Origin of the sequence: Yoonia maritima, assembly GCF_002933395.1 — a bacterium.
In the GTDB taxonomy this organism is placed as follows: Bacteria; Pseudomonadota; Alphaproteobacteria; order Rhodobacterales; family Rhodobacteraceae; genus Yoonia; species Yoonia maritima_A.
Genome location: NZ_PKFN01000008.1, coordinates 790,239 through 902,166, shown reverse-complemented (window position 1 = coordinate 902,166; position 111,928 = coordinate 790,239). Strand labels below are relative to the sequence as shown.

General features: G+C 53.6%; 113 protein-coding genes, 1 tRNA gene and 3 pseudogenes (2 of these 117 only partly in view). 64 read left to right on the top strand and 53 right to left on the bottom strand.

Annotated features, from left to right (window positions below):
- The 4 genes from CYQ09_RS11095 to CYQ09_RS11080 all read left to right on the top strand — a co-directional run.
- On the top strand, nt 1-94 hold the final stretch of the coding sequence (locus tag CYQ09_RS11095) for a plasmid partitioning protein RepB C-terminal domain-containing protein (protein ID WP_106745420.1). The gene continues 806 nt to the left of window position 1, outside the view; the window shows 94 of its 900 coding nt (coding positions 807-900); its start codon lies beyond the left edge, outside the window; the stop codon is at nt 92-94.
- A 309-nt stretch (nt 95-403) separates the two neighbouring features.
- The gene (locus CYQ09_RS11090) at nt 404-610 is read left to right on the top strand and encodes a hypothetical protein (RefSeq protein ID WP_239495909.1); all 207 of its coding nucleotides are present in this window, start codon (nt 404-406) and stop codon (nt 608-610) included.
- Nucleotides 611-696: 86 nt separating this feature from the next.
- Nucleotides 697-1,260: a tripartite tricarboxylate transporter TctB family protein gene (locus CYQ09_RS11085; RefSeq protein WP_106745419.1), complete on the top strand. Its 564-nt coding sequence runs from the start codon at nt 697-699 to the stop codon at nt 1,258-1,260.
- Nucleotides 1,260-1,580 carry a tripartite tricarboxylate transporter permease gene (locus CYQ09_RS11080; protein WP_343229856.1) on the top strand — a complete coding sequence of 107 codons (321 nt, stop codon included), beginning with the start codon at nt 1,260-1,262 and terminating at the stop codon, nt 1,578-1,580. The genes CYQ09_RS11085 and CYQ09_RS11080 overlap by 1 nt, the downstream gene beginning before the upstream one ends.
- A 292-nt stretch (nt 1,581-1,872) precedes the next feature.
- Here CYQ09_RS11080 and CYQ09_RS11070 read toward each other — a convergent pair whose 3' ends face one another.
- Both CYQ09_RS11070 and CYQ09_RS11065 read right to left on the bottom strand, forming a co-directional pair.
- Entirely contained in the window at nt 1,873-2,385 is a 513-nt protein-coding gene (locus tag CYQ09_RS11070) for a hypothetical protein (protein ID WP_162617651.1), read from the bottom strand.
- A gap of 26 nt (nt 2,386-2,411) precedes the next feature.
- Nucleotides 2,412-3,503, bottom strand: a complete 1,092-nt coding sequence (locus CYQ09_RS11065) for a DUF3500 domain-containing protein (protein ID WP_162617650.1) — start codon at nt 3,501-3,503, stop codon at nt 2,412-2,414.
- A 20-nt stretch (nt 3,504-3,523) separates the two neighbouring features.
- Between CYQ09_RS11065 and CYQ09_RS18330 the strand changes: the two genes are divergently transcribed.
- Nucleotides 3,524-3,745 (top strand): hypothetical protein, encoded by a 222-nt coding sequence (locus CYQ09_RS18330; protein WP_162617649.1) that lies wholly within the window; start codon nt 3,524-3,526, stop codon nt 3,743-3,745.
- A gap of 273 nt (nt 3,746-4,018) precedes the next feature.
- Here CYQ09_RS18330 and CYQ09_RS11060 read toward each other — a convergent pair whose 3' ends face one another.
- From CYQ09_RS11060 to CYQ09_RS11020, 9 genes and pseudogenes are all read right to left on the bottom strand, one after another.
- Nucleotides 4,019-4,285 (bottom strand): hypothetical protein, encoded by a 267-nt coding sequence (locus tag CYQ09_RS11060; RefSeq protein ID WP_106745415.1) that lies wholly within the window; start codon nt 4,283-4,285, stop codon nt 4,019-4,021.
- A 33-nt stretch (nt 4,286-4,318) separates the two neighbouring features.
- The gene (locus tag CYQ09_RS11055; RefSeq protein ID WP_162617648.1) at nt 4,319-4,546 is read right to left on the bottom strand and encodes a hypothetical protein; all 228 of its coding nucleotides are present in this window, start codon (nt 4,544-4,546) and stop codon (nt 4,319-4,321) included.
- Between the two features lie 82 nt (nt 4,547-4,628).
- Nucleotides 4,629-5,906, bottom strand: a complete 1,278-nt coding sequence (locus tag CYQ09_RS11050) for a sensor histidine kinase (protein ID WP_162617647.1) — start codon at nt 5,904-5,906, stop codon at nt 4,629-4,631.
- Nucleotides 5,907-5,961: 55 nt separating this feature from the next.
- Nucleotides 5,962-6,642 carry a response regulator transcription factor gene (locus CYQ09_RS11045; protein WP_106745412.1) on the bottom strand — a complete coding sequence of 227 codons (681 nt, stop codon included), beginning with the start codon at nt 6,640-6,642 and terminating at the stop codon, nt 5,962-5,964.
- Between the two features lie 173 nt (nt 6,643-6,815).
- A pseudogene (locus CYQ09_RS11040) lies at nt 6,816-7,307 on the bottom strand (tyrosine-type recombinase/integrase); the annotation flags it as partial.
- Between the two features lie 179 nt (nt 7,308-7,486).
- The gene (locus CYQ09_RS11035) at nt 7,487-8,530 is read right to left on the bottom strand and encodes a succinylglutamate desuccinylase/aspartoacylase family protein (protein WP_106745411.1); all 1,044 of its coding nucleotides are present in this window, start codon (nt 8,528-8,530) and stop codon (nt 7,487-7,489) included.
- A complete protein-coding gene (gene rimK, locus CYQ09_RS11030; RefSeq protein WP_106745410.1) occupies nt 8,530-9,435 on the bottom strand; it encodes a 30S ribosomal protein S6--L-glutamate ligase in 906 nt (301 codons plus the stop codon). Before rimK ends, CYQ09_RS11035 begins: the two co-directional genes overlap by 1 nt.
- Before the next feature lie 18 nt (nt 9,436-9,453).
- Nucleotides 9,454-9,930, bottom strand: coding sequence for an ATP-dependent zinc protease family protein (locus tag CYQ09_RS11025; RefSeq protein WP_106745409.1), 477 nt, complete (start codon nt 9,928-9,930; stop codon nt 9,454-9,456).
- Nucleotides 9,918-10,637, bottom strand: a complete 720-nt coding sequence (locus CYQ09_RS11020) for a magnesium transporter (protein WP_106745408.1) — start codon at nt 10,635-10,637, stop codon at nt 9,918-9,920. The genes CYQ09_RS11025 and CYQ09_RS11020 overlap by 13 nt, the downstream gene beginning before the upstream one ends.
- Nucleotides 10,638-10,717: 80 nt before the next feature.
- Here CYQ09_RS11020 and CYQ09_RS11015 point away from each other — a divergent pair, with 80 nt between their 5' ends.
- Entirely contained in the window at nt 10,718-11,008 is a 291-nt protein-coding gene (locus tag CYQ09_RS11015) for a hypothetical protein (protein ID WP_106745506.1), read from the top strand.
- Between the two features lie 711 nt (nt 11,009-11,719).
- Nucleotides 11,720-12,409: a DUF4123 domain-containing protein gene (locus tag CYQ09_RS11005; RefSeq protein ID WP_162617646.1), complete on the top strand. Its 690-nt coding sequence runs from the start codon at nt 11,720-11,722 to the stop codon at nt 12,407-12,409.
- Between the two features lie 189 nt (nt 12,410-12,598).
- Here the strand turns inward: CYQ09_RS11005 and CYQ09_RS11000 are convergent, their stop codons facing one another.
- Together CYQ09_RS11000 and CYQ09_RS10995 are read right to left on the bottom strand one after the other, a co-directional pair.
- Entirely contained in the window at nt 12,599-14,227 is a 1,629-nt protein-coding gene (locus CYQ09_RS11000; RefSeq protein ID WP_106745405.1) for a putative ABC exporter domain-containing protein, read from the bottom strand.
- Between the two features lie 3 nt (nt 14,228-14,230).
- A complete protein-coding gene (locus CYQ09_RS10995; protein WP_204353930.1) occupies nt 14,231-15,019 on the bottom strand; it encodes an ABC transporter ATP-binding protein in 789 nt (262 codons plus the stop codon).
- 466 nt (nt 15,020-15,485) lie between these two features.
- Between CYQ09_RS10995 and CYQ09_RS10985 the strand changes: the two genes are divergently transcribed.
- Nucleotides 15,486-16,301, top strand: coding sequence for a hypothetical protein (locus tag CYQ09_RS10985; protein ID WP_162617645.1), 816 nt, complete (start codon nt 15,486-15,488; stop codon nt 16,299-16,301).
- Between the two features lie 626 nt (nt 16,302-16,927).
- Here CYQ09_RS10985 and CYQ09_RS10975 read toward each other — a convergent pair.
- On the bottom strand, nt 16,928-17,671 hold the full coding sequence (locus tag CYQ09_RS10975; RefSeq protein WP_106745401.1) for a helix-turn-helix transcriptional regulator: 744 nt from the start codon (nt 17,669-17,671) through the stop codon (nt 16,928-16,930).
- Nucleotides 17,672-17,758: 87 nt separating this feature from the next.
- On the opposite strand from CYQ09_RS10975, the gene CYQ09_RS10970 reads away from it, so the two are divergent.
- On the top strand, nt 17,759-18,154 hold the full coding sequence (locus tag CYQ09_RS10970; protein ID WP_106745400.1) for a RidA family protein: 396 nt from the start codon (nt 17,759-17,761) through the stop codon (nt 18,152-18,154).
- A 182-nt stretch (nt 18,155-18,336) separates the two neighbouring features.
- Here CYQ09_RS10970 and CYQ09_RS10965 read toward each other — a convergent pair whose 3' ends face one another.
- On the bottom strand, nt 18,337-18,747 hold the full coding sequence (locus CYQ09_RS10965; protein ID WP_162617644.1) for a helix-turn-helix domain-containing protein: 411 nt from the start codon (nt 18,745-18,747) through the stop codon (nt 18,337-18,339).
- A gap of 187 nt (nt 18,748-18,934) precedes the next feature.
- Between CYQ09_RS10965 and CYQ09_RS10960 the strand changes: the two genes are divergently transcribed.
- Nucleotides 18,935-19,606: a YqiJ family protein gene (locus tag CYQ09_RS10960; RefSeq protein ID WP_162617643.1), complete on the top strand. Its 672-nt coding sequence runs from the start codon at nt 18,935-18,937 to the stop codon at nt 19,604-19,606.
- Nucleotides 19,607-19,894: 288 nt separating this feature from the next.
- Here CYQ09_RS10960 and pyk read toward each other — a convergent pair whose 3' ends face one another.
- The 3 genes from pyk to CYQ09_RS10945 are packed head-to-tail and all read right to left on the bottom strand — an operon-like array spanning nt 19,895 to nt 23,681.
- Nucleotides 19,895-21,307 (bottom strand): pyruvate kinase, encoded by a 1,413-nt coding sequence (pyk, locus tag CYQ09_RS10955; protein WP_106745397.1) that lies wholly within the window; start codon nt 21,305-21,307, stop codon nt 19,895-19,897.
- 33 nt (nt 21,308-21,340) lie between these two features.
- Entirely contained in the window at nt 21,341-22,597 is a 1,257-nt protein-coding gene (locus CYQ09_RS10950) for a glycerate kinase type-2 family protein (RefSeq protein WP_106745396.1), read from the bottom strand.
- A 10-nt stretch (nt 22,598-22,607) separates the two neighbouring features.
- Nucleotides 22,608-23,681 (bottom strand): tartrate dehydrogenase, encoded by a 1,074-nt coding sequence (locus CYQ09_RS10945; RefSeq protein ID WP_106745395.1) that lies wholly within the window; start codon nt 23,679-23,681, stop codon nt 22,608-22,610.
- Between the two features lie 193 nt (nt 23,682-23,874).
- On the opposite strand from CYQ09_RS10945, the gene CYQ09_RS10940 reads away from it, so the two are divergent.
- The 3 genes from CYQ09_RS10940 to CYQ09_RS10930 all read left to right on the top strand — a co-directional run bounded on the left by CYQ09_RS10940 (nt 23,875) and on the right by CYQ09_RS10930 (nt 28,165).
- On the top strand, nt 23,875-24,789 hold the full coding sequence (locus CYQ09_RS10940) for a LysR family transcriptional regulator (protein WP_106745394.1): 915 nt from the start codon (nt 23,875-23,877) through the stop codon (nt 24,787-24,789).
- Nucleotides 24,790-24,913: 124 nt separating this feature from the next.
- Nucleotides 24,914-25,888: a TAXI family TRAP transporter solute-binding subunit gene (locus CYQ09_RS10935; RefSeq protein WP_106745393.1), complete on the top strand. Its 975-nt coding sequence runs from the start codon at nt 24,914-24,916 to the stop codon at nt 25,886-25,888.
- Between the two features lie 87 nt (nt 25,889-25,975).
- Nucleotides 25,976-28,165, top strand: coding sequence for a TRAP transporter permease (locus tag CYQ09_RS10930; protein WP_106745392.1), 2,190 nt, complete (start codon nt 25,976-25,978; stop codon nt 28,163-28,165).
- A gap of 113 nt (nt 28,166-28,278) precedes the next feature.
- Here CYQ09_RS10930 and CYQ09_RS10925 read toward each other — a convergent pair whose 3' ends face one another.
- From CYQ09_RS10925 to CYQ09_RS10895, 7 genes and pseudogenes are all read right to left on the bottom strand, one after another.
- Nucleotides 28,279-28,635, bottom strand: a complete 357-nt coding sequence (locus CYQ09_RS10925) for a hypothetical protein (RefSeq protein WP_106745391.1) — start codon at nt 28,633-28,635, stop codon at nt 28,279-28,281.
- 207 nt (nt 28,636-28,842) lie between these two features.
- Nucleotides 28,843-30,471 carry an asparagine synthase B gene (gene asnB, locus CYQ09_RS10920; protein ID WP_106745390.1) on the bottom strand — a complete coding sequence of 543 codons (1,629 nt, stop codon included), beginning with the start codon at nt 30,469-30,471 and terminating at the stop codon, nt 28,843-28,845.
- A gap of 2 nt (nt 30,472-30,473) precedes the next feature.
- On the bottom strand, nt 30,474-31,736 hold the full coding sequence (locus CYQ09_RS10915) for an MFS transporter (protein WP_162617642.1): 1,263 nt from the start codon (nt 31,734-31,736) through the stop codon (nt 30,474-30,476).
- Nucleotides 31,737-31,752: 16 nt separating this feature from the next.
- Nucleotides 31,753-32,433, bottom strand: a complete 681-nt coding sequence (locus CYQ09_RS10910; RefSeq protein ID WP_106745388.1) for a class I SAM-dependent methyltransferase — start codon at nt 32,431-32,433, stop codon at nt 31,753-31,755.
- Between the two features lie 35 nt (nt 32,434-32,468).
- Nucleotides 32,469-33,491, bottom strand: coding sequence for a diiron oxygenase (locus CYQ09_RS10905; RefSeq protein WP_106745387.1), 1,023 nt, complete (start codon nt 33,489-33,491; stop codon nt 32,469-32,471).
- Entirely contained in the window at nt 33,491-34,342 is an 852-nt protein-coding gene (locus tag CYQ09_RS10900; RefSeq protein ID WP_106745386.1) for a radical SAM protein, read from the bottom strand. Before CYQ09_RS10900 ends, CYQ09_RS10905 begins: the two co-directional genes overlap by 1 nt.
- Nucleotides 34,343-34,603: 261 nt before the next feature.
- Nucleotides 34,604-34,810 (bottom strand): annotated as a pseudogene (locus CYQ09_RS10895) (transposase domain-containing protein); the annotation flags it as partial.
- Nucleotides 34,811-34,866: 56 nt separating this feature from the next.
- Between CYQ09_RS10895 and CYQ09_RS18645 the strand changes: the two are divergent.
- The 5 genes from CYQ09_RS18645 (at nt 34,867) to CYQ09_RS10870 (ending at nt 40,337) form a co-directional block, all read left to right on the top strand.
- On the top strand, nt 34,867-35,106 hold the full coding sequence (locus CYQ09_RS18645; protein WP_162617641.1) for a hypothetical protein: 240 nt from the start codon (nt 34,867-34,869) through the stop codon (nt 35,104-35,106).
- Nucleotides 35,107-35,243: 137 nt separating this feature from the next.
- On the top strand, nt 35,244-36,914 hold the full coding sequence (locus CYQ09_RS10885; protein ID WP_162617640.1) for a DUF1963 domain-containing protein: 1,671 nt from the start codon (nt 35,244-35,246) through the stop codon (nt 36,912-36,914).
- Nucleotides 36,915-37,392: 478 nt separating this feature from the next.
- A complete protein-coding gene (locus CYQ09_RS10880) occupies nt 37,393-38,784 on the top strand; it encodes an MATE family efflux transporter (RefSeq protein WP_106745383.1) in 1,392 nt (463 codons plus the stop codon).
- Nucleotides 38,781-39,209 (top strand): glyoxalase superfamily protein, encoded by a 429-nt coding sequence (locus CYQ09_RS10875; RefSeq protein WP_106745382.1) that lies wholly within the window; start codon nt 38,781-38,783, stop codon nt 39,207-39,209. The genes CYQ09_RS10880 and CYQ09_RS10875 overlap by 4 nt, the downstream gene beginning before the upstream one ends.
- Before the next feature lie 366 nt (nt 39,210-39,575).
- Nucleotides 39,576-40,337, top strand: a complete 762-nt coding sequence (locus tag CYQ09_RS10870; RefSeq protein ID WP_106745381.1) for an imm11 family protein — start codon at nt 39,576-39,578, stop codon at nt 40,335-40,337.
- Between the two features lie 214 nt (nt 40,338-40,551).
- Here the strand turns inward: CYQ09_RS10870 and CYQ09_RS10865 are convergent, their stop codons facing one another.
- Nucleotides 40,552-41,382, bottom strand: coding sequence for a LysR family transcriptional regulator (locus CYQ09_RS10865; RefSeq protein WP_106745380.1), 831 nt, complete (start codon nt 41,380-41,382; stop codon nt 40,552-40,554).
- A gap of 97 nt (nt 41,383-41,479) precedes the next feature.
- Here CYQ09_RS10865 and CYQ09_RS10860 point away from each other — a divergent pair, with 97 nt between their 5' ends.
- Nucleotides 41,480-41,899 (top strand): hypothetical protein, encoded by a 420-nt coding sequence (locus CYQ09_RS10860; RefSeq protein ID WP_106745379.1) that lies wholly within the window; start codon nt 41,480-41,482, stop codon nt 41,897-41,899.
- Nucleotides 41,900-42,048: 149 nt separating this feature from the next.
- Here the strand turns inward: CYQ09_RS10860 and CYQ09_RS10855 are convergent, their stop codons facing one another.
- Nucleotides 42,049-42,231 (bottom strand): hypothetical protein, encoded by a 183-nt coding sequence (locus CYQ09_RS10855; RefSeq protein ID WP_106745378.1) that lies wholly within the window; start codon nt 42,229-42,231, stop codon nt 42,049-42,051.
- A gap of 754 nt (nt 42,232-42,985) precedes the next feature.
- Here CYQ09_RS10855 and CYQ09_RS10850 point away from each other — a divergent pair.
- From CYQ09_RS10850 to CYQ09_RS10825, 7 genes and pseudogenes are all read left to right on the top strand, one after another.
- A complete protein-coding gene (locus CYQ09_RS10850) occupies nt 42,986-44,194 on the top strand; it encodes a hypothetical protein (RefSeq protein WP_106745377.1) in 1,209 nt (402 codons plus the stop codon).
- The gene (locus tag CYQ09_RS10845; protein ID WP_106745376.1) at nt 44,191-44,475 is read left to right on the top strand and encodes a hypothetical protein; all 285 of its coding nucleotides are present in this window, start codon (nt 44,191-44,193) and stop codon (nt 44,473-44,475) included. The genes CYQ09_RS10850 and CYQ09_RS10845 overlap by 4 nt, the downstream gene beginning before the upstream one ends.
- A gap of 5 nt (nt 44,476-44,480) precedes the next feature.
- Nucleotides 44,481-45,284 (top strand): substrate-binding periplasmic protein, encoded by an 804-nt coding sequence (locus tag CYQ09_RS10840; RefSeq protein ID WP_106745375.1) that lies wholly within the window; start codon nt 44,481-44,483, stop codon nt 45,282-45,284.
- A 406-nt stretch (nt 45,285-45,690) separates the two neighbouring features.
- Nucleotides 45,691-46,062, top strand: a pseudogene (locus tag CYQ09_RS18640) (TniQ family protein); the annotation flags it as partial.
- Nucleotides 46,063-46,065: 3 nt separating this feature from the next.
- Nucleotides 46,066-47,523, top strand: a complete 1,458-nt coding sequence (locus CYQ09_RS10835; protein WP_239495907.1) for a hypothetical protein — start codon at nt 46,066-46,068, stop codon at nt 47,521-47,523.
- A 2-nt stretch (nt 47,524-47,525) separates the two neighbouring features.
- Nucleotides 47,526-47,951, top strand: coding sequence for a hypothetical protein (locus CYQ09_RS10830; protein ID WP_106745373.1), 426 nt, complete (start codon nt 47,526-47,528; stop codon nt 47,949-47,951).
- A gap of 78 nt (nt 47,952-48,029) precedes the next feature.
- Entirely contained in the window at nt 48,030-48,560 is a 531-nt protein-coding gene (locus CYQ09_RS10825; RefSeq protein WP_106745372.1) for a hypothetical protein, read from the top strand.
- A gap of 1,083 nt (nt 48,561-49,643) precedes the next feature.
- On the opposite strand, the gene CYQ09_RS10820 is transcribed toward CYQ09_RS10825, so the two are convergent.
- Nucleotides 49,644-50,402 (bottom strand): hypothetical protein, encoded by a 759-nt coding sequence (locus CYQ09_RS10820; protein WP_162617639.1) that lies wholly within the window; start codon nt 50,400-50,402, stop codon nt 49,644-49,646.
- A gap of 134 nt (nt 50,403-50,536) precedes the next feature.
- Here CYQ09_RS10820 and CYQ09_RS10815 point away from each other — a divergent pair, with 134 nt between their 5' ends.
- Nucleotides 50,537-51,358: a helix-turn-helix domain-containing protein gene (locus CYQ09_RS10815; protein ID WP_106745370.1), complete on the top strand. Its 822-nt coding sequence runs from the start codon at nt 50,537-50,539 to the stop codon at nt 51,356-51,358.
- 647 nt (nt 51,359-52,005) lie between these two features.
- On the opposite strand, the gene CYQ09_RS10810 is transcribed toward CYQ09_RS10815, so the two are convergent.
- The 4 genes from CYQ09_RS10810 to CYQ09_RS10795 all read right to left on the bottom strand — a co-directional run bounded on the left by CYQ09_RS10810 (nt 52,006) and on the right by CYQ09_RS10795 (nt 55,692).
- Nucleotides 52,006-52,082, bottom strand: a tRNA-Arg gene (locus tag CYQ09_RS10810).
- Between the two features lie 61 nt (nt 52,083-52,143).
- Nucleotides 52,144-53,544, bottom strand: coding sequence for a sensor histidine kinase (locus tag CYQ09_RS10805; RefSeq protein ID WP_106745369.1), 1,401 nt, complete (start codon nt 53,542-53,544; stop codon nt 52,144-52,146).
- Nucleotides 53,545-53,553: 9 nt separating this feature from the next.
- Nucleotides 53,554-54,972 (bottom strand): dihydrolipoyl dehydrogenase family protein, encoded by a 1,419-nt coding sequence (locus CYQ09_RS10800; RefSeq protein WP_106745368.1) that lies wholly within the window; start codon nt 54,970-54,972, stop codon nt 53,554-53,556.
- 3 nt (nt 54,973-54,975) lie between these two features.
- A complete protein-coding gene (locus CYQ09_RS10795) occupies nt 54,976-55,692 on the bottom strand; it encodes a TVP38/TMEM64 family protein (RefSeq protein ID WP_106745367.1) in 717 nt (238 codons plus the stop codon).
- A gap of 284 nt (nt 55,693-55,976) precedes the next feature.
- On the opposite strand from CYQ09_RS10795, the gene rpmH reads away from it, so the two are divergent.
- From rpmH to yidD, 3 genes are read left to right on the top strand one after another with little or no spacing between them, the layout of a single operon-like run.
- A complete protein-coding gene (gene rpmH / locus CYQ09_RS10790; protein ID WP_008231458.1) occupies nt 55,977-56,111 on the top strand; it encodes a 50S ribosomal protein L34 in 135 nt (44 codons plus the stop codon).
- Between the two features lie 22 nt (nt 56,112-56,133).
- On the top strand, nt 56,134-56,517 hold the full coding sequence (gene rnpA, locus CYQ09_RS10785; protein WP_430383342.1) for a ribonuclease P protein component: 384 nt from the start codon (nt 56,134-56,136) through the stop codon (nt 56,515-56,517).
- Entirely contained in the window at nt 56,514-56,735 is a 222-nt protein-coding gene (gene yidD / locus CYQ09_RS10780) for a membrane protein insertion efficiency factor YidD (RefSeq protein ID WP_106745365.1), read from the top strand. The genes rnpA and yidD overlap by 4 nt, the downstream gene beginning before the upstream one ends.
- On the opposite strand, the gene CYQ09_RS10775 is transcribed toward yidD, so the two are convergent.
- Complete coding sequence (locus CYQ09_RS10775) at nt 56,732-57,103, bottom strand: winged helix-turn-helix transcriptional regulator (protein WP_106745364.1); 372 nt, start codon at nt 57,101-57,103, stop codon at nt 56,732-56,734. The genes yidD and CYQ09_RS10775 overlap by 4 nt on opposite strands.
- A 100-nt stretch (nt 57,104-57,203) precedes the next feature.
- On the opposite strand from CYQ09_RS10775, the gene CYQ09_RS10770 reads away from it, so the two are divergent.
- The 4 genes from CYQ09_RS10770 (at nt 57,204) to CYQ09_RS10755 (ending at nt 61,236) form a co-directional block, all read left to right on the top strand.
- On the top strand, nt 57,204-57,599 hold the full coding sequence (locus CYQ09_RS10770; protein ID WP_106745363.1) for an MAPEG family protein: 396 nt from the start codon (nt 57,204-57,206) through the stop codon (nt 57,597-57,599).
- A gap of 42 nt (nt 57,600-57,641) precedes the next feature.
- Nucleotides 57,642-58,520, top strand: a complete 879-nt coding sequence (gene ttcA, locus CYQ09_RS10765) for a tRNA 2-thiocytidine(32) synthetase TtcA (RefSeq protein WP_106745362.1) — start codon at nt 57,642-57,644, stop codon at nt 58,518-58,520.
- A gap of 355 nt (nt 58,521-58,875) precedes the next feature.
- Nucleotides 58,876-60,468 (top strand): substrate-binding domain-containing protein, encoded by a 1,593-nt coding sequence (locus CYQ09_RS10760; RefSeq protein WP_106745361.1) that lies wholly within the window; start codon nt 58,876-58,878, stop codon nt 60,466-60,468.
- A 162-nt stretch (nt 60,469-60,630) separates the two neighbouring features.
- Nucleotides 60,631-61,236 carry a LolA family protein gene (locus tag CYQ09_RS10755; protein ID WP_106745360.1) on the top strand — a complete coding sequence of 202 codons (606 nt, stop codon included), beginning with the start codon at nt 60,631-60,633 and terminating at the stop codon, nt 61,234-61,236.
- 51 nt (nt 61,237-61,287) lie between these two features.
- Here the strand turns inward: CYQ09_RS10755 and CYQ09_RS10750 are convergent, their stop codons facing one another.
- Entirely contained in the window at nt 61,288-61,875 is a 588-nt protein-coding gene (locus tag CYQ09_RS10750) for a transglycosylase SLT domain-containing protein (protein WP_106745359.1), read from the bottom strand.
- A 75-nt stretch (nt 61,876-61,950) separates the two neighbouring features.
- Nucleotides 61,951-62,832, bottom strand: a complete 882-nt coding sequence (locus CYQ09_RS10745) for an AEC family transporter (protein WP_106745358.1) — start codon at nt 62,830-62,832, stop codon at nt 61,951-61,953.
- 67 nt (nt 62,833-62,899) lie between these two features.
- Here CYQ09_RS10745 and hspQ point away from each other — a divergent pair, with 67 nt between their 5' ends.
- A complete protein-coding gene (gene hspQ / locus CYQ09_RS10740; protein WP_106745357.1) occupies nt 62,900-63,226 on the top strand; it encodes a heat shock protein HspQ in 327 nt (108 codons plus the stop codon).
- Between the two features lie 59 nt (nt 63,227-63,285).
- Complete coding sequence (gene yaaA / locus CYQ09_RS10735) at nt 63,286-64,059, top strand: peroxide stress protein YaaA (RefSeq protein ID WP_106745356.1); 774 nt, start codon at nt 63,286-63,288, stop codon at nt 64,057-64,059.
- Nucleotides 64,060-64,114: 55 nt separating this feature from the next.
- Here yaaA and CYQ09_RS10730 read toward each other — a convergent pair whose 3' ends face one another.
- Complete coding sequence (locus CYQ09_RS10730) at nt 64,115-65,290, bottom strand: acetyl-CoA C-acyltransferase family protein (protein ID WP_106745355.1); 1,176 nt, start codon at nt 65,288-65,290, stop codon at nt 64,115-64,117.
- 160 nt (nt 65,291-65,450) lie between these two features.
- On the opposite strand from CYQ09_RS10730, the gene CYQ09_RS10725 reads away from it, so the two are divergent.
- From CYQ09_RS10725 to selD, 5 genes are read left to right on the top strand one after another with little or no spacing between them, the layout of a single operon-like run.
- Nucleotides 65,451-66,107: an ABC transporter ATP-binding protein gene (locus tag CYQ09_RS10725; protein WP_106745504.1), complete on the top strand. Its 657-nt coding sequence runs from the start codon at nt 65,451-65,453 to the stop codon at nt 66,105-66,107.
- On the top strand, nt 66,104-68,488 hold the full coding sequence (locus CYQ09_RS10720; protein ID WP_106745354.1) for an FtsX-like permease family protein: 2,385 nt from the start codon (nt 66,104-66,106) through the stop codon (nt 68,486-68,488). The genes CYQ09_RS10725 and CYQ09_RS10720 overlap by 4 nt, the downstream gene beginning before the upstream one ends.
- Nucleotides 68,478-69,503, top strand: coding sequence for a lipocalin-like domain-containing protein (locus CYQ09_RS10715; RefSeq protein ID WP_106745353.1), 1,026 nt, complete (start codon nt 68,478-68,480; stop codon nt 69,501-69,503). Before CYQ09_RS10720 ends, CYQ09_RS10715 begins: the two co-directional genes overlap by 11 nt.
- A complete protein-coding gene (locus tag CYQ09_RS10710; RefSeq protein ID WP_106745352.1) occupies nt 69,496-70,053 on the top strand; it encodes a pyridoxamine 5'-phosphate oxidase family protein in 558 nt (185 codons plus the stop codon). Before CYQ09_RS10715 ends, CYQ09_RS10710 begins: the two co-directional genes overlap by 8 nt.
- On the top strand, nt 70,050-72,146 hold the full coding sequence (selD, locus tag CYQ09_RS10705; protein ID WP_106745351.1) for a selenide, water dikinase SelD: 2,097 nt from the start codon (nt 70,050-70,052) through the stop codon (nt 72,144-72,146). Before CYQ09_RS10710 ends, selD begins: the two co-directional genes overlap by 4 nt.
- On the opposite strand, the gene mnmH is transcribed toward selD, so the two are convergent.
- Nucleotides 72,133-73,185, bottom strand: coding sequence for a tRNA 2-selenouridine(34) synthase MnmH (gene mnmH, locus CYQ09_RS10700; protein ID WP_106745350.1), 1,053 nt, complete (start codon nt 73,183-73,185; stop codon nt 72,133-72,135). The genes selD and mnmH overlap by 14 nt on opposite strands.
- Nucleotides 73,186-73,285: 100 nt before the next feature.
- Between mnmH and CYQ09_RS10695 the strand changes: the two genes are divergently transcribed.
- Nucleotides 73,286-74,824 carry a hypothetical protein gene (locus CYQ09_RS10695; RefSeq protein ID WP_106745349.1) on the top strand — a complete coding sequence of 513 codons (1,539 nt, stop codon included), beginning with the start codon at nt 73,286-73,288 and terminating at the stop codon, nt 74,822-74,824.
- Here CYQ09_RS10695 and CYQ09_RS10690 read toward each other — a convergent pair.
- From CYQ09_RS10690 to CYQ09_RS10680, 3 genes are all read right to left on the bottom strand, one after another.
- On the bottom strand, nt 74,821-75,609 hold the full coding sequence (locus tag CYQ09_RS10690) for a metallophosphoesterase family protein (RefSeq protein WP_106745348.1): 789 nt from the start codon (nt 75,607-75,609) through the stop codon (nt 74,821-74,823). The genes CYQ09_RS10695 and CYQ09_RS10690 overlap by 4 nt on opposite strands.
- A gap of 58 nt (nt 75,610-75,667) precedes the next feature.
- Nucleotides 75,668-77,260: a phosphoglycerate dehydrogenase gene (gene serA, locus CYQ09_RS10685; protein ID WP_106745347.1), complete on the bottom strand. Its 1,593-nt coding sequence runs from the start codon at nt 77,258-77,260 to the stop codon at nt 75,668-75,670.
- A gap of 77 nt (nt 77,261-77,337) precedes the next feature.
- Entirely contained in the window at nt 77,338-78,480 is a 1,143-nt protein-coding gene (locus CYQ09_RS10680; protein ID WP_106745346.1) for a phosphoserine transaminase, read from the bottom strand.
- 154 nt (nt 78,481-78,634) lie between these two features.
- Here CYQ09_RS10680 and serB point away from each other — a divergent pair, with 154 nt between their 5' ends.
- Together serB and CYQ09_RS10670 are read left to right on the top strand one after the other, a co-directional pair.
- A complete protein-coding gene (serB, locus tag CYQ09_RS10675; protein ID WP_106745345.1) occupies nt 78,635-79,510 on the top strand; it encodes a phosphoserine phosphatase SerB in 876 nt (291 codons plus the stop codon).
- Between the two features lie 60 nt (nt 79,511-79,570).
- Nucleotides 79,571-80,692, top strand: coding sequence for a trans-sulfuration enzyme family protein (locus CYQ09_RS10670; protein WP_106745503.1), 1,122 nt, complete (start codon nt 79,571-79,573; stop codon nt 80,690-80,692).
- 32 nt (nt 80,693-80,724) lie between these two features.
- Here the strand turns inward: CYQ09_RS10670 and CYQ09_RS10665 are convergent, their stop codons facing one another.
- Together CYQ09_RS10665 and CYQ09_RS10660 are read right to left on the bottom strand one after the other, a co-directional pair.
- Nucleotides 80,725-80,958: a DUF2798 domain-containing protein gene (locus CYQ09_RS10665; protein ID WP_106745344.1), complete on the bottom strand. Its 234-nt coding sequence runs from the start codon at nt 80,956-80,958 to the stop codon at nt 80,725-80,727.
- Nucleotides 80,959-81,283: 325 nt separating this feature from the next.
- Nucleotides 81,284-81,970 (bottom strand): response regulator transcription factor, encoded by a 687-nt coding sequence (locus tag CYQ09_RS10660; protein ID WP_106745343.1) that lies wholly within the window; start codon nt 81,968-81,970, stop codon nt 81,284-81,286.
- A 157-nt stretch (nt 81,971-82,127) separates the two neighbouring features.
- Between CYQ09_RS10660 and ribA the strand changes: the two genes are divergently transcribed.
- Nucleotides 82,128-83,204: a GTP cyclohydrolase II gene (ribA, locus tag CYQ09_RS10655; protein ID WP_106745502.1), complete on the top strand. Its 1,077-nt coding sequence runs from the start codon at nt 82,128-82,130 to the stop codon at nt 83,202-83,204.
- A gap of 18 nt (nt 83,205-83,222) precedes the next feature.
- Here ribA and CYQ09_RS10650 read toward each other — a convergent pair whose 3' ends face one another.
- Nucleotides 83,223-83,669 (bottom strand): TerB family tellurite resistance protein, encoded by a 447-nt coding sequence (locus CYQ09_RS10650; RefSeq protein ID WP_106745501.1) that lies wholly within the window; start codon nt 83,667-83,669, stop codon nt 83,223-83,225.
- A 219-nt stretch (nt 83,670-83,888) separates the two neighbouring features.
- Here CYQ09_RS10650 and CYQ09_RS10645 point away from each other — a divergent pair, with 219 nt between their 5' ends.
- Entirely contained in the window at nt 83,889-84,944 is a 1,056-nt protein-coding gene (locus CYQ09_RS10645) for a transporter substrate-binding domain-containing protein (protein WP_106745342.1), read from the top strand.
- A 3-nt stretch (nt 84,945-84,947) separates the two neighbouring features.
- On the opposite strand, the gene CYQ09_RS10640 is transcribed toward CYQ09_RS10645, so the two are convergent.
- From CYQ09_RS10640 to dapD, 3 genes are read right to left on the bottom strand one after another with little or no spacing between them, the layout of a single operon-like run.
- The gene (locus tag CYQ09_RS10640) at nt 84,948-85,292 is read right to left on the bottom strand and encodes a hypothetical protein (RefSeq protein ID WP_106745341.1); all 345 of its coding nucleotides are present in this window, start codon (nt 85,290-85,292) and stop codon (nt 84,948-84,950) included.
- Complete coding sequence (locus CYQ09_RS10635; RefSeq protein ID WP_106357955.1) at nt 85,289-85,573, bottom strand: hypothetical protein; 285 nt, start codon at nt 85,571-85,573, stop codon at nt 85,289-85,291. The genes CYQ09_RS10640 and CYQ09_RS10635 overlap by 4 nt, the downstream gene beginning before the upstream one ends.
- On the bottom strand, nt 85,574-86,401 hold the full coding sequence (gene dapD, locus CYQ09_RS10630; protein WP_106745500.1) for a 2,3,4,5-tetrahydropyridine-2,6-dicarboxylate N-succinyltransferase: 828 nt from the start codon (nt 86,399-86,401) through the stop codon (nt 85,574-85,576).
- Between the two features lie 84 nt (nt 86,402-86,485).
- Between dapD and CYQ09_RS10625 the strand changes: the two genes are divergently transcribed.
- Together CYQ09_RS10625 and CYQ09_RS10620 are read left to right on the top strand one after the other, a co-directional pair.
- A complete protein-coding gene (locus CYQ09_RS10625) occupies nt 86,486-87,331 on the top strand; it encodes a TIGR00730 family Rossman fold protein (RefSeq protein WP_106745340.1) in 846 nt (281 codons plus the stop codon).
- Between the two features lie 3 nt (nt 87,332-87,334).
- Entirely contained in the window at nt 87,335-87,820 is a 486-nt protein-coding gene (locus CYQ09_RS10620) for a gluconokinase (RefSeq protein ID WP_106745339.1), read from the top strand.
- Here CYQ09_RS10620 and CYQ09_RS10615 read toward each other — a convergent pair.
- Nucleotides 87,803-88,846 carry a LacI family transcriptional regulator gene (locus tag CYQ09_RS10615; RefSeq protein WP_106745338.1) on the bottom strand — a complete coding sequence of 348 codons (1,044 nt, stop codon included), beginning with the start codon at nt 88,844-88,846 and terminating at the stop codon, nt 87,803-87,805. The two genes, CYQ09_RS10620 and CYQ09_RS10615, sit on opposite strands and share 18 nt — an antisense overlap.
- A 204-nt stretch (nt 88,847-89,050) precedes the next feature.
- Here CYQ09_RS10615 and CYQ09_RS10610 point away from each other — a divergent pair, with 204 nt between their 5' ends.
- From CYQ09_RS10610 to CYQ09_RS10580, 7 genes are all read left to right on the top strand, one after another.
- Nucleotides 89,051-90,280, top strand: coding sequence for an ABC transporter substrate-binding protein (locus CYQ09_RS10610; protein ID WP_239495906.1), 1,230 nt, complete (start codon nt 89,051-89,053; stop codon nt 90,278-90,280).
- Between the two features lie 82 nt (nt 90,281-90,362).
- Nucleotides 90,363-91,301: a carbohydrate ABC transporter permease gene (locus CYQ09_RS10605; protein WP_106745337.1), complete on the top strand. Its 939-nt coding sequence runs from the start codon at nt 90,363-90,365 to the stop codon at nt 91,299-91,301.
- A gap of 10 nt (nt 91,302-91,311) precedes the next feature.
- Complete coding sequence (locus tag CYQ09_RS10600; RefSeq protein WP_106745336.1) at nt 91,312-92,208, top strand: carbohydrate ABC transporter permease; 897 nt, start codon at nt 91,312-91,314, stop codon at nt 92,206-92,208.
- Between the two features lie 6 nt (nt 92,209-92,214).
- On the top strand, nt 92,215-93,294 hold the full coding sequence (locus CYQ09_RS10595) for an ABC transporter ATP-binding protein (protein ID WP_106745335.1): 1,080 nt from the start codon (nt 92,215-92,217) through the stop codon (nt 93,292-93,294).
- On the top strand, nt 93,291-95,663 hold the full coding sequence (locus CYQ09_RS10590) for a beta-mannosidase (protein ID WP_239495905.1): 2,373 nt from the start codon (nt 93,291-93,293) through the stop codon (nt 95,661-95,663). The genes CYQ09_RS10595 and CYQ09_RS10590 overlap by 4 nt, the downstream gene beginning before the upstream one ends.
- 14 nt (nt 95,664-95,677) lie before the next feature.
- Complete coding sequence (locus CYQ09_RS10585) at nt 95,678-96,424, top strand: sugar phosphate isomerase/epimerase family protein (protein ID WP_106745334.1); 747 nt, start codon at nt 95,678-95,680, stop codon at nt 96,422-96,424.
- 9 nt (nt 96,425-96,433) lie between these two features.
- Entirely contained in the window at nt 96,434-97,552 is a 1,119-nt protein-coding gene (locus CYQ09_RS10580; protein WP_106745333.1) for a Gfo/Idh/MocA family protein, read from the top strand.
- Nucleotides 97,553-97,594: 42 nt separating this feature from the next.
- On the opposite strand, the gene CYQ09_RS10575 is transcribed toward CYQ09_RS10580, so the two are convergent.
- From CYQ09_RS10575 to CYQ09_RS10565, 3 genes are all read right to left on the bottom strand, one after another.
- A complete protein-coding gene (locus CYQ09_RS10575) occupies nt 97,595-97,801 on the bottom strand; it encodes a hypothetical protein (RefSeq protein ID WP_106745332.1) in 207 nt (68 codons plus the stop codon).
- Nucleotides 97,802-97,835: 34 nt separating this feature from the next.
- Complete coding sequence (gene rlmN, locus CYQ09_RS10570) at nt 97,836-99,014, bottom strand: 23S rRNA (adenine(2503)-C(2))-methyltransferase RlmN (protein ID WP_106745331.1); 1,179 nt, start codon at nt 99,012-99,014, stop codon at nt 97,836-97,838.
- Nucleotides 99,015-99,139: 125 nt separating this feature from the next.
- A complete protein-coding gene (locus CYQ09_RS10565) occupies nt 99,140-99,670 on the bottom strand; it encodes an invasion associated locus B family protein (protein WP_204353928.1) in 531 nt (176 codons plus the stop codon).
- Nucleotides 99,671-99,867: 197 nt separating this feature from the next.
- Here CYQ09_RS10565 and CYQ09_RS10560 point away from each other — a divergent pair, with 197 nt between their 5' ends.
- Nucleotides 99,868-100,857, top strand: a complete 990-nt coding sequence (locus CYQ09_RS10560) for an asparaginase (RefSeq protein WP_106745496.1) — start codon at nt 99,868-99,870, stop codon at nt 100,855-100,857.
- Between the two features lie 44 nt (nt 100,858-100,901).
- Here the strand turns inward: CYQ09_RS10560 and CYQ09_RS10555 are convergent, their stop codons facing one another.
- Nucleotides 100,902-101,759 (bottom strand): delta-class carbonic anhydrase, encoded by an 858-nt coding sequence (locus CYQ09_RS10555; protein WP_106745330.1) that lies wholly within the window; start codon nt 101,757-101,759, stop codon nt 100,902-100,904.
- Between the two features lie 251 nt (nt 101,760-102,010).
- On the opposite strand from CYQ09_RS10555, the gene xth reads away from it, so the two are divergent.
- Nucleotides 102,011-102,799: an exodeoxyribonuclease III gene (gene xth / locus CYQ09_RS10550; protein ID WP_106745329.1), complete on the top strand. Its 789-nt coding sequence runs from the start codon at nt 102,011-102,013 to the stop codon at nt 102,797-102,799.
- A 36-nt stretch (nt 102,800-102,835) separates the two neighbouring features.
- On the top strand, nt 102,836-103,441 hold the full coding sequence (locus tag CYQ09_RS10545) for a sulfotransferase family protein (protein WP_162617638.1): 606 nt from the start codon (nt 102,836-102,838) through the stop codon (nt 103,439-103,441).
- A gap of 70 nt (nt 103,442-103,511) precedes the next feature.
- Here CYQ09_RS10545 and CYQ09_RS10540 read toward each other — a convergent pair whose 3' ends face one another.
- On the bottom strand, nt 103,512-104,444 hold the full coding sequence (locus CYQ09_RS10540) for a type IV pili methyl-accepting chemotaxis transducer N-terminal domain-containing protein (RefSeq protein WP_106745327.1): 933 nt from the start codon (nt 104,442-104,444) through the stop codon (nt 103,512-103,514).
- 49 nt (nt 104,445-104,493) lie between these two features.
- Entirely contained in the window at nt 104,494-105,426 is a 933-nt protein-coding gene (locus CYQ09_RS10535) for a type IV pili methyl-accepting chemotaxis transducer N-terminal domain-containing protein (RefSeq protein WP_106745326.1), read from the bottom strand.
- A gap of 412 nt (nt 105,427-105,838) precedes the next feature.
- Between CYQ09_RS10535 and rsfS the strand changes: the two genes are divergently transcribed.
- From rsfS to CYQ09_RS10505, 6 genes are all read left to right on the top strand, one after another.
- On the top strand, nt 105,839-106,294 hold the full coding sequence (gene rsfS / locus CYQ09_RS10530) for a ribosome silencing factor (RefSeq protein WP_106745325.1): 456 nt from the start codon (nt 105,839-105,841) through the stop codon (nt 106,292-106,294).
- On the top strand, nt 106,294-106,764 hold the full coding sequence (rlmH, locus tag CYQ09_RS10525; RefSeq protein WP_106745324.1) for a 23S rRNA (pseudouridine(1915)-N(3))-methyltransferase RlmH: 471 nt from the start codon (nt 106,294-106,296) through the stop codon (nt 106,762-106,764). The genes rsfS and rlmH overlap by 1 nt, the downstream gene beginning before the upstream one ends.
- Before the next feature lie 105 nt (nt 106,765-106,869).
- Nucleotides 106,870-108,384 carry a 2,3-bisphosphoglycerate-independent phosphoglycerate mutase gene (gene gpmI / locus CYQ09_RS10520; protein ID WP_106745323.1) on the top strand — a complete coding sequence of 505 codons (1,515 nt, stop codon included), beginning with the start codon at nt 106,870-106,872 and terminating at the stop codon, nt 108,382-108,384.
- Nucleotides 108,381-109,457 carry a murein hydrolase activator EnvC family protein gene (locus tag CYQ09_RS10515; RefSeq protein ID WP_106745322.1) on the top strand — a complete coding sequence of 359 codons (1,077 nt, stop codon included), beginning with the start codon at nt 108,381-108,383 and terminating at the stop codon, nt 109,455-109,457. The genes gpmI and CYQ09_RS10515 overlap by 4 nt, the downstream gene beginning before the upstream one ends.
- Nucleotides 109,458-109,471: 14 nt before the next feature.
- Entirely contained in the window at nt 109,472-110,818 is a 1,347-nt protein-coding gene (locus tag CYQ09_RS10510; protein ID WP_106745321.1) for a S41 family peptidase, read from the top strand.
- 119 nt (nt 110,819-110,937) lie between these two features.
- Nucleotides 110,938-111,928, top strand: the 5' portion of a protein-coding gene (locus tag CYQ09_RS10505) for a PLP-dependent aminotransferase family protein (protein ID WP_106745495.1). It continues 212 nt past the right edge of the window; 991 of the gene's 1,203 nt are visible here — the first part of the coding sequence; it begins with the start codon at nt 110,938-110,940; its stop codon lies off the right edge, out of view.

Sequence of the window (111,928 nt, the reverse complement as noted above, 5' to 3'; positions counted from 1 at the left end):
CAGCGACCGGGTCACGCGGTATCTGTCGGTGCACCACGACGCGTTCTTGTCTGCGTTTGAAAGGATCTCCGAGATAGAAGCGTTTGCGTCCTGATTACGCCGCACTCGCAAAATTTGTTTGGGGAACCGGACCCATGAAGCGCGGGGACCGCAGGGTAGGGCGGATCAAGGGTGGTGGTGGGCATGGCCCCATCGTGCCGGACCATATCTCTGGCATTTCTGTGTCAAACTGCCTGCGCGTGAACTCGCATTTTGGGAGCATGTGTAGACAGCCATGATTGAAACCGCGCGTCATAACGAAGCGTGAGCATCTGCTAATGCAGGTTATGAAACCTATCTTCCTTGGGGTGCGTTCTTTGGTGTATTTACGCCAAACGCCACACCCGATGACGTAGTTGCCAAATTGGCAGACGCCTATGTGCAAGGTTCCCAGAATGCTGACTTCGTCGAGCTGATGGACAACCGTGGCTTTACGCTGATGGGTATTTCTGGCGACGAGGCAGAGGAATTCCTGAATAAATGGCAGCAGGGTACTGCTTGGCTGTTGGATGATGCTGGTCTGACCAAAGCATCACCAGAAGAGTTCGGTATCGCACGTCCAAGCGAATAAACTGGGCAGCGGCTAAATTCGTCGCACGAACAAAAAGCGGCGCCGCCTTTTCGTAAGGAGCAGGCCGTTGGCCTGGGGAGGACATCATGACAACACCAGAACCCGAACACCACGACGGGACATCCGACGCCACGCCAGGCGGATATGAAAGTAATCGCCGTGCGGGTGAATTGGGCTTTGCCGTTATCATGCTGATTGCCAGCGTTGGGCTGCTATGGAACGCCTACGGTATTTCCGGGTTCGAGGCATTATCCGCGCCGGGCGCAATACCGATGGCCACCACTTTGGTCATGTCTATCAGCGCTTTGATTGTTGTTGTCCGCACCGCGTCGCTGCCGCGCGTTACGACTGAAACATTGGCAAAGGACATTTTGCCGATTGTCGTGATCTTGTTTGTTTGTCTTCTGATTGGTTATGCTGTCTTGCTGCGCCCGCTGGGTTTTTTGCCTACCTCGGCCCTGTTCTTGATTATCGGGATTAAGCTGCTGTCAAAACGCAGTTGGCGCTTCACGCTGACAGTATCGCTGGGCAGTTTGCTGGCGATTTGGCTGATTTTCCGGATTGTGTTTACCGTTTTGATGCCTGCGGGCATCGTCCCCGAGGCCGAGTTTATCCAATTCTTCCGTGATCTTTCCGGAGGAGCCAACTGATGGACACGTTGATTGCTTTTCTGACTGTCTTTTCACAGCCGCAGCTTTTGATGCTGGTGGGGCTTGGTACGTTTGCTGGCGTATATGTCGGTGCTATTCCGGGCCTATCGGTGACGATGGCGGTTTCGATCCTGATTTCGTTCACCTTTTCATGGAATGTCTACCCGGCGATTTCGTTAATGATTGGTATCTATATGGGCGGCGTTTATGGCGATTCGCGCACAGCGATCTTGCTGAACATTCCGGGTGCGCCGTCGGCCATTGCGACCGCATTGGGCGGGTATGCGGCCGATGCCCATGTTGGTCGCTCGTTGTTGTAAGTCCAGAGCCATTCAGTTGCTTGGTCCTGTGCCTCCTCGATGATTTCAAATATGTATTCCGAGCCGCCGTCCACTGGCTTGCCGGATCAGAGTGGGACGCGAACTTTGGTTCTACTTCCGATGCTGCGCCAAAAGCCGCGTCATCGAGGACATCTAAATATTCTTTCACAGCACGCGGCGAAATCGGCCATTCATGCCTGCCGCAGTACGAATGGGGGGGGCAGGATCAAGTTGCGGACAAAGCTGCCATCACCGAAATGCCCAACTTCAGAATTTTCTGGCTCGCTTAACGTCAACTCCCCATGTCGAGCATGACGGTGATCTTGCCGCCGATGCTCCGTTCAATATTGATCGCAGCGCCGTTAAACGTGCTGCCTTGCAGGTAAGGCTGGATAAACCAATCATGATCGAACTCGGCAAAACCGATGCTGAATGAGACATTGGTCGTCATCGGCAATTCGATCACCACGTCCGTCTTTGTGGAAATCACGATGGACCCCAAACCCGCTTCCAATGCATCGGGGTCCCCGACATCAACCTGTGTTACCTCAGAAAAAACCGGACTGCCCGCAACCTCAAGTTCCGTAGTTGCTAGGACGTCCTGGGCGAAAGCGTCGGCTTCGACATCGGAAATCGTGCCGTCAGCATCGGTGTCGATGCGCGCGAGAATCGTCGGGCCTGCGTTTATCGAAGGAACAATGACGATTTCAGCCGCAACGTGATCTGCGGCAAGCGTCAGCGCGACCTGTTGATCCACATCCCTATGCGGATGAGCAAAGAGCGGTGTGCCCGCAAGCGCAAGCACACCTCCCAGTATTGCACCCCGCCCGATCATCGGACGGCGATCCAGGCTGTGCCGTAATCATTCGACGGGTCGCGGTACATGTTGTGGGCGTGATCGGTCGGATCGCCGTCCTGATCCACCGGGGCATATTCTATCAGGACCGACGGCCCGGTGACGCGGAAATATCCAGCACCAAGTGTATCGGTCGGTCCCCACCAGCCAAAATACGTCTCTTCGATCTCGGACCGGATGGTTTCCATATGAGGCAACAAATCGTCTTCATTCATAAAGCCCAGTCGCGCGGCGACCACCGCACTCAACAGTGCCTGTTGATCTTGTGTCATCTCGCTACCCTTAAGTCCTTCTGGGGCGATCGTAGCACCAAATTCACCGGGGCCTGCGACAAGATTGATGGCGCTGCTGCTGCGAATTACCGTGTTACGCTGCGTATCATCGAGGCTTGCCATAAAGGCATCCGCCGCTCGCAGTTCGATTTCTGTGATAAAGATTGCGTCGCCCTCGTAGGTGATCTTGAGCGGTTCGCCCCCCGTGAGCATCGGTGAGAACGACACATCAGGCCCCACAAATGTCATGTTGTACGCGAGGTGGTGCCCGCCGAATTGCAGCATCCACGGCTGCTCGGTCGATGGTTCGCCCAGAAACGACATGAAGTAGTATTCATCACCAAACTGCGCCCCGCCGCCGGGCCCCTCATCGAACGTTTCTTCCGCGGCGAGTTGCCAACGGATGTTGTTCATCCCGTCCTCGCTCATCACTTCGGCCAGCAAGGCGTCCATTGCGGCGTTCTGTTGATCGGTCAAATCGCCGCGCATCACGCCACCGCGCTGCACGGGTCCGGTTGGAAAGTTGGACCAGTTGGACCGCTGGATGTTGTCGGTGAACTCATAGACTGCAAGGGCACGTTCATCGCCCGAAAGTGTGGCGAGAAAGGTGTTTGCAGCTGCGACGATGGCGTTTGCTTTGGCGTCAGCGGGTTCCACGTCAAAGCTGTCGCGGAGCGTGATTTCGACGGGAGGGGTTTGCAGCCCCCCTCCGCCATCTAGGCTTTGGCCGTAGGCAATGAAGGCAACCGCACCAATGGCTGCAATGGCGGATGCGCCCAGAAGATATCGTTTCATAAAGTGTCCTTTCGGTTTGTTTGCGCTTTTCAGCGCACTGTGAGTTCGATGAGGTAGGGATCGTAATCGGTCAGTCATTCCCCGGAAAACTGCTGACGTATGACGGTCGGCTCGCTCGCCATTTCCACGTGACCGGCCCAGCCAATATGGTCGATGGCACCAAAAAGGTTCAGACCGCGATTGAAGTGTTAGGTGGCCCTTTCGATATAGCCGATGATCTCGAACATGATGGGCTTGGTTAGCCCCCAGGATTGCTCTACATAGCGGATCGACATCTAGGGTTTGATTGGCTGATTCTGGTTGGCCGGGTTGGAGAAATAGATCGCCTCACCGTCAAGATTAGCGAGAAACTAGAGCGCGATACAGAGCGCTGTGAGCGTTAGAAGACCGATCACGCGGTGCTCTTTCCAGACAAAACCAGCGAAATCGCGCATAACTGCCCCCTCAAGATCCTGTTTTCTGTAGCGTCATGGCGGCGAAGCCTGTCCCGAATGGGACAGGCCATTGCTGGTGCATCAGGTCCGGTGGAACTCGTCGGCAGTGATCGTGCCGTCCCCATCCGCATCATTCAGCAGCGCGCCAGGCGACATACCTCGACTGTTACGACTGCGCTCTCCAACTCGGTGATCAGCCCGAATCAGCATTTCGAATTTCTCGGCCGTGACCGCGGCAGTTGCTTCGCTGGACGTAAACGGCCCGTTCTGGGCGGTTGCAATGGCTGTCCCGGAAAGGGTCAACATGATGGCTATGAAGCCGACGGGGAGAATGTTTGAACTCGCCATTGTAAGGTCCTTGTCGGTTTTTTCTATTTAAACTCAGGCAGGCTGTGCTTCAGCTTCTGTCGGTGCGTCCGCGTCGGTCTTTGCCGATTTTGCGGCGCGGTTTTGCTGCCAAACCATTGCGGTGATCGTACCGGTCATCAGGGCAGCGGCACCAATGGCGAGGCCAAGGATGGTCAGCCCGAAAAGGGCGACTACTGGGGCAAGGATCAAGGCGATCAAAGCGCCGCCAATCACTTGAAGGGTGTCGATAATCTTATGCATGTGATGTGCCTTTCGGTTTGTTTGATGAGACACATCTAGACAGGCCATTTTGCCGTCGCTTGGCGTGAGCCTTACAAATCTGTCAAGTTCGCGATTTCCTGTCGTTGGGCTCCTCCCAGACCATTCGCACAAACAGTCCGGTTCCGCCTTCGGGAGGGTCGGATAGGATGAATTCCGCGCCGTGCCGGGCCGCAATCGCCCTTGCCAGCGACAGACCTAGCCCTGCGCCTTCGGTGGTCCGGCTTCGTTCAAGTCGATAGAGAGGTTCAGTGACGCGGTCGACCTCCGCTTCAGGAATTCCGGGTCCGTCATCAAGAACGCCGAACAGGCCTGCTCTGGCCATGACAGTCAGCGTGCTGCCTTCGGGGGTATGTCGCAGCGCATTCTGGATCAGATTGGACAGGAATTGATTGAGCAGGATCCTGTCGCCATTCACGACCACCGGCGACAGATCGGTCTTGAGCGTGCGTCCAGTATCCTCGGCAACGGCGGCGTAGGTTTCTGCGGTATCCTGCGCGAGCTTTGCCAAATCGACGGGCGTAAACCTCTTTTCCAGAGCGCCACTTTCCAGCTTCGAAAGCCGTAGGAAAGCATCAAAGATCGCGATCGCCTTGTCGGCCTGTTCCATTGCCGCACCGATCTCATCCTCGCGGTCGCCTTCTGTCAGAAGCGCGGTTTCTAGCCGAAGGCGCAGGCGCGTCAGCGGCGTCTTCAAGTCATGGGCAATATTCGCGGAAAACCCGCGCGCCTGTTCCAGCGCCAAACCTATGCGTGCGATGGTTTCATCGACCTGAATCCCGAGTTGGTCCAGATCGTCGCGGTTGTGTCTTGGCGCGACCCTTGCCTGCAAATCTCCCTCGGCGGCGCGACCAAGCGCATTGGTCACGTCCGATAGACGTCGTTGGGTGCGCCAGCCCAGAAAAAGACCGATCGAGAGTGAAAGCGATAGCGTGATCCAGCCCATTCCGATGAATGTATCGGTCAGAACCTCGTCGAAAACCGATAATTCGCCGACATTTTGACCGACAATCAGCCAGCCGCCGTCAACGGGTCCACCGTAGAAAATCCAGGGCTCGAGCGGACGCCCCCGAAGCCTCCCCTCGGGCGGGACCAGATCGTCATCAAAAAATATGCCATGTTCACCAAATCCGTCCGCGCCACGTTTGCTCGGGGGTAGGAAAATCACCCGTTCGAGAGAAGAGGCATCGTTGGCATCGGACGGGAGATTTCCAGCAGATATCGCAGCGCTCACATCAGCAAACCGCGATTCAAGGCGATCATCAACCCTTCGATCCATAGCGTCCCGAACTTCAAAGACCGAGAATGCCGCGGCGCCGGCAACCACGATCAAAAAGGCCATGGTCAAAAGCAGCGCTTGCCTCAGGGCGGAAAGACGCCATAGATGGCGAAACTTTTTAATGCCCTTCGATAACATAGCCAGCGCCCCTGATGGTGCGGATGACCGTGTCTCCGAACGGCTTCTCCAATTTTGCCCTAAGGCGGCTCATATGGGTCTCGACGACGCTCGTGGTCGGGTCAAAGTTCATGTCCCAGACCTTTTCCAATAGCATGTTGCGCGTCTGGATCCGCCCCTTCGCCCGCATCAGTGCCTCGAGCAGGCGAAATTCCTTACCGTTGAGGTCAATGGCCCGACCCTGTCGTGTGCAGGTCTGCCTAAGTAAATCCAGCGTAACGTCGCCAATAGTCAGTTTCGTGACTTCGGCACTTTGTGACGGCGATGCGCGACGGCCCAGGACGGACACGCGCGCCTCCAATTCGGTCAATGCGAAGGGTTTCGACAGATAATCATCGGCTCCGGCTTGCAGCCCCTCAACGCGGTCATCGATTTCGGACAGAGCGGTCAAAAACAAAACCGGCGTCTGTACCTTGGCTGCCCGGATGGATTTCAACACCGATAACCCGTCCAGACTGGGCACCATCCGGTCGAGAACGAGCACGTCAAACTCTCGTGTCGTTGCCGCGACAAGTGCGTCCTTGCCGTCCGTCACCCAATCCACCGTGTGACCCGCACGCGAAAGGCCGTCGCGGACCCACGCGCCGATCTCTGCATCATCTTCTAATACCATGACCTTCATGAGAGCATCCTACTGGAAAAGCGCCGGAAATAACCAGTGGTCCTGACGGCGTTTCTTATTCGGGCGACGACCTTTCGAGCCCCGCACTGTGTTATTACCCTGGCATATGCGGGGCCATACTTCCGAAAGATGTCAGCGAGCTCCAGCCGTGGGCGCGGCAACCGCCCGAGCCGCTATTCCAATCCTCGCCTGACGGTGTGATCCTGCAGCTTCTCCAGCATCTCGTACGGGCTGACGGTGCCACGAATGGTTTTGGTTGCGACATGGGTGTACCGTGCGGTTGTGCTGAGCTTGGAATGCCCCAGCAGCACTTGGATCACGCGGACATCTGTTCCGGCTTCGAGCAAGTGTGTCGCGAAGCTGTGGCGTAAGGTGTGCAACGTGGCGGGCTTGTTGATCCCAGCCATATGCTTGGCGGACGTGAATGCGCGGTTCAGTTGGCGTGGCGACAAGGCCATGATCTTTGGCTTGCCGGGAAACAGCCAGCCCTCCGGGCGCGCTTCACGCCAATAGTCCCGCAACAGATCAAGCAGGGCCGGTGACAACATTGCTTTGCGATCTTTGTCGTTCTTGCCCTCATCCACATGGATCAGCATGCGATCACTGTCTATGTCCGCGACCTTGAGATTGCAGACTTCTGACGCGCGCAAACCAGCACCATATGCTCGGCGGCGCCTGCAGCCCTGTGCTGAGCGATGAGAACGAAGAGATCGCGGATTGGCCGGAACATCTGACCTCCATGCACCTTGCACCTCGTCCAAAGTTTCGAGCCAAGAACCTTCATGACTTATCTGTGCCAATCTCTGGAGTTTCCTGTTTTGAGGAGTGTTTCGGTCTGTCGCGGTCAAATGATCTCGTCTTCGTCGAAAAGCGGATCGTCGGACAACTGGTCGTTCAAGTCTTCGACAGCACCTTCTGCTATGGCCATGGATTTAACCCGGGCGAGGTGAAACACTGCGTCACCTTCGTTGACGATGGGCAAGACCGCGCGGCCAACCACAATTCCGTTGAATGGCGCAATGACCTCTTCTTCTAGCTCGCCGAACGGATCGGCGACAACAGCCATGACATCGCCTTTCGCAACGACATCCCCGTCGGCGCGGAATGTCCGCAACAAGCCGCCAGCAGGGGCGCGTAGCCATTTGCTAGATGTACAATATTGCGATGGGGCTTTGGGCTTGGCTATTCCCTTGGCTGGAAGCTGTCCAACGTGATGCAGAACGCGCAGAATCCCCGCGACACCGGCACGCACGGACATCTCGTCGAAACGTAAACCTTCGCCCGCCTCAAAAAGCAGTACATCCTTACCAATATCCTTTGCTGCACCGCGCAGCGATCCTTTGCGCAATGGGGACTGCAGAATGACCGGTGCACCAAAAACTTCGGCCAGTCTAGCAGTGTAGGCATTGTCTGGCGAGATGCGCACCTGAGGCAGATTGGTCCGGTGGATCGCGGCGGAATGCAGGTCAATGCCAAGATCACATCGTGCAACGATCTCGTTGAGGAAGAGATGCGCCAGCCGCGACGCAAGCGAGCCGCCCGATGTGCCCGGGAACATGCGGTTCAGGTCACGCCGGTCGGGTAGATACCGCGAGTGGCTGAGGAAACCGAAAGCATTTACAATCGGGATTACGATAAGAGTGCCGCGCAGCGATTTGAGGTTTGTTGCCCGAAGCAGACGCCGCACGATTTCGACGCCGATGACTTCGTCGCCATGGATGCCCGCGCTGACAAAAACGGTCGGGCCATCGGCCTTTCCGTGGACAACGTGTACTGACATCGACACCGGCGTGTGGTCCGACAGCACGCTGACCGGCAGGTCAACAGTCTGCCGGGTGCCTGCGGAAATAGTCTGGCCCCCAATCTCAAATGCTGCGCGACGTGCCATCAGCCTTTGCCCTTGGTTTTGGTGGTGCCTTTGACGGCGTTCTTCTCGATGTGTTCGATAATCTTGCCGGCCACATCCAACCCAGTCGCTTTTTCCACACCTTCAAGCCCAGGCGAAGAGTTTACTTCCATAACCACTGGGCCATGGTTAGCGCGCAGCATATCTACACCACAGACGTTCAAGCCCATCGTTTTGGCCGCGCGGACAGCAGTGGAACGCTCTTCGGGCGACAACTTAATCACCTGTGCCGATCCGCCGCGATGCAAGTTGGAGCGAAAATCGCCCTCTGCACCTGTTCGCTTCATAGCCGCGATCACCTTGCCGCCAACGACGATGGCGCGGATGTCTGTCCCACCGGCTTCCTTGATGAACTCCTGCAACAGGATGTTCGTGCCGGATGCCCTGAAGGCTTCAACGACCGAGGTCGCAGAACGATCTGTATCGGCCAGAACAACGCCCAAACCCTGGGTGCCTTCCAGCAGTTTAATCACAATTGGAGCACCGCCGGCCAGCTTAAGAACCTCGTCGGTCTGTTTTGGGTCATGCGCAAATGTCGTCACTGGCAGGCCGATACCATCGCGAGCCAAAAGCTGCATGGAGCGCAGTTTGTCACGGCTCCGCCCAATGGCGACACTTTCGTTCAAAGGATAGACGCCCATCATTTCAAACTGGCGCAAAACAGCGAGGCCGTAAAATGTCACCGAAGCGCCGATCCGCGGGATCACAGCGTCGTAACCGGTCAGTTTATCACCGTTATAGTAAATCTCGGGTCGACGAGATGCGATATTCATGTAGCACCGGAGCGTGTTGATAATATCGATCTCGTGACCGCGCTCTTCTGCGGCTTCTTTCAGACGCTGGTGCGAATAGAGTTTAGCATTACGTGCCATCAGTGCGATTTTCATGAGAAAATCCTTTCTGCCTCAAGGGCTTTGCCGACCCAACTTTCGGATCAGGTTTGCGCGGCGCGTGTGCACTGCGATGTTGTGGTTTTTCAGAGCTGTCCGGCCGACGATCATTGGAAACGTCATCTTGGTCCGGTCGGTGAGCGAAACTGCTATGGGCCAAGACCGGTCTGTCAACTTCAACAAGGTTTGTATGACAATTCGCTCTTCTGAAATTCCACTCGTATTCTTTATTTCGCGTCGATCGTGGATTTTGGCCTCGACCCAAAGCAGAGGTGCCCTTTCATCCAGTTGAACCTGAAATCGAACCCAGTCTTCACCATCTTGATCAAAAGGCTCGATGCCAATAGCATGAAGCGCAGACGTCCGCGCACCCGTGTCGATCTTGGCCTTGATCTGATTCAGTCCCAGTTCAGGCAGGTCAAGATGCTCCATCCAACCTATGACCAGCAATTCACGTTTCGACTTTTCCATCTTCATATTCAGATTAGCCATGGCATCATCACCGTCGCGAGGCTGAGGACAAAGAAAAACCCAGCCATATCTGTCACTGTTGTCAGAAGGGGGCCACTTGCCACCGCAGGGTCCTGGCCAATGCGTTTGAGCAACAGTGGCACAACACCACCGATCGACACAGCCAGCATGGTGTTCAGCGCAAGCGCCGCGCCAATCACAAGACCCAGAGCCGGACTGCCTTTCCAGAGCCAAGCGACAATACCGATCAGGATGCCCAAAGCGATACCATTGATCACGCCGACGCTGATTTCCTTGAGCCAGACCTTCAAAGCATCCTTCGGCCGGACAGACAAACGTCGCACATCAGCGGCATCCTCGGCATCCATCTGCTCGAGGATTGCCTCAGCTTCTTCGGACCCCATGTCGCCGATCAGGTCAGCCTGAACATCTGAGTCCAGTTCGTCCATGATCTCAACGGCACGATCCGTCTCAAGGTCTTCCATGAGGTCGGCACCGATTTCGTGGGGTGCTTCCTCGATCAGATCAGCTGCGATTTCGGGTGAGATCAGAGTTAAAACAGCCCGACGATCAACCGATGACAACTCCAGCAACTCACGGAGCGCCTCCGACAAAGGAAGCTGTTTGAACAAGGCATCCAAACGTTCAGCATCTTCAACGGCAATTGCCGCGCGCAATTCCTGAGACAAATCAATGCCTGACTCTATCAATGTACTGTGCTGATTCATAATGCTCTCTCCATGCAAGGTGTTTACATAGGCAAATTTTTATTGTCTATAGATAAAAATTTATGTTAAAAGAGGCTCGTATGACCAAATGTGACGTTGCTGCCAGACATCTGGCAAACCTGTACAGCAAGAGTTTTGGTGGCAAAGAAAGTGGCCGCTTCCGCATGTCCGCAAAGCAGGTGCGGGAGCTTTTAGGAAAGAGGCGCTTGTATGCCGATGATATCGAACAGCTCGCCCGAGCCGTCCTTGAACAAGGCTACGTTCTGATCGATATGGACAGCTTCTTCGTTCTGCTCAGCGGGAATGCGTTTGTGAACTACAGACGGGTCAGTGGCGAAGCCTTGGCGACAGAAATGGCTGGGGAAACCTAGCGTACCATTCCAAATCACCAAAATACGCGCCTGAAGCGAATATTCGAACTCGTGCACGGAAATCTCTGTTTGTCCCGCGGCCGATAGATTAGACTACCGATCTATGCTGTGGCCAGTTTGAATGGCTGGTTTTTCTGCTGCGCGGCGGCACACTCAATTCGCTCGTGCCGCATTTTTCGCGCTTCGAGCGCACGCAGCGAGAAATTCAAATTCACATAGTGGGCTCTTTCGAGGCATTCGCCGCGCGCGGCATGAAGGTCCGCAATTGAATTTGGGTCAGAAATGCTTGACGTTTGGGTCAGAATTGAATGACGTGGTTTTCTTGTTTCCTGAAGTTATTATTGCCGAGAGGGTCAAAGGTTCGTAACATTCCACACCTTTTATAAAACGCCAAGCAGTTTTGACCCAAACGCCAAGACTTTGACCCAAATCATTTTATCTTGCCACCAGACCATCGGTTGCTTCCCTTCATTGGTGCAGGTTTCTGTAAGAACCGCTGTAAGCGGGTCGTCCTGAAACCTTACCACGTGGCGAACGCGGGTGGGCGAAGATGCGCTTATGCGTGTTGTTTGCATTGCGACGCACACCCCTGAGTAGCATAAAGCAAAGATTGAATTATGTAATCTCATTAGGTGATGGATCGTGAGCGCAGGTGACATTGAAGGCTACTCGCAACAGGGTGCTGCCCAGCGAGACACAGATGCAAGATCCTTGACGATTGAAACTATTGAGGACGTAGAGCCACTGGACGAGCAGTTTGGCGTAGAGGTCCCCAGAACTGTGCCGGACGCACTTTATGACACATTGTTTGGACAGCCAAAACTCGGTGAGGTGAAGCTCGGCGATCGTATCGCTGACGCACGCGTATTTACCTACGCGATCCTCGACGCGGCTAAGGTCGTGAGCCTACCGGAAATGCTCGAAGCATCCGGGTTGGAGCACCGATGCCTGTTTAAAGGTGCCGCATATGATGAGTTGAAGGATGTGGCTCCGTGGATTGTCCGGTTGGAAGAAGGTAACACCTTTACTCGCAACTTGTTCACGCGCTCAGACGCACCTTGGCATTTATGGGACAAGGAGGCGGGGCTATATATCAGGTCGCGGGATAAGCTAGTGGATGTACGCGCGCATTGGCGCAAGTTCACCAAGGTGCAGGATGAGGCAGGCGCGTGGTTCTATTTGCGTCTGTATGATCCCCGTATCACGCAAGCATTTCTGCATAACGCACCTGACTTTGCCGACCGTATCCTGTCGCGCGCTTTTCCATGGGATGATTTAACTATCATTACGTGCTTCGAGGGGCGGGCAAAAAGCTTTGGGGCCGCGCGCAAAACCTCAAAAAACATACCTGTAATCCGTCTGGGTTCTGATGAAAAGGCTGTCTTGCGACACTTACTGTAACCGCCTTAGGGTTGTTTGGCGCTCGTTGTCGACGACAGCAATGCAGCCCAACTAAACAGCCACAATGCCAGCGCCTGATCTACCCAAGATATTGAGGGGGCTGCCTCCTTTGCTGATCTTGTCGCGCCTCAAGTGACTCCACAATGACGTTCTCTACGTCATGCAATCGTAGCCCTTGTTCACGGGCGCTTAGTCGATGGTTTCTGCGACCGCGAAGCGCAGGAAAGCATATTGCAGTGCAACCAATGTCAGAAGTCCGATAAACGTCAATGTTAGCCAGCTGGCCAATCCAGGCAAAACCAGTGTGGTTCCAACTGTTTTGAATGTGAACAGCCCCACAGCACCTGATGCCGCCACAGCAGCGAGAACGAAAATCGTTTTTGCGATAAACTCGACAATTGAGCGGCCAAGAAATTCAAAGTCCGCCCGTCCCATCCCCATCAGCTTTGTCGGGAACAGAAGATGTACCGTGTTCTCGACTGCATAGAGAAGAAACGTTAACGGAAGCGCAAACGCAGCTAATACCAGTGCAACTTGTGTTGTCACACCGGCCTCAACGACCAGTGTGCTGGCAATCATTGTCAAAGCGATAGCATAGGCCAGAAGCACCTGAACCACGAGTTGGCCTGCGCAAATGCGCCAAGGTGCGATGGGCAGTGTTTTGTAGATTTCCATCCGGCTCAGGTCACCGCGAAAGTCGCAGACCAGATTGCGGGGTAGGATGAACGCGAAGAAGACATAGACAACCATCAATGTCTCTGGATCCGTAAGTGGCGCGCCGACCGCCAAGGAAATCGGCGCAATACAGGCAGCGAGACCGGCAAATATGATGAAAATTTTGAACGAATTCCGTAGTGCGTTGAGGGTCTGCCGCCAGGCAATCGGCCCCAGGCCGCCTAGAATTGGTGCACGCTGGATCGAGCGCAACTCGGTCTGCTGTGTGGCAAAGAAAGATCCACCTTCTTTGATGCGTTCCCATCGGCCGCTCATGCGGGCGTTTTCCGCCAGTGCGCGGTCGGTCGTGCGTGCATCGAACACGATGACAGCACGCAACAGCGCCGCATTGATGACGACCGCGACAAGGGACCAGAGGGCCAGATGCGATACAGTTTCAGCCACATAGAGTTCTGCAAACACAATGTAGGGGAACAAGACTATCGACCCGATCCATGAGTGTCGAAACGCAGACAGAAGGTCGATAATGCCGTAGTCGGGCGTGGCCCACGCGTAAAGCACGGCTCCCGCTGCAATGGCGCCAAACAACGCAGTTGCGGGCCATCGTATCTTTGCGAGCCAATGACCCTCGACCGCGTGCCCAGCCATACCGATGACGGCGCTGTTCAACTGTACGAACACAAGTGTCAAAACCGTGGCGATAAAGACGAACAGGGGCGATCCTGCTTGCGGCGGCGCCATGAGCGTGACGAACAAGCTCGTCAATATGACACCCGCGAGATAGGCGCAGAATTTATAAAGGATTAGATCCCGTCGGCGGAATGGCCCAGTAAAGAGAAAATTGATCTCATTCGGCGAAAAATGAAACGTAGGGCCGGTCGTCATCAATACGGTGAGCAGCGACAACCCGAGCATGCTGAGCGGCATGAACGTGATGATCTGCGCGTTCAACGCTTGCCAGTCCAAAGCCTCAGTTATCAAAAGGCTCGTGCCTGAGGAACCGTTTGACACGATCATGAACCAAACGATTCCTCCGAAAGCGAGAGAGAACAGCAGGCCACGCAAGCTTGCCAACTGAAGCAAGCGTTCGCGCAGGCCGCCTCGCAGTCGCAAAATAAGAAGTTGGGAAAGTGCAGAATCCATAGCTTAGACCGCCGCCGTGTCAGAGGTCTCGTCTGAAGCTTGCGTAATTGAGAAATACACTTCTTCAAGGGCTGACGTGCTATCCGTCGTGCCGACCTCGCTTAGTAGGTCTTCCATCGTGCCAAACCGGCGGCACTCGCCAAGGTTCAGCACCATGATATGTGTACACAAATTCTCGAACAGGCTCAAAAGGTGCGAGCTGATGATGATGGATGCACCTGCCTGCGCACGCTCGCGGATTGCCTGTTGAATCCTCCGGATACCTTGGGGATCGAGCCCCGTCAGGGGTTCATCGAACAGGATCACTTTTGGGTTGTGCAGAAAGGCACAGGCGATCGCCACCTTCTGGCGCATACCACGCGACAAGTTGTGGACGACCGTATTGCGCTTGTGGGTAAGTTCGAATGACGCGAGGAGCGCTTCGGCATCCTTTTCAAAGTCTGCGAGTTTGTAAGCAGCCGCTGTAAAAGCGAGGTGCTCCCAAACCGTCATAGTGTCAAAAAGTCTTGGATCGTCAGGAATATAGCCCAGGTTGGCTTTGGCTGCGATGGGCGCTTGGACAACGTCATGGCCGGCAACCGACAAATTCCCCGAGCTGGGTGGAATAATCCCGCACAATGTACGCAGGGTCGTTGTCTTACCTGCACCATTCGGCCCGAGCAATCCAAGGATTTGGCCTGGTTCGACCGAAAAGCTAAGGTCTTTCACGGCCGTGAAGCCTTTGTATTGCTTGCTGAAGTTCGTGACTGTAATCATCTGCTCTTTGTCCAACACGTTCCGTTTTGCCGACATCTTGGCGGGCTGACGCGCTCTCCTACACCGCTCAACTCTTCGATGAATTGCACCGATTCATGTCAAATCTAAGTTCAAAACCGTCCCTCTAGACGATGACTGAGGCCGCATCAGAGCAAACAGGGGAAATATATGGTTGGCGGCATAGTAATTCGCCAATCTGCAGATTTAGCGGCTGCAGTGAATGTCCGGTTCAACGGGCGGCGGCGCAGCATGCTGTCCTATGAGTGAATGGCCGGTTTGGGCCGTCCTCGTAGAGGGCCGCGTCACCTTGATGGGAAAAATGCTGCGACCGATCTAATGGCAGCAGAGAGCCCATTCTGTCGAATGCTGCGGGTTAATCAAACGGCTGGACCTTCGCGGATTTTTGACGTTCAAGGCTCTGGGCCAGAAGAAGTCAAATTTATGACACAACAGCAAGTTACCGAGCGTTCAGGCAATTATTAGGATTCCCATGCGCTGGTTTATGAAACGCCTATATCGCGAGCGACGCCGGCTAACGATAGTAGCTGCGGCAACATTTCTTGGTGGCTATTTCGCCTTTTTCAACTCCACCAGCGTCTTTCTTGGAATACCTTTTCCGATCATTGCTGGCCTCGCTTTTATGGTGGGTCTGACAACGGCCTTAGTGATCCTTGTCGTTCTCTTTCCAAAGATCAGGCACTCGGCTGAGTCTGTTGCCCTGTCGATCCCAGTACTTAGCCTCATGGGGGCCTTTAGCAGCGATGTGGATGGCGGGCTTCCTACATCCACCAGCGTCTTTGGCATCTTGCTCTGTTATCTGATTTTTACTGTTTATGGCGGAGCATGGTTGGACCGCTATCTTCCCTGCCGCCCCAGACGCCTACGCAGTTGCGCGACATCCAAACTGCCGCCGGAAGAGCTTTGGCCTTACCTGACCGTTACACCAGACACCTTCCTCGACTATGGAAGTAAAGACACGCTTTCAATGGAATGGATCGATCCAGACGTTAGTTATCGCGAAATTGAACGGTCGGGCGAACTTGCCAAGATTGAGGAAATTAACACGATTGAAGTCAACGAACCGCACCACAGATACCGCTTTACGTTCGAGGTTCCCGACGCGACAGAGACCGCCCCAGTGTCTCAGGGAAGCTATGAATTCCGTATGACCCAAAACGGCCATGGAACCACGCTTGGAATAGTCCGAGAATTTGATCGGGTGTCGATCCGCGCGCAACTTCTTATCTGGATTGATGACGCAATGGGTCGGCTTGACGATCAAAAGATTCGAGACGCAGAGACAGCGCATCGCGACTGAGCCCGGGAAGCGGTCACTCATCCCGCCAGATTGAATGGCAGTAAAGTCCGCGAACTGTGAATTCGAACCCTCAGGCATTGTGCGCGCGCGGCGAATGTCGGCAATGCGGGCTGCAGGTGCAGCATCTCAACTTGCCTCTGGAGGTCGGCTTGGCTAAGCCAAACGCCCATTGTCGTCAGGGTGAAGGCGCGGCCTTCCCCCTCGGGCAACCCTATTAGACAGAACCGTGTCCTCGCTTCGCTGCGGGCCGCACCACTTCCGTCGAATAGCATTGCCTCGCCCCCATCCGCGTTCGCCACGTGGCAAGGTTTCAGGACGACCCGCTTACAGCGGTTCTTACAGAAACCTGCACCAATGAAGGGGGGGCAACCGATGGTCTGGAGGCAAGATAAAACACTTTGGGTCAAAGTCTTGACGGAAAGGTCAAAACTGCTTGGCGTTTTATATGGGGTGTGGAATGTCGCGCACCTTTGACTCTTTCGGCAAGCATAACTTCAGAAAACAAGAAAATCACGTCATTCAATTCTGACCCAAACGTCAAGCATTTCTGACCCAAATTCAATTGCGGACCTTCATGCCGCGCGCGGCGAATGTCTCGAAAGAGCCCAATGTGCCGGATGCTGCACTTACCAGGAATGACTGCTTCGACGCTCCGGGTGCAATTCGCTGTAAGGACAGACATCATCTTCGAACGGCACATGCCGACGGCGAAAGCTTGTATTCGGAACCGCTTCCGGGTTGCTGATCCTGTCCATGCGGAAATGGCGGAAGTCGTCGCGAGCAGGGTCCCAGCCGACGAGATACCATAGGGGTGGCAATATCAGCATGGCTTGTGGCTCCACCCGGCGCTCGGTCTTGCGCCCTTTTGCATCGCTATAGTCGAACCGGATCAAGTGTCGGCCCAGAAAAGCTGTCTCAAAGGCCCCAAGCAAGTCGGGGTCCATTTTCCCCATGTCCGACAAATCCTGCAAAGGTGACAGCTGGCCGATGTGCAGGCATTCCAAAAACGTGCGTAGGTCTTTCACCTTATCCGACGGCAAGGCCTTTTCGATCTTGGCCAACCCCGCGTCGGCAAGTTCCGAGAAGGGTAGATTCCCGGCCGCTCGCATCGCCGCGACGCTGATCAGCAGCGCGAACACTTCGGGCACGGACAACTTGGCCCGTGTCTGCATCGATTGTGGGTCAAGCTGGAGGCCACCGCCGCGGCCGACGTCGGAATGGATCACATAGCCTTCGTCCCGCAGTGCGCCGATATCGCGCAACACGGTCCGGCGGGAGGCACCAACCTCTTCGGCCAGTGCATCAACAGTGGATGTGCCGTTGCGGCGAAGGCTGCGCACGATGGCGTCATGTCTGAGTCTGGGGTTCATATCTCAACCCTATCACAAATGGTGACAGTATTTGGCACTATTTTGACCTACACCGATTCCAGCAACTGAAAACAAGGAGATTGCGACATGGAACGGACGGCAGTGAACCCCTGGGATTGGTCGATCAAGCTGGGCTACAATCAGGCCGAGGTGATAGAGGGCGCGACGCGGCAAGTGATCTGTGCAGGCCAGACCGCAGTGGATGACGAAGGCAATCCGCAGCATCCAGGCGATATGCGCGCGCAGATCAGCCTGGCGCTCGACAATCTCGAAGCCGTCCTGAAACGCGCAGGGATGGACCTGAGCAATGTGATCAAGCTCGGGGTTTACGTAACAGATGTAGACGAGGCCCTAAAGAACTTCGACCTGATGGGCATGCGGTTCGGGCCCCATCAGGTTGCCCCGCCCATGACACTGTTGGGTGTGACACGTCTCGCCATTCCCGGATTGCTGTTCGAGATTGAAGCGACTGCAGCGGCCTGACGCACGCCAAAGCGGCCATTGGAGGAACAAGTGCCAATGGCCGCCTTGTCCGCTTAGCGGACTTCGGCGTAGGCCACGCCTTCACCCTGACGACAACGGGCGTTTGGCTTAGTCATATCCCCTTTGCCTAAATGATCCTCACGCAACATCGGACGCTCATGGTTCGACGCGGCATAGGTCCTTCAGCTATTGTCCCAAAAATCAGGTGGCATGTCGTGTAACTGCTGTGCCGCGACGTCATCAATCCAGTCTTGTTGATCTTCTTTTGACCAATTTGCGAACCCATTTGTGTGGGTGGACATTTCACGTGCGCGCTGGATGGCTTGGTGGTACTTAAGTTGGTCGATTGGCGCGCTCGGGACAATAGCGTACACAAATCTACCGCCCATTGCAGACGCTAAGTTTTCCATTTGCTTGAGGGATATTGACCCTTCTTTTTCGCTCCGTTCTGCTTGGTAAACAGCGTTTCGGCTCACGCCTTTGCGCACAGCGACCTGCTCGGCGGACATACCTAACGCGAGCCGCATCGTCGCAATCCAGCCTTTTTCAGGTACCTGCAAATCAGCAACTAGTTCTGAACTGCGGTCCAGCATTCTCGCCCAACGCCTACGTTGCATAAAGTCCGGCATAGTATTCCTCTGGTCGGAGTGTCGACTGGTGCAACAAAATATATACATTTACTTATGAAATACTATCTAATTATTTTTATTTTTAAAAAATTGCATATATATCCCTAACATTTTTGTGATTATGTACTATATAAAAATTGAAGGAGAGACGATGTTTGAACAATTTGTGGCTGAAGGGTCATTCCCATTTTCTATTGCGCTTGCTGTAACTGCTGGGCTTTTCTTAATTGAAATCTTTAGCTTGTTTTTAGGTGCCACCGTTTTGGGATTAGGTGGTGAGGGGCCAGACATCGACGTTGATGCTGACTTTGATCTGACAGCAGACATTGATATCGAACCATTGGAAATTGATGTTGCGGGTGATGTGGCAGCAACACCTTCGGATATTCTGACATGGATCGGTGCCCGCGACGTGCCATTTCTTATCTGGCTCGTTTCGTTTTTGACAATGTTCGGGCTATTTGGTCTTGGAATACAGTCCCTTGCGACATCCCTGCTCGGAACGCCGCTATTCACTCTTCTTGCTGTTGTCATTGCGACAGTTCCAGCCTTGGCTGTCACCCGAGTCATTGCGAACTGGGTTGGACTGATCATGCCCAAAACAGAGACCAGCGCAATGCGCGTTCGCTTCTTGGGTGGGCATCGCGGGACGATAACTCAAGGCACCGCCACACGTGGCCACCCCGCCGAGGCTAAGATCAAAGATCGGCATGGCAACATGCACTACCTGCGGGTCGAACCATTGGATGATGACGGTGTCTTTCATGAAGGCAGTGACGTCACACTTATCCGCAAGCGCGGTGACAAGTTCTTTGTCATCTAAACCGCGTCCCCAAACATAAAACTGAATTAATTCCATTCGAAGGAGTACTAGATGGACCTCACAACCATTCTTACGACTGCGGGCATGATTGTCGGCCTGCTTATATTTAAAGTGCTTTTGAAATAGGAAAAATCAGCGTCGACACAAACGGCCCTTAGCAGACTTTCAATTTGCCAGTTAACGCTGCATTGCAGCGTAAAAACACCAGTTTAATTTTAGTTTTTTGGGGGCCAATGGCACTTGAAGCGCGAAGCCGTAGCTAACACCATAACCTGCCCGAGGGCCGCGCTATCGCAACGTGGCCACGCGAATGTTGTTTGTGCTGCCGATCTGGCCGAACGGAACGCCGGACAAGACCACCATCTTTTCACCAGTCTCTGGCGGTAATAGCCGCCGACATTCAGCCTTGGCTGTTTCGACCATGCTGTCGTAATCGACGGCGGAGGATTCCAAGACAGATCGCGCGCCCCAAACCAACGCCATTCGACGCGCCACGCAACGGTCCCGGGTCATGACCACAAGGGGCAGTTTCGGGCGGCGCGCGGACACCCGCAGCCCCGTCAAACCGCTCATGGAATAGGCCGTGATGCAAGCGGCGTTCAAAGCACAGGCCAGTGTTGCGCCTGTGTCGGCAATCGCGTCGGCATCGCTTAGGCAGGCTTCGCGCGATGATGACATGGCCGCCGCGTAGAAACTATGCCCCTCGGTCGAGCGAATGATCCGGTCCATCACTTCGACGGCTTCTGTCGGGAAATCACCCGTGGCGCTTTCCGCCGATAACATCACCGCGTCCGCGCCGTCGTAGATGGCCGTCGCGACGTCAGAGGCTTCAGCGCGGGTCGGGGTTGGCGAAGCGACCATGGACTCCAGCATCTGCGTCGCAACAATCACCGGACGGCAGGTGCGCCGGCACAGGGTGATGATTTCCTTTTGGCGGGCGGGCACATCCTCGGGCGGGATTTCAACCCCAAGATCACCCCGCGCAATCATGATCGCGTCGGATTTATCAACGATTGCTTCGATATCCTCCAGCGCGGAGGGCTTTTCTATTTTCGAGATCAGGCCTGCGCGGCCATCAATGATCGCAGTGATTTCGTCAAGGTCTGTGGCCCGTTGCACAAAAGACAGCGCGACCCAGTCGACCCCGTTTTTCAGCCCGAAGTGAAGATCTTTACGGTCCTTCTCAGTCAGCACCGGCAGATCAAGCATGCAATCGGGCAGGTTCACGCCCTTACGGTCACTTACCTTACCGCCCTCAAGGACTTCGGCCTCGATCTGGCCCGTTTGCTTGCCCGTCACTTTCAGGCGGACCCGACCATCGTCGATGAAAAGGCGGTGGCCCAGCTCGATGGCTTCGAAGATTTCGGGGTGCGGCAGCGGCAGGCAGGTGTCATCCTCGACCGTGTCCGAGGGAAGGAAGCACACCTTTTCATGGCGGTCCAGATTGCGTGATCCGCCTATTATACGACCAAGCCTGATCTTCGGTCCCTGCAAGTCCTGCAAAATGCCGATGGGGGCGCCGACGTCTTGTTCAAGTTTGCGAATGGCAGAGATTGTTAGGGCATGGATGTCGTGTTCGCCGTGGCTAAAATTCAAGCGGAAGGTATCAACGCCCGCGTTGAACAGGTTTCGCAGCATGAAGGGCGACGCGCTTGCGGGGCCTACTGTTGCAACGATTTTGGCGCGTCTATCGCGGATCATGTGGTATCCTTCGGGTCGGTTCGTGCGGGCCTGTCAGCGGACAAGCACAGCGCGAAAATCATTTACATTGGTGAGGGTCGGGCCTGTCTTGATCAGGTCGCCCGTGGCGTCGAAAAGACTGTAGCTGTCGTGTCGCGCCAGGTGGTGCTTAGGGCTCATGCCAACCCGTTGGGCCCGGGCCAGCGTATCCGGCCCGATGATGGCACCAGCTGCGTCTTCAGTGCCGTCGATGCCGTCGGTGTCTGCCGCAAGCGCATGAATGTTGGCGCGCCCGTTCAGCGCGACCGCGAGGCTGAGAAGAAATTCGGTGTTGCGTCCCCCTCGACCGGGCTTTGTACCGCCGATTGAAACGGTCGTTTCGCCGCCCGACAGCAAAACAGCCGGGGGGGATGAGGGTGCTTTTTGACGTGCGACCCATGTCGCCATCCCCGACATTGCAATGCCCAATTCACGCGCCTCGCCTTCAAGGGCGTCGCCAAGGATAGTCGGCGTCAGACCAGCCTCGCGGGCGACACTGGCTGCGGCCTCAAGTGACAGCTGGGGCGTGGCGATAAGCCGGTAATCCACATCAAAGGGGGGCTGCTCTTTTGTGGGCGCCAGAAGGATACTGCGCGCGGCGTGGGGCAGATCGGTGCCAAGGCGGTCGACGAGAGGGCTAAGATCTTCGCCCGCGGTCGGGTCCGGAACCGTGGGTCCCGATGCGATTGCGGCGGGATCGTCGCCCGGGACATCCGAGATTGCTAAAGTAACCAATTTGGCTGGATGCACCGCACGGGCAAGCCCTCCGCCTTTAATCAGTGAAAGCCTGCGTCGGACTTTGTTCATATCCTCAATCGTCAGGCCCGACGACAGTAGCATTTTGTTGACGATGATCTTTTCGTCTAAGGTCAGCGGGGCAACCGGCATTGGTATCAGCGAGGACCCACCACCTGATATCAACGCGATCACAAGGTCGCCTTCACCAGCGGCGGCGGCTGTTTGCATGATTTCGCGCGCGGCGTTCAACCCTGCGGTATCGGGAACTGGATGCGATGCTTCACGCACCGCTATGCGTGATGTGGGGACAGAATGTCCGTAGCGCGTCACAACCACGCCCGAAAGATCGACATCGGGCCAAGCTGTTTCGAGCGCTGCGGCCATCGCTGCAGCGGATTTACCCGCCCCGACGACGATACAGCGGCCTGTCGGCTTCTCTGGGAGGTGAGATGCCAGAACAGTCGTCGGATCGGCAGCCTCAATGGCAGCCGTCATCATTCGGCGCAAAAGCGCCGCTGCATCGTCGTCGTTCATGGGTCAGCCCTCAGATGTTTTCGCCGCGGATCGCTTCGCAGACCGCATCGGTGACATCCTGCGTATTCGCCGTGCCACCCACGTCTGGGGTCATGATGCCGTCGGCGCAGACCTTTTCCACCGCCCGCATCAGGCGTTCTGCAGCCGCGCTTTCACCCAGATGTTCCAGCATCTGGCTGGCGGTCCAGAATGTCGCGACTGGGTTAGCGATGCCTTTGCCCGTGATATCAAACGCCGAGCCGTGGATCGGTTCAAACATCGAAGGAAAGCGGCGTTCGGGGTCGATGTTGGCTGTTGGCGCAACACCGAGCGAGCCGGCCAAAGCACCGGCCAGATCCGACAGGATATCGGCGTGCAGGTTGGTGGCAACAATTGTATCGAGTGATTTGGGGTCTTTGACCATGCGCACGGTCATCGCGTCGACCAGCATCTTGTCCCATTCCACGTCGGGAAAATCCTTGGACACTTCCAGCGCGATCTCGTCCCACATAACCATGCCATGGCGCTGCGCGTTGGATTTTGTCACGACCGTCAGGAACTTGCGGGGGCGAGATTGCGCAAGCTTGAACGCATAGCGCATGATCCGTTCAACCCCGACGCGGGTAAAGATGGACACTTCGGTGGCGACCTCTTCAGGCATGCCTTTATGCGCGCGGCCACCCACACCGGAATATTCACCTTCGGAGTTTTCGCGAACAATGACCCAATCCAGATCACCAGGGCCCACCCCTTCAAGGGGGGCGGAAATGCCCGGCAGAATGCGGGTGGGGCGCACGTTGGCGTATTGATCGAACCCTTGGCAGATCGGAAGGCGAAGCCCCCAGAGTGTCAGGTGGTCCGGCACATCAGGCGCGCCAACCGCGCCGAAAAAGATCGCGTCGAATTTTTTCAACTGCTCGGTCCCGTCTTCGGGCATCAAGGCGCCAGTGCGTTTGTAGCGCTCAGAACTCCAGTCAAATTCAGTGACGTCAAACTCAAAACCACCGTCACGACGCGCCAACGCCTCAAGCGCTTGGTGACCTGCCGCAATAACTTCGGGCCCGATGCCATCAGCAGGAATTGAGGCGATTTTGTATGTTTTCATAGCATTCTTCCGATCTAATAAGGTCTGCGTGACATTGGATTGACGTTTGAAGAAGAAAGCCACACGGTCCGTGTTGCTTTCGATCCGTGAATGTCCCTCCGGCACTTGTTGTGAAGCTACCCCTCATAATTCATTGCGCTCAATCGGCACAGGATTATATACTGAAGTGAAATAGTCTTGTTGGGATTTCGCCTTGGACATTACGCAGATCAAAAGTTTTCTTGCCGTGGCCGAAACCCTTCATTTTGGCAGGGCGGCGCAATCGCTGAATATTTTACCGGCCTCTTTAGGGCGTCAGATCCGCCTGCTTGAAGAAAAACTTGAGACCCGCCTGTTCGTGCGCACGACGCGGTCTGTATCCCTGACGGAAGCCGGTAACAGTATTTTGGAAGACGCCAGAGCTTTGGTCGCGCAAGCCGAACGTCTTGAGGCTAAAATCAGGGATGTCAGAAAGTCCGAAACGCCTGTTCTTAGGGTTGGCGCAATCGACAGTGCGGCGGCAGGACTGATGCCGCAGTTGCTTATGATGGTTCGTAAGGACCTACCGGATCTTGAAGTCCAGTTGTTCGAGCAAAAGACAATCCACCTTTTGCCAAAGCTTTTGAGTGGGTCTATTGATATTGCGTTTTGTCGCCCGCCTGACGTGCGTGACAACAGGCTCAATTTTAGGACATTGTTTTTCGAGACGGCGGTCGTTGCCTTGCCGGAAGCGCACCGTTTGGCGGCGAACAGCTCTATCGCGATCTCTGACCTCGCTGATGAGCCACTTATTGTGCCGGATCGCCGGTCACGACCCCACTCACACGACCTGACGATCAAGCTGTTCGTTGATGTGGGTCTGACCGCGCGTATCGCGCAGATCGCCGAGGAAAAACAAACGATCGTGAATCTGGTCGCAGCAGGCACAGGTCTTGCGATCGTGCCGCGATGGACCTCGCGGTTTCAGGTGCCTGGCGTGGCCTTTGTTCCATTGTCGATCCCACAAGGCACAACCCGTTCAAAATTGATTCTGGCTGCGGCATGGACCCGTGGCACCCGCGACGAACGACGGGATGCGTTTTTATCTGTTCTTGAGAAGAACCTGCCCGAATTGGAACGCACAGCTTAATTATATCGATTTAGAATATAAATTCTGGCGTGTAGCGATGTGCCGTGGTTCTTCCCATCATGCTACCAGATGCCTTCCGTTTCCGGAGGCGCATTGGAGGACATACCTTGGAGGAGGAAAATTCATGAAATTTGCAACTTTCACCGCAGCTGCCCTGTGTGCTGCCATCGCGCTTCCCGTATCCGCGCAGGATCGTGATGGATGGCCGAACAGCCTGACAATCGGCACAGGTAGCCAAGGCGGCACATACTTTACCTATGGCAGCGGTTTCGGCGCCATGATCAGCGAAGCGCTGGACCTGAACGCCGGCGTTGAAATCACCGGTGGCCCTGTTCAGAACGTTACGCTAGTTGAGACAGGCGAGCACCAGATGGGGTTCGTAACCCTCGGGCCCGCTGACGAAGCCCGCCGTGGCGAAAGCCCGCTGATGCCAGGCGTGCCACATGAAAACGTACGTGCGCTGTTCCCGATGTACCAGACACCGCTGCAGGCGGCTGTCCTTTCCAGCTCTGACATCATGAACTTCCAAGACATGGCAGGCATGCGTGTTGGTGTTGGCCCTGCTGGCGGCACATCTGCAACCTACTGGACACGCTTCTTTGAAAACGCCGAAGGCTACGATGGCGTGAACATTTCCAACGCAGGTGGTTCGGATACAGCCGGTCAGCTAAAAGACGGCCTGATTGATGCCTTCGTATATGCTGCAGGTCTTCCAACGGGTGCCTATGCACAGCTGGCTGTCGAAAACGACGTGCGCTTCATCTCTATGGATGAGGAAACGCTGGACCAGATGATGGAAATCGTGCCGGCTATGGCACCGTTCACCATCCCTGCTGACACCTATGAGGATCAGCCAGAGGATCTCCAGACTGTATCCTTGTGGAACTTCGCTATCGCCCATCAGGACATGCCTGAAAGCCTGGCCTATGAGATCACAGCACTGGCCATGGAAAATCACGAGCGCATGGTTCAGAACCACGCCGCCGCCCGTGAGACACTGGCAGAAAACGTTGTGAAGAACGCGGTTGTTCCCTTCCATCCCGGTGCTGTGCGCTGGTTCGAAGAGAACGGCTACGAGATCTCTGACGATCTGAAATAAGCGGATTACAATCTGTTTTGACGCGGGCGGTTGAACTTGTTCCCGCCCGCGTTTTTCTTTCACCTTCTTTTTCGGGCAGTCTAAAAAATGAAAAACCCCCAAGACACCGCCATCCGGACCAGCGTTGACCCCACTCTGTCTGTCATTGAGCAGGAGACCGCTAAGGCGAATGTCGATGAAGAGGCCCTGACCAGCAACCAAAGGGACCTTCAAGGAACGCGCAACATAATCGTCGCGGCCCTGTGCGTCGCCTATTCGGTCTTTCACCTCTTGGTCATGAACGTCTACCCGCTTGAGACTTGGGCCTACCGCCTCAGCCACGTGGGCGGCGGTCTGTTTCTTGGGTTCTTGTTGTTCGGTGCGACAACACTGTCCGGTTCCACTGCTCAAAAGGAGCGCAACCCTCTCTCGCTTGGCGTTTTGGCTCTGGCGGCCGCGGGTATTCTTTACGGTGCCGTTGCCGTGGCTGCGATCTGGATCAATGGCCGTGTCATGGGCAACGCCCTTCCGCCAGCTTGGGCGATGTCGACATTCGGCATTCCGCTGGCCTTGGGGTCTGCTTTGGCAGTATTCCATGGATGGTTTTTCCCGCAGCGGGATCGGCGCCAGTTCGCACTCGCTGACATCCTTTTGGCCGTCGCCGCCGTTGTCGCTACTGCCTACCTGATCTTCTTTGCCCGTCAACTTCAGCTACGCGCCGGTATGCCTATGGCCCTGCCTGGCGATATGTGGGCGGCTGTAACCGGCGTGATCCTGATCATTGAGTTGACACGACGTTTGGCCGGTATGGCATTGGTCATCATTGCCGGCGTCTTCGTGGCCTATGCCTTCCTTGGCCCGTGGTTGCCCGGCATCTTTGAGCACCGTGGCTACGACGCCAAACGCTTCTTTTCCTATATCTACACCGACAATGGGATCCTCGGCGCGCCGATTGCGATTTCGTCGACCTATATCATCCTGTTCGTGATCTTTGCGGCCTTCCTGCAAACCACCCGTGTTGGTGAATACTTCGTCAACCTCGCCTTTGCAGCTGCCGGTCACAAACGCGGCGGCCCTGCCAAAGTGGCGATCTTTGCATCCGGCCTGATGGGCATGATCAACGGCACATCCGCGGGCAACGTAGTGGCCACCGGATCCCTGACGATCCCGATGATGAAAAAGGTCGGCTACAAGCCCCAGACCGCCGCGTCAGTCGAGGCTGCGGCCTCGACAGGTGGGCAAATCATGCCGCCGATCATGGGCGCAGGTGCGTTCATAATGGCTGAAATCACCGGGATTTCGTACATGGCGATCGTCTCTGCCGCGATCATCCCCGCCGCGCTTTATTTCATCTCGGTTTACTTCATGATCGATCTGGCCGCGCAAAAGGCGAACCTGAAAGGCCTGCCGCGGGACCAACTGCCAAAGTTCGGCGTGCTGGTGCGTCAAATCTATCTGCTGACGCCGATCATCGTTCTGATTTCAGCACTCTTTGCGGGCTATTCCGTCATTCGCTGCGGCACACTCGCGATGATGACAGCGGCGGTTGTGTCGTGGCTGACACCGCATAAAATGGGGCCAAAGCAGCTTTTCCACGCGCTAGACAATGGTGCGCGGATGGTTCTGCAGCTGGTCGCGGTTTGCGCGACGGCAGGTATCATCGTCGGGGTTATCGCACTGACAGGGATTGGGTCGCGATTCTCCACTGTCTTGTTGACGCTTGCGGATCAAAGCCAGCTTCTGGCGCTGTTCTTTGCGATGGTGGTCTCCATCGTGTTGGGGATGGGGATGCCAACTACAGCCGCCTACGCTGTTGCGGCCAGTGTCATCGCACCGGGTGTGGTAAACCTTGGCGTCGAACCGCTGATCGCGCACCTGTTCATCTTCTACTTTGCAGTCATGTCAGCCATCACACCGCCTGTGGCTTTGGCGGCCTATGCGGGATCCGCGCTGGCTGGGTCAGACCCTGTCAAAACCAGTGTTGAAAGCTTCAAGATCGGTCTTGCGGCCTTCGTAGTGCCCTACATGTTCTTTTATTCTCCGGCGATGCTGCTGCAGGGCAGCTGGATTGAAATCATCCACATCGCGATTACGGCTGTGATTGGTGTCTATCTGCTCTCGTGCGCCGTGCAGGGGTGGCTGGTGGGGCACGCCAGTGCCGCTGTCCGCGCCCTTGTGCTGGTCGCAGGGCTGTTCATGATCGCGGGCGGATGGGCGACAGACGCCATTGGCTTGGGCCTCGCAATCCTGCTGGTTGTCTACCAGAAGCGCGGTGCGGCCTTAAACGCGGCAACGTGATGATGAAAGATGACGGAGGCAGCCAGCAGGGCAACTGCGGCTGCCTCTATTTGTGAACGGCCATGGCTCTGGCAACCTTAGGGGGCAAGTCTGGGCGACGAAACCGCCGCGGCCTAACTTGCATCATCGTCTCCATCACCGCGTGATTGAGCTGCCGGTACCGCCACCTTCGGCGGGCAGACCATAGCAACAGTCCATTCGCCGCGTCGCAGCGAATGCCCGCTTCCCGCCCTTGCCGCATTCCACTGCACATGATCGAATAGATTCCAAAGGTTTGGCATCGCCAGTGTCAGGAGGCAGGTTTCCCGTTCGCCTTGGCTGGCGCTGATGATCTGCCGCCAATGCTTCTCAGCTGGCGTCTTCGCCAGTGTGAAACCACGTACGGTCTGCTTCGAACGCGCAGGGAACATTAACCCAGCAGTTGTTGGTGCAGGTGGACGATAGAAATCGTCATCAGAAAATGAAGTCATGTTTCTTGCCAAGGCAGCCGGTTCTCCCGACGCCCACAGCACTCCTTTATGCGTCCGGTGAACCCCACTGATATCTGTTGCAGCGCGGCAGAAAGAGCGGGCCTTCAGGCCTGATGCCGCGAAACCGAGAACCAGATGACCGGGTTGCGGGACGGAGAGGACCTCTTAACTAAAGTGAGCCGCACTTCTTCAACGTCACCGACCGCTTCAAGAAAAACTTGAATGAATACTTGAGATTGAACGACCAGAGGGGTCGGAACTGAATTTGCTGCCAAGCCACTTGTGAGATCGGTTGGTTGCATTACCACCGAATTTCGCACTTGGTGCGCATTCCGCCGCAGATGTACTGCTAAACAGGCTAGAAAAGATGTTCCGATAAAGCAAAGCCTCTTTGCTTCGGGGAGTATTCAGCTTGTACCGGTGGGCCGCATCGGTCAACTGCCGGTCCGAAACACTGGCCTCTGCATAGCTCCTGAGACTACCAATCCAAGAGTAACCAACCCCATCTGACGACTGCTCCTTTTGTCGCCAGAGTACTTGATCAGGCAGGTAACCTCTAAACGCATTCCTGAGAATGAATTTCTCCATTTTGTCCTTGCTAGGCAGTTTCAACCGAGGATCGACAGTCATTGCATAGTCGAGAAATGCTTTGTCCAAAAACGGGACTCGCGGCTCAACGCCCCAGGACAACATGGTCTTGTTGGCCCTCATGCAATCATAGAGATGCATCATGCCCAACTTATCTACGCATTCTTTGTGTAGTTCTAAAGCAGATGGAGCATAGTGAAAATACAGATACCCGCCAAAAACCTCATCCGCTCCATCGCCTGTCAAAACCACCTTTGTCCCGTCACCTCGAATCCGGCGCGCAATTAAGTACATCGGCACCGATGCCCTAACAGACGTAACATCATAAGATTCCAAATGGTATATAGTGCTTTCTAGGGCGTCGATTCCTTCTTCCGGATCAAAGATGTACTCAAAATGACTTGTGCCCAAAAATTCGGCTACATCACGCGCCGCTTCAAGGTCTGGTGAACCATCTAATCCGACTGAATAAGATTTTAGCTTGCCCAATCCGAGTTTTTTACTTTCCTTTACTGCAATACTCGCAATAAGAGATGAGTCCAAGCCGCCTGACAACAGCAGGCCGACGGGCACATCAGACATGAGGTGGGCACGAACGCTCGCAGTCAATGCATCATTGATTCCCTCTACATGAGCGAAGTGCTCTGCATCTTCTTGTTTGCGCCAATCGGGATCATAGTACTGAACCGGCTCCGGGGTGGCGTGTGTCAGGTAATGACCAGGAGGAAAGACGGCAAACCAATCACAAACTCGCTCAAGCGACTTCAATTCGGAGGAAACGTACAGGCGGCCCGATGCGTCGTATCCATAGTACAAGGAAAGAATGCCTATGTGATCTCGTGCTACACAATACTCACGTTTCTCATCGTTAACATATGCGAACGCAAACATTCCTTCCAATTGGTTGATCGCGTCGGGTCCCAAAACTTCTAACAAGCCAAGTATCGCTTCGCAATCAGAACTAGTAGCGTAACTGAAGCCAGCAGTTCTTTCGCGAATTCGTTCGTGATTATAAATTTCTGCGTTTGCAACTACTGCGGATCGATCGGTCGGGCTACGTAATGGTTGCCCACCAGAAAAGACATCAACAACTGAAATTCGATTATGAACCAGGATCGATCTCGGGTACTCTACAATCCCCGAGGCATCTGGACCTCTGTGTGACATCAGGTTGGATTGTCGCACAGCTACCTTTCGAGCGTCATCAGGCAATCGATCATGGGAGAGTATCGCGAATATTGAGCACATCGTTAAGCATTCCTCGGAGAATTTTTCTGGATAAGGAGTCTGACGGGCCGGGTCATCAGGAAAAGTATGCTGGCCACGAAAAGTGCAATTGCGGCGTAGAGCGCAACGGAGCGAAATGCGGAGACTACCTCCGGATCGAATGAAGTAGAGCTTGGGGGGACAACCAGTGGTCCTATCAGGTAGGCCAAGGGTACTAACAACCAGCTTGAAGTTCGTTCGAGCCCGGCGGCAACACCTTGATCTTGCTTCGGTATGTTCGCTAACCATGCAACCTGCGCAGATATAAGCGACGTTGGCATGATGAAGTATCCGAAACAGAGCGCGGCCGCATAGACATAGAGGTTAGTAGTCTGCGATTGCATCGCAAACAGCATTGCGCCGGCAGCTTCAATCGAAATAAAGATAAAAATTGCGAAAGAAACGGACCATCGTGGAGTCAGTCGCGTCGCAAGGAGACCTCCCATCACTGCCGAAACATTTGCAATCATGAAAGCAGTCGCCAATAGTTGCTCCGTCATGATTGACAAGGCTACCGGAGTAAGTGCGAGAATTGACAATTCTACGCAAGCGGTCGAAACCGCTAAGTATGGAGCAAAGACCCGCAGCAAGCTATCGCGTCGAATTAACCCGAACATCTCCCGAATGGGAGTTGGAGCAAGGGCTTTATTGGCTTCTTTGGGAGTCGCCATTGTTTCTGACTTGCCAATCTCCGTCCTGAAGGCGACTATGACACAGATTGCAACGCTGAATAACAACGCCTGAGTGATGGCAAGACCCCATAAGCCGATCGGAAATAGAAGAACTATTAGTAGTGGGGCAACTATTCGACCGGCCTGCTCGGCGATCTGAACCTTCGAGAGTACCGAGCCAATTTGTTCGACTTTCGAGCTTGTCAACCTAGCAGAACTCATAGCGACCACACTTAGGGTGGACATGAAGAGCGCACTGGCCAGCGTCAAACTAAGAGTCAGAAATGCCCAAACTGAGCTGCTGCCAAGAGTCAGCGCTAGGATCGAAACGCCCATAGCCAGAAGCGAGATAATCAAACTACTTTGTGTGCGACCAATGCGATCTGAGATATTTCCTGCGAAGGGACCAAAACACGCAATCACGAAGGAGGCTACAAAGCCATTGGCAATGTAGGGTACAATCGACTCCGCCTCCCTCAAAAGTAGCAGGCCCGCTCCAAACACGGAGAGATTAAAGGACGCAGTTCCAAGAAACTGGAGGCTTGCCGCAAATAGGAGTACTTTATTGATATTCAATCTAATTATAGCCTTTTCACTGCGAATAGACTATGCCGATCACGTCATCAAGAACCTCTTGATGAACGGAAAATCCAGCGGAAGTCCACAAATTACAAAATTCACCGATTTTTATGGTATGCTCTCGATGCCCAAAGTTCTTGGAGCTTCTCGTTTGCGTTGTTGGGTCTAACGAAAACGTTTGATACATTGCCTCCCTAAATTCATCTTCGCTAACTTCCTGTTGAAAGCAATCCAGTTGGTCTGCGACTACGATCCTCCCTTGAGGATGAAGTATCCGTTTCACTTCAGCAATCGCTAGCTGTTTCTCACTGTTATCCATGTGATGCATGACCATGCTTGACAACACGCAATCAACAGAACCCGTTTCGATCGGCAGTGAAGTAAACTGACCGACATGGGCTTCGAAATTGCTAAACCCATGATCTTTCATGCGACTTTTCGCAATTTCTGCCATTTCAGGCGAGATGTCGACCCCGACCAAGTCACGAGCAGCCTTGAAATGTTGCGCGCCCTCGGTAAATAGTCTCGCGGTTCCCATGCCAATATCTACAAATATTTCGTCAGATTTAGGTTTGGCAATTTCAATAATCCGCTGAATTACCTTGCGTCGTACTGGTGCCAACTCAAACTGCTTCTCAAATACCTGAGCACGATTATCCCAATAGCTTCTAGCATTTAACGATAAACTTGTCATAGCTGAATTGGCCCTTCTTTATATTCAAACTGACGTTAATTGGAGATATTCTCTGTGTGGCCAGTAGATATTCCAAGTACAAGCTCTCGCGACAACCCGTCTGTATTGTGAGCTAGATCCGCCAGTACAGTTCGAATCTCTTGCGTACAGGCAAGATCATAGCTTCGCACAACATCAGGTACGTAGGTTTCATCAAAAATCTGTTCAGCGTCATCCCTCTGCAAACCCGCAAATAGCATCTCTTTGACCAATGACTTCTTGTCGGGCCTTAAGTAGGCGGCAGTAAAGCTCTCAAGGTTCGAAAGGAAAAACTCTTTTGTATCAATATCTATTTGTGGCCAAATCTGCTCTAAAAGTTGACGGTAGAATATATGATGACGATACTCGTCACTGGAGTGATCTGACATCAATTTCCTTATGCCTTCATCGACTCCAGAATAGGATCGGGCTTCATTTAGGGTACTCGTAATCAACATCTCTGAGATGATTACAAAAAACAACTTCGCGTACTCCCTCCGTAGCTGCGAATCCAAACCAGAAACCAAGGCATTTGTTCGCCTTAGAAATGCGGGTTGAGGCAGCTCAAAGCAGTTATTCAGACCTAACCGTATTCTGACGTTCTGAGCCATCTGAAATGAGAAAAGTGAGTGGTAGGCTTCGTCGACGTAGATGCGATGAGCGTCCAGCTGAGCTTCGTCGTCAAGCACAAACGGAAACAACCCTAGAGCCACCTTTGCAGTCGCATCATTCACAACAACCATTTCCAGTTTCGTGGTGAAGTCAAGGAACCGCAGCAGTTCTAGATTACAAATCACTGACCTAAGGTGCTCGTACTTCCTGCCAAATAGGGGGTGATTTGTTATCGGAACAAGCTCGGAGGGGAAGAGAGTTTCGCTATCGCCAAGCTGTCTTTGAGGCGCCGAGCGGACGCTTGCCCTACTATCCCAATTCCTAAATGGCGAGGCATAGTTGCGCTTGATGCTTTCGCAAGATATCGCCGACTTCTTGCAAGATTCGGCCAATTCACAGCCGACAAAAAACCCCGCCAGTCCACACATTACTCAACATCTCCGGCAACCGCCAGATCTTCAAGTGTCTGGGCGCTTAGCTGGCCGCAACCACCGCCCACGTCAGTACCACTACTGACCATCTTATATACTTCGTAACCGCGTTCGGTTAGCATGTCCTCAAAAATTTCGAAACGCTCTGGTTTTGCTGGAACATATCTGAAATTGCTAACTAAGTTCCATTCACTCAGTTGGACTCTAAAGTCGTTAGGGTTGAGCGCATTGGCTAAATTCACGGCATCGCCATCCGCATCATTCAAGTTATCAAAAAGTAGGTAGTTTGCTGTAACAGTACGGCCCAGCTTTTCGGCAACGTAGGAGGCTGCGTCAACGGTCTCAGCGATTGGCCACTTCCTATTTACAGGGACCAAGAGGGATCGAGTGGCATTGTCGGAGGCGTGCATTGACAAATAGAGTTCGCCAACCGCAGTGTCCGGCAGCAACTTCATCTTGGGCACGATGCCAGACGTAGTTAGTGAGACTAAGTCTGTCAGATTCTCCGTTATCATCCTGTCAGATGACTCCTCGACTCCTTCAAAGTTATGCAACGGCTCGCCCATACCAGCATAGTCTATCTCGTCAATTCGACTTAATCCTTTGTCTTCAAATAGCCCGTAGACCTGTTGCACTATTTCTTCTGATGAAAGGTTTCGGAGCACTTTCTGTTTTCCGGTTTCGCAGAAAGGGCAACCAACATTGCATCCAACCTGACTGGATAAGCAATAGATTCCTTTGTCGTCCAGCTCAAAGTAGATGCTTTCAACGAACTTCCCATCTTCCAGCTCCCAAAGATACTTTGTGCTTCCATCTGCTGAACAACTTATTTTTGCAGGCTTGATCATAATTTGATTCCTAACAACATTTGGAGAAAAAAAGTGATGCACCGCGCAACGTAACGATATTCTGGTCCGACCAATATCAACCAGAGCGAGCGATTTGCAACCGTAAATGGCTTGTTACTGGCGTTAAACCGCCTAAAAGTTGTTTTTGGCGAGACACTCCTATTCGCAAGAGGTTTTCCATGGCTGCTTTGAACCGGCTGGGTGGTGCATGCATGGTGCCTGTTCGTTGAAGGCGCTGTGGCGTGACGTTTACTGCCTCTGTTATGCTGCTTGTGCAGCATATCGCCAAGGCGTGAGCTCGTCGAGGCGGGTGATCTTGTGGTCTGCGATTTGAGCGAGAACCCAAGTCAGCCATGCCTGCGGATCTACGTTGTTCAGCTTGGCAGTTTCGATCAGGGTGTAAGCAATTGCCATGGCTTTGCCACCTCCTTGCGAGCCTGCGAACATCCAATTTTTGCGGCCAATGGCCACCGGCTTGACCGCCCGCTTGCTTCATGAGCACAGTGGCAAACAATGCAGGCAAAATGACCATATCTGCTCCCAAAGCCGCACCCGAGGCCGCGCAAATCATGCCAAACCGCCATGCGGCTCCAACAGGCAGACTAGCCGCACCTGCACAAGTCCGCACTGTCCGCATCTTACCGGTTCATGCGCCGTGCAGCGAAAGTCAGTTCATCCTAGACCAGCCGTTCGTGGTCTGCGCAGCTTATGACCGCGAAGAGCCCATCTTGCATTTATTCCGCAACGCAGCGAAGGTCTGCTAATGTTTCCTTGAACTCAAGGCCCTTTCAACTTCTCAAATTACGCGAGCTCAATGCCCCGACCCAACCTGCCGAAATCGATCCGATCAATTTTGAGTGTTTTGAGAGATAAGCCTCGTTCTCAACCTGTGGTCCCACTGGTGGAACTACTTGCTGGACCGCCCGATGGGTTTCGCAGCAACATCGGTAGTCCGTATCTGAACCAGTTGCTTGTAGAAAAAAGCGCGAGCGGAGCGTTAATTGTGGGCGATGAAAATATTTATGATCATCACCCCGAACTGGCCCGATCCATTTTGCGGCGGCCCAAAGCTGAACAAGGTGATATGCTGGCAAGGATTGCCGTTGCGATGCACAAAAGTGGGGTTCATTGCGCAATCGTACATCATAACTTTGAACAATATCATGTTGATGCGGAACGGCTACACTGCATGGCCAAGGAGATTGCGCAAGAGAACGTGGCGGTCATGTCCAGTTCCGATGCGGCACTCGTCCTTGAGTTCATGTGTGATCCTAATGGTAACATCGAACGCGACCGCACCCATGATGGAGATCGCGCCTCTGTGGGTATACATCCCCAATGGGAGGCAAAAAGTTTGCGATTTTGGCCGGTGGCTGTACTTAACGCCGTCTTGAACAACGACGAGGCGCAATATGACCCCGCGTTTTTGTCTGTTTTGGAAGGACTGATACGGAAATGGAGGTCGCTGGAGAGCAAGGAAGGGCATCTTGTGTATGAGATGCTGCCATTGATTGTCCGCCTTAACCCGGATCTCCAAGAACCTGTACAGACCTACAAAAAACACCTTCAAGACAAGCGGGCTGAAAAGGAAAATGCGGCTCAAGATTTACATGAAGAGAGAATGAAAGACCCCGTTTATGCTGAGTGGAAACGCACCCCATCACAACAGGAGATCGATGAAGCGCTGGCAAAGGCACGTCATCCCGGCCTCGTCTTGGTAAAAACTGATCGACCAGATGAGGTGGGTTGTCCCGGGTCGTGGTTGGGAGGTGCTGCCAACTTACCACCTGAAATAGACTGGCCATGTTTCGACTATGAGGTCGAGGAGGAAATCGAAGATGAAGATGGTGAGGTCTACGCCGATTTTGTCACCAAGAAGATACCAAAGCACCTGCTTGCCCAGATCGATTTGGCGACCTTGCCGCGCATTGACGGCAGCATTGATCTGCCCGAGTGGGGCACCCTTTTCTTCTTTTTTGAACCATTCGCAGACAATGAAATTGCGTTCAACCGCAAGTCGCTGGCGATGAACTGCGTTATCTATTCTTCTGCCGATGTCTCTGAGTTTGCGCTGCGGCAACGTCCAAACGTACCTTACCCGGAAACGCTGGAAGAAGGTTCGCCGTTCTTCGGTCACCCCCTTGAAGGATATACACGCCGCCCCTTCGAGTATCTCTCATTTGACGGCTACAGATCGACAACCAAGTCGAAAAATGGCACTATAGAGACAGCAATCGTCAAAGCATATCTGGACAGTATGGAACATGTCCGCGCGCAGCTTTCGCACCGACAATTCACCCGGACCCAGACGGGGACATCACAGGAAATCAATGAGGCTCAAGTCTACTTCGCCAGAAACCCCGCCAACGCGTACTACTATAAAACGCATCATATGTTCGGCGGCCAAACTCAAATAGAACCAGAAGGAAATCTCATCCGGCTTTTGGCCATTCAGACCGACCCTGACCTTGGTTTCGAATTCTATGGTGATTGGGTGGTGTTCTGGATCGAAAAGGATGACCTGACGAACCGCCGTTTTGAAAAGGCCTTTATAACAGCGGAACGGGCTTAGTTTTGCAACGCAACCAGCTTAGTCTTCATTTGATTCTAGCTCCCAAAGAAATTCGAATACAGACACAATCTCACTGAAAGAAAAGATAGCTCATTTTTTGCAAGCGGACATTCAGATGGATGTTTTCAATGGCAAGTTTGTCCGCATCTTACCGGTTCATGCGCCGTGCAGCGAAAGTCAGTTCATCCTAGACCAGCCGTTCGTGGTCTGCGCAGCTTATGACCGCGAAGAGCCCATTTTACCGAATGCTACACGCTGCACGAATGTCGGCTCTGGCAGAGCCGATATAAGTGACCACTTGACTGCGGGACGACCTCCGCTTAGTGAGCAGAAAGGCCGTAGACGCCTGCCTCCCGCTGACATTTGTCTTGGTTAAGTTCTGCGACGTAAATCTCTATCTAACTCTTTCCGCATATCGCGCGGATGGTAATGCGGGTCCCATCTTAAGCAGCGTGATTTGGCTAGAGAGATATGGGATATGACTGATACCCCCACCAATAGGTTTACCGATGGGCCACTAAGCTCCATTTACCTGAAAACCGCACTCCCGATCATTTTTGTGATGGGGATGAACGGATTGCTGTCCGTGGCAGATGCGCTGTTCCTGGGCATTTACGTGGGATCGGATGCGCTTGCCGCCGTCACGCTGATGTTCCCGATCTATATGTTGATCGTAGCGCTTTCCACGCTTGTCGCGAATGGCATGTCGAGCCTTTTGGCGCGGTCTCTTGGCGCAGGTGATATTGATGACGCCCGGACGATCTTTGCAGGCGCGCACGGCTTGGCCGTCGCATTAGGTGCAATCCTGATTCTGTTGTTCACCTTCTTTGGTCAACCCGTTGCACTATTGGCGGCAGGAGGGTCCGAGACACTGGCGCAGATGGGACTGGTCTATTTGCAGATCACGGTGTTCTTTTCACCGTTGCTTTTCGTGCTGTCAGTCAATTCTGATGCATTGCGCAACGAAGGGCGCGTGGGTTTCATGGCCGCGATGAGCCTGCTGGTGTCGATTGCAAACATTGGCTTCAATTACACCCTGATCGCCATTCTGGACATGGGCGTCGCGGGATCAGCTTTTGGTACTGCAGCGGCGCAAGCGCTTGCCTTTGCCATCATCTGTGCGTTCCGTGCTCTTGGCGAAACAACACTCCGACCCGCAACGCTGTTGTCCCATTCGATGCGCAAAAAATGGGGTCGCATCCTCGCGTTGGGAGCCCCTCAAAGCTTGAATTTTGTCGGATTGGCGCTTGGATCAGCTGCGATTATCGCTGCTTTGCAATGGGTCGGGCGACCGGGCTACGCAGATACAATTACAGCTTACGGAATTATCACACGAGTTATCACCTTTGCGTTTCTCCCGCTCTTAGGGTTGTCCTTCGCAATGCAAACGATCACGGGTAACAACTATGGCGCTGAACTGTGGCGAAGGTCGGATTCAAGCCTGCGTGTGGCGCTTTGGGTGGCCTTTGTCTATTGCGCGGTTGTGCAAGCCATTGTGATGAGCGCGCCCGGCCAAATTGCCAGCGCGTTTGTGGATGACATGGCGGTCATTGTGGAGGTCGAGCGCATTTTGCCGATCATGACCTCTGTATTCTTTTTGATAGGGCCGTTGATGATGATTGCGACTTACTTTCAAGCGATTGGGTTAGCAGGCAAAGCTGCATTGCTCGGCCTGACCAAACCATATGCCATTGCGATCCCGTTGACGTTTTTGATGCCTGTTTTATTTGGAGAGATCGGCATCTGGTACGCAGGTCCAGTGGCTGAAGTGATCATGTTAGGTGTCACCGCATTTGTTCTCTGGCAAGCCGCACAAAAGACCGGATTGAAATGGGGCATTTTCCACGGTGGGACTGGAGAAGTGCCATGAACAACCAACTTCCTTCAAAGACGCAGGCAAAGGACCAAGCGAAACGCCTACGCAAGAAAATGACTGAGGATGGTACGCCGATTGGCCATGCCAAGTCCCTTGAACTCATCGCCCATCAACACGGGTTCCGCGATTGGAACACGATGTTCGCAGCCATCGGAAACGGGCCGCCCGAAGGTTGGGCCGTAGGTGAAAAGGTCAACGGCAACTACTTGTCCCAGCCGTTTGAGGCAACGGTGATTTCTATTTCGATGGTCAAACCCGGATGGTTCCGATTAGGGCTGGACTTGGACAAGGCCGTCGACGTGGTCACGTCTGAACAGTTTTCTAACTTGCGCAAACGTATTCGCGGTATCGTCGGTCCAAAAGGGCAGTCGCTAGAAAAGACAAGTGACGGTGAACCTCACCTTCATATTGAACTATAGTGACTGCAAGAGATTTTTTAATCAAGAAGCGGCCATTGGTTTGTTTAAAGCCAAAGGCCGCTTCGTCCGCGTTGCGGTCATCTGGGCTTCCTGAAATGCTGCGGTATCGTCCTACGTCCGCTATGCGGGTTGCGACCCCAGCATTGGGCGGTGAGGTGAATGGCAGCAATGGGCCGTCCGTGTCGTAGATCGCGCTCCAGACAGGCAAAATGCTGCGACCGATCTAATGGCGGCAGAGAGCCCAAACTTCCGGATTGCTGTATTGCGGCTAAAGCCAGATTTCAAAAAATGAGAGTTCGAAGCTCTGTCCATTCGGCCCTTTTGCGCATGTGGTTTTGCGGGTAAGCCTAAGCGATCGTGCCGCCGATGAGTGGCTATTGGAGTTCAGCGTCTTCAGGCTGGTTTGGCGGAGAAGAAAAAGAGAGAAATCTAATGGTATGGGCAGTTTTTAAACCGGTCACTCTAGGCATGTTTTTTCCGGCTGGCGATTACGTTGGGTTTAACGAGGGATTGGACGCCTATTTTAGCGCCGAGAGGCGGGAAGCGGAGGTTAAGTCCTTGGGGATGGAGGACGAATTTAAAGAATTGCAGGCCATGGGGATAGAAAATAGTTTTATAAAGTCCCTCGTCATAAAGAAATGGGAAAGAAACCTCGGCCCACTAAAAGATGTGGAGTGCCCGAAGGTGCTCAAACTAACCAGAACCCCCCCTAAACTCGGGGCAATGTTTATATTTGGTTTTCCTATCGTTTCTGCAACTATAAAAGATGCTATCGAAACCCTTGAGCCGGGCGTGCATCAGTTTTGGCCGATGAAAATTGAGTTGCCACGCAACAAGACCTGGTCAGAGCAATATTACGGCATGCGCATTGGGACATTTCTGGACAGTTTCCGGCCAGAGCAGAGCAGAGCGCAGTCGTTCATACCGGATGTCGGAGACTTTAGAGCTATTGAGTCGTCCGATCATGTTAAGGAACTAGCTTTTTCTAAAGAAGCGTTTGCGGGAAAACATGTCTGGCGCGAGGTTAAGCTGACAAAGCCGCAGATCTGCATGTCTGACGCACTAATGGCGGCGCTGGCGGAGCAGAATCTATCTTTGCCAACACACTTTCTTGCAAAAGAGGTGTGATGGAGGGCTGGTCTACCTATCCTAAAGCGGACTTCTCGTTTCAGGACCCCAATATCCGCTTCGTCCGCACAGCCGACCTTTGCGTTCGGTGCAGCGAATGGCCGGAGTGAGCGCAAAGCGTCAAACGCTGCGAAAGCTCGGAATGTCCGTTTGCGTCGGGCCGCAGTGCCAAATCACTTCAGAAATGGTCTGGGACATGGCCTGATGCGCCTTATCACAGCTCATGCGCATAGCGCTTCTGCTTGGTCAGGAGCTTCGCAAGCTCTTTCGCATGAGCAGATTTGCGATGCGATATCCCGGTTCTGCGTGCCCCTGCATCTGCATCGGACAGAGACAGCAATGCGATATCATCTCGCGCCTCCCCATGTGATGCGGGCACGAACGCAACGCCCAAGCCTGCCGCGACCAAATCGAGCAATTGCTGGTCATTTGTCGCCTGCGCCACCGAGGCGACCATGGACGGGGCAAGCTCCATCCTGTCTGCATGTGGGCAATACGGGCGGTGGATGAGCGGTTGCGTGCGCAGGTCTTCGATCCGCATCTTCCGGGATGCCGCCAGCGGATGGTGCCGGGCGACTGCCACTTTGAAGGGGTCTTCCGCCATGAGGATGAAGGAATGTGTTTCAGGTATGCATGCGTCTGAAACATAGGCGAGGTCGCTTGCCCGCGCATCGTCGGTAAAAGCGAATTGCAGGCCTTTGAACCGGCGGCGCAGGCTGTTCAGATCAGGTGCAATGTGGCGCATCAGCATGTCCGGCGCACAATAGATCCGAACCATCTGCAACGGTTCGTCGAGAAGGCGTGTTTCCAACGCAACAAGGTGGGTCACGGAATCAATCACGTCGTGATAAAGACGCGCAGCAAGCGGATAGGGCTTCAGGCCTGTCTTGGACCGTCTGAACAAGGGCGTGCCAAGCCGATCTTCCAGTTTCTGGATCGCGGCCGAAACGGTCGGCTGGCTGACACCGTTCACATGGGCGGCCTGGCTGAATGTGCCGGTCTCGAAGGCGCTGGTGAAATAGCGCAGGGTGTTTAGATCTATCATAGTTTTTAGCTATACCAAGAATAGATAGTATCGCAATTTCCTTTTTCCGTTGGTGCCGTCAATGATCCCAGGATCAACCATATAGGGACCAAAGAAAATGCACCTGAAACCTGTGGCAACCGAAGACACCGTGATCGGACAAGTGCTGACAAAATTCGCGGCTGGAGATCCGTCGCTCTTCGAACTGATCGCCGAGGATATAGATTTTCGCATCGATCATTTCCGCGATGAGGCCGACACAAGCTGGCAGCAGGCGGATAGTCGGAACAGTCTAGCCCAGGTGATCGGCCGCCTGGGGCAAGAGGTGTTTCCGAAAGGGACGGAGGCTCTTGCGATCAACTGTTTCGAGCTTGGGGCCGGCTGGATTCTGACGTGTTTCAACCAACGGTTCTTTTACGGCCTACTCCAGAAGGATGTCACAAGTCTCACCTACATCGTCTCACACGAGGCAGACGGTCAGATGGACTACTTTCGCGAGAACGTGACCGATATCGTTGATCGGCATGAGACTGCGTAGGCCGACCAACGGCCTGTCGCCGGACGCACTTCGCGACGCGCAATGAGATCACGGGAGCGGACCTTCAAACACTGTTCCCGGAGGTCCGCTCTGTCCGCACTGTTCCCGTTCGTGCCTTATGCAGCGAACGGTGATGTTTCCTAAACCGGCTATCCCCAACGATCAACCAGCCCTGAGACCATCACAGCTTTTCGCCGACGACCAATTGGTGAAATTGAGAGCCTATTTTCTGCAACCCAGTCGTGCAGCGCGTCTTTATCTCTGACAGCGATTGGCAAAGAGACATCGCCTTCGATTGCGGTCAAGAAATCTAACTCTGTAGAACGGATCATCAGAATTTGATTCCTGAAATCGGTCGGTTTCGCTTGCATTGTTTTCTCCAACCGCACCTGCTCAGCTCGACCCGGCCTTATCTATGTGACGGCATCATGTGGCGATGCTTGTGCTGTGAGGGCCCTAAACCAGACTGGTTACGCAAACCTGTTGCGGAGCCATAGAGTTTTACAACATGAATTTGCAACCGCTGGAAGCGGCCTACACGCCTTTGTTGTTCAAAGGAAATTTTCTATAGTCATCTCCTCGAGTTGCCACAATAACGGCGCAACGGTTGGAGGCGAGTAGCCTACCACGTGGGCAATTTTCAAACGACGGAACGCACGACTGTAAACTGGGATAATTCCTAAGAAAGATGACACGAATCGATTTTTGTGTATCCTTGTCTTCATTAATGGGCTTCTGGATAGTCGTATTGTGTTAGTTTCTGCGCCAATTTTTTCAAAGCACTGACGTTAGCAACGTTCAAGACCAACTCATCGGTTTTCAGGGGTTGATCGAATACCGAACATCGGGTGAAGCTTTGATTTTTGCCATCTAGAAATGATGGCTATGTCTATTTTGTGGTGAAATAATGTCGTATATTTCTTTGATTTTGGTCACTGGTACGCTTCTTGGACCGGCATCGGTCAAAACTGATGGTTGTGACTTGCGAGTGACGAACGTAGATGGGGCACCTCTCTACTGTTGTACGCTTTCTAATGGTCAGCGATGCTGTGCTCAGGGGCTCACTGATAGCGGGAAGGTGTTGGGATGCGACTGCAGTTAGCAGCGGCGTTCTTAGGTATCAGTAACCTATTCGGTTCTGCGGTTACAGCTGACGGGACATATTTTGATGGCTGGATTGTTGACGGAGAATTCCCCAGCGATCCCCGCTTCCCCGGCACTCCCGCGGTTTGGTTTGAAGTGTATGGCGATCAGAGCCCGAACCGAATTGACCCGCCTTTGGGGAGAGGTTCTCCTGATGTCGAAAGAGACAACTCTACGTACGTTTTCGAATCTGAACCAATTTTTGGAAATCTAGCGCGGACTTATGCATTCTTCAAAATCGATGTTCCCGGATATACGCTTGCAGAGGCTCCAGAAACTGACGTTGCCGTGCGCCGGATCCCTGAAGACGTATCCGACACGAACGGTCTTGTACCTGTCCAGTTCGAATTAGTTCGGAGATCCGTTATCGCAGACGCAAGCCGTCAAGAGGCGACCAGAGCTCTAGATATAGAGAACCCTGGACCATCTGATTTTGAACGAGCAGACACAAGCGCCCGGACAGCAGTGCAGATTAATCCAACTTTAGATAATGTCCTGAATTTATTTGACATCCTTCGAAAAGCAAATCGTTCAGGGTATACTGAGCTCATCGCAGATTTTCATACAACTGAAGCTCTTGAAAGTCTTCCCGGGTACGAAAACTTTGACTTCAACGATCAATGGCGCTTACGGCGAGAGTTGCTCAATACACTCGCTCGAATGCCAAATCTAGATAGTTCGCTGGGTTTCGGTGGATCGGTACGTGATGCCGCGATAGCGGTTGGGGAGGAGATGATCGACGAGTTGTCGGAGGGCGCAGACTATCGAGAATTACCCGTCATAGAAGTTTTCCGTACGCTTTCAAATTTGCATTCAACTGACGGCGATTGCCCATCTTTAATTGAAAATAGTGCTCGAGCCCTTGAACTGTCAGACGAAGCTGCGATGAGGTGGGGGTCCCGCCGTTTGTTTTTACTTGAGTGGGCAGATTGTCTTTTGATCAGGAGCGGAATCGGAGACGGAAGATCTGAAGAGAATTTTTTGTCGGACGCGTCTAACTCACCAGTATTGTCAACTGAATGGGCTCGCTTTGAAGCCATAGCTGCCAATTTTGAGGCGAGTTTTGCATTTCCCTCCTCTGACTCAGATACCCGACTTCTGTCAAATTACGAACGTGCCCAATCGATTTCAGATCGGAGAATTGACCCATGACTAAGAAAATCGCTGCATCTAACGCAGGGCTTGACCAACACACCAAGCGTTTTGTGATCTATGTTACCGTTATTGTAACATCAATTATCGCATTGGCAGTCATTCTTGTGGTAGCCCTCTTACCCATTTTCTGGCCAACAAAGGAGCTGCCGCAAACCTTAACGAACTGGGGTGGTCTGATAATTGGATTCTACTTTGGCTCATTCGTTACACTTCTCAAAGATTGGTCGCGCGAGAGTGTTGAGATAGTTGAGGCTACTTCGAAATCCGGGACGGAATAGGATTGATGGCCTTTGGTTCACGGGTAGCCCTTTCGATGGGAAGTATATGGTTGCTGTCGAGCAGTGTCCTCGGGCAGGAACTGGTGGTTCCTTACGAACGTAATTATCCGCCCTTTTCGATGTCGACACCGACAGGAGAGCATGATGGTTTCAATGTTGCGGTCGCACGCTCATTGGCGGAAGTGGCAGGAATTGAGATTAGGTTTGAACCAGTAGGCTTCTTTGAGATTTCCGATGGAGACTGGCCGAGTGAGTGGGCTTTTACCGTTGCGTCTATTTCCTACTTACCAACCCGCGATGGGCTTTATACGTATTTGGGAGAGTACCTTTCGGATGAAGTCGTTGTTGTAGCTCGTACTCCAGGTGAAGGTGCTGCGGTTCCGTCAATAGATGGAAGCAAGATCGGTGTATGCCGTACTTGTTCATACAAGAATTACCTCGAGGGCAGTTTCGAGTTGACTGATAGCGACCAGCAAGTTCAACCGCCATTTCTAGACATTGAGATTGACGACAGCTTTGCTAGTGAAACGGCAATGATTGAAGCCCTGAGTACAGAAGGCGATCGGCCTTTTGATTTCGTCGTGGTAAGCCGCTTCTTCGCAGAATTTCTGTTCATTCGCGCCGGTTATCCGATCGAGGTAGTCAGCGAACCACTCTATCGGGATCCTTTGTGGGTAGTAGCGTCAAACAATCACTCTGAACTGCATGAACCTCTAAGTTTGGCATTGGAGCAACTTTGTCAGGATGGCACGCTGTCAGATTTGTCTCAGCAATATCTTGGAAATGATTTTACGAATTGTTCGAATTGATCACCAGTCATGGAGAATGCTGGATAAGACTTGTATGGAGGTGACCTTGGTTGTTGAGTAGACAAACAACTCACGCGCTTGCCGATTGAGATCCTAGGTTGCCAGAAAACCCTGCCCTCTATGGAGGGCAGGTGGTGCGAACAGGAAATTCTTGATTGAGGTCAGAAATGCTTGACGTTTGGGTCAGAATTGAATGACGCGAAATGGCGGTTTTCTGAGGTTTTCGAAATCGATTGAGTCAAAGGTCTCTGACGTTCCACACCCTTTATAAAACGCCAAGCAGTTTTGACCTTTCCGTCAAGACTTTGACCCAAAGTGTTTTATCTTGCCTCCAGACCATCGGTTACCCCCCCTTCATTGGTGCAGGTTTCTGTAAGAACCGCTGTAAGCGGGTCGTCCTGAAACCTTGCCACGTGGCGAACGCGGATGGGGGCGAGGCAATGCTATTCGACGGAAGTGGTGCGGCCCGCAGCGAAGCGAGGACACGGTTCTGTCTAATAGGGTTGCCCGAGGGGGAAGGCCGCGCCTTGACCTCCTTGAGAAAATTGCATCGATCGGCGGTGCGTGCCCAAGGGATATGAAACGTTGGGCCGTGCGTACAGTTGATAGAAACCGGTTTGAGGTTTGCGGCCAAAGAGCGACTAAGACGTCATTGGTTCGTTCGCGCCTGCGTGTTTGTCCGCGATGTCTGATAGAAGATCATCAAAGTAGCGGCAGATATGGTGTCTTCCGTCGGATCGTATGGCATTTTTGGTCGATCCGGACATGTCCGGTGCACAATGTGGCGCTTGTTGTCGTTCCGCCTGAACTGCACACGCTCTACAACTATGACTTTAACTATGACTTTGTCGGACAGGTCCTCAAAAACTGGGCGTTTGTCAATTCACAAGCGGACAATGGCGCAAGTCATAAACCAACAGAGTTTGAGGCATATATTTCAGACCGGCTTGACGGTGCAGCATCCAACCCATTCCTTGATAGCCAACCGATGCATGTCGCAACGCGGCTGTGTGAGGTTCTAGGATTTGTGATCGAGAACGGCCCTAAGCGCAGAATATCGGAAGCAACCGACGATGACCTTCGCTTGGCCGGTCAAACGGGCTTCAACGCTTTGCGGAGCGGGGAAGATGGGTTGTATGCAGCTCTAGATGCGATGGTGAGCCCAATTGCGCTACGCACGGTGAGGCACCAGTCGGACTTTGGAGCGTTCTTTGAATGGTTGCGGACATCGTCAATGGGAAAAGATTTTGAGATGTTGCGCGACAAGGTGCGCGATTTCATCTTTCGCACCTATCCTTTTCGGGAAGGCGACACCGTCCTTGGTAAAACCTGCCCATCGCCAGCTGTGTTTACCATTTCTGGAGCATGGCAATCGCTGGGCATCCAGCGTCATCGAATGAACCGGATACTGTTGGCCGAAGGTTTGGCACACACGGATAAGGCGGACAATTCAGTGCGGCTTCTTGAGGGGCTGAAGTCCGAGGCCATCGATGATCTTAGGTGCCGGATCGCGTCTCGGCTGAACGCGATTGAGGCACAAGCGGTATTGGGAGTGGGTTTAGAGGTGCTCAATCAACTGCGCGATCATGGTTTCATCACGTCCACCGTAGACGCTCTCGATCAAATTCCAAAGTTTGACCGTGAAGAGTTGGAACAGCTGCTGGCAAATCTGAATGCCCGGGTCACGGAAACGCCAATTGATGGAGGAAACTTGGTATCCCTTAGCGAGGCGACACAGCGCGTTAGATGTCCCCTTGTCCAAATTGTTCAGCTGATACTTGATGGGAAACTGACGCATATAAACCAGGACGCTGAAACGCGCGGCCTCGCTGCACTCCGCATAAACCTCCCAGAATTGCGGGAGGCGCTTCCTCAATTTGAGATGCCAGGGATCACGAAAGGGGATGCATCCAGACGCCTGCGGGTGAACTACCCAACAATAAATTTCTTGATTGCTGACGGCGTGTTGATAGAGCGCCGATTGCGAAATCCGCGCTCTCGACAGTTCTTGGATGCAGTTTGTAGTGAGAGCTTGACTGCATTCGAGGCGAATTTTGAGACACTGGGTCAACTTTCAAAACGCTATCGTAGGGCATCGGGTCCGTTTAGTTCACATCTGGAAGCGAAAGGTATTTGCCCGATCGAAACGCCTGACGGGATAAGTTTGTATTATGAACGCAAGGGGCTTGAAGGGCGTTTGCGTAGGGCGGGTATTACCCCACCATTGGAAGAGGTGTGAACATGATGGACGACGTTGAAAACGACAAGAATGAACTGCCTAATCACCCAGATCGTCATGCAATCGAGGATTGGATGCTGTATGGCCCAAAGAACGGGCGGATCGAAGAACTTGTGAGAGAGTTGACCCTTGAGCGTGGGCTGAGACTGAGGGAAGTCGAAAACATCATCGTTGATGTGCTCTTGGCGTACCAGAATGTCGCAAAACGGGATGCTGCTGCGATCGAAGGTAAGTCGGCTTCCGACATTGATGCGGTACGACTGGCTAACGACACGGCCACGCAACTCAAGATATTGAACACGGCTTATGCGACCGGGTCAGCGGATGCAATAGATGCTGCAGTTGTTGAGATCGTCGAAGCGCGTCGAATGAAATCAGCCGGGATCGCCGATATGCTGGAATCATATTCGAAAGATGGAGCTACTTAGGCAGTTGATGTCGCTGGCTGAATATGTAGAGTTCAACGCCATTTTGATCAAAATTTTGTTGAAAGAGGAAAGTCAGCGATGCCTGAAAATTCAGTTGAAGACCCGTTCAATGTATCGAGAAGCGAAGGCGTTGCATTGTTACGCTGGTCTTTCACGGTGGTGGGAGCCGTTATGTCTGCGCTCCTTGTCGCTGCCTCTCAGGCTGGCGAGAACATGTCTTTCTACCTCATGACGATCACTTTGTTTAAGTTTTCACTTATGATTTTTCTTTTTCTGTTTGGGGCAGTTTTTGCGACGTTTGTAACCGCCGTGATGGGGCATTCGAACCGCAGTGGTCGCAATCGTTGGGATCGTGTTCAAAAAGTTGGGCGACGGATTGGGCGCTTTGCGCTTCTTGTGGAAAGAAGCCGATGGTACGTGGCGAAACTCTTTACATGGTCAGCCTTTGCTCTTGCGATTGCCATTGGTGTTATCCTTCCAGCCGGTTTGCTTCACGTGGGTTCAGATGCTCTAAAGTCTGACCTCGAATTGACTACAGAGTTGCAGTCGCTTCAGATTTCAGCTTTTAAAGCGGAGTTGTCGTCAATCCACGATGGCAGGTCAGAATGATACGATGTACCACCACTACTCCTGTGAAGGATCATCGCATTCAATGAGATGAACTTGTCTATCGCAGCTGAGATCTGCAACCCTAGGGCGGTTAACATAACACCCCTTAACAGACGTTCATGCTTCGTTATGACGAAAAAATCCAGTTAAGGTTGCGGTGATTGGGGCATAAAGCAGACACTGGTCCGGCGGTTGGCCCTGATTAATGCGACTTGATGCTGGGCGGCGCAACTGCGCGGCCCAGCTGTTCACCAATAATACCTGTGTGGCTTGCGCCCGTCCGGCCAATTCATGTTCTCTGAGTCAGCGCCTTTGATGACGCGCGCTGCCAGCTCCTTTGTCCGACGCCTTGTCGGCCTAGTGTGAAAGAGTTTGTCATGCCAGCGCGGCCAATTTTTCAGCCAAAGGACGCTGTTGGGATCTGTCGCGAGCCGACGTTCTAAAGCATGCGAGGAATATCCTTTCCTCATAGCCATGCGCGACCGCTTGCATTTGTAGTGGGCCATTGTTGTGGCCTTTCATGTAGTTTCGTTACTACATGGCACCCTCCATTGGTTTAATTGTTTCTCGCCGCATCGGATCTGGTCAACCGGAAACGCAGCCAGTCTAAATATCGAAACGGGCCTTCAAAAGCAATGGGGAACGAGGCTTCTGGGCTGGACCTCACCAACCGGCGACGGCCAAATATCTCTAGTCTAAGGCGATTAAAACAGGACCCCTTAACCGATGTTCGTACTTTGTTACGGTTTTGTCAATCGCCCGTTGGTTGCGAAAACCTGCCGTTCGAGATCCCTGTCGTTGATGACCGCATTGCGGGACATACTTAGCTTTCGCCGCCGATGTGTTAATGACTGCTTTCGAACGAGCGACGGTCAACAACCGCCACTCTTGGAGAGCTGGATTATGAGTTGTGCACCGCCCAAGAAGACCCTTGTTTGGTATGGTGGTGCACAAATCGGATGCCCATCAAACATCTTATCCATGGATATGGCTTTTTCTGTGGTTCGCGTAGCGCTTTGTGCTGCGTTGTTCTTTGTAGTATGGTCGCGTCTTGTCTGCAGAACATAAGCACATTGGGAACTGTTAAAGCCAATTGTCTAATGCTGTACAGAGCGAGAAGACCCCCCCGCCAATCAACGCGCCAGGTATTATGGCTTCAGGCCCACCAGCTGCACCAACTGTGCCACCTAGCGCTGCGCCGTCAACATCCGCCTGACCCGCACTTCCCGCTTGCTGTTCCGAACGACCAAGCGAAAGTGTCATAAACCGGGAATGTCGTGCAACCGATGCATTGACCAGCAGCAATGTTCGTGCGGTCTCATTCAAAGCAGAGTCAGCACTAATCCGGCGCTCCAAAGAAACTAGTTTTTCATGCGAACGTTCTGCTTCTGCAGTGCCAACGCGAATGCGTTTGAAATAGCCAATCACGGCTTCACGCTGCGTTGTGTCGAATGATTGTTCTAACTGCTGTATCACTACATCCGGATCTGGACGCGATGTCGGCACTAAATTGGCAGGAAACGGATCCCCGGGAAAACCGTCACCCGGTATCGTATCTCGCAGCCAGTCCAACAGGTCCTTGCAAGGACAATTCTCGCCTGTGACGCAAACACAGCGCAGGCTCCAGTCGCCAATACGATCAAATATCGACAAGACTTGTTTGTGCGTTTGCTGGGGCGTTGTCTCGCGGCCAGCATATCGAATGTCAGCAAGCGACTTCAGAGCCATATCCATGACAATGTTATGTAAAACACCGATGCCGTCCATCGGGTTCTCGATGTTGCGCGCAGGCGTGTCAGAAAAGACTTTAAATGGTAACTCTACCGGCGGATTTGTACTCATTTCGTGGATCGTTCTCATAATAAAGTTCCTCAAACTAGCGTTTCAAATAAGTTAAAGTCAGCTGGAAGACGTTAACGCATGCAGTGCACCCTCGTATTGTAATTTTCAGCCAAAACACGTTGATAGGGGGAAGTTTGGATCAACTATATAGATCGTTGGCACCACGAGGGGCGCTACGACCGTATGTCAGGCGCATACTGGTTGCAGATGAAACTGCACCCATCGATGTTGCACTCAAGCCCGCACCAACTGGGTACAACTACCTTGGGTGGGTATTTTCCGGGAGCGTATCGGCGGAAACGAAAGGTACTGTTCAACCCTTCGCCGAAAACTGTTTGCATGTTGCTGGACAAATACAGTTCCAAGACATCTCTGTCCGATACCAAGGGTTGTTTGGGCATATCATAGCAGAGTTTGAAGTTACGGGTTTTTACGAACTTATCCCGATGTCGCCAGTGGAAATTTATGGGCGTGCATATCCACTGGTCCCTGGATTTCACGATTGGGCAGATACCTTTGACCTAACCAGCCCATGCCGCAACACAAACCAACGTGTAGAGCGGTTCCAAGATTTTCTTTGTGATTTAGTTCCTTTTGCGCGAAAAAAACCGAACTCAGTTTCGCGGGCAGCACGTCTCATCGAAGACAAACGCGGCTTGATTTCGATTGCTGATGTAGCGCAATCACTTGCGATCAGTGAACGCAGTTTGTGTCGGCATTTCCAAAAAGTGGCGGGTGTCGCTCCGAAGTATTTTGGCAGAATTGTTCAGTTCAACCATGCCATGACGGCCTTCACCACTAAAGATCAGGCCTATTTGACCGAGCTGGCTCACGAATTAGGCTATTATGATCAAGCGCATTTTAACAAGTCGATACGCCAGTTTCTTCATACGAGCCCGCAGAAATTCTTGGATGGGGATAACGACGTCATGTTTGAATTCTTGGGACGTCCATAGCGAATTTCGCTCTGCGCATTAGATGAGACAACGAAGACGCTAGATTAAAAGTGGTGGCATCGGTTAGCACGAAAGGGACGCAGGTATCGGCAGATCAATAGCGTAGGGTCTTCGGGCCCATATAGCCCCTAACGACATCCCCAAGGTCAACAGAAAATTTGTATAGATTTCGTTCGTTTTGTCAGACCGGTCATTCGCTGCGGCACAGAAAATCAGTAAAATGGGCTCATTTGAGACTTTCGCTGCATTTTGAACGAAGGTCTGCTTTGAATTGAGGCAGGCCCTTGCCCTGCCACATCTAAGAAATTCTGGTTCCTTGGGGTTCGCGCAAGCGCGATACGCCGCTGCGTCACGCTAGGGTGAAGGCGCAGCCTTCCCCCTCGGGCAACCCAATTAGACAGAGCCGTGTCCTCGCTGCGCTGCGGGCCGCACCACCTCTGTCGAATAGCATTGCCTCGCCCCCATCCGCGTTCGCCACGTGGCAGATTTGCAGGAGCAGGCGGCTTCGCCGTCTGACCTTCAAATCAGCACTGATTTTCGGAAGCGGAAGTCAGATCAACAAAACAGGCCCACCAACGGCGGGACACGGGAACAGGTCAGTTTATGACGCAAAGGTCAAAGTCGTATGACGTTCGACAAAGGGTAAATGGCGGACTGGGGAGGATTCGAACCCCCGACCCCTTGATTCGTAGTCAAGTACTCTATCCAACTGAGCTACCAATCCGCGTTAGGGGGGATTTAGACGTGCTGGCGGTTGGGCGCAAGGCCCAATTTCGATTATTTTGTCATTCATTTATTTCCGTAAGGGCAAGGTCTGCTTTGGGCAGTTCGATGACGAATGTTGTGCCGGCTTCGCCAGTGCTTTCTAATCGCAGTCTGCCGCCGTGCCCTCGGATGAGATCGCCTGCGATCACGAGGCCCAGTCCAGAGCCACCTTTGCGCACCCCGCCTTGGAAGGGTTGGAATAAATGTTCTTGTGCCTTTGGGGGGAGGCCTGGCCCTGTGTCGGACACCGTCAGGTGCCAGCGATCATCGTCTTCGTGAGCGTGTATGCCAATTTCACCAGTTTTTTTCGTTGCCATGATGGCTTGGCGGGCATTGCGGACAAGGTTCTGGATAACACGGTACAATTGTTCGCCGTCTGCACGCAGGGTCAGGGACGCAGGAATGTCTTCGGAGAATGAAAGTGCGTAGTCCCCAGCGGCAAGACGTTCGCTGTCGATCACGTCACCAATAATTTGCGCGAGGTTCACGCGTGACAGTGATGGCGCGGGTTCTTCGACGCGGCCAAAGGCAAGGGTCGTTTCGCATAGGTGTACGGCGCGCGTGATTGACCCGACCAGCTTTGGTGCCATGCGCTGAACAAGCGGATCTTCTGAGCCTTCAATCCGGTCGGTGAATAGCTGCGCAGAGGTTAGGATGTTTCGCAGGTCATGGCTGACCTTGGCAACGCCGCTGCCAAGCTGCGCAAGCCGTTCTTTTTGTTTCAGCGCGCTGGTCAGTTGGGTCTGCATCATCTGCAATGACTCTTCGGCGGCCCGCAGTTCCTTGATGCTGGCAGAGGGCGTAATGATCTGTCGCGCGTCTTCGGGGGATTTGGCGTAGGCTTCCATGTGGGCGACGACGCCCTTGATCGGCGTGACGAGCAATTTGCGAACGGCAAAGAACAGCAAGCCCGCGGTCACGACAGAAATGAACGCGGATAGAATCAAAATGTTCCAGCCGTATTTTAGCATTGCTGCACGTAGAGGGATTTCGTCAATTGTGACCTCGATTAGTAGCCCGCCGTCGCGCACCGGGTTGCCGATAATCCTGATAATCCGTTCGTCGGTATCCAGCAGCGTGCGCATGGCATCGCTAATCAGCGTCATGCTGGTTGGTGCGCGCATGTCGTAAGTTGCTGTGATGGGGGATGGAATCGGCGATGACAGCGCAAGCTGCCGCATGTCATCACGTCGTAGGACGACGTTATAAACTTCGGCATTCTCGAGTAGCTCTGCCTCAAGGGCGGGGCTGATCATATCGTCTGCTTCCAACGCGAGCGACGCAAGCTGCGCCCGTTCAAGCCGGGCAAGCAGATAGTCTTGGCGGAAACGCGCGATGGAGGGGACGAAAATGAACACTTCGGCCAGCATCACGAAAACTACCGTGAGAACCAGAAAGCGGCCCGAAAGTGAGTTGGTCATTATTCCTCGCTATGGCAACCACCGCTGCACAAAGCCGACGACACGTTTGACCGTCGGGTTTTCAAAAAGTCTTGGGCTAAAATAGGCACCCGCAGCCCGTTTGTTAACCTCAGTAATGGTGGGGTAGGGCAGAACAGTGTTCGCGATGGCGGACATCTTCATATTATTGGCGATTGCCATGGCCCACATTCCGATTAATTCACCCGCCTGATGTCCCACGATTGATGCGCCAATTGGGCGTCCTTTCAACACCATGACCTTGATCAGGCCTTTGGTTTTGCGTTCTGCGATTGCGCGGTCGTTGTGGTGGAATTCAAATCGTACGACTTCGACCTTGTCGCCATGTTTTTCTTTGGCCTGTGCTTCGGTTAGCCCGACTTGCGCCAGTTCTGGGTCAGTGTAGGTCGCCCAAGGGATGTGATCCGTGCGTTGCTTTGACGGCAGGCCGAACAGCATAGACCGGATAAGAACGCCCGCATGGTAGCCCGCAACGTGTGTGAATTGCAGCCCACCCGCGACGTCACCGGCTGCATAGACCCTTTTATTGCTGATGGATCGCAGGTTATCGCCAACCTTTAGCCCGCGGCGGTCATGTTCGATGCCGCCCTTATCAAGGTCCAGTTTATCCGTGTTCACCATGCGCCCAACGGCCATCAATAGGTGCGATCCGGTAAAGTCGCCCTTGGCTGTGTGAACTGTAATTGTGTCACCTTTGCCGCTGATTTTTTCGGCTTGGGCATCTTCAATGATGTTCACGCCTTCTTCGCGCAGTGTGTCGAGAACGATTTGAGCAAGCTCTGGGTCATCATTACCTAGCGCTTTTGCGCCTTCGATGACGGTTACATTACAGCCAAGTCGGCGGTGCGCCTGTGCCATTTCAACCCCGATGGGGCCGCCGCCGATAATGATCAGGTGCTTGGGCTTTTCGCGCAGATCAAAGATGTTTTCATTTGTGAAATAAGTGACGCTATCCAGCCCCGGAATTGGTGGAACCAGTGGGCCGGACCCGGTTGCCACGACAAAACGCCGCGCGGTGATGATCGTGTCGCCTGCTTGGACTTCGGTTTCGGAAATGAAACGGCCGTATTCTCGGATGACGTGAACGCCTAAACCTTCGAACCGTTCGACACTATCGACGGGGGCGATGGTGGCGATCACATCATGAACGTGGTCTTTGGCGGCGGCGTAATCGACGACAGCGTTTGTTTCTGCAACGCCCAGATTCGCACCATGCGACATTGCATAGGCTTGTTTGGCTGATGCGATCAGTGCTTTGGACGGGACGCAGCCATAATTCAGGCAATCGCCGCCCATTTTGCCGCCTTCGATCAATACGACCTTTGCGCCCATCTGAACCGCACCCGCCGCAATCGAAAGCCCGCCTGAACCAGCGCCAATGATGCAGATATCTGTTTTGATCCGGTTCATTGTTTAAAGGCCTTTCTTGCCGCGGACGGCTTTGATCGCAATGGGAAGTGCAGCAAGCGCCGACAATCCGATGATAGGAAGAAGGATAGCGGGCTCGAAGATGATGCCAAGGTTTGGGGCTTCGCCTTTGGCAAATATTTCGCCCAGACCCGCGCCGACTGATGTGTAAATCACAGCGCCGGGAATGATTCCAAAGAATGTAGAAATGACAAAGCGGTGCAGTGGGACGCCCAAGAACGATGGAATCAGGTTAGCTAAAAAGAAGGGGACGACCGGAAGAAGGCGCATCAGGAATAGCATTGACCATTGGTTATCGTTGATTCCCGCTTTTACCTTTTTCACCATGCCTTCAGCGCTATCGAGTTTTTGGCTTAGGGCTTCGCCAAATCCCCAGCGCGCCGCAAGGAAGATACCTGTCGCGCCGATTGTGGCTGCGGTCATGTTGAATAATGCACCGGGAAAGACGCCAAACAGAAAGCCTCCGGTTAGGGTCGCGATGGTCGCGCCGGGCAAGGAAAAGGCCACGATCACAATATATGCAGCCATGAACGCCAATACGGTAACAAGGTAGTTGTTGTCACGAAATGCGAGCAGGGCTTCGCGATTTTCGGCTAAGGCTTCGAATGTCAGCTTGTCACGCAAAAGATACGTACCAATCACGGCCACGATAATAATTGTGATCAGGGGCAGTTTGCGGATCAGAGGGTGTGTGCCGGTCATGGTCGTCCTGTATCGGGCAGAGTGTCGCACCATAGATGGACATATATGGTGGCAGGCGGTACCCGCATCACGACGCGTTGATGGGAAACGTACGGTTATTTCAGTTTTCACCGGTTTGGTTGTGATCATTGAAACATTTGCGACTCTGACTTTATTGGAATTGTTGCAGTTTCAGGGGGCTTCGCGCGTTGACATGCAGTGGTGTCCTCTCTAAAGGACAGGTCTGAAATGTTGATCGGCTTCGAATCCCTTCTGGGGTTTGGCCTCGAACCGGAGAGAACGCGATGAAGCGCACGTTCCAACCATCAAACCGGGTTCGCAAGAACCGCCACGGATTCCGCGCACGGATGGCTACTAAAGCTGGCCGTAAGATCCTGAACAATCGCCGTGCCAAAGGCCGTGCGAAGCTAAGCGCGTAAGCGTTAGCACGTTTTGAGCGATTTGAAACCGCCGGTTGGGCCTGTTGACGGCACTCCGGCGGTTTCCGTTTGTTTGCACGTCCTGAAAAAGCGTGCGGATTTTGTGCGTGCGTCAAGTGCGCGTCGCCAAGGCACCCCCGGTATTCACCTGCAAGCCCGTAAACGGCCTGAGGGTGAAGCAGAGGGGATTCGCGTTGGGTACACCTGTTCCAAGAAAGTCGGCAATGCTGTCGCCCGTAACCGTGCCAAGCGCAGGTTGCGCGAAGTTTCCCGTGCCGTTTTGCCTGAAATGGGGCTTGATGGCTGGGATTACGTGCTGGTCGGTCGTAAAGATGTGACCGCGACCCTACCTTTTGATACGTTGATCGCGGATTTACGCCGCGCGTTGAAAAAGGTGCACGCATGACCCCCTTGGCTTACGTCGTTTCATTGCCCGTTCGCGCATATCGTTTGGTATTGTCGCCATGGATCGGGAATAGCTGCCGTTTCCACCCGACTTGTTCGGTCTATTCACTTGAGGCGCTAGAAAAACACGGCGCAATTAAGGGAAGCTGGCTGACCATTCGCCGGATCGGTCGATGCCACCCTTGGGCCGATGGCGGCGTAGACAACGTACCTGATTAATCTCTGCCGGGCGCGCTGCGTCCTTCGCGGAACCAATCGGGCGTGTGCCATCTGTCATCCAAGTTTTGCTCTGACCAGTCGCTCATCGCAATAAGGACAGGCCTGAGCGCTTTGCCCTTATCTGTCAGGTGATATTCAAAACGAGGTGGGCGTTCGGAATACTGAACACGCTTGGCAACGCCAAGTTCGGTTAGTTGTTTCATTCTGTTTGCAAGAATACTGGCTGGCACCCGTTCGTTTCCGGCCTCAAGATCACTGAACCGCCGTTTTCCAACCAGCATGTCGCGGATGATGATCAGCGTCCAGCGGTCACCCCATAAATCAAGGAAGCTAGAGATAGGGCAGGGGCTACGGTGATCTGTTTTCATGCCTTAATTCTACACCCGAGCAATGGCTGAATCAAACTTTCAATTTGAAAGTTACTGCTCGCATGGTAGCTTTCGATTCGAAAGTAACTGGAGGTGAAGCATGGAACTTATCGCAATATTGGGGATCGGGGCGCTGACATTTGTCGCGGCATTCGGGCAGCACTTGTATACTGCGCGCAGTAATGGTGTAGGCTTTGTGATGTCGGATCGGTCGCAGCCGCTGTCTAGCGATGGGTTTGCAGGGCGGTCCGGACGGGCATTGCGAAATACGGTGGAATCGTCTGCGATGTATGTACCTGCGGCCTTAGTTGTAGTGGTCTTGTCAGGGCAAACGAAGATAACAGCAACAGCGGCGTTGGTCTATTTGATCGCGCGGGGTGGCTTCCTCGCGGCATATTGGGTTGGTGCAAGCCGCATTCGGTCGGGTTTTTGGGTCGCGGGGATCGCTTCAATTATCGTGACATATTTCGAAGCAATCAGTGCCTTGAGCCGTTAACAAAAGATTGGATTGCACCGCATCATCTGGCATAGGACCCCTATGCTAGATGAAGCCGACGATATCCACCCGCTGTTCTACGGTGCGCCCAAAACCACCGAGTTCAAAAAGTTACGTAAACGCATCGTGCAGAATGTGCGCGAGGCGATAGAGCAGTACGGCATGATCGAACGCGATGCCCGCGATCCTGACGCACCTCCGGTGCGATGGCTGGTCTGTCTTTCTGGCGGCAAAGACAGCTACACGCTGTTGGCCATTCTTTATGAACTGAAATGGCGCGGGTTGCTGCCGGTTGAGCTGGTGGCCTGTAACCTAGATCAGGGGCAGCCCGGATTTCCGGCGACGGTATTGCCCGAGTTCCTCGAAAAGATGGGCGTACCGCATCGGATCGAATATCAAGACACCTATTCTATCGTGATGGACAAGGTACCTGCCGGTCGCACGTTCTGCGCGCTTTGTTCGCGATTGCGCCGCGGCAATCTGTACCGGATCGCGCGTGAGGAAGGGTGTTCTGCCGTGGTCTTGGGTCATCACCGCGATGACATCCTTGAAACCTTTTTCATGAACTTGTTCCACGGCGGTCGTTTGGCGACAATGCCGCCAAAGCTGGTGAACGAAGAAGGTGATTTGTTCCTCTATCGCCCTCTTGCGCATGTGGCCGAGGTCGATTGCGAAAAATTTGCCAATGCGATGAACTATCCCATCATTCCGTGTGACCTGTGTGGCTCGCAAGACGGGCTACAGCGTCAGCAAGTAAAACAAATTCTGGATGGTTGGGAAAAGAATAGCCCCGGTCGGCGGCAAGTCATGTTCCGGTCGTTGATGAATGCGCGACCATCGCACTTGTTGGATCCGAAATTGTTTGATTTCACTGGGTTGACGCTTGGTAACCTTGCGTCCAGGGATGCGCAATCTGAGTAGAATCAACACCTTCGTATGAGGTGCGCGGCTTTTGTTTATGCGCTAAACAGCGCCATGCGTTTACCTTTGTGAGTAAAATTCAGGCATGAACGGAGCGGTGGGCTGAATTCGCACCTGCAGCATTCACGTATTTTTGTGGCTATTGCACATAGTTTTGGCGCAAGCGTCCGTCCGCACAGTTGTGTCGGCGAAAATCCGCGGGTATCAAGTATCTAAGCAAGGCTAAGTGATAGTTGTTAGTGCCAGCACCGTTTGTGTTCCAGGGGGTTGATCATCAAAGTTTTGCCAGCGGCGTTGATCAGAATAAGTCACGAGTCTCACCTCTCTCGTTAAACGAATGGTCACGGAGCTATGAATGATCACGATTAAAAATATTACAGCGACCCTTATGTGCGCTGTAGCGCCTGCCGCATTGTTTGCAGAACCCGTAGAGCTTCGGTCGATTGATGGTTTTATTAGCGTCGACGGAGAAATTGTTGACTATAATGGAACTATGGTGTCCGTCGAGACTTCGGTAGGGCGCGTAAGCGTGCCTGCGTCTCAGGTGGTATGTTATGGCGCTGGATGTGATCAGGTGATCTCCAGCAACAACTTTGGGCTTACTGCAGCCGCCTTTCAAGGAGTCGTAATTCAAAGCGAGGTCGCACCTGTTGGTGGAACAGATGAATTCGTCGTGAGCTTTACAGCGCCTATCTTTGACACGATTTATAATAGTGTTGTGGGGGCATATGCGCTGACAGGGCAATCGGAAGCCACAATTGATGTTACGTCCAGCGGTCGCATTACCATGGATAACCCGGCATCGAATGAATTAGCGACGCTTCAAGTTGCGCAGGATGGAGAGCCATCCAACGCCGTTGTAAGCGCCGTTGCGATCAAAGGGTCAGCACCTGCATCTTACGATACTCCAGTTGATTGGGCCGTTGCAGGTGGTCTAAGCGATCAGCTGTTGGGTGTTCGTGCTTTTGCTGTCATCGCTGCCCCCGGAGTGGACGTTGATGGTGTCTCGATGACGGAACTGGCAGGCATATATGCCGGAGAGATTAAAAACTGGTCAGAACTGGGCGGGCCGGATCTACCGATATTACCATTGCAGTTGCCTACGAACTCGACTGTTCGCGCTGAGCTTATGAAATTGGTAATGGAGCCCGCGGGCAAAAGTATCGCAAGTAACGTTCTGACAATGGCAGACGGCATTAGTATCGCGTCGTCGGTCAATCAATTTGCAGGTGCAATCAGCATTGTGAGCGTTGAGGATGCAGACGACAGTATCACCCTTGCCGTTTCTGGCGAATGTGATGCGCCCGTGGAATTGAGCGACTTCAATGTTATCTCTGGTGACTACCCGCTGATCCGGCCTTTGATGATCAGTTTCGATACCGTGCCTGAAACGACGCTTTTGTCGGGTATGTTTGATTTTGCGGCTGGGACGACAGCACAGCGGTTGATCGCAGCAGAAGGTTTCAACAATCTTACCGCAGCGGCGCAGGATGAAGCTGAAAAGAACCGCCGCTTGAACCGGCTATTAGGTGGTGCATTCGAAGAAAATGAACGTTTAGCAGCAGCGCAAATGTTCCAGCGTTTGTTCGAGGCAGAACGTCTTTCGCCGACCATGATTGGCGGCGCGACAAGTGGCATCGAAGGTGGATGGAATAGGGCCATGTTTGAAAGCCTCAAAGTTGCAATCGCTGGTTCCGAAATGACCGGTCGAGAAGTGATGTTCGTTGGGTTTAGTGATAATGCGATTGGCGCCGATGCCGCATTGTCAGCGTCGGCCGCATCAGCAGAAGAAATGCTTGGGGCCTTTATGCGATATGCACCTGCTGCGATTGCGGCGAACAATGTGACGCTGACCTCAGTCGGCTTTGGTGGGATTTCGCCGGCGACATGTTTTGATGGACAAGTCGAGAATGCAAACACCAGCCGGGTTGAGATCTGGGTCAAGTAGTTTTCGTCAGATGACTTTGACAATGACGGCGCCCCTTTGACTTGTTCTTGGGGGCGCTGTTATTGGAATACATCGGGCGTGATATCGCCTAGCATTATGATAAATGCTGTCTTTATCCTATCTTAGGCTGGAAGTTTCAGCCCGAACACATAGGTAAAGAACATGATAAAACGTATCCTATATACCGTCCTCGCCTTGGGCCTTGCCCTTTATGCAGGCTCTGCTTCTGCCCAACAGCTTAGTCTTGCGCAGATTTCGCAGTATTTAAATCAACTGCAAACCGCGCAGGGTGGCTTTACACAGATTAATCAAGACGGAACGCTTTCTACGGGGCAAATCTATATCAAGCGCCCCGGACGCATCCGGTTTGAATACAACGCGCCGGATGACACATTGGTTGTTGGCGGCGGCGGGTCGCTCGCTATATTTGACCCAAGGTCAAACGCTGGCCCAGACCGTTATCCGCTGAACCAGACACCTCTTGGGATAATTTTACGTGAAAACGTAAACCTTGATCAGGCTGATATGGTGACTGGGGTTGTGTCTGACGGCACAACAACCACTGTGACCGCGCAGGATCCGGATCACCCTGAATATGGCAATATCCAACTTGTCTTTACTGCGAACCCAGTTGAGTTGCGCCAGTGGATTGTCACGGATGATCTTGGCACGCCGACGACCGTTATCTTAAATGATCTAACTAAGGGCGGTCGCGTGCGTGATGTGTTGTTTAACATTCAAGCTGAGACACGCAATCGCAGCAACTAACGTTGTATGAAAAACAAAGAAAAGGCGGCCCGCGAAGGCCGCCTTTTTTCGTTATCGTTTCCGACAGGATCGTAACTGAACGTCGTACATAACTGCACGGGCTTCGACTTCTCCTGCGACGCGGATTAACCAGCTTTTTGAACGCCATGTGCCACGCATGTATCCGCTACGGCCATCGTGGTAGGCAAGATACTGGTTGCGGGTATCGTGAATTGGAACGCCTGTCTCATCGACGGTTTGGACCATGTACCAGCCCATGAAATCTGTGGCATCACGGATATTTTGACGATTCGCGCGTGATCCACCTGCTGAATCTTGGTATTCACGCCAAGTCGCATCTAACGCTTGACTATAGCCAACAGCAGACGATTGTCGGCCAACAGGGATTACACCCAGCGCATAGCGATGGGGCGGACGGTTGTTACTGATGAATTTGCTTTCCTGATAGATGATCGCCATCAATGATGGCACAGGCACACCGTATTTGCGTTCAACGGCGCGGAAAGCGCGTAAATACTCTGGGCGCTCGGACACAATGCTACATGCATCGTCTAGGTTTCGCGGGGCCGAGTTATGACTCGATCCTCCACAGCTGCCCAGAACAAGCATAAGTGCCATAGCGCGAAAGAAACTGCTCATTTGCCTCTCGCTTATTTTGTTTTTTTTACACGATAGCGTGTTCGAGCTGATCTGCAAATCCCAAAGGCAGCCTGATTAGATCACAAAAGCAAGGATAAGCGGCAAATAGACCACTGACAGCAAGGTCGAGGCGACAACGAGTCCAGCAACCGGCTGTGCGTCCGCGCCATATTTCTCGGCCAGCAGATATGATGTGACCGCGACGGGGGTCGCAATCTGCACGATCAAGACCGCAGTTGGCACTGGATCCAATCCAAACCAATTGGCCGCGGCCAATGATGCTGCAACGCAAATAATGACCTTCACCACTGATAACCACATCGCTTGCGTCATCGCTTTGGTTTCTAGGCGGGCGACAGCAACGCCAAGCGTAATGAGCATGATTGGAATCGCCATTTGCCCGATCAGCTCTAGCGTATTGGTCAAGACTATTGGGGTTTCCCAGCCCTGCCAAAGGAATAAAGCGCCTAAAAGAGTGGCACCCACCAACGGCTCTTGGACAACACGTTTCAGTGATCCACCACCGGAAACGATCCATACGCCAATGGTAAATGACATGATCGCCATGACTGCGAATACAACGACGGCATAGCCGAAGCCGTCTTCTCCGAATGCAAACAGTGCTAATGGCAGTCCAAGGTTCCCGGTATTCCCAAATACTAATGGCGCCAAAAATGTGCGAATGTCCAGCTTTGCCAGCTTAACCAGCGCGAAACTGGCCGCCATTACAATGATATACGCCACCAAAGAGGCAAGGGTCAGCGCCGCGAGCGCTTCGGGTTCGATCTTGGTTTTCATTAGTGCGACGAAGATAAGACATGGAACCGAAAGGGTCATGGTTAGCCGGGTGACGAATTCTACACGGTACTCGAACCCTAATTTGACCCACGTAAAACCGACCGCAGCCAATAGAAAAACGGGTGCTGTAATGTTGAGCACGGATAAAATCATATTCACAGACTGTTTCCTTAAAACGTGTCGCGCCCCGTGGACTTTAGCCATCTATGGGCCATATATTCAAACTATGTTCAAGACGCGCGCAAAATATCATCTAGGCCAAGTTGTCCGGCATCGGCAGCACCCCTTTCGTGGAGTGGTTTTTGATGTAGATCCGATGTTTTCGAACACTGACGCATGGTACAATGCGATCCCAGAAGATAGCCGTCCAAAGAAGAATCAGCCGTTTTATCATCTGCTCGCTGAAAATGACCAAAGCTTCTATGTGGCTTATGTGTCCGAGCAAAATTTGGTTGCTGACTATTCTGGCGAACCGGTTGATCACCCCGATGTGGATGATTTCTTTGGTCCGTTTGAGAACGGGCATTATCCGTTGCAGGTTCAACTGAACTAAGGACTGGTCACCGCGGCCCCGCGTGTTACATCTCCCGATAAGTCGTAAGGAAGATTGTCATGCTTGTCGTTGTATCCCCTGCCAAAGCTCTTGATATGGAACCGGTTGGGATCATCCCCACGCAGCCCGCGTTTCAGGAAGACGCCGTGCGTTTGTCAAAAACTGCGCGCAACCTGACCTTGGCCGAGCTGAAAAAGCTGATGCATTTGTCCGACGATCTGGCCCGCCTGAATAGGGACCGCTTTAAAGCGTTCGCCGCAGAACCCAGCGCTGATGCGGTCAAACCTGCAGCATTGGCATTCAATGGCGATACCTATCAAGGACTAGAGGCCAAGACATTGTCCGAGGATGACATGATCTGGGCGCAGGACCACCTGCGCATCCTATCGGGTCTTTATGGCCTGTTGCGCCCACTGGATGCGATGCAGCCCTACCGTTTGGAGATGGGTAGCAAGCTGAAAACCCGGCGTGGTAAATCGTTGTACGACTATTGGGGCGATATCATTGCCAAGGCGCTGAATGCCCAAGCTGCCGAGGTAGATGCCCAAGTGCTGGTGAATTGTGCCAGCCAAGAATACTTTGGCGCGGTTGATCTGGATGCGCTGAAGCTGCGCGTGATCACGCCACAGTTCATGGAAGTCAAGGACGACAAGCCGCGCATCGTCAGCTTTTTCGCCAAGCGCGCGCGTGGAGCAATGGCGCGTTACGTTGTTGAGAACCGGCTAACCGACCCTGAAGATATCAAAGGCTTCAGCAGTGGCGGCTATGCCTATGACCCCGACCTTTCCGAAGGCGATAAGTGGGTGTTCGTGCGGGACTATCCCACGAAATAAGAAAAGCTGCGCGTCCAGCAGAACGCGCGGCTATCTTTAGATCTGGAGTGCTAGATCAGATACGCTCAATCGCCAGTGCGATCCCCTGACCGCCACCGATGCACATTGTGATCAGACCGCGTTTGCCGCCTGTCCGCTCTAGTTCGTACATGGTTTTGACGGTGATGATCGCACCAGTTGCGCCAACAGGGTGGCCCAGCGCGATTGCGCCGCCGTTTGGGTTTACGCGTGCGGGGTCGAACCCAAGCTCTTTGCTGACGGCCAAGGCTTGCGATGCGAATGCCTCGTTCGATTCGATCACGTCGAAGTCGCTAGCGGACAGACCCGTTTTTTCAAGCAGGTTGCGGACAGCCGGAACGGGGCCGATGCCCATGACATCGGGCCGCACACCCGCGTGACCGTAACCAAGAACGCGGAATTTGGGCGTCAGCCCGGCCTTTGCTGCGGCATCAGCCGTTGCCAGAACCACAGCCGCTGCACCATCGTTCAGGCCAGATGCGTTGCCCGCAGTAACCGTCCCGTCTTTTTGGAACACGGGGCGAAGGCCGCCCAGCTTTTCCATCGTGCTGGCCTTTGGGTGTTCGTCGCGTACGAAATCAACCGTGTCGCGTTTGACCCGCACCTGTACCGGCGCGATTTGACTATCAAAGTAACCGCCTTCGATCGCCGCTGCTGCCCGTTCTTGGCTAAGCATCGCGAATGCATCTTGGTCTTCGCGAGTGATCCCATGCTCTGCCGCGACATTTTCTGCGGTCACGCCCATGTGGCCTGTTCCAAACGGGCAGTTAAGCGCACCAAGCATCATATCTTGGGATTTAATGTCACCCATCTTTGCGCCCCAGCGGGCATCAGAAAGGATGTAAGGTGAGCGGCTCATGTTTTCTGCACCGCCAGCAAGGCCGAACTGCGCATCACCCAATATCAGCGACTGCACAACAGATACAATCGCCTGAATGCCCGACCCGCAAAGGCGGTTCACGTTCATCGCCGGGGTCGTGTCAGGAACGCCCGCATTCATCGCGGCAACACGGCTAAGGTACATGTCGCGCGGTTCAGTGTTGATCACATGCCCAAATGCAACGTGGCCGATTTGGTCGCCTGAAACGCCAGCACGTTCCATTGCAGACTTTGCCACAACAGTACCAAGATCAATCGGCGGTGTACCCGCCAACGATCCACCAAAAGTGCCAATAGCAGTACGTGCGCCGCCAAGAATTACGATTTCAGTCATTGAAGCCTCCCGAATGATTTGGTGGTAACTTACAGGGCTGCTTTGTCTCGGCCATAAGAACGTGGGGTCAGAATGCGTATCAAGGATAAGCGCCTAAACGCCGCAGCACCGTTCCCTTTGCGTTGACCTATGCTAAGTCATGTTCAACGCGCGAGGGAATATGTTACTTACTGTTGAGAATGTTCAGAAAACTTATGCCACTGCCGACGGCCCGTTCGAAGTTTTGCGTGGCGTGGGTTTGCAGCTAAACGCGGGTGAAACCCTTGCACTTACCGGGGAATCCGGCAGCGGTAAAAGCACGCTTTTGCATCTGATCGGTGGGCTGGATACCCCAGATCAGGGGCGCATCATTTTAAACGGCACCGATATTGCGGCACTTGATGACAATGGTCGTGCAGAATTGCGGCGGGGTACCGTTGGTGTTGTTTTCCAGCAGTTTAACCTAATCCCAAGCCTGAAGGTTGTCGATAATATCGCCTTTCAGGCGCGTCTGGCTGGTCGCTTTGACCCAATATGGGCGCAGACGCTTGCCGATCGGATGGGATTGACCGCGCAGCTGAACAAATACCCCGAACAATTATCAGGTGGCCAACAACAGCGGGTCGCGATTGCGCGCACGCTTGCGCCCAAGCCGCAGCTGGTACTTGCCGATGAGCCGACCGGAAACTTGGACGAAGAAACTGCCAGCATTGTGATGGACCTGATCCTTGAATTGGTTGCCGAAACTGGTGCCGGGCTGTTGATGGTCACGCATTCCCAAGCCCTAGCCGGTCGCATGCAGCGTCGTTTGCATCTGCGGGCAGGTCAAATCGCATGACCCGAACAACGCTTCATGCGCTGCTGTCGCATTGGTGGCGCAGCCCGTTGCAGCTGTTCACATTGCTTGCGGGACTGGCGTTAGCTACGGCGCTTTGGTCCGGTGTACAGGCCGTTAATGCCGAGGCCCGCGCGAGCTATTCCGCTGCAGCCACGACATTGGACGAGGGGCGGTATGACCGCCTGTTGCGCCGTGATGGTCAACCGATTGATCTGGAAGCCTATGTCGCGCTTCGCCGTGCGGGTTGGTTGGTGAGCCCAGTCATCACAGGGCGTTTGAATAACGTGCGCATTGTTGGGGTCGAACCATTGACCGCCCCGGGAAGTATGGGCGCGCTTGAAATGGCGGATGGCGCTGATGTTGAACGGTTCTTAGCTGGCCAAGGTCAGATGTTTGCATCGGCCGATGTCGCTGACCGTCTGCCCGAATTCGAGGTCATCATTTCCCAAAATGCAGCACCCAATACGGCAGTGACCGATATTGGCATTGCTCAGCAGATTTTAGGGCGACCGGGCGAAATTGATAGCCTTGTGATTGCTCCTAACCAACCAGCATCTCAGGTAGACCTACAGCAGATCGCGCCTGATCTTATCAGGCAACAGGCACAAGCCAGTACTGATGTGGCACAGCTTACGGATAGCTTTCACCTGAACCTAACAGCCTTTGGATTGCTGTCATTTGCTGTTGGCATCTTCATCGTGAATGGCGCGATTGGCTTGGCATTTGAACAGCGGCGTCCCGTTGTGCGAACGCTGCGGGCGCTGGGCGTGCCGTTGCGCCGGTTGGTACTGCTGATGGCGGCCGAGCTGATGTTCTTCGCTTTCATCGCGGGCGCTGTTGGCGTGGTCTTGGGCTACGCAATCGCCGCGCTGTTGTTGCCAGATGTCGCGGCGACCTTGCGTGGATTATACGGCGCGGATGTATCTGGAACGCTGCAATTGCGCCCGTCTTGGTGGTTATCGGGGCTTGCGATCGCGTTGGGTGGCACGGCAGTGGCGGCTGCAGGCGCGTTGTGGAAACTGTCGCGCATGCCGCTTTTGGCCGGGGCGCAACAGCGCGCACTTGCCATGGCGGCTGGACGGCGGGCATGGGCGCAAGCCTTGGGGGCAGGCGTATTGTTGGCGATCTACGCGATCCTTAGCGTCACCGCCGAAGGGTTGATTGCGGGCTTTACCTTGTTGGCTTGTCTTCTGGTTGGCGCGGCATTGGCGTTACCATTCGTGCTGGACCGCGTACTGGCATTGGCTAGTCGCGGTGCAAAATCAGTCACATCGCAATGGTTTTGGGCAGACACGCGGCAACAGCTGCCGGGCTTATCGTTGGCATTGATGGCGTTGTTGCTGGCGATGGCCGCAAACGTCGGTGTGTCGACGATGGTTTCTAGCTTTCGGACGACGTTTACGGGATTTCTGGAACAGCGGCTGACCTCTGAACTTTACATCAATACCGCTGACCCGGCACAGGCCGCCGCCTTTGTTGCATACGCGACACCACGTGTTGATGCGGTGCTTCCGATCATGTTCACCCAGATCACGATCGCGGATCAACCGACCGAGATTTACGGCACGCGCGATCATGCGACCTATCGTGAAAACTGGAAGATGCTTGAAGGTGCGGCGGGGCATTGGGACACGACCTTTGCCGGGGATACGATCATCATCAATGAACAGCTTGCGCGGCGGGCTGGTTTATCGATAGGCGATCCAGTGTCAGTCCAAGGTCGCCAAATGCCTATTGCGGGTATTTATGGTGACTATGGCAACCCGATTGGCCAAGCGATCATCGGCGAACATCTGTTTGAAACGCTATACCCCAGTATTACCCCTGATCGGTTTGGATTACGGATCGACCCGGCAAAGGCCCCGGATTTCGTCGCGGAACTGACACGCGACACCGACGTATCTGCAGCGCAGGTGATTAATCAGGCAGGCATCAAGGCGCTATCTCTTGAGGTTTTTGAACGGACCTTCACCGTGACCACAGCGCTGAATATCCTGACATTGGCCGTCGCTGGTTTCGCCATTTTAATGAGCCTGCTGACCCTTGCGGCAATGCGCGTACCGCAACTGGCCCCCGCATGGGCGATGGGTATGACGCGTGCACAGCTTGGACGGCTAGAACTGCTGCGTGCGGTGTTGCTGGCAATGCTGACGGCGGTGTTTGCTTTACCGCTGGGGCTTGCGCTGGCGTGGGCGCTTTTGTCTGTGGTGAATGTCGCTGCGTTCGGGTGGAAGCTGCCGATGTACCTGTTCCCGCTTGATTACGCGCGATTGGGCGTGTTTGCGTTGCTTGCCGCGGCACTCGCGGCACTATGGCCAGCCCGGCGTTTGGCGCGCACGCCACCAGCGGATTTGCTAAAGGTGTTTTCTAATGAACGTTAAAGCGCTGCTTTTGTGTCTGTTGCCTGTTGCGGGTCATTCCCAAGGCTTTGCCGGGCTTGGCACAGTTGTTGACGGGTTCGCAGTTCCGCAGCGCGATAAACCGTTTGATTTTCCAGCCGACCACGGTGCGCATGACGATTATCGCATCGAATGGTGGTATCTGACGGCTAACCTAAAATCTGACGATGGCACCGATTACGGCCTGCAATGGACATTGTTCCGGTCCGCGCTGTCACCCGACAGTGGCAGCGGGTGGACCACCCCACAGCTGTGGATGGGGCATGCGGCCGTGACAACGCCAACGGCCCACTACGTGAGTGAACGTCTGGGGCGTGGTGGGATCGGGCAGGCGGGCGTCAATGCCGACCCGTTCACTGCTTGGATCGACGATTGGGAATTATCGGGCAATTGGAACACCATGCAAATGTCCGCCAGCGGGGCAGACTTTAGCTATGATATGGGCCTTATCGCACAGGGGCCGTTTGTGTTTCATGGGGATAACGGATTTTCCGTCAAATCCGCTGAAGGGCAGGCGTCATATTATTATTCGCAGCCCTATTTTGACATCGTAGGCGCGTTGAACCTGCCCGACGGTAAAGTCCCCGTGGAAGGGATCGCATGGCTAGATCGCGAATGGTCCAGTCAGCCGCTTGGTGCAAACCAGACGGGGTGGGATTGGTTTTCATTGTCGTTTGATGATGGGGCGAAGCTGATGGGGTTTCGGTTAAACCAAACGGATGGCACGCATTTTACATCGGCCACATGGATCGAACCAGATGGAACTTCAACGCCGATGCCAGACGGGGCGTTCAACGCGGTACCACTTGCCCAAAACGGACAGGGTGTCCCGGTAGATTGGCAGGTCACGTTGCCTGAACATGGGGTTGATGTCACAGTCGAAGCAATCAACGATAATGCTTGGATGACGACCAGCGTTCCTTATTGGGAAGGGCCCGTAACTGTCACCGGCAGCCACGAAGGGCGGGGATACCTAGAGATGACAGGCTATGAGTGACTGGTATGAAACTTTGGATGGGCTGCATGCACAGGCGTGGCAAACGCTGAGGCTTGGTGTCGGCAATCCACAGCACCCTGCACGGCTGCCAAGCTTTGCGACCGTGTCACCTGATGGCTGGCCAGAGGCACGGACTGTTGTGCTGCGTAGCGCAGATGCTGCAAGTGCCGAAGTGTCGGTGCATACCGATCTGTTCTCGGGGAAGGTTCAGAGCTTGCGGGCAAACCCCAAGGCTTCGTTACATATTTGGGATAGTGAACAAGCCCTGCAATTGCGAATGAAGGCCGAGGTTTCGATTGCTTCGGGGGCAGATACGCGCCTGCTGTGGGACAAGATCCCGGATCATACGCAGCAGTCCTACGGTGTGACGCCACCGCCGGGTTCAGGGATCGATACCGCGCTTGATTATGTAAAGGAACCTGATCCGGATACTTTTGCCGTGTTGACCTGCAGGATTTCACAAATCGACGTTGTTCATTTGGGGGATGATCATCGTCGCGCATTGTTTTCGCGTGACAATAACTGGGCAGGGCAGTGGCTCTCACCATGATGAACCTGCCCCTTACGCGAGATCTTGTATTGATCGGTGGGGGGCATACTCACGCATTGGTGTTGCGGACGTGGGGCATGAATCCGCTGCCGGGGGTGCGGGTAACGGTTGTTAACCCGGGGCCGACTGCACCCTATTCAGGTATGCTTCCTGGGTTCGTTGCTGGTCACTATAGCCTTGATGAATTGGACATTGATCTGGTGCGCCTTGCCCGGTTTGCGGGGGCGCGGCTGATTAATGGTGCCGCCGATGGCATTGACCGCATCGCAAAGACCGTGAGCGTCCCAGATCGCCCGCCCATCGCATATGATGTGTTGTCAGTTGATATCGGGATCACATCCGACATGCCGCAACTGCCGGGATTCACGGATCATGCGGTGCCGGCAAAGCCACTAGGCAGTTTCGCAAGCCGCTGGGAAAGTTACCGCAGCACGGCCCAAGACCCGCAAATCGTCATTATTGGCGGCGGTGTCGCGGGGGCAGAGCTTGCCATGGCGACGGCCCATGCGTTGCGTGACCGATCACCAAATGTAACGCTATTGGATCGCGGAGCAGTCCTTTCGGCGCTGGGCGATACCGCCCGGGGTAAAATGCGCGGCGCACTGGAAACGCAAGGCGTGAAAACCGTCGAAAACGCCGAGGTAGTCGAAGTTATTAAAGATCGTGTGTTGTTTGCAGATGGGCAGCGCATTCCTAGCGACTTTACCATCGGTGCAGCAGGGGCAAAGGCGCATGACTGGATCGCGGGCACCGATTTGGACCTGCATGATGGGTACATCACTGTTGACCCTGACCTTCGATCAAATGATCCAAACATATTTGCCGTTGGCGATTGCGCACATTTGGCTTTCGATCCCCGCCCAAAAGCTGGGGTCTATGCTGTTCGCCAAGCACCAGTGTTGTTTGAAAACCTGCGGGCCGTTCTGTCGGGCGGCAAACTAACGGCCTATAAGCCGCAAAAGGATTACCTAAAACTTATATCACTTGGTGCGAAATCTGCCTTGGCCGAGAAGTTTGGGACCGCAAAGCAAGGTCCGCTGCTTTGGCAGTTAAAGGATCATATCGACCGCAAATTCATGCGTCAGTTCGATGATTTATCTGCGATGGCAGGACCAAAACTGCCGCGTGTAACGTCCCTTGGAATGGCAGAGGCGCTGGGCGACAAACCGATGTGCGGTGGTTGTGGTGCTAAGGTCGGGCGGGCGGCGTTGCAGAATGTATTGGCTGGTCAGTTCGGTGATGACGCGGCTGAAATACAGCCAGGGCAGGTTATCTCGACCGATCACTTGCGAGCGTTAACCAACGATCCGGTCACGATGACCTGTGTCGCCGCGACCCATGCGCTGGGCGATATCTGGGCGATGGGCGCAAAGCCCCAAGCCGCGACCGTCAGCTTGATCCTTCCGCGTATGTCGCCCACATTGCAGGAACGGACACTCTCCGAAATTATGGCAACGGCTACGGAAGTGCTTAACAAGGCAGGTGCAAAAGTCGCAGGCGGACATTCATCGCTGGGTGATGAGTTGACGATCGGATGCACGATCACAGGGCTGACGGACGCGCCAATCACGCTGGCAGGGACCAAGGTTGGTGACGCGATCATTCTAACAAAACCCATTGGAAGCGGCACGATCATGGCCGCTGAAATGGCTGGGAAGGCCAAGGGCGCAGATGTGATCAGCTGTCTAGAACTGATGATGCAGGGGCAGGCACGCGCGTCAGAAATTTTGCACGACGCACATGCGATGACGGACGTTACTGGCTTTGGCCTTGCTGGGCATTTGCGTGGTATCTGCGACATGTCGGGAACAGGCGCGGTGCTAAAGCGCGACGAAATTCCGGTGATGCCGGGCGCGCAATCGCTTTGCGATACCGGTACCCGTTCATCGTTGTTTGCCGACAACTTAATCGGTGCAGGGCAAATCCAAGGGCCATCGTTTGATTTGCTTTATGATCCGCAAACCGCGGGTGGGTTACTTGCCGCAGTCAGTCGCGAAAGCGCAGAACAAATCTTGGCGGACCTGAAAAAGGCAGGTTATCCAGCAGCGATTATCGGTGAAATCACCACCGGTGACACAATCAAAATCGTTTGATTTGATCCCATATCGCGTCAGCCGAACGTTCTTGGCCTGCTTCATCTAGGGTGCCAGTTGTAACGACGCTCAGCACCTTACGTTCGTCTAGGCGGCGTGACTTTGTGTAGGCTGGATCATAGTGATCAACCATCAGTGCCGCTGCGAATGCTGTTAAATCACCGGCACGCAGCAGGTTCACCCAATTATCCACGATGGCATGGCCACGCACGCGACGCAGATGCGCTAGCCGCGTTTCGATATCGTCGGGGTTATCTGCAACATCGGAATATGCGCGCGTCAGGAATTCTGCACGGGCGGTCAACGGGGCTTCGATCACGATCCGTGGGGCTTTCAGCATCGCGACCCATAGCGATGGCGGAAGGATCAGGCGACCGATCTTGCTACTTTCAGCCTCGACCACGACTGGGTGGGCTGGATCAAGTTCATGCAAAGCCACCGCAAGCGTGGTTTCAAACGCCTTTTGCGACGGTTGCCCGCCGGGCATTGCGCCCAGTAGCGATCCCCGATGCGCGGCAAGCCCTTCGAGGTCCAGTACTTGTGCGCCACGCGCGGCAAGGCGTGGTAAAAGGGCGGTCTTGGCCGTGCCTGTGTTTCCATCCAAAAGAATAAAACGATGTGGCAGTTTCGCGTCATACACCGATTGGTTCACTAGCCGTCGATAGCTTTGGTAGCCGCCTTTTACGGTGTCGGCCCGCCATCCAATTTGGGTCAGGATCGACGCAACAGACCCAGACCGCTGCCCGCCGCGCCAGCAATAAACTAAGGGACGCCAACTTCCGTCTTTGTCCGCTAGTGGTCCCGAGATATGATCCGCAACATTGCGTGCAACCATTGCCGCACCAACTTTGCGGCCGTCAAACGGGCTGACCTGCTTATAGATCGTGCCAACTTCGGCGCGTTGTTCATTGGACAGGGCTGGCAGGTTGATAGCACCCGGAACGTGATCTTCGGCAAACTCGGCGGGTGAACGCACATCAATCACGGTGTCATAGCCGTGGTTCAAAAGCGCGGTGAGTGACGAAAATTCAATCGGCATGAAACGCGTGTATCTTAGTGCCGCTGTCTGCAAAAGGGATAACCATTGCCGCCCCCGTGTTTCGAACCTAACCTACCCAGAAATCTAATTGAGTGACCTAATGATTGAAACGCCACTTCCTCGAATTGCCCATTGGGCGGATGTTCAGCAGCTGATCGATATGAATGCGTTGACGCCAGCCGAACACCAACTGATCGAGGCGGTGAAGCAGGGCAAGTGGGCCGAAATTGGCAGCGCGGTTCCCCACTCTAAGACTGTGAGCGTCACCATGCGTGCCCCATTACTGCAGTATTTGATCAAGGGTGGCTGCAATGAATTTGATGCAGCGGGAACAGGTGTTCAGGTCGAAGGCGCTTGGATCGTCGGTAAGGTCGATTTGAACTTTGCGTCGGCGGTTGGGTCGATTGCCTTAGTGAACTGCCACATAGAAGAGCGTCCAAGGATGCTTCAAATCAAGGCGCCAAGCCTACTGTTCAAGGGAAGCACGCTGGCCAAAGGGCTGAACGCGCAGGGTGCGGATGTGGTTGGTGACGTGGTTGTCGAAGGGACAACCGTTGAGGGTGAACTGTGTCTTTCAGGTGCGAATATCGGCGGTCAATTGATCTGCACCAAGGCGCAGCTACTTCACGGGACAGGTAACGCCTTGAACGTCCAAGGTGCAAAGATCGACGGTGATGTCTTTCTACGTGGTGCGAATGTCGAAGGTGGCGTGCTACTGTCAGGCGCCGAAGTTGGCGGGCAGCTAAGTTTCAAAGATGCCCGTTTGCGAAACGCGCATGGGTATGCGGTCGATATGCAGCGCACGGTCGTGAAAGAAGGGTTTTACTGGCAGCAGGTCGAAAACGTCATGGGGCGGGTTGATCTGACCTCTGCGCATTTGGCCGACCTCGCTGATGATGCAGAAAGCTGGGATAAGTGTGATGAGTTATGCCTTGTCGGTTTGACCTATGACGTGCTGCACGGATCGGCGGATGTGGATCAACGGCTTGTGTGGTTGGAAAAAGGCGCGGTCTGGGACGGCGAATTTCATCCCCAACCTTATGAACAATTGGCAAAGGTCCTGCGCGAAAGCGGACACCGGACCGAGGCGACAAGCATCTTGTTCGATAAGGAACTGGCCCGGCGCAAGGCGATCCGAGGGCGTTGGTGGGAGGATCGCAAGCCGTTTCGTTGGTTCTTGCAGCTGTGTTGGGACTACATGCTGCAGTTTACCATCGGGTTTGGTCACCGGCCTCAGCGCAGTTTCTACGTGTTGGTTGTGCTTGTGTCGGTGGCTTGGCTCTTCGCGCATTTCGCATGGAAAGAGGGCGATTTTGCCCCGAACGTCGCGGTGCTACTTATTTCAGAAGATTGGCAGGCGTTGGCGCAAGGGCCAGATGCGGTGCCTAATCCTGCGATGGTGTGGGGCGATTCTGATCATGCTGGTAAGGATTACGAGACATTCCATTCAGTTGCCTACGCAGTCGACGTCGTCGTGCCGCTCGTGTCGCTTGGCCAAGACGCGGCATGGGCACCGTCAACAAATCGCGGCCCTTGGGGCTGGCATTTGTGGTGGCTACGCTGGGTGCTGACCGTATTGGGTTGGATTGTTACGGCCATCGGTGCGGCAGCCGTAACTGGGGTGATCCGCAAGGATTAAACCGTTAGCGCGACGCGGCCCTGATCGGTCAGGGTCCAACAATGGCGGCCTTCGAATACGGCGGGCACTAGTGGGCGGCCATAGCCTGCACCGCCATCCAAATCGACACGGTTGCCGAAATGCTGCGGATGATCCAATGCTGTGTGGCCATGCACAACAAGTTGCCCGAAATTATGGTTGGTCTCAAGAAACCCGTCGCGGATCCAAATCAGGTCTTCGGGGTCTTGATGTTCAAGCGAAATATGCGGGCGCAAACCGGCGTGGACGCATAGCAGGTGGTCCGTTTCGTGCCACAACGGCAGGCTTTCGATAAACGCGATATGGTCTTCGGGGATACTGGCTTGCGCTGCTGCGATCAGGGCCTCGGGGGTGATCCACCCGGCTTCTGTTTCGCAATGCACGAGCTTTTCTTCTTCGCCGAACTTTTGTTCAGCAAAATGCATCTGCCCAACGACGCCATACGATTGCAGCGTCTGTGCACCGCCAAGGCGCGGGTTCAGCCAGTTCAATCCGGATTTTACGCGTGGATCATGTTGCCGCCCTTCACGAATGAAGCGGGCAAAGAACCTGTCGTGATTGCCTAGCAGAAATGTCCAAGGACGGCCTGCGGCTTGTCCTTGCATCAGCGTATCAATGACACCACGGCTATCGGGACCACGGTCAACGTAGTCACCTAAAAATATGATCTGGGCATCGTCACCGCCATCCGCTGCAATAAGGGATAGCGCGTTGTCGAGCATATCTTTCTGCCCGTGAATGTCGCCAATGGCATAAATCGGGGGCATGGAAATTCCTTTGATGGAAAAGAAAAAGGCGCGTGATGTCTCACGCGCCTTGGTCGTCTTATACGTCGAAGGTCAGCGGTTTGACCTGTTGGAAAAGGCCGGTGCCTTTTAGGTCTTCGATGGCCTGCGGTGGTAGCGGTGCATCAACGTAAAGCAGCGCAATCGCTTCGCCTTTGGCGTCTGCACGGCCAAGGGTAAAGTTCGCGATGTTAACGTCGTTCTTACCCAAGATCGTACCTAACGTACCGATGATACCTGGAACGTCTTTGTTCGTGGTGTAAAGCATGTGCTCACCGACTTCTGCGTCGATGTTGATGCCTTTGATCTGGATAAAGCGCGGTTTGCCGTCGCTAAACACAGTACCAGCGATTGAGCGTTCACGTGTGTCCGTCACGATGGTCACTTTGACATAACCTTCGAATGCACCGGATTGGTCTTGCTTGGTCGTCGAAATCTTGACGCCGCGCTCTTTGGCGACCACGGGGGCAGAAACCATGTTCACGTCAGGGTTTGACGATTTCATGATGCCAGCGATAGTCGCCGCAGTCAGTGCCTTGAGGTTCATCGCGCTGACTTCACCATCAAACAAGATGTTGACCGCTTTGATCGGCTCGTCTGTCATTTGACCGATGTAGTTGCCAAGGTGACCAGACAGTTTGATCCAAGGCCCCATGATCTTTGCTTCTTCTGCAGTGACCGAGGGCATGTTCAGCGCGTTCTGCACAGCACCAGTCAGCAGGTAGTCTGACATCTGTTCTGCTACTTGCAGGGCTACGTTTTCCTGTGCTTCGGTTGTTGCGGCACCAAGGTGCGGCGTAACGACAACGTTTGGCAGGTTGAACAGTGGGTTTTCTTTGGCAGGCTCTTCGGCGAACACGTCAAATGCGGCGCCAGCAACGTGGCCCGATTTTAGCAGTTCTGCCAGCGCAGCTTCGTCTACCAGACCACCACGGGCGCAGTTGATGATACGTACGCCTTTTTTGGTCTTTGCAAGGTTTTCAGCGCTGAGGATGTTTTTCGTGTCAGCTGTCAGGGGAACATGCAGCGTGATGAAATCAGCGCGCTTTAGCAGCTCGTCCAGTTCAACCTTTTCAACACCGATTTCTGTCGCGCGTTCCTCGGACAGGAATGGGTCCATGGCGACGACTTTCATCTTCAGCCCGCGTGCACGATCACAAACGATCGAACCGATGTTGCCTGCGCCGATGACGCCCAGTGTTTTGCCGGTCAGCTCAACACCCATGAATTTGGATTTTTCCCACTTGCCAGCGTGTGTGGATTCAGAGGCTTCGGGGATTTGACGCGCCACAGCAAACATCATCGCAATCGCATGTTCCGCAGTCGTGATCATGTTGCCGAAAGGTGTGTTCATCACGATGATACCCTTGCGGGACGCCGCTTCGCGGTCGACGTTGTCCACACCGATACCAGCGCGGCCGATAACCTTTAGGTTGGTCGCAGCTTCGATGATTTTTTCGGTTGCTTTGGTGGCAGAACGGATCGCCAGACCATCGTATTGGCCGATGACCTCAAGCAGTTTGTCCTTGTCTTTGCCAAGGTCAGGCTGGAAATCAACGTCAATGCCGCGATCTTTGAAAATCTGTACGGCGGCTTCGGAAAGTTTGTCAGAGATAAGTACTTTAGGTGCCATTGTAAGCTATCCTTCTCGGGTGGCGAGGCAGATCAAATTTAGCTAAATTTGATCGCCGTCACCGAATTTCTAGAAATTTACTGTGCTTCGATTTCGGTCTCGAATGCCCATGCCAACCAAGGCAACATGGCTTCGATGTCGGATGTTTCAACCGTTGCGCCACACCAGATCCGCAGACCAGCAGGGGCGTCACGATACGCACCGATATCAAGCGCGACGTTTTCGGCCTCAAGACGCTTGGCAACCGCTTTCGCGAATGCAGCGCCGTCTTTGATCCGGTCGTCGGTGAACTTGAGGCAGACAGAGGTGTTTGACCGCGTCGCAGGATCAACAGCTAGGTTGTCGATCCAGTCATTCGCTGCGCAGAAATTCCAGATCGCACGTGCGTTCGCATCTGCACGGTGGATCAGCGCATCAAGACCACCGATTGACCGGCCCCATTTCAGCGCAACAAGGTAATCCTCAACAGCCAGCATAGAAGGCGTGTTGATGGTTTCACCGCGGAAGATACCTTCGATCAGCTTGCCGCCTTTGGTCAGGCGGAAGATTTTCGGCAAAGGCCATGCAGGTGTGTAGCTTTCCAGACGTTCAACAGCGCGTGGTGAAAGAACAAGGATACCGTGTGCAGCTTCGCCGCCCATAACTTTCTGCCAAGAGAAAGTAGTCACGTCCAATTTGTCCCATGGAAGGTCTTGGGCGAATGCAGCAGAGGTCGCATCGCACAATGTCAGACCAGCACGGTCACCGGGGATCACGTCACCAGTTGCAACGCGCACGCCAGAGGTGGTGCCGTTCCAAGTAAAGCAAACGTCGTTGTCATAGTTCAGGGCAGCCATGTCGACGATCTCGCCGTATTCGGCGGTGTGAACTGTGGCTTTGATTTTCAGCTGTTTGACCACGTCAGTGACCCAGCCTGCGCCAAACGATTCCCAAGCAACCATTTCCGCAGGGCGTTCGCCCAGCAGAGACCACATCGCCATCTCAAAGGCACCAGTGTCCGACGCAGGCACGATGCCAATGCGGTAATCGGCTGGAATGCCCAAGATTTCGCGGGTCAGGTCGATGGCTTCGGCAAGCTTGGCTTTGCCAACGCCTGCACGGTGTGAACGGCCCAATGGCGCGTCACGCAATGCATCTAATTTCCATACGGGGGGCTTGGCACAAGGGCCAGAAGAAAAACGCGGGTTTGCCGGCCGCGTTGCCGGTTTGGTCATGACCATTGCTGGTATCCTCACAGATATATGCCCTTCGTTGGGGAAGGGTGTCCCGCGTTCGGACATAGAGCGTGTCCCGCTCTTTCACAACAGACAAAATGGCGCTAGACCGCCACATGAGCCGCTTTTTGCGACACCCTTTGACGCGGATAGGAAACCTATGTTCACGGTCACATTATTGACGAACCCCACGGAACGGACACTTGATTTGGCGCTTGTCGATAGCCTACGCAATGCTTGGGGCGGCGGTGATGCTGTCTGGCTAGCCATTGATGAGGCCGCAGAATTTGCCGTGCCACAGATGCCAGACAACCGCTGGGATGTGTGGGCCGATCTGCAAAAGAGCGGTGTCGATCTAATCGCGCAACCGACTGAAAATCGTCGTAAAAAGATGTTGCTGGCAGATATGGACAGTACGATGATCCGCCAAGAATGCATCGACGAACTCGCCGCCGAAGCAGGCGTAGGGCCATGGGTGGCTGATATTACAGCACGTGCGATGAACGGTGAATTGGACTTTAATGCGGCGCTAACAGAGCGGGTTGGTCTGCTCAAGGGTCTACCTGAATCTGTGATTGAAAAGGTGCTGGATGAACGGATCACGCTGATGCCTGGTGGCCATGAATTGGTCAGTACGATGAAGGCGAATGGCGGATATGCTGCGCTGGTTTCCGGTGGGTTCACCGCCTTCACTGCGCGAATCGCTGACACACTGGGGTTTGACGAAAACCGTGCCAACACGTTGTTGGTTGAAGACGGCAAGCTGACCGGCGCACCGGGACTGCCCATTCTGGGTAAAGCCGCCAAAGTCACCGCGCTGGAAGAAATCACGTCAAAGCTGAACATTTCAGAAGCCGACGTTCTGGCCGTCGGCGACGGCGCGAATGACCTTGGGATGTTGACCCGCGCAGGCACTGGCGTTGCACTTCATGCGAAACCTAGCGTGCAAAAAGAATGTAGCGTGCGGGTAAACTATGGCGACCTGACTGCGCTTTTGTTCATTCAAGGATACGCGCGCGATCAATTTGTGACCTGATCTTGCTTGCATTTTTCGGTGATCTTGCATGACATGCGCAAGACACCGAAGGATGCGCAAATGACCAGAAACCTGAAACCCGCTACCATTGCTGCACACGCCGCTGGCGCAATTGATCCACAGTCAGGTGGCGTTGTGCCTGCGTTGCAGCCTTCGACCACGTTTATGCGTGACGAAAATTACGACCTTATCCGTCCCGATAACATCTATTCGCGCGATAATTCCGATAACCTGCGTCAGGCCGAGGCCGTGCTGCAGCGACTTGAGGGCGCAGCTGATACGTTGCTGTTTCCGTCTGGTATGGCCGCGATTGCAGCGGTGTTTCGGACCCTGCCCAATGGCGCAACGGCAGTTATTCAATCTGGTATATATTGGGGGACAACCGCGTGGATACGTGATTTCTGTACGCGCCGTGATATCACATTGGTTGAGGTGGACGTGCCCGACTTGGCAACTGCCTGTAACACCCATGGTGCGACATTGGTGTTCGTCGAGACGCCATCAAACCCTTGGCTCAAAACCGTCGATATCCAAGCCTTGGCTGACGCGACTGACGCGACACTTGTGGTCGATGCGACTGCGGCGACGCCGATCTTGATGCAGCCTTTGGCTCTTGGCGCTGATATCGTGATGCATTCCGCGACCAAAGGGATCAACGGGCATTCGGATGTTTTGGCGGGGGTTTTGTCTACTGGTAAACCTGAGGCGAAGATTTGGGGTGATATCCGTGCAGACCGCAAAGGCGCTGGCGCGATTTTGGGGCCGTTCGAGGCATGGTTGCTGACGCGTGCAATGCGGACATTGCCGCTGCGGGTCGAACGTATGACGCAAAATGCGCAGATGCTGGCAGAACATCTGATGGCTCATCCTAAGGTCGCCGATGTCTTTTACCCCGGCTTGCCGCATCATCCGGGCCACGACATTGCGAAACGGCAAATGACCGGTGGGTTTGGCGGCCTCTTGTCAGTTTTGGTCAAGGGCAGCAAGGAAGACGCGCTGCGCGTTGTTGGTAATCTGAAGTTGTTCTTGCGGGCGACTTCATTAGGCGGGGTCGAAAGCCTAGTTGAACATCGCCACACAATCGAGCCGCACACAGGCATCCCCGAAAACTTGATCCGGGTTTCAGTCGGGATCGAAGATATCGGGGATTTGATTGCCGATTGGGAGCAGGCGTTGGGCTAGGTTATTGGCGGGCGTATTGCCCGCCAACAAAGTCATGTGGGCTGTTTTTGCCGCGTGACAATTGCCGCCAGTTTAAATGCGAGTGGCCCAACAATCAGTGACAATACAAACGCAATGGGCCAAGCCATCACAAATGACTTTGGCCAACGGGATAACCAATCAGTCGTCGCGCCCAGTTGTATGAAGCTAAATATACCAGTCATCAAAAACGCCATCATGACGGAAATGAAAATCTGGGCGAGGATAAGTTCTTTTTTGTTTTGCATGTTCTCTCCGCAATGCAAAGTAGGGCGCTGCGCGTTAAAAACGGCATCACAGCAGCCCCACGTGTGGGGTGATCTGCTGTGGGTTCGAAACAACGACTAAATCTCGCGGAGGCGATGACCGGGATAACCGAACCGGCCTTACATTTTTCAGATTATACGAAATGACGCAGCGCACGCACAAAATCAAGCGGTTCAGTTTAAAAAAATGCCGGGCACGAGGCCCGGCAAGTCCAACAGGGAGGTGGTGATTAGACCCGATCACCGGCGGTGTTCTTGGGCCCGATAGCTTGGGGAGGGAGGAGAACCAAACTACCGGGTTGGAGTACTATGCAACTAATCTATAGCCCCCAGATTCGGTCACAAGAAGGCGAGCATTGGACGGATCTGGTTCAATTTTTTGGCGAAGACGGTAAATATGTGTCTCTAATGTGTGCGTCGTAACACCCGCATTATAGCCCCATACCTCATGCAATAGGATGTCTCTGGCGACTACGCCCTCGGTTGAGCGATAGAGGAATTTAAGAATATTCGTCTCTTTCTCGGTAAGTCGAACCTTCTTATCGTCTTCTGTTATCAGCATTTTTTGCGCAGGCTTAAACGTATAAGGTCCAAGCTGGAAAATCGCATCTTCAGATTGTTCGTGCGCGCGTAGTTGGCTGCGGATGCGTGCAAGCAGAACGGGAAACTTAAATGGCTTGCTGACATAATCGTTCGCGCCCGCATCAAGGCCTAGAATTGTGTCAGCGTCACTATCCTGTGCCGTCAGCATGAGAATCGGGCATTTCACGCCCTGCTTTCGCATGACGCGGCACAATTCACGTCCGTCGGTGTCGGGCAATCCAACGTCCAGAATCATAAGATCGTAAAGACCCTCTTTGGCTTTCACCATTGCGCTCGCGCCGTCATCGGCCTCGAACACATCAAAGTCTTCGGTCATCAGCAGCTGTTCACCCAGCGCCTCGCGCAGGTCGTCATCATCGTCGACCAGCAAAATTTTCTTGAGTTGTCCCATGACAGCCTCCTTCGTTACTCACTAGAAATGTGTCTTTGATACGGGCAGGACAAGGATTTCCGTCAAACTTTCACACGCTCGTGTGATTAATCGTGCAAATGTTTCACTTTGCTTCAAAACAGGGTATCGGTTTGTAACAAATACAGGGGCAGGGCGCATGGGATTTTCTCCGGATATTACAGAACGACTGGCGCGTGCGCGGGCTGATCTGCGGATGGGGGTGCCTGTTGTCTTGGATGGTGGCGCGGTTGTCTTGGCTGCAGAGACGCTAGACGCCGTCCGGCTTGCACATCTACGTGGTCTGGGCGGTGATCCAGTGTTGGCTGTCACCAGCTGGCGCGCTGATACTTTGAAAGCACGTGCTTATGATGGTGACATCGCGCGGATCACTTTGCCTCGTGATGTTAGTCTGACTTGGGTACGGTCTGTTGCTGACCCCGCAGATGATTTACGTGCGCCAATGAAGGGCCCGCTGCAAACACAACGTGACGGGCCTGCGGATTTGCATCGCGCCGCTATCGCCCTGACAAAAGCGGCACGGCTACTGCCTGCTGCTGTGGTTCTTCTGGTTGATGACGCAACTGGGTTTGCCGCGGGCCACAACCTTACACTCATTCCAGCGGATGCTGCGGTGGATGATGGGTTAAGCCCCCTTAACCCAATCATCAGCGCGCGTTTGCCGCTAGAAGTGTCCGAAGCAGGTCGTTTGCATATCTTCCGTCCCGATGACGGAGCCGAGGAACATTACGCGGTTGAGATCGGTCAGCCAGACCGCGCAAAACCTGTACTGTCGCGACTGCATTCAGCGTGTTTTACGGGTGATCTGCTGGGATCGCTTAAGTGCGACTGCGGCCCGCAGTTACGCGGTGCCTTGGCGCAGATGGGGGCCGAAGGGGCAGGCGTTCTATTATACTTGAACCAAGAAGGTCGTGGCATAGGGCTTGCCAATAAAATGCGGGCGTATTCCTTACAAGATCAAGGTTTCGATACCGTCGAAGCCAACCATCGCCTTGGGTTTGAGGATGACGAGCGTGATTTTCGGATTGGTGCGGAAATTCTAAAGCGGATGGGGTTTTCTCGGGCACGGTTGCTCACCAATAACCCAGCCAAGGTCGCGCGTATGGAAAGCTGTGGGGTCCATGTGACGGAGCGGGTGCCACTGAAAGTTGGCGAAAACGAACACAACCATGCGTATCTTGCGACCAAGGCAGCGAAGTCAGGACACCTGCTGTAGGTTGGATGCCCAAGGATGCTATTGCATCGATTGCATTTGCAGCTGTTTGGCGCGGTCAGCAGCGACGCCAAGAACGTCTTCGATTTGGTGTAAAACGAGGTCTTCTTGCTCGTGCTTGACGCCATCTGCAAAGACCACGCGCCAAAGTGCAAGCAAGGTGGCTTCTTTTTCATCGGCGCTAATGGCGTCTTTTAATATGCTGGCAATTGCTTCGGTTGCGGGCATTTCTCTTTCCAAGTTTTCGCAGGCTGCCCGCATTTGCGCCGCTTCTACCGGATTTAACCCGTTCCGTTCAGCCAGCACTTTATCGATCATGTTTATTTCTTCGAACAGATAAGTCTGGTCCGCTTTGGCGGCGCGCACCATCAACGCACCCATTGCATGTCTCGCATCAGCTTGTGGAAGCGGGGTGGTATACGCTGGGTCACCGTGATTGCGAAAAAGAGCGATAAGATGTTCAAACATTTTGTTGTCCATATAGCTGACTACCGACAGGTTAACCGTTTCATGTTGACTCGCAAACACGTGTTGTGACGCTTCATGATTTTCGCTCTAATATCTTTGATTTTGTTCTATTTCGTTGCGGATTAAAATATTTTTGCAATTGTCTGAGCGTTAGCTTTGATCCGTGATTGAAACAGCGCGCTGGCCTGTGCCATATGAAAATCAGATAAAGGGGACATCATGATTTCTATATTCCGCATGTTAGCGCTGTTTTTTCTATTAGCTACACCAGCGGTAAGTTGGGCGCAGGATCTAAAAATCATGACGGTCACCCGAGAGCCGTTCTCGATGTCTGAACGCGGGGCAGAGACTGGGTTTTCCATGGATTTATGGGCTAAGGTCGCTGAGGATTTGGGGTGGTCCTACGATATTGTGCGCATAGATAGTTTTGCCGAAATGTTAGACGCCGTTAGCGCAGGAGAAGCCGACGCAGCAGTTGCAAATATTTCCATCACTTCAAGCCGCGAAGCCGTGATGGATTTTTCGCAACCCATTTTTGAATCAGGTTTGCAAATTATGGCACCCATGGACGGCGGTACAGTCTCTATCTGGAGCGCGGTATTATCGTCTGATCTGTTACTTGCTATTGCAGCCGCGTTCGCAATCTTGTTCGGGGGCGGTATGCTGATGTGGCATTTCGAACGTCGCTATCAGGATTATTTTGATCTAACCGCCCGCGAGGCCATGTTTCCGGCGTTTTGGTGGGCCTTAAACTTGGTGGTTAATGGCGGATTCGAAGAGCGCCAGCCAAGGTCCCCGTTGGGCCGTGTTTTTGGTGTCTTTATGGTGATTTCGTCACTGTTTGTCGTATCGATCTTTGTTGCGCGTATTACGGCGGTCTTGACCGTTGATGCGATCCAGTCACAGGTCACAAACATTGGCGACCTATACGATAAAACGATTGGCACTGTTGATGGATCTACTGCTGCGGGCTTTTTGGAGCGGAGGGATCTTAATTTTGCAGGTTATGCGAACCCTCAAGAATTGATCGCAGCATTCGAGAGCGATGATGTTGATGTGGTGGTGTTTGATGCACCGATCTTAGCCTATTATGCCGCAAACGACGGTAGGGGACGTGCTCGCGTCGTTGGAAAGTTGTTCGTTCCGGAAAACTATGGGATCGCCTTGCAGTCTGGTTCGCAATTGGCCGAACCGATCAATCAAAGTTTGCTGCGCCTACGCGAAGATGGCACTTACGATTCTATCCACCGCAAATGGTTTGGAACGTCAAACTAGCTGTTAGTGGCGGGTGCCATCATCGCCTTCGAAGAATGGGGTCATCTGTGCAACGATGACGCTGTTTTCTTCTAGCGCGCGCTGCATCAGTTCTTTTTCATCGTCAGCAATGTCGTGGCCTTCGGCGATCCGTTCCTCAAGCGTACCGTATCCAGACACGTCCAGCGGCGCGAGGTCGGCTTGCTTAAGGATCGCAACGGTCTCACGTACCGCCTCTGCCTCGTCTATGCCGCTGGCATAGCACATCAGGGCCGCACCAGTTGCCCCTTCGGGCAGGCCGTCGTTATCGTTGCGGCCAACTTCGACCAGCAAGGTAAACACCTTTTGACGGCTTTCTTTCTTGGTCATTCGGGGCCTTTCTCGTCTTCCCAGCGGGATTTAACGGCCCACATGGAAGAAATGATAATCACGATTTGTGCAGGCACATAGATGACCAGCATCAAGAATAGTATGGTCCATATCAGCGAAAATTGCATGACATAGATAAAGGTCAGTGCAGGCTGCCAAAGGGCGGCCAGCACCAAACCGATAATGATCGTGTCAGCCAGCACTGGCAGCCACGCGCCACGACGCGAGGGGCGTTCCCCCGCGGCGATGCGCTTGCGCGCCAGCGTTCGGCTGATCAGCATTTAGTCGCGCAGCAGTTCGTTGATGCCAGTCTTGGAACGTGTCTTTGCATCAACACGTTTCACGATGACCGCACAGTATAGGTTCACGCCGTTCTTTGATGGCATCGAACCAGACACAACAACAGAGTAGGGTGGTACTTCGCCATACATGACTTCGCCAGTTTCGCGATCAACGATCTTCGTGGATTGGCCGATGAATACGCCCATGCCCAGCACTGCGCCTTCGCGGACGATACAGCCTTCGACGACTTCGGAACGTGCACCGATAAAGCAGTTGTCTTCGATGATAGTTGGGCCAGCCTGCATTGGTTCAAGAACGCCGCCGATACCAACGCCACCGGACAAGTGCACGTTTTTACCGATCTGTGCGCAGGACCCAACAGTCGCCCAAGTGTCGACCATCGTGCCTTCGCCGACATATGCGCCAAGGTTCACAAAGGATGGCATCAGTACTACGCCGGGTGCGATGAATGCGGATTTGCGGACAACTGCATTGGGAACAGCGCGGAAACCGGCAGCTTTCCACTGATTGTCGCCCCAACCTTTGAATTTGCTATCAACTTTGTCCCACCAGCCGCTGCCCTGCGGGCCACCAGACTGTTCTTCCATGTCCTTGATGCGGAAACCAAGCAGTACAGCCTTTTTCGCCCACTGGTTCACGTGCCAGCTACCGTCGTCCTGTTTTTCAGCAACCCGCAGGGCACCGCTGTCCAGCGCGTTCAGCGTGTCTTCGATCGCTTCGCGGGTTTCGCCAGTTGTGGCGGGCGTAATAGTGTCGCGCGCTTCCCACGCGGCTTCGATTGCGGTCTCAAGGGCGGCGTTGGACATCGGTGTCTCCGGTTTTTTCTGGTCACTTGTTGTCATGGGCTATAGACCGAAAAAGCCCAAAAGCGCAATGCGAGGAAAAGCAGTATGAAAGACGACCGACGCCATCCGCTCCGCCATAGTTCACAAGACCGCGAAGCAGCGAGCCATATTCCGGATACGCCACAGACGCGCGCTCCGTCCTATGCGCTGGCATTTGCTGACGAAGACTTTCTGTGCCGCGAAGAGTTGCGCCCCGTTCGTTTACAGTTGGAGCTGCTAAAGCCTGAAATGTTGATGAACGAAGCAGGCATTGCTTCAACCATCGTGTTGTTCGGTGGTGCGCGCATTCCATCGCCTGCCAACAAAGATTCGGCGCGGACGCAAACCCTGTCTGATTTGTCGGCGTATTATGCCGAGGCACAAACATTTGCCCGCATCATGACCGAACGGTCATTGAAAACGGGCGGCACCGAAGATGTGATCGTTACTGGCGGTGGCCCCGGCGTGATGGAGGCGGGCAACCGCGGTGCGCAAGAGGCCGGTGGAAAGTCGATTGGCCTGAATATTGTTTTGCCACACGAGCAGGCACCAAATGAATATGTGACACCTGACCTGTGCTTTAACTTCCACTATTTCGCGATCCGCAAGATGCATTTTCTGATGCGTGCGTCGGCAGTTTGCGTGTTTCCCGGTGGTTTTGGTACCTTGGACGAAATGTTTGAGGCGCTGACGTTGATCCAAACTGGGCGTATGGCGCGGGTGCCCTTCTTGCTGTTTGGCAAAGAATTCTGGGAAAAGATCATCAACTGGGATGCGCTTGCTGACGCGGGAACGATTTCTGCTGACGACCTAGAACTGTTCCGTTTCGTCGACACCGCCGAAGAAGCCGTAGCCGCGATCGAGAGCTGGGAAGGCAAAGGCGAAAAGCGCGGCGTCATTCCCGGGCGCTAAGTAATGCAGCAAGCAATCATGGTCATGGGCGTTTCGGGCGCTGGAAAATCGACCATCGCAGCAGGCTTGGCCGATGCGGTAGGCGGCGTATTTTTGGACGGTGATGACTATCACCCCAAAAGCAACGTCGATCATATGGCGGCAGGTCACCCGTTGACGGACGAAATGCGTTGGCCCTGGCTTGATCAGCTCGCGGCGGCCGTGAACAGCGCCCGCAACGATAAAGTGACCGTGTTTGCTTGTTCCGCTCTTAAACGTAGTTATCGGGATTATTTGCGTGCTGCTGTGCCAGACCTGAAAATTTGCTATCTGGACGCGCCATATGATGTTGTATCAGCACGGCTATCCGCGCGGCAAAATCATTACATGCCGACGAGCCTGTTAGACAGTCAGTTTGCCGCGCTTGAGGTGCCAGTATCGCCAGAGGTGTCAGTTTCCATTGATCAGCCTATCGCGGATATCATTAGCGCACTAAAGGTTGTCGTCTAGCGGGACTTCTAGTTGCTGCATTGGTGGCGCAGTTGGTTGCCTGATCGCTTGAATGGCGGCTTTGGCGAGGAACTGTCCGGCGGTGCCGACTTGTTCTGCAACTGTCAAAATGTCAGCACGAAATAGCTTCAGAAAGGGAAGAGCCTCTTTTGCGAAGACATCTATTTCCTTACCGACCTGCCCACCGGATTGTTCAATCGCTGCAACGGCGGCCATGGCCGAAGATGTGGATGCGGACAGTATTGCGTCAATCTCAGGGTGCTGGGTTAGAGAGTGGTTAATATAGGCAACAACGTCGGCGATCGAACTATCGCTGGTGACGCTATCCGCGACAATTGTTGTGACACCATGTTCTGTCGCAGCCGTATTTACGCCCGCCAAAAGATGAAGCGCATAGCTGTGTTCAATCGGCGGCGCGATAACAAGGATGTTTTTGCGACCATGTGCGACCAGTTTTGTTAGGGCAAGATGGCCAAACGCTTCGTTGTCGTAGTCATAATATGGGTGCTGATCAGCCCAGTTGGACCGGCCATGTGCAGCAAAGGGAAATCCGCGTTCCATTAGATAAGCTACGCGCGGGTCATCCGGGCGAATTTGGTTCAGGATGATCGCATCAGCCGAGCCGGATTCCACAATATATCGGATCGGGTCCATTGGGTCTTGGTCTGGGAAAAACGGCGTGACGACCATGTGGAATGGAGTGTCACGTAGGCCGCTTGCGACTGACGAAATCAGACGCGCGGTATGGCTCATCAGGTCATGTTCTGTCGACATAACAAGGCCAATGACATTTGTACGTCCCGTGCGTAACCGTACACCTGCACGGTTGGGAACATACCCAATATCTTTGGCGATTTTACGAATTAGCTTTTTGGTTTCGTTCCCGATGTCGGGTGCGTCATTCAGGGCGCGCGACACCGTCGGCACGGCAAGCCCGCTAATCCGAGCAATCGTTTTGAGCGTTGGTTTTCCATCTTTGGGGCGCTCAGCAGGAGCGCCGTTTGTCGGAACCTTCTTTTCTGGCATGGCGTGAATTCCTCCCTTGCGCGACCGGATTTCCACGGGAATTCATCCCCGTAGCCACCCGTATAATCCTGAAAACCATTCAATAACAATGCTTTGGTTCGGGTGTTCGCGTCTAAATATAACTCTGGCTTAATTTTACTTGCTAGGTCAATCTAAATCGATATAGCTTTTCTACAACGATTTAGAACCAGGGAGGAGAGAATCGTGAAACTGACAACCAAATTGATGGCGTTCTCCGCTATCGTCAGTGCATCTTCCGCGTCAGCGGTCGAATTGGAGGTTATGCACTGGTGGACATCCGGCGGAGAAGCGGCAGCTGTAGGTAAATTTGCCGAAGCATGGGATGCATCCGGAAATAAGTGGATTGATGGCGCGATTGCTGGTGGTGGCGATACCGCCCGCCCAATCATGGTCAGCCGGATCATCGGCGGCGATCCACCCGCAGCGTTCCAATTCAACCATGGTCGTCAAGCTGAAGAATTGATCGAAGCAGGTCTTCTTTTAGACCTAACAGATGTCGCCGAAGCTGAAGGCTGGGCCGATATCGTGAATCCACCAAACCTTTTGGACGCATGTACTGTAGACGGTCGCATTTACTGCGCGCCAGTTAACATTCACTCTTGGCAGTGGATGTGGTTGTCAAACGGGGCCTATGAAAAGGCCGGTCTGCCGGTTCCAACGAACTGGACCGAATTTTCAGAATCCGCTGGTGCGCTTCAAGATGCAGGTATTACACCGCTTGCGATGGGTGGGCAGTCTTGGCAGCAAAACGGTGCGTTCGGCGTGATCTCGGTTGCGTTGGCTGGTACCGAAGCATGGCTTGCTGTGAACCGCGACAAAAGCGTCGATGCGGTGATGAGCGATGAATATACGCGCGTATTCGAAGCATTCGGTGCGGCACGTTCACTGTCCGAAGGTCTAAACGTTCAAGACTGGAACCAAGCGACAGCAGCAGTCATCAACGACACCGCTGGTGCGCAAATCATGGGTGACTGGGCACAGGGTGAATTTGCTTTGGCTGGTGAAGTCGCTGGTGAAGACTATTCTTGCCTACCCGGTCTGGGTGAAGTTGGCGTTCTGCAAACGGGTGGTGATGCGTTCTACTTCCCAGTTGTAGATGATGCAGAAATCACAGCAGGCCAAAAAGAACTGGCAGCAATGCTGCTGTCTCCACCTGTTCAAGTGTCATTCAACTCTGCCAAGGGTTCGCTGCCTGTGCGCGGTGACGTTGACCTGACTACTGTGAACGAATGTACACAAAAAGGTCTCGACCTTCTTGCCGCTGGCGCAACATTGCCTGCTGGTGAAACACTGCTGTCACCTGACACAGTGACACAGCTTAACGACCTGATGACAGAGTTCTGGAACACACCTTCCATGACTGCTGCAGAAGTTCAGTCCGCATACGCCGATATTATCGCCGACGCTGACTAATTTCGTAACATGCTAAACGTGCATAGGCCCTCCTTTTCGGGGGGCCTGTGTCGCGGTGTAGCGATCACTCAGGGAGGAATAAATGGCGCTTTCCGATGCCACAGATGCCACTGCGCAAGCAGGGCAGGGCACCCCAGCCCGAAAACCCACACGCATTTTTAAGAATTTGTCGTCAAAAATCGCGTCTTTGCCGATGGTGTTCACCGCACTCGTCATCTTTGTTGGTGGCACGGTTTGGACGATTGTCTATTCCTTCACCAGTTCTGGTCTTTTACCGCGCCTGAAATGGGTTGGTCTGGACCAATACGAGCGTCTTTGGAGTAGCCGCAAATGGATCGTGTCGATCGAGAACTTAGCCATCTATGGTATCTGTTCTCTGATCTTGACGCTTGTCATTGGGTTTACGCTTGCGGCGTTACTTGACCGCAAGGTGCGTGGCGAAGGCGTGCTTCGTACGATTTTCCTGTATCCTTTTGCGCTATCTTTCATCGTAACAGGGCTTGTGTGGCAATGGATTTTGAACCCCCAGCTTGGTTTGCAAAATATAATCCGCGAGATGGGGTGGGAAAGCTTTGCTTTCGACCCAATGAATAATTCAAAGATCGTCATGTTCGGATTGCTGATCGCGGGGCTGTGGCAAGGTACAGGTTTGATCATGTGCATCATGCTTGCCGGGTTGCGCGGCATTGATGAAGACATTTGGAAGGCCGCCCGCGTTGATGGGATTGGCACTGTAAAAACGTATATCCGCGTTATTATCCCCATGATGCGTCCTGTTTTTGTGACGTCGCTGGTTCTAATCGGTTCTGGGATCGTGAAGCTATACGACCTCGTGGTTGCCCAGACCTCTGGTGGGCCGGGGATTAGTTCGCAGGTGCCTGCGATGTACGTGATGACGTCCATGTTTGGTGGTCAGAACCTTGGGCAGGGCTTTGCTGCTTCGACCATGATGCTGGTCACTGTTGTGATCATTCTGGTCCCTTGGGCAATTCTTGAATTTGGAGGAAAGAAGCGTGGCTGATTCAGGAACAATGACCGCTGCAATGACAGGGCCGCGCGGACCGAAACCAAAGCGCGCCTTTAACCGCACTAACATTATGATCTACGGCACGTTGATCGTTGTCGCACTTTATTACGCTTTACCGCTTTATGTGATGGTCGTGACATCACTTAAGGGGTTGCCCGAAATTCAGGTCGGCAACATCTTTGCCCCACCAATGGAAGTCACCTTTGAACCATGGGTCAAGGCATGGTCGCAAGCCTGCACCGGGATCAACTGTGATGGCTTGTCGCGTGGGTTCTGGAACTCTGTCCGCATTCTGATCCCGTCGCTGATTATTTCAGTCGCGGTAGCAAGCGTGAACGGCTACGCCTTATCGATGTGGAAATTCAAAGGGTCCGAAGTATTCTTTGGCATCCTTATGATTGGCGCATTCATTCCTTACCAAATCATGCTGTACCCAATCGTTATCCTACTGCGCGAAGCGGGTCTTTATGGGTCATTGACTGGGCTGGTTCTGGTTCACGTGGCTTTTGGGATGCCGATTAACACGTTGCTGTTTCGGAACTACTTTGCATCGATCCCCGAAGAGTTATTCAAAGCTGCACGCGTCGATGGCGCTGGCTTTTGGGCAATCTTCTTTCGGATCATGCTGCCGATGTCGCTACCGATCTTTGTCGTGTCATTGATCATTCAGGTGACAGGTATCTGGAACGACTTCTTGTTTGGGGTGACGTATATTTCGTCGCCTGATCGGTATCCGATGACCGTGCAGCTGAACAATATCGTGAACTCTGTGCAGGGCGTGAAGGAATATAACGTAAACATGGCAGCCACGTTGCTGACCGGGCTTGTTCCTCTCGTCATTTACTTTGCCTCTGGCAAACTCTTCGTACGCGGCATCGCTGCCGGCGCTGTCAAAGGCTGATAAAACATGACTAACTCTGTAGAAATCAAAAACCTCGACCTTTCGTTTGGCGCTGTGAAGGTGCTGCAAAACTTGAACCTAGACATCGGCGAAGGCGAATTCCTTGTGCTGCTGGGGTCGTCTGGCTGTGGTAAGTCAACGCTGCTGAATTGCATCGCTGGCCTGTTAGAGGTCACTGACGGCCAGATTCACATCAAAGGCCAAAACGTAACATGGGCCGAACCGTCTGAACGGGGCATCGGCATGGTGTTCCAGTCTTACGCGCTTTATCCGCAGATGAGCGTGAAGGGGAATCTTTCGTTTGGTCTGAAAAACGCCAAGGTTCCAAAAGACGAGATCGAAAAGCGGGTCGCGCGGGCGGCTGAAATCTTGCAAATTGAACCGTTGCTTGACCGCAAGCCGGGTGCATTGTCTGGTGGACAGCGGCAGCGTGTTGCCATTGGTCGTGCCTTGGTCCGCGATGTCGATGTGTTCTTGTTCGATGAACCCTTGTCGAACCTTGATGCCAAACTGCGCGTTGACCTGCGGGTCGAACTAAAACGTCTGCACAACCAACTGCAAAATACCATGATTTACGTAACCCACGATCAGGTCGAAGCCATGACATTGGCCGACCGTATCGCGGTCATGAAGGGCGGCAAGATCATGCAGCTCGGCAGCCCGGATGAGATCTATAACCAACCGCGCAACCTCTATGTCGCTGACTTTATCGGCAGCCCGTCGATGAACTTCTTGGAAGGTCAGTTGATAGGTGGTGCGTTTAAGTTGGATGACATGGTTATGCCGATGACGGGTTATGATTTTGTTGCACCGCAAACTGCTGATCGCCCTGTTGTTATCGGTATCCGGCCAGAACATGTCGTAACGGGTGAACTGGTGCGAAATGCGCCACTGCAATTCGAAGCTGACGTCGATCTGGTTGAGCCAATGGGTTCAGATACGCTGGTTTATGCGAAGCTTGGCCAACATGCGTTCCGTATTCGGATGGATGGTCAGGCGAGGGTAAAAGCCGGTGAAACGCTTGCGATTGGGATCGACCCGTCGCGCGCGTCGCTCTTTGATAAATCAACCGAGGATCGCCTGTGACACATTTAAACTTGGCTGGTGAATGGTCGCTGTCTGATGACAGCGGCGATTACACCTGTGTGATGCATCTGCCCACCGATGGAATTACTGCTCTGCACGAGGCAGGGCTGATCGTCGACCCCTATTGGGGGCGTAACGAATATGATCTGCGCTGGATTTGCGAACGCGACTGGACGGTCACGCGTCATTTCGACAGTTCCGAAATCGATTTAGATTTGGTTTTGTCCGAAATGGATACTGTCGTAACTGTCCGTGTTAACGATCAAGTCGTACTCGAAGCAGAGAACGCATTTCGTACCTACCGTGTACCATTGTCCGATGTCGCAAAGGTCGGATCGAATAGCATCAGCATCACTTTCCATTCGCCTGTTGTAACGGGCGGAGAGAAACAAGCGGCGCATCCTTTCCCGTTACCAATAAGTAAGAACTGTCCGATCCCAGATGGGAATATGCTGCGCAAACCAGCCTGTGATTTCGGTTGGGATTGGAATATCGCGCTGGCTCCGTTCGGCATCTATGGCACGATGGCGATTGAACCGTCACAAGCCGCGCGGATCGAACGTTTGGCGATTACCCAAGAACACGCCGAAGGTGCGGTGATGCTAGGTGTGATTGTTCACACCGAAAACCACACTGGTGAAGTATCGGCGACAATTGCAGGGCAGACTGTAACGGGCATCAGCCAAAACGGTATTTGCGCACTGACTGCGGTGATCGAGAACCCAGATCTTTGGTGGCCCGCTGATCAGGGCGACCAACCGCTATACGACCTGACCGTGACAGCTGGTACTGCCAGAGCACACCGTCGGATCGGCCTGCGTAAGATGGAGCTGGTAACGGAAACGGATGAGGCCGGGCTAGGGTTTAAGTTCCGCATCAACGGTCGTGACGTGTTCTGCAAAGGGGCCAACTGGATTCCTGCTGATGCACTGCCGGGGCAAATTACCGAAGAAAAGACACGCGACCTACTTCAGTCGGCGGTCGACGCGAACATGAACATGGTCCGTATCTGGGGCGGTGGCCGCTACGAACCAACCTCGTTCTATGATACCTGCGATGAATTGGGCCTGTTGGTCTGGCAGGATTTTATGTTTGCCTGCAACCTATACCCATCCGACAATGACTATCTGGATGAAGTCCGCGCCGAGATCAAAGACAATGTCGCGCGGATGCATCATCACGCCTGCATCGCAATCTGGTGTGGTGACAACGAACTGATCGGCGCACTGGGGTGGTATGATTGCAGCATCAACGACCGCGATCGGTATTTGGTCAACTACGACCGCTTGAACCGGGCCATCGAAACGCAGTTGTTGGAAACTGATCCGACTGCGATTTGGTGGCCGTCTTCGCCTTCACCGGGGCCAATGAACTTTGGCGATGCGTGGCATGATGACGGATCAGGGGATATGCATTTCTGGTCGGTTTGGCACGAAGGACGCGATTTTGAACACTACAGGGATGTAAGCCCGCGGTTCTGCTCTGAATTCGGTTTCCAAAGCTATCCATCAATGAACGCCGTGCGTAAATTCGCAGGCGAGGCGGACCAGAACATCGCGGCACCCGTATTGGAAAGCCACCAAAAGAACGAAGGCGGCAATGCGCGGATCGCAGAAACGATGTTCCGCTATTTCCGCTGGCCCAAAAACTTTGATGACTTTGTCTATATGTCCCAAGTCCAGCAGGGACTGGCGATTAAAACCGCAGTTACCCACTGGCGTAGTTTGAAACCGCGCTGCATGGGTACCCTGATTTGGCAGCTAAACGACACATGGCCAGTTTGTTCATGGGCGTCGTTGGATCATGGTGGCGATTGGAAGTTGCTTCACCACATGGCGCGCGACTTCTATGCGCCAGTTTTGGTGACCGCAGTGCCGCAAGATGGTGAATTTGTGCTGCGCGCCATCAACGACATGCCAGAGGCCTGCGATGTGACCGTTGCAGTCTACGGCGTTGATATGACCGGGGCTTTGCGTGAACTGGGCGCAGGTGGCGCATCGGTTGCAGAAAACGCTGTCGATGTTCTGACCGTGTCGGCCAGCGATCTGCGTGCAGACGAAATGCTGCACTATGAATGGGACGTATCGGACGGCACCAAGGGCAGCGATACCTTCGCGCCCAAACCCTACAAGGACTATGACCTGCCAGCGGCCAACCTGCTGTATAGCGTCGATGGCAATGTAATCACGATTACTGCGGATACGCTTGCGCTGTTCGTCGCGGTCGAGGCGGACGTGCCTGGGCGCTGTGATGACAACGCTTTCACGTTGCTACCGGGGCAGACCAAGGTCGTTCAGTTCACGCCAAACAACCCAGATGACAAACCCGATTTCACGCTGCGCGATCTGCATAGCGCGACCTACGCCTAAACAAGGAACTCAAGATGACACAGATTTCATATCAACTCTTCTGCTCACGGAATTTCCCGCCGCTGGGTGATACGCTTACGATGCTTGCCGAAACAGGCTTTAAAGAGGTCGAAGGCTATGGTGGTCTATTCGGTGATATCGATGGTCTAAAGGCCGGTTTGGACGCGACTGGTCTGAAAATGACCAGCACCCACATTGGGCTGGATATGGCCGAAGATGATGCCGCTATTATGATCGCCATCGCCAAGGACTTAGGTGCGACCAAGGTTATCGTGCCATTTGTTATGCCAGATGATCGCCCCAAGGATGCCGCTGGTTGGGTTGCGTTTGGTGCGCGTCTGGCCGAAGCGGGCAAGCCGTTTCAAGACGCAGGGCTTGTGTTTGGTTGGCATAACCATGACTTTGAATTTGTCGCGACAGAAACAGGTGATCTACCGCTTGATCTGATTGCTGCGGCATCTGACGATCTGATGCTTGAACTTGATCTGGGCTGGGTGCTGCGCGCGGGGTTTAGCCCGATTGAATGGATCAACAAATACGCCGGCCGCATTACCGCAGCACATATCAAAGATATTGCGCCCGCAGGTGAAAACGCTGACGAAGATGGCTGGGCCGACGTGGGCCATGGCGTCCAAGATTGGGCCGCGATCCACGCGGCCCTGCAAGCAACTGGCGTCGATCACTATGTCGTCGAACATGACAATCCAAAAGACCACGCGCGCTTTGCACGGCGCAGCTTGGCTACCATCCAAAAATTCTAAGAGGTTACCATGACAAAACTTGGCGTAGGCATCATCGGATGCGGCAACATCTCAACCTCATATCTCAAACTGGCCCCACTGTTTAAGTCGCTGGACGTTAAGGCCGTGGCCGACATCAACATGGATACAGCCAAAGCACGTGCAGAAGAATTCGGCGTGCGTGCTGAAACTGTCGATGATTTGCTAAACGCAGATGACATTGATGTGGTTGTGAACCTAACTATCCCTGACGTGCATTTTGCGGTCACAAAACAGATCCTTGAGGCTGGCAAACACGCCTATTCTGAAAAGCCGCTGGTGCTGTCATTGGACGAGGGCAAGCAGTTACGCGATCTGGCGGCGTCAAAAGGTCTGCGTGTTGGTTCGGCCCCCGATACGTTCCTTGGTGGGGCGCATCAGTTGGCGCGGGCACAGATTGATGCTGGCAAGGTCGGGCGCATCATCGGTGGTACTTGCCACGTGATGGGGCATGGCATGGAAGCATGGCACCCGAACCCGGACTTTTTCTTTAAGCCCGGCGGTGGTCCGGTTTTGGACATGGGGCCGTATTACATCACCAACCTGATCCAGCTGATAGGGCCGGTAAAGTCGGTCACGGCGCTTGCCACGGCAACCTTTGCAACACGGACCATCGGTAACGGTGATCGCCTTGGTGAAACGGTTCCGGTTGAAACGCCGACGAACATTCAGGCGCTGCTTGAATTCGAAAACGGTGCTGTTGTGACATTGGGCGCAAGCTGGGATGTTTGGGCGCATCGTCATGACCACATGGAAATCTATGGTGAAAACGGTTCGATCTTCCTACCTGATCCAAACTTCTTTGGCGGTGACGTCGAAATCAGTGGCGAAGACAAAGAGATCAGCACCGTTGAGCCGTGGGATCACCCGTTCAGCGTGGCGAACCAAGACGAACGCGCAAACTATCGCTGTGCGGGGCTGGCGGATATGGCGACTGCAATTGCAGAAGGGCGTGAACATCGCTGCAATATCGACGTCGCTGTGCATGCGGTGGACGTGATGACCAGCATCTTAAAGGCAGGTGAAGAACGTCGGTTTGTCGAAATGACAACGACGTGTGAGCGCCCGGCGGCACTATCACCGGATGAAGCGCGCGCGTTGCTTGCATAAAAGTTATGCCCGCCATTCGAAAGCGAATGGCGGGCATATTGATTAGATAGCGTGTGCCGTTGGCTGCTGCGCAGGTTGTGCATGTATCGGCATCCGCAGCGACCTATTCGTTAGTGCTGATGCGCGTTGTTTCAGATCATTGCGCACAGCGTCCCGGACAAGGCTGGCAATCGCAACCTCATCACGGCCTGCCACATGTTCAAGCGCATCAAGAAGTTCGGGCGGTAAATCGAGCATAATATGTTTCATGCGTTATGCTTAATGAAACACGATGAATATCTCGTTAAAGCCCGGTCTCTTGTGCGATTTGTGCGCGACTTTTTCGTTGGCGTTCGGTTGCTGACTTTAGCTGACCACATGCTGCCATGATGTCTTCGCCGCGTGGTTTACGCACTGGCGATGAATATCCAGCGTTATAAACGATATCAGCAAACGCCCGAATGCGATTGTTTGACGAACGTTTATAGGGTGCACCGGGCCATTCGTTGAATGGGATGAGGTTGATTTTGGCGGGGATGCCTTCGATCAGTTTAACCAAACGCCGCGCGTCTTCGTCAGAATCGTTCACGCCATCCAGCATTACATATTCAAACGTGATCCGTTCTGAATTTGATGCCTTCGGGTAAACGCGTAGCGCATCGAGTAGATCGGCGATGGGCCAGCGCTTGTTAATTGGGACCAGCTTGTCGCGGACTTGGTCTGTTGTCGCGTGGAATGATACCGCTAACTGACAGCCGATTTCTTCGGCAGTGCGGGCGATTTCAGGAACGACACCAGAAGTGGACAGCGTAATGCGACGACGCGACAGCGCGATGCCTTCGGGATCAAGCGCGATCTTCATCGCATCACGCACGTTTTCAAAGTTATAAAGCGGTTCGCCCATGCCCATCAGAACGATGTTCGACAGCAGGCGGGGGGCGGCAGTGTTGCGCGCACCTTGCTCTGGCCATTCGTCCAAATCATCACGGGCCAACATGACTTGGCCGATGATTTCGCCGGGGGTCAGGTTGCGGACGAGTTTCTGCGTGCCCGTGTGGCAGAATGAACAGGTCAGCGTGCAGCCGACTTGGCTAGAGATACAAAGTGTCCCGCGATCAGTCTCGGGAATATAAACGACCTCTACCTCGTGGCCACCTGCGATGCGGACCAGATATTTGCGTGTACCATCATCCGATATCTGGCGGGTCACGACCTCTGGTAGGGAAATCACGAATGTTTCAGCCAGCATCGCGCGATAGTCTTTTGACAGATTGGTCATCTGATCAAAATCGCGGACACCCCAATGGTAAAGCCATTGCCAGATTTGGCCAGCACGCATCTTGGCTTGCTTTTCCTTTGTGCCTGCGGCGATCAACGCGTCGCGCAGGGCAGGGCGGGTCAGGCCAATAATGTTTTGTGGACCATCCGGCAGCTTGCGCGGGATCGTCAGGACGTCCTGGGTAATGGGGGCCTTGGGGTCCATTGGGTGCTCCAAATCGGGTTTAAGCGTTGCATATAAGAGCAACGGGCCGCTTTCACAAGAAAAGCAGCCCGTTTCTTAAGAACATATTTATCCATGCCAAAGGCACGGATGTTAGCGCGGACGGTTTAGCCAGCACATTGGGATGCGGCTTCGTCGACGGCAGCCGTAAACCCTAGTAGGCTAAATGTATCTTGTGTCTGCGTGCCACGGCCAGAACGGCCAGTCACAACAGCATCTGCGCCGCGCTTCATCGCGGTAACAAATTTTGCGTCATCTTCGGCGCTTGCTGGCCATGCAAATTCACCTTCTGTGAACATTTCAAGGGTCGTATCGCCGACCTTCATTGAAACGGTGGAACCACTTGCGAAGGGATAGCCACCTGCGAACATCACCTGACCGCTCACTTCGCCAGATGGGCGATAGAATACGATTAGCTGAATTTCACCGCGGCGCACGGTGACGGGTTGACCGTCACGGGTGTTGGTGGTGTTCACCGGCGCAGAAACAGCCCAGCATTCTTTTGGGTCGCTTTCGACATAAACGGCCCAGTCTGTATTTGCAGCCACGCGGTTTTCGCTCGACTCCTGTGCTGTTGCCGTATTCGCACAAACAAGTGCCGCTACAACGCCAAACGTGCGCGCAATATTCAAAATCATCTCGCAGCCTCCAAGCTGTCTTTGCCTCTTAAGGGTCCAATCGCTACCTAGCTACACTGATGGTACCTTTGGACTGGCAGGACCTTTATTAACCCGATAACCTAAGCTCTATCAAAAAAACGTGCCAAGGGGAAAGCCCCCAAAACTTTGATGGGCACGGTATCGCAATGACACTTACAATCCAAAAAGGCAAAAGAATGGCAAATCCTGTTGATCTAGTAGAAGTTTGGCGTGGGGAGCTGCTTGAATGCGTGCATCAAGGGCATGCTGTGATTTGCGATGACACTGGCGAAATTGTGAACGCGTGGGGCGATCCATCTGCCGTAATTTTCCCCCGGTCGTCATGCAAAATGATCCAAGCATTGCCGTTACTGGAAAGCGGCGCGGGTGCGCATCTTTCACAGGAACAGTTGGCGTTATCGTGCGCATCGCACCAAGGTGCGGCCATTCACACCGATCGCGTTGGTGTATGGCTCAAGGATCTGGGGATGACGGATGCGGATTTTCGCTGCGGTCCACAGGTGCCCGGCGACAAACCCGCACGCGATGCGTTGATCCGCGCGGATGAACAGCCATGCCAAATTCACAATAACTGTTCGGGTAAACATGCTGGATTCCTGACATTGAATAAACATCTGGGCGGCGGTGCCGATTACGAAAAAATCGACCATCCCGTGCAGCAGGCAGGCAAAGCCGCGTTCGAGGAAACGACACAAGAAACAAGCCCAACATATGGCATTGATGGCTGTTCTGCACCGAACCACGCCAGCACGGTACATGGTCTTGCACGCGCAATGGCGTTTTTCGCAAGTGCGCATGATCGGTCCGATCTACGCAGCACATCTGCCGTAAAGCTACGCGACGCGATGATGGCCTATCCAGAGCTGGTGGCAGGCGAAACACGTGCCTGCACTGATCTGATGCGGGCGATGGATGGGCGTGTCGCGATCAAGACAGGCGCAGACGGTGTGTTCGTCGCGATCATCCCTGAAAAACGTCTAGGCGTTGCGCTAAAAATCCGTGACGGCGCGACCCGTGCGAGCGAATGCGTGATTGCTACGATTTTGGTGAACTTGGGTGTGCTTCACGCGAAACACCCTGCTGCGATTGCGCGGATGTCGCCGGTACTGAAGAACTGGCGCGGCATCGAAGTGGGGCAGGTTCGCCCTGCCGCTGTTCTGGCCTAAATATGCTGGGGCGTTGGTTAGACCAACGCCCCGACGCAATAATTTTATTGCGCGATTTCTGACAGAAGGTCAGGATTCACAACAAGGTTGCGCACGCCATGTGCGTGATCTTCTTCAAATACGTTGTCTTCGAACCAGGTGCCGACAGTGTTGATGTCAACGCGAGCGACGTTCGGACGAACGTTCCAAGTCACTTGGAAAGGAGACCCGTTTTCGTTGTAGCCCGGGCCAGTTGTCGAACCGGCATAGGTCACGGCTATTCCAGTGTCGGTCGGGATGTTTGGTGCCTGATACAGACCGTCGACGGTTTCGACCTTTGCAAGATCGTTAAAGTCCAATGCCTCTGTGTCATTCACAAGAACAAACACCTGTGCTTCTACGCGCAGTTGTGGATTGTTGATCGCGTCGGACAGGCAGGTGCCCAATGTTGGGCCGGGCTGTGCTTGGGCGGTTGAGAAGACATAGTGTACTTCGATTGTATCGCCGGGCTGTAAGTCACCATGTTCAGTCGCGCCAATAGGGCTGTCAATTGGGGCAAGTTCTGCGTCGGACAGCTCGCCAGTATATTTGAACCCAGTGCCATAGCCTTGGCCGTCGCCGTTACCAGCGTATTGGGTGAATTCCCCACCACGGTGTTCGGCATTTTCATGAAAGTGAATGTCACACAGGTTCATCTCTGTGAAAGCAGGTGCAGCTTGAAACGCGCGCGTATTCGTGCCGGAAACTTCGCTGATGTCGCGTGGGGACTGCGGGCCAAACCCTGCACCCTCGGTACTAGTGGCAAGCTCCGCGCGCTGTTCGGCAATGACGTCATCGCCAACGCTTGTTTCCGCGGCGAATGCTGCGTTCTGAAATGCAATTAGAGACGTCACAGCGACGACCATGGCTGATTTGTTTCTCATTTGGGTGTTCCTAACTGTTGTCTTGGATCGGCTTATTATGGCCAGAGGTTATAAGGCCTTATGCAATCTTCTGGAACCCAACTCCGAAACCTGCCCAAAGTACAATCATCTAAGCGTGCTTTGAGATTCATGCTGATTATCCGGTTTTGTTAAGAAAAGAAGCTAATGCTTGAACATAATCGCGCTGAGGTGCACACATAGCGGGCGAATGTGCGGCTGCACGCGGAACGTCAACGAAAGAGCGGAACCCTATGCCTTTTACCCTTGCTACGTGGAATATTAACTCGGTTCGACTGCGTGAAAATATCGTCGCAAAGCTCATGAGCGAAGAAGCGCCTGATGTGCTGTGTTTGCAAGAATGCAAAAGCCCGGTCGACAAAATTCCTCTCGAGCAGTTCCAGTCATTGGGGTACACGCACATGGTTGCGCGTGGCCAAAAAGGTTACAATGGCGTTGCTATTTTTTCGAAAATTCCGATGGTCGAAGTCGCAGCCGAAGATTACGCCGCACTCGGCCATGCGCGTCATATCGCGGGGCGTTTGGAAAACGGCGTGACGATCCACAACCACTATGTTCCTGCCGGTGGCGATGTCGCTGACCGCGAAGTGAACGAAAAATTTGGTCAAAAGCTGGACTACCTGACCGACATGCGCGATGCGTACCATGCCGCCAAGCCCGAGAAATCCATTCTTGTTGGTGACCTGAATATCGCGCCACGTGAAGATGATGTATGGGACCACAAAAAACTGCTTAAGGTCGTTAGCCATACCCCGGTCGAGGTCGAGCATTTCGCTGATGTCATGGCTGCTGGCAATTGGGCAGATGTGACCCGCAACGATGTTCCCGAAGGTAAGCTGTACAGCTGGTGGTCTTACCGCGCCAAAGATTGGGACGCCGCCGACAAAGGCCGCCGTTTGGATCACATATGGGCGACTTCGGATATCAAAAACGCAGGGCATTCAAGCCGGGTTCTGCGCGACGCACGCGGTTGGGAAAAACCAAGCGACCACGCCCCCGTCTTCGCAACCTTCGATTTGTAATGAGCGATTTAAATACTACAAGAAGGGTATGTATTCGTGCGCTTGTTTAATCTTGGCTTGCCTAAATCTGGAACGACCACGCTACATACTGCACTGGTTAAATCTGGTTTGAATTCCGCCCACTGGAAATACCGCTCTGCCGATCACGGAACGAAAATAATTAAGCGTCGTTTCGTGGGCGAGGCGATTTATTCTAGCTACTTGGCTGGTGACGATCCACTGGCTGAATTGACCCAGTTTGACGCAATTACTCAGCCAGATGTGATCATGCCTCCGTTAAGTTTATGGCCGCAAATGGATGTCTCGGTTCTATCGCAGGTCAGAGAGCATCATCCGACTTGCCTCTTTTTGATGTTAACTCGGTCTCCTGAAAAAGTGGCGGACAGCATGCTGCGGTGGTCAGATCTTCATGAACGCCTTAAAAAGAGAAGAGCACCAGGTCTATCGAATTGGCATGTGTCCTCTCGAGAGGGTTTAGTGGCTTGGATATCTAGCCACTATGATAATATGAGGGATACGTTTGGAAGCGATAAAAGGTTTCTTGAGGTGGACATCGCTGATCACGATGCATCCGAGAAGCTTAGTCACGCGCTTGGTGTTGAGATTAAGTGGTGGGGAAAAGCGAACGTTAACAATATCTAAAGTGATCTTTTCTTGCTTTTACAACAATAAAGGCCCTGCTTGACGGCAAGGCCTTTATTATTCCGCGGGCTTAGCGTTTATGCGTGCGCTCTGCGTATTCTTTGTAGTCGTCGAGTAGGTGGTCTAGCTCGGCAAGTTCGATTTCTAGATCATGAAAGACTTCGGTCTTTTGGTCGTGGGTTAGTTCGCCGCCGTCGATCAGGATTTGTTCGTTCGCTTTGATGGTGTCCCAACGCGCCAGCAGATGATCTAAATCCTCACGGATTTTGTCTGTCGGTGCTTCTTGAAGGCCCGCTTCTGGCATGCCAAATCTGAGCGCTTTCAGCGAAGTTTCGAAAACAGTGACTGTCGTAGCCAAATCTTCGCGCGCTTCTTCGGCGTGATAGCCTGCCCAAACTTCGCATGCGTCCTTCGCCATTTTTTGTGTCAACATACGCTGGCGACCTGCGATTTCGATCATCATCGCATCGGCGGCCGTGATTTCATAGGGGTGCGCATACTGGCCGGTAATGTCGGCGGCCAATACCGTGGTAAGCTCAAGTAGCGGCATGTTCTGGTCATCAATGGCAAGTGCGCTTTGCGTATCATGCGCATCGGCTAGGATCGCATCGACAGCGCCGTGCATGTTTAGCCATTCGTCATAAACATGTGATATATCTTCAAGCGTGCGCCGAAGTGTTTCAGGGTGCAGAATGTGAAGCGCATCATCGCCGTCACGTAGGGCATAGATATAACGATCAAACTGTTCGGTCGCACGGGTTAAAATCATGTGCGCTTCGTCGGTATCGATATTGGACGATAACGCGCAGGACGCGGCGGCGACTTGCTGTGTTAATGTGCGCAGCTGTCCAGCGACACGAATGCGGTCTGCACCATCAGATTCGATATCGTATTGGGCTTCGATCAACACGGTTTCAGTCGGGATTTCGTCCGCATGTATCGTGGTTGTGGCAGTACAAAGAAAAAGAGCGAGCGCCGTGCCGTTGCGAATATGGCGTAGCATGTCGGTTTCCTTTCAGGGAAATATCAAGGTTCTATAAAACGAGCAGGCATTAATGGGCGCGCTCTGCGTACTCTTTGTAATCAAGAAGCAGTTGATCAAGCTCGGCTAGCTCGACTTCTAGATCGTGAAAGACTTCAGTCTTTTGATCATCGGTCAGTGTGCCGCCATCTACCAGTATCTGTTCGTTCACTTTAATGATTTCCCAGCGCTCCAACAGATGATCCAAATCGGCGCGGATCGTGTCGTTTGGCGCTTCTTGCAGGCCCGCTTCGGGCATGCCGAACCGTAATGCACGAAGCGAAGTTTCAAAGATCGTCATTGTTTGCGCAAGGTCTAGTTTGGCTTCCTCGGCGTGATAGCCTGTCCAAATCTCGCAGGCATCTTTCGCCATTTTTTGCGTTAACATGCGTTGCCGCCCCGCGATTTCAATCATCATGGCGTCGGCTGCGCTGATTTCAAATGGGTGCGCGTATTGGCTGCTGATATCAGACGCGAGGACGGATGTCAGTTCAAGCAGTTTGAGGTTGTGGTCGTCGATAATATGGGCGCTTTGCGTGTCGTGACCATCTTGTAAGATGGATTCGATCGCGCCGTGGATACTGTTCCATTCGTCACGCACATGGTCGATATCCGCGATTGTGAGGCGGCGTGTTTCAGGGTGCAGAATGTGCAGCCCTTCATCACCATCTTTGAGCGCCACGATATAACGGTCAAACGCTGAAGTTGCCTGCTCTAGGACATCATGCGATTCTTCAACGGCGATGCCCGAGGTAAGCGCACAAGACGCTGCCGCGACTTGCTGGGTCAAGGTGCGCAGCTGTCCAGCAATACGGATCCGATCAGCACCGTCAGATTCGACGTCATATTGTACTTCGATAAGTTCAGCTTCAGGTGGGGCATTTTGCGCTTGCGCCGGTGCAACGATGAGAGAAAAGGCAACAAGGCAGGAAGGCGTTAACAACGCTCTTTGGAAACGGGGCATTAAACTGGTCCAATTAGATGGTAAGTAAACAATAATAAGATGCGTGAACCGAATTTGCGAAAAAAATAAGACCAAAAGGTGAAGTTGCTAACACAATTTAACAGATTGAATGCGGCAATCGCTGTATGGTTGTTTTGGTGCGGCTTTCGGGTGAGATTTCGGTCTGTTTTTGATCTCAGGTAATGGGGTGTGAATGCTTTAGAACCCTGCTCTTGTCTCCGGGGCAATGGGGTTAGCGATTCTTGAAAACCTCCGTGAAGAAGTGATGTTGCGTCAAATTGCGTCAGAATTGGGCGGAATCTCTGATTTTTATAGCGTTCAGCCATTGCAAGACACGCGCAAATCCGCGACATGGGCGCTTGCCTTTCGTAGTTTTGTTGAAAAATGCGTGCGGCGTTGCTAGTTTTATAGCATGCCCTGCGCCGGGGCCATGACGGCGTATATTAAGGAGGACAATGTTCTGTCTCTTTCTACATCGGCAGCTGAAGCTGCCAACGCAGGGGCCAAAGCGATGAGCGCCCCAAAAACTGCGACCAGCGATGCGCTTTTGGCTGCTGTTCTTAAGTCACTTGACGACGACAAAGGTGAAGACATCGTGCAGATCAATCTGCGCGGTAAATCGGAGATGGGTGACTATATGGTTATCGCCTCTGGTCGTTCGTCCCGTCAGGTGAACGCTATGGCCGAGAAATTGGCAGAGCGGCTAAAGCAGGAATTCGGAACCTTTTCAAAGATCGAAGGTAAAGAAACTGGCGATTGGGTTCTGATCGATACGGGCGATATCATCGTTCATATCTTCCGTCCCGAAGTGCGCGAATTCTACCAGCTTGAAAAAATGTGGCAGCCCGGGTCCGCAACGGCAAGCTGATGCGTGTTCATATTTGTGCAGTGGGCCGGCTTCGGCAGGGCCCAGAGCGCGACCTTTACGATGATTATCTGACCCGGTTTGATCGGACGGGCCGGCCGCTTGCACTTGGCCCTGCGCAACTGATCGAGGTCGAAGATAAAAAGGGCGGCGGAATGCCCGCCGAGGCCCAGTTGCTGCAAAAGGCCATCCCCACTGGTTCGTTAATCTGCACGATGGATGAGCGCGGCAAGGTGATGTCATCCCCTGATTTCGCGAAAATGCTTGCGGGCTGGCGTGACCAAGGCCGCCAAGATGTGTCCTTTGTGATTGGTGGTGCCGACGGCATCGACCCTAGTTTGCGCGCCCAAGCGGATGCATCACTGAGCTTTGGCAAAATGGTTTGGCCGCACATGCTCGTCCGGGTGATGTTGGCAGAACAGCTGTACCGTGCCGCGGCAATTCTGTCGGGCGGTCCCTACCACCGGGCGTAGTTCCGCCTTCGGCGAGAGTATTTTGACCAAAGCGAGGATGTGGCGTGTTTTGTTTGTCATCGACCTGCGCTAGACCTGCCCTAACGTTATTACGGAGATAATCTGATGTCTGCACCGAAACCTGTTGTCTTGTGTATTCTTGATGGTTGGGGGCTGCGTGATGACACCACGGGCAACGCACCGAAACTTGCGAATACACCGAATTTTGATGCGGTCATGCAAGGACCGCACGCGCAGCTATTGACCCATGGCCGCGACGCTGGTTTGCCGGGCGGTCAGATGGGTAACTCTGAGGTCGGGCATACCAATATCGGTGCAGGCCGCGTTGTCGCGATGGATCTGGGGCAGATCGAGCTGGCAATCGAAGACGGCACCTTTGCAACCGCAGAACCTTTGCAGGCATTTATCGCCAAGATGAAAGCCAGCGGCGGGCGTGCCCACCTGATGGGCGTGGTGTCTGACGGCGGCGTGCATGGTCATGTGCACCACATTATTGCGGCGGCTCAGGCGTTGGCGGATGCGGGCGTTCCTGTTGTGATCCACGCCATTACAGATGGGCGCGATGTTGCCCCATCGTCAGCAAAAGAATTTATGCAAGAGCTAGAGGACGGCCTGCCAGCTACTGCGCAGATCGTGACCGTGATTGGTCGTTATTACGCGATGGATCGTGATAACCGGTGGGAACGCGTTCAGACGGCCTATGATGCGATGGCAACCGGGCAGGGGGGCAAAGCCGCGACGCCGCAAGACGCCATTGCCGCTGCTTATGCTAACGGCAAGACGGATGAATTCATTCCTGCGACGGTCATTGGTGATTACGCGGGATTTGCAGAAGGCGACGGTTACTTCTGCCTAAACTTCCGATCTGACCGAGCGCGTGAAATCCTCGCGGCGATTGCTGACCCTGACTTTGACGGCTTTGACCGTGTGCAGCCACAGATGGCTGCCCTTCTTGGTATGGTCAGCTATTCTGATCGTCACGATGTCTGGTTCGAAACAGTGTTCCCCAAACGCGATATAAAAAACACTTTGGGTGCGTGGGTTGCAAAACATGGGCTTCGTCAGTTCCGCCTCGCCGAGACAGAAAAATATCCGCATGTGACGTTCTTTTTGAACGGTGGCGTCGAAGAACCTGCGCCGGGCGAAGATCGTTTTATGCCGAAATCCCCAAAGGTTGCGACCTATGATCTGCAGCCGGAAATGTCATCTGGGGAAGTGACCAAAGCTTTCGTAAAGGCAATTGGAAGCGGTTATGATCTGATCGTTACGAACTACGCGAACCCTGACATGGTTGGGCATACTGGCGATCTCAATGCTGGGATCAAAGCCTGCGAAGCCGTTGATCAAGGTTTGGGTGAGGTGCTTGCGGCACTCAAAGCCGTAGGCGGCGCGATGATCGTTACCGCTGACCACGGTAACTGTGAAACGATGATCGACCCGGAAACGGGCGGCCCACACACGGCGCACACGCTGAACCCGGTGCCCGTTGCGCTTGTCGGCGGACCAGAGGGTGTGACACTACGCGACGGCCGTCTGGCGGATCTTGCGCCGACCATTCTTGATTTGATGGGGCTCGCTTTGCCAGATGAAATGACCGGTCGTAGCTTGATTAAGAAATGAGGCTTGCAGCGTTTTTGATTTGTCTGGCTTTGCCCGCGTGGGGGCAAAGCGCTGGCGAAGCCGCGCGCGACGCGATGGCGCAGCTTCAGGGTGCGCAGGACCGGCTTCAGTCAGCTGGTGGAGCGCGTGATCAAATCAAGGCGTTGACCGAAACGGTTCAGGCGTATGAGGCTGGATTGGCCGCGGTGCGTTCTGGGCTGCGACAGGTTACGGCGCAAGAGGCCGAATTGTCTGCTGATTTATCCGCGCGCAGGTCTGAGCTGGGGCATTTGCTAGGTGCGCTATCAACGATTTCGAACACGCCAGAACCGGTCGCCCGTAGCAATGCGCAGCACCCGATAGATTCGGTGCGCGCGGGTATGTTGGTTGCCGATGTAACAGAAGGCCTACAAGCCGAGGCTGAAACGTTACGCAGCCAGCTTTTGCAAGTTCAGGACTTGCGTGACGTGCGTGCGGCAGCAACCGGAAATTTGGAAGACGGGTTAACCGGCGCGCAGGATGCACGTGCCGCATTGGCGCGCGCTATATCCGAACGCAGCGATTTGCCGACCCGGTTCGAAGAGGACACGGTGCAGATCGCCCTTCTAATGGCGAGTTCTGACACTTTGGGTGCGTTTGCAGATGCTCTTGCGAATGATTTGCCTGATCCTGATGCCGTTCTTGCGCGGCAGGGGAACCTTCCGCTTCCTGTGAAGGGTATCGTTCAATCGTCGGGCCGCGCGGCAGAGGGTGTATATATTGCTGCTGCACCGCAGGCGTTAGTGACATCGCCGGTTGCAGCAACGTTATTATATCGCGGGCCGCTGCTTGGCGATGTGAATGTGGTCATCCTTGAACCTGCACCTGACGTTTTGTTCATCTTTGCGGGGTTAGAAACGTTGTATGGTGACGTGGGCCAAATCATTCCCGCTGGCACGCCGCTTGGGTTGATGGGCGGGGATGCGACAAAAGTTAACGGTATTTTGACTGAAAACGAGACTGATGGCACAGATGAAGCCGCACAACCCCTTTATCTTGAGGTCAGGGAAGGGCAAGGTCCGGTAAACCCGGATGCTTGGTTTGCGCTAGAATAGACATAGGACGTGGAATGAAAAAGCTGATTTTTGCCGCTGTTGGTGGTGCCGCACTTGGCCTTGTTACAACAATTCAAGTCGCTGGGCCCTTGGTTGCCCAAGATGCCCAAGACACCGGCAGCGTGTATGAACAGCTTGATCTGTTTGGTGACATTTTTGAACGTATCCGAACTGATTATGTTCAAGACGTGAATGATAAAGAACTGATCGAAGCGGCGATCAACGGCATGCTAACATCGCTCGATCCGCACTCTAGCTATATGTCCGCAGAAGATGCTGCTGCAATGCGGGTCAGCACGCGCGGCGAATTTGGCGGTCTTGGCATCGAAGTCACCCAAGAAGAAGGTTGGGTAAAGGTTGTGTCACCTATGGATGGCACGCCCGCTGATGCTGCTGGAATATTGGCCGGTGATTATATCACGGCCGTCGATGGCGAAAGCGTCATGGGGCTGACCCTTGATGAGGCGGTCACACTTATGCGTGGCCCCGTTGGAGCCGAAATCATCGTGACCGTCGTACGCGAAGGCGAAGTGGAGCCGTTTGACGTGTCGATTATCCGCGACACTATCAAACTGACAGCGGTGCGCAGCCGGACTGAAGGGAACGCTGTTGTTTTGCGGGTGACGACCTTTAACGAACAGACCTTCCCGAACCTAAGCGAAGGCATTGATGAACAGGTCGAGGCGGCAGGCGGTATTGAGAACTTAGATGGTTTCATCCTTGACTTGCGTAACAATCCGGGCGGCCTTCTGAACCAAGCTGTGTTTGTTTCTGACGCGTTCCTAGACGCGGGTGAAATCGTATCTACGCGTGGTCGTGACGCGGCCGACGGTGACCGTTTTAACGCCACAGTCGGCGATTTGGCGCAGGGAAAACCGATTGTTGTATTGATCAACGGCGGCTCTGCATCGGCGTCTGAAATCGTCGCTGGTGCCTTGCAAGATCACCGCCGTGCGATTGTCGTTGGTACAAATTCATTCGGCAAAGGCTCTGTGCAAACGGTTATCCCGCTCAGCAGCGATGGCGCGATGCGCCTGACTACAGCGCGCTACTATACGCCATCGGGTCGCTCTATTCAGGCGCTGGGTATTTCGCCTGACATCATTGTTGAACAGCCGCGCCCACAACCGGTTGATGAGGACGAAGAAGAGAACACGGGCAACCCACGGACAGAAGCGTCGCTACGCGGTGCGCTGGACAACGACAGCCTGACCGAAGATGAAATTCGCCAAATCGAAGAAGACCGTGCGCGCGCTGTCGCTGCGGCAGAACTCCGCGAGGATGATTATCAATTGGCTTACGCAATCGACATCCTAAAGGGTTTGAACGCCCTTGGGCCCGTGGCGCACAGCAACGATTAAATACGCGAGCGCCCGGTCAATTTCTTGAGCGGGCGCAGTGAAGCTTAGGTCAGCATTATTGACTTAATATGTGGTTCTGCCATGATGATGCTCTACGCAGCCTCATGGAGATTCGGCAGATGTGGGATCAGATATTTTCATCACGTATGTCACGGATGACCGCTTCTGAAATTCGAGAGCTTTTAAAGCTGCTCGACCAGCCCGATATTATCTCTTTTGCCGGGGGCATTCCTGACCCCAAACTGTTTCCGGTCACCGCGTTCCAAGACGCATTTGCTGAGACGCTTGGCCCCGATACCCAAAGCGAAGCGCTGCAGTATTCAGCAAGCGAAGGCTATCCGCCGCTGCGTGATTGGATCGCGGAGCAGATGGCGAAACTGGGCGTGCCGTGTACGCGTGACAATATCCTGATCACGTCAGGGTCGCAGCAGGCACTGGATTATCTGGGCAAGCTTTTCCTTTCGCCAAATGACACAGCGTTGGTTTCATGGCCGACCTATCTGGGCGCGCTTGGTGCATTCAATGCATATGAACCGCATTACGATCGCTTGATGCCCCACGCGAACCGGACGCCTGCGGACTATGCCGCGCGCGCTGCTGACAATGGCGGCAGGGTAAAATTTGCCTACGCGTCAGTTGATTTTGCGAATCCAACTGGCGAAACCATCGACCGGGCTGGACGCGAGTCCCTGCTGGACTTGGCCGACGATCTCAACATCGCAGTAATCGAAGACGCGGCCTATCAGTCACTGCGGTATGACGGCGACGCGATCCCGCCCGTGCTGGCGTTGGAAATCGCCCGCAAAGGCAGCATCGAAGATTGCCGCACGATCTATTGCGGAAGTTTTTCGAAAACACTGTCACCGGGCCTGCGGGTTGGGTGGGTTTGCGCCGCAAAGCCGGTGATCTCTCGATTGGTATTGATGAAGCAAGCAGCCGACCTACATTCAGCGACGATCAACCAGATTGCGATCACGAAGGTAGCAAAAGCCTGCTTTGATGAACATGTCTCAAAATTGCGGAGTGCCTATAAAAAGCGCCGAGATTATATGTTAAACGCGCTTTCAAAGCATATGCCTGACGGCGTGACATGGACCCAGCCCGAAGGCG

What these genes read in the sequence shown, in the direction of transcription:
- CYQ09_RS11035 (WP_106745411.1), bottom strand. Translation starts at nt 8,530, where the DNA reads ATGGCACGTCGCGCAGCATTTGAGATTGGGGGCCAGACTATTTCCGCA.
- CYQ09_RS10865 (WP_106745380.1), bottom strand. Translation starts at nt 41,382, where the DNA reads ATGATAGATCTAAACACCCTGCGCTATTTCACCAGCGCCTTCGAGACC.
- xth (WP_106745329.1), top strand. Translation starts at nt 102,011, where the DNA reads ATGCCTTTTACCCTTGCTACGTGGAATATTAACTCGGTTCGACTGCGT.
- CYQ09_RS10555 (WP_106745330.1), bottom strand. Translation starts at nt 101,759, where the DNA reads ATGAGAAACAAATCAGCCATGGTCGTCGCTGTGACGTCTCTAATTGCA.
- CYQ09_RS10605 (WP_106745337.1), top strand. Translation starts at nt 90,363, where the DNA reads ATGGCGCTTTCCGATGCCACAGATGCCACTGCGCAAGCAGGGCAGGGC.
- CYQ09_RS10650 (WP_106745501.1), bottom strand. Translation starts at nt 83,669, where the DNA reads ATGTTTGAACATCTTATCGCTCTTTTTCGCAATCACGGTGACCCAGCG.
- CYQ09_RS10925 (WP_106745391.1), bottom strand. Translation starts at nt 28,635, where the DNA reads ATGACTTCATTTTCTGATGACGATTTCTATCGTCCACCTGCACCAACA.
- hspQ (WP_106745357.1), top strand. Translation starts at nt 62,900, where the DNA reads ATGTTCAAGACGCGCGCAAAATATCATCTAGGCCAAGTTGTCCGGCAT.
- CYQ09_RS11050 (WP_162617647.1), bottom strand. Translation starts at nt 5,906, where the DNA reads ATGGCCTTTTTGATCGTGGTTGCCGGCGCCGCGGCATTCTCGGTCTTT.
- mnmH (WP_106745350.1), bottom strand. Translation starts at nt 73,185, where the DNA reads ATGCCGATTGAATTTTCGTCACTCACCGCGCTTTTGAACCACGGCTAT.
- CYQ09_RS10750 (WP_106745359.1), bottom strand. Translation starts at nt 61,875, where the DNA reads ATGAGCAGTTTCTTTCGCGCTATGGCACTTATGCTTGTTCTGGGCAGC.
- CYQ09_RS11085 (WP_106745419.1), top strand. Translation starts at nt 697, where the DNA reads ATGACAACACCAGAACCCGAACACCACGACGGGACATCCGACGCCACG.
- CYQ09_RS10595 (WP_106745335.1), top strand. Translation starts at nt 92,215, where the DNA reads ATGACTAACTCTGTAGAAATCAAAAACCTCGACCTTTCGTTTGGCGCT.
- CYQ09_RS10625 (WP_106745340.1), top strand. Translation starts at nt 86,486, where the DNA reads ATGAAAGACGACCGACGCCATCCGCTCCGCCATAGTTCACAAGACCGC.
- CYQ09_RS10825 (WP_106745372.1), top strand. Translation starts at nt 48,030, where the DNA reads ATGCCTGAAAATTCAGTTGAAGACCCGTTCAATGTATCGAGAAGCGAA.
- rlmH (WP_106745324.1), top strand. Translation starts at nt 106,294, where the DNA reads ATGCGTGTTCATATTTGTGCAGTGGGCCGGCTTCGGCAGGGCCCAGAG.
- CYQ09_RS10775 (WP_106745364.1), bottom strand. Translation starts at nt 57,103, where the DNA reads ATGAAAACAGATCACCGTAGCCCCTGCCCTATCTCTAGCTTCCTTGAT.
- rsfS (WP_106745325.1), top strand. Translation starts at nt 105,839, where the DNA reads ATGCCCTGCGCCGGGGCCATGACGGCGTATATTAAGGAGGACAATGTT.
- CYQ09_RS10710 (WP_106745352.1), top strand. Translation starts at nt 69,496, where the DNA reads ATGAGTGACTGGTATGAAACTTTGGATGGGCTGCATGCACAGGCGTGG.
- CYQ09_RS10730 (WP_106745355.1), bottom strand. Translation starts at nt 65,290, where the DNA reads ATGACTGAAATCGTAATTCTTGGCGGCGCACGTACTGCTATTGGCACT.
- CYQ09_RS10680 (WP_106745346.1), bottom strand. Translation starts at nt 78,480, where the DNA reads ATGGTCATGACCAAACCGGCAACGCGGCCGGCAAACCCGCGTTTTTCT.
- CYQ09_RS10725 (WP_106745504.1), top strand. Translation starts at nt 65,451, where the DNA reads ATGTTACTTACTGTTGAGAATGTTCAGAAAACTTATGCCACTGCCGAC.
- CYQ09_RS10640 (WP_106745341.1), bottom strand. Translation starts at nt 85,292, where the DNA reads ATGACCAAGAAAGAAAGCCGTCAAAAGGTGTTTACCTTGCTGGTCGAA.
- asnB (WP_106745390.1), bottom strand. Translation starts at nt 30,471, where the DNA reads ATGTGCTCAATATTCGCGATACTCTCCCATGATCGATTGCCTGATGAC.
- CYQ09_RS11045 (WP_106745412.1), bottom strand. Translation starts at nt 6,642, where the DNA reads ATGAAGGTCATGGTATTAGAAGATGATGCAGAGATCGGCGCGTGGGTC.
- CYQ09_RS10995 (WP_204353930.1), bottom strand. Translation starts at nt 15,019, where the DNA reads ATGTCGGCAAAACGGAACGTGTTGGACAAAGAGCAGATGATTACAGTC.
- CYQ09_RS10850 (WP_106745377.1), top strand. Translation starts at nt 42,986, where the DNA reads ATGCGACTGCAGTTAGCAGCGGCGTTCTTAGGTATCAGTAACCTATTC.
- CYQ09_RS10800 (WP_106745368.1), bottom strand. Translation starts at nt 54,972, where the DNA reads ATGAACCGGATCAAAACAGATATCTGCATCATTGGCGCTGGTTCAGGC.
- CYQ09_RS10950 (WP_106745396.1), bottom strand. Translation starts at nt 22,597, where the DNA reads ATGAACGACGACGATGCAGCGGCGCTTTTGCGCCGAATGATGACGGCT.
- ttcA (WP_106745362.1), top strand. Translation starts at nt 57,642, where the DNA reads ATGCTAGATGAAGCCGACGATATCCACCCGCTGTTCTACGGTGCGCCC.
- CYQ09_RS10805 (WP_106745369.1), bottom strand. Translation starts at nt 53,544, where the DNA reads ATGACCAACTCACTTTCGGGCCGCTTTCTGGTTCTCACGGTAGTTTTC.
- CYQ09_RS10845 (WP_106745376.1), top strand. Translation starts at nt 44,191, where the DNA reads ATGACTAAGAAAATCGCTGCATCTAACGCAGGGCTTGACCAACACACC.
- rpmH (WP_008231458.1), top strand. Translation starts at nt 55,977, where the DNA reads ATGAAGCGCACGTTCCAACCATCAAACCGGGTTCGCAAGAACCGCCAC.
- CYQ09_RS10615 (WP_106745338.1), bottom strand. Translation starts at nt 88,846, where the DNA reads ATGCCAGAAAAGAAGGTTCCGACAAACGGCGCTCCTGCTGAGCGCCCC.
- selD (WP_106745351.1), top strand. Translation starts at nt 70,050, where the DNA reads ATGATGAACCTGCCCCTTACGCGAGATCTTGTATTGATCGGTGGGGGG.
- CYQ09_RS10945 (WP_106745395.1), bottom strand. Translation starts at nt 23,681, where the DNA reads ATGAAAACATACAAAATCGCCTCAATTCCTGCTGATGGCATCGGGCCC.
- CYQ09_RS11060 (WP_106745415.1), bottom strand. Translation starts at nt 4,285, where the DNA reads ATGGCGAGTTCAAACATTCTCCCCGTCGGCTTCATAGCCATCATGTTG.
- gpmI (WP_106745323.1), top strand. Translation starts at nt 106,870, where the DNA reads ATGTCTGCACCGAAACCTGTTGTCTTGTGTATTCTTGATGGTTGGGGG.
- CYQ09_RS10975 (WP_106745401.1), bottom strand. Translation starts at nt 17,671, where the DNA reads ATGAACCCCAGACTCAGACATGACGCCATCGTGCGCAGCCTTCGCCGC.
- CYQ09_RS10935 (WP_106745393.1), top strand. Translation starts at nt 24,914, where the DNA reads ATGAAATTTGCAACTTTCACCGCAGCTGCCCTGTGTGCTGCCATCGCG.
- CYQ09_RS10715 (WP_106745353.1), top strand. Translation starts at nt 68,478, where the DNA reads ATGAACGTTAAAGCGCTGCTTTTGTGTCTGTTGCCTGTTGCGGGTCAT.
- CYQ09_RS10965 (WP_162617644.1), bottom strand. Translation starts at nt 18,747, where the DNA reads ATGCTGGACCGCAGTTCAGAACTAGTTGCTGATTTGCAGGTACCTGAA.
- CYQ09_RS11065 (WP_162617650.1), bottom strand. Translation starts at nt 3,503, where the DNA reads ATGAAACGATATCTTCTGGGCGCATCCGCCATTGCAGCCATTGGTGCG.
- CYQ09_RS10905 (WP_106745387.1), bottom strand. Translation starts at nt 33,491, where the DNA reads ATGTGTGGACTGGCGGGGTTTTTTGTCGGCTGTGAATTGGCCGAATCT.
- CYQ09_RS10510 (WP_106745321.1), top strand. Translation starts at nt 109,472, where the DNA reads ATGAAAAAGCTGATTTTTGCCGCTGTTGGTGGTGCCGCACTTGGCCTT.
- CYQ09_RS10600 (WP_106745336.1), top strand. Translation starts at nt 91,312, where the DNA reads ATGACCGCTGCAATGACAGGGCCGCGCGGACCGAAACCAAAGCGCGCC.
- CYQ09_RS10565 (WP_204353928.1), bottom strand. Translation starts at nt 99,670, where the DNA reads ATGATTTTGAATATTGCGCGCACGTTTGGCGTTGTAGCGGCACTTGTT.
- CYQ09_RS10695 (WP_106745349.1), top strand. Translation starts at nt 73,286, where the DNA reads ATGATTGAAACGCCACTTCCTCGAATTGCCCATTGGGCGGATGTTCAG.
- CYQ09_RS10560 (WP_106745496.1), top strand. Translation starts at nt 99,868, where the DNA reads ATGGCAAATCCTGTTGATCTAGTAGAAGTTTGGCGTGGGGAGCTGCTT.
- CYQ09_RS10585 (WP_106745334.1), top strand. Translation starts at nt 95,678, where the DNA reads ATGACACAGATTTCATATCAACTCTTCTGCTCACGGAATTTCCCGCCG.
- CYQ09_RS10620 (WP_106745339.1), top strand. Translation starts at nt 87,335, where the DNA reads ATGCAGCAAGCAATCATGGTCATGGGCGTTTCGGGCGCTGGAAAATCG.
- CYQ09_RS10535 (WP_106745326.1), bottom strand. Translation starts at nt 105,426, where the DNA reads ATGCCCCGTTTCCAAAGAGCGTTGTTAACGCCTTCCTGCCTTGTTGCC.
- CYQ09_RS10880 (WP_106745383.1), top strand. Translation starts at nt 37,393, where the DNA reads ATGACTGATACCCCCACCAATAGGTTTACCGATGGGCCACTAAGCTCC.
- rimK (WP_106745410.1), bottom strand. Translation starts at nt 9,435, where the DNA reads ATGAAAATCGCACTGATGGCACGTAATGCTAAACTCTATTCGCACCAG.
- CYQ09_RS11015 (WP_106745506.1), top strand. Translation starts at nt 10,718, where the DNA reads ATGACCAAATGTGACGTTGCTGCCAGACATCTGGCAAACCTGTACAGC.
- CYQ09_RS11055 (WP_162617648.1), bottom strand. Translation starts at nt 4,546, where the DNA reads ATGCATAAGATTATCGACACCCTTCAAGTGATTGGCGGCGCTTTGATC.
- CYQ09_RS10860 (WP_106745379.1), top strand. Translation starts at nt 41,480, where the DNA reads ATGCACCTGAAACCTGTGGCAACCGAAGACACCGTGATCGGACAAGTG.
- CYQ09_RS10985 (WP_162617645.1), top strand. Translation starts at nt 15,486, where the DNA reads ATGAAACGCCTATATCGCGAGCGACGCCGGCTAACGATAGTAGCTGCG.
- CYQ09_RS10770 (WP_106745363.1), top strand. Translation starts at nt 57,204, where the DNA reads ATGGAACTTATCGCAATATTGGGGATCGGGGCGCTGACATTTGTCGCG.
- serB (WP_106745345.1), top strand. Translation starts at nt 78,635, where the DNA reads ATGTTCACGGTCACATTATTGACGAACCCCACGGAACGGACACTTGAT.
- CYQ09_RS10875 (WP_106745382.1), top strand. Translation starts at nt 38,781, where the DNA reads ATGAACAACCAACTTCCTTCAAAGACGCAGGCAAAGGACCAAGCGAAA.
- CYQ09_RS10820 (WP_162617639.1), bottom strand. Translation starts at nt 50,402, where the DNA reads ATGAGTACAAATCCGCCGGTAGAGTTACCATTTAAAGTCTTTTCTGAC.
- CYQ09_RS10910 (WP_106745388.1), bottom strand. Translation starts at nt 32,433, where the DNA reads ATGACAAGTTTATCGTTAAATGCTAGAAGCTATTGGGATAATCGTGCT.
- CYQ09_RS10645 (WP_106745342.1), top strand. Translation starts at nt 83,889, where the DNA reads ATGATTTCTATATTCCGCATGTTAGCGCTGTTTTTTCTATTAGCTACA.
- ribA (WP_106745502.1), top strand. Translation starts at nt 82,128, where the DNA reads ATGGGATTTTCTCCGGATATTACAGAACGACTGGCGCGTGCGCGGGCT.
- yaaA (WP_106745356.1), top strand. Translation starts at nt 63,286, where the DNA reads ATGCTTGTCGTTGTATCCCCTGCCAAAGCTCTTGATATGGAACCGGTT.
- CYQ09_RS10960 (WP_162617643.1), top strand. Translation starts at nt 18,935, where the DNA reads ATGTTTGAACAATTTGTGGCTGAAGGGTCATTCCCATTTTCTATTGCG.
- CYQ09_RS11020 (WP_106745408.1), bottom strand. Translation starts at nt 10,637, where the DNA reads ATGAATCAGCACAGTACATTGATAGAGTCAGGCATTGATTTGTCTCAG.
- CYQ09_RS10795 (WP_106745367.1), bottom strand. Translation starts at nt 55,692, where the DNA reads ATGACCGGCACACACCCTCTGATCCGCAAACTGCCCCTGATCACAATT.
- CYQ09_RS10930 (WP_106745392.1), top strand. Translation starts at nt 25,976, where the DNA reads ATGAAAAACCCCCAAGACACCGCCATCCGGACCAGCGTTGACCCCACT.
- yidD (WP_106745365.1), top strand. Translation starts at nt 56,514, where the DNA reads ATGACCCCCTTGGCTTACGTCGTTTCATTGCCCGTTCGCGCATATCGT.
- serA (WP_106745347.1), bottom strand. Translation starts at nt 77,260, where the DNA reads ATGGCACCTAAAGTACTTATCTCTGACAAACTTTCCGAAGCCGCCGTA.
- CYQ09_RS11080 (WP_343229856.1), top strand. Translation starts at nt 1,260, where the DNA reads ATGGACACGTTGATTGCTTTTCTGACTGTCTTTTCACAGCCGCAGCTT.
- pyk (WP_106745397.1), bottom strand. Translation starts at nt 21,307, where the DNA reads ATGATCCGCGATAGACGCGCCAAAATCGTTGCAACAGTAGGCCCCGCA.
- rlmN (WP_106745331.1), bottom strand. Translation starts at nt 99,014, where the DNA reads ATGGACCCCAAGGCCCCCATTACCCAGGACGTCCTGACGATCCCGCGC.
- CYQ09_RS10690 (WP_106745348.1), bottom strand. Translation starts at nt 75,609, where the DNA reads ATGCCCCCGATTTATGCCATTGGCGACATTCACGGGCAGAAAGATATG.
- CYQ09_RS10720 (WP_106745354.1), top strand. Translation starts at nt 66,104, where the DNA reads ATGACCCGAACAACGCTTCATGCGCTGCTGTCGCATTGGTGGCGCAGC.
- CYQ09_RS10840 (WP_106745375.1), top strand. Translation starts at nt 44,481, where the DNA reads ATGGCCTTTGGTTCACGGGTAGCCCTTTCGATGGGAAGTATATGGTTG.
- CYQ09_RS11000 (WP_106745405.1), bottom strand. Translation starts at nt 14,227, where the DNA reads ATGGATTCTGCACTTTCCCAACTTCTTATTTTGCGACTGCGAGGCGGC.
- CYQ09_RS10540 (WP_106745327.1), bottom strand. Translation starts at nt 104,444, where the DNA reads ATGCTACGCCATATTCGCAACGGCACGGCGCTCGCTCTTTTTCTTTGT.
- CYQ09_RS10970 (WP_106745400.1), top strand. Translation starts at nt 17,759, where the DNA reads ATGGAACGGACGGCAGTGAACCCCTGGGATTGGTCGATCAAGCTGGGC.
- CYQ09_RS10665 (WP_106745344.1), bottom strand. Translation starts at nt 80,958, where the DNA reads ATGCAAAACAAAAAAGAACTTATCCTCGCCCAGATTTTCATTTCCGTC.
- CYQ09_RS10580 (WP_106745333.1), top strand. Translation starts at nt 96,434, where the DNA reads ATGACAAAACTTGGCGTAGGCATCATCGGATGCGGCAACATCTCAACC.
- CYQ09_RS10870 (WP_106745381.1), top strand. Translation starts at nt 39,576, where the DNA reads ATGAGTGGCTATTGGAGTTCAGCGTCTTCAGGCTGGTTTGGCGGAGAA.
- CYQ09_RS10830 (WP_106745373.1), top strand. Translation starts at nt 47,526, where the DNA reads ATGATGGACGACGTTGAAAACGACAAGAATGAACTGCCTAATCACCCA.
- CYQ09_RS10670 (WP_106745503.1), top strand. Translation starts at nt 79,571, where the DNA reads ATGACCAGAAACCTGAAACCCGCTACCATTGCTGCACACGCCGCTGGC.
- CYQ09_RS10515 (WP_106745322.1), top strand. Translation starts at nt 108,381, where the DNA reads ATGAGGCTTGCAGCGTTTTTGATTTGTCTGGCTTTGCCCGCGTGGGGG.
- CYQ09_RS10855 (WP_106745378.1), bottom strand. Translation starts at nt 42,231, where the DNA reads ATGATCCGTTCTACAGAGTTAGATTTCTTGACCGCAATCGAAGGCGAT.
- dapD (WP_106745500.1), bottom strand. Translation starts at nt 86,401, where the DNA reads ATGTCCAACGCCGCCCTTGAGACCGCAATCGAAGCCGCGTGGGAAGCG.
- CYQ09_RS10755 (WP_106745360.1), top strand. Translation starts at nt 60,631, where the DNA reads ATGATAAAACGTATCCTATATACCGTCCTCGCCTTGGGCCTTGCCCTT.
- CYQ09_RS10635 (WP_106357955.1), bottom strand. Translation starts at nt 85,573, where the DNA reads ATGCTGATCAGCCGAACGCTGGCGCGCAAGCGCATCGCCGCGGGGGAA.
- CYQ09_RS10660 (WP_106745343.1), bottom strand. Translation starts at nt 81,970, where the DNA reads ATGGGACAACTCAAGAAAATTTTGCTGGTCGACGATGATGACGACCTG.
- CYQ09_RS10900 (WP_106745386.1), bottom strand. Translation starts at nt 34,342, where the DNA reads ATGATCAAGCCTGCAAAAATAAGTTGTTCAGCAGATGGAAGCACAAAG.
- CYQ09_RS10575 (WP_106745332.1), bottom strand. Translation starts at nt 97,801, where the DNA reads ATGAAACATATTATGCTCGATTTACCGCCCGAACTTCTTGATGCGCTT.
- CYQ09_RS11025 (WP_106745409.1), bottom strand. Translation starts at nt 9,930, where the DNA reads ATGGCTAATCTGAATATGAAGATGGAAAAGTCGAAACGTGAATTGCTG.
- CYQ09_RS18645 (WP_162617641.1), top strand. Translation starts at nt 34,867, where the DNA reads ATGACCATATCTGCTCCCAAAGCCGCACCCGAGGCCGCGCAAATCATG.
- CYQ09_RS10760 (WP_106745361.1), top strand. Translation starts at nt 58,876, where the DNA reads ATGATCACGATTAAAAATATTACAGCGACCCTTATGTGCGCTGTAGCG.